This is a genomic window from Pseudomonas sp. lyk4-R2A-10, from assembly GCF_030209075.1.
In the GTDB taxonomy this organism is placed as follows: domain Bacteria; phylum Pseudomonadota; class Gammaproteobacteria; order Pseudomonadales; family Pseudomonadaceae; genus Aquipseudomonas; species Aquipseudomonas glycinae.
Map to the genome: position 1 here is coordinate 111362 of NZ_JARVSR010000016.1, position 114190 is coordinate 225551.

The 114190-nt window shown below is 61.6% G+C and carries 109 protein-coding genes (2 of these 109 cut by a window edge); 66 read left to right on the plus strand and 43 right to left on the minus strand.

Translation table 11 applies throughout. The features are described 5' to 3' along the window. The 3 genes from QRN46_RS26565 to QRN46_RS26575 all read left to right on the plus strand — a co-directional run. A protein-coding gene (locus tag QRN46_RS26565) for a GNAT family N-acetyltransferase (protein ID WP_221614466.1) crosses the window boundary here: on the plus strand, positions 1–272 show its 3' portion. 232 nt of this gene lie to the left of the window's left edge; the window shows 272 of its 504 coding nt (coding positions 233–504); its start codon lies off the left edge, out of view; the stop codon is at positions 270–272. Between the two features lie 44 nt (positions 273–316). Beyond that, positions 317–607: a hypothetical protein gene (locus QRN46_RS26570; protein ID WP_181457876.1), complete on the plus strand. Its 291-nt coding sequence runs from the start codon at positions 317–319 to the stop codon at positions 605–607. A 175-nt stretch (positions 608–782) separates the two neighbouring features. Further along, positions 783–1112 carry a hypothetical protein gene (locus QRN46_RS26575; protein ID WP_011334739.1) on the plus strand — a complete coding sequence of 110 codons (330 nt, stop codon included), beginning with the start codon at positions 783–785 and terminating at the stop codon, positions 1110–1112. Between the two features lie 70 nt (positions 1113–1182). On the opposite strand, the gene cynR is transcribed toward QRN46_RS26575, so the two are convergent. After that, positions 1183–2061: a transcriptional regulator CynR gene (gene cynR / locus QRN46_RS26580; protein WP_085746127.1), complete on the minus strand. Its 879-nt coding sequence runs from the start codon at positions 2059–2061 to the stop codon at positions 1183–1185. 120 nt (positions 2062–2181) lie between these two features. Between cynR and cynS the strand changes: the two genes are divergently transcribed. The 3 genes from cynS to QRN46_RS26595 all read left to right on the plus strand — a co-directional run bounded on the left by cynS (position 2182) and on the right by QRN46_RS26595 (position 3638). Next, positions 2182–2646 carry a cyanase gene (gene cynS, locus QRN46_RS26585; protein WP_285358293.1) on the plus strand — a complete coding sequence of 155 codons (465 nt, stop codon included), beginning with the start codon at positions 2182–2184 and terminating at the stop codon, positions 2644–2646. A gap of 83 nt (positions 2647–2729) precedes the next feature. After that, entirely contained in the window at positions 2730–2966 is a 237-nt protein-coding gene (locus QRN46_RS26590; protein ID WP_011334742.1) for a DUF2790 domain-containing protein, read from the plus strand. A 12-nt stretch (positions 2967–2978) separates the two neighbouring features. Continuing rightward, positions 2979–3638, plus strand: coding sequence for a carbonic anhydrase (locus QRN46_RS26595; RefSeq protein WP_007950573.1), 660 nt, complete (start codon positions 2979–2981; stop codon positions 3636–3638). Positions 3639–3686: 48 nt separating this feature from the next. Here the strand turns inward: QRN46_RS26595 and QRN46_RS26600 are convergent, their stop codons facing one another. Both QRN46_RS26600 and glsB read right to left on the minus strand, forming a co-directional pair. Continuing rightward, positions 3687–5189, minus strand: coding sequence for an aldehyde dehydrogenase family protein (locus tag QRN46_RS26600; RefSeq protein ID WP_221614463.1), 1503 nt, complete (start codon positions 5187–5189; stop codon positions 3687–3689). Between the two features lie 69 nt (positions 5190–5258). Next, positions 5259–6167: a glutaminase B gene (gene glsB / locus QRN46_RS26605; RefSeq protein ID WP_085648356.1), complete on the minus strand. Its 909-nt coding sequence runs from the start codon at positions 6165–6167 to the stop codon at positions 5259–5261. Between the two features lie 241 nt (positions 6168–6408). On the opposite strand from glsB, the gene QRN46_RS26610 reads away from it, so the two are divergent. Next, positions 6409–6612, plus strand: coding sequence for an HvfA family oxazolone/thioamide-modified RiPP metallophore (locus QRN46_RS26610; protein WP_285358296.1), 204 nt, complete (start codon positions 6409–6411; stop codon positions 6610–6612). A 58-nt stretch (positions 6613–6670) separates the two neighbouring features. Then, a complete protein-coding gene (locus QRN46_RS26615) occupies positions 6671–7186 on the plus strand; it encodes an HvfX family Cu-binding RiPP maturation protein (RefSeq protein ID WP_285358297.1) in 516 nt (171 codons plus the stop codon). A 3-nt stretch (positions 7187–7189) separates the two neighbouring features. Here the strand turns inward: QRN46_RS26615 and QRN46_RS26620 are convergent, their stop codons facing one another. Then, positions 7190–8803, minus strand: coding sequence for a L,D-transpeptidase family protein (locus QRN46_RS26620; RefSeq protein WP_285358299.1), 1614 nt, complete (start codon positions 8801–8803; stop codon positions 7190–7192). Between the two features lie 151 nt (positions 8804–8954). On the opposite strand from QRN46_RS26620, the gene QRN46_RS26625 reads away from it, so the two are divergent. The 4 genes from QRN46_RS26625 (at position 8955) to QRN46_RS26640 (ending at position 12169) form a co-directional block, all read left to right on the plus strand. Further along, positions 8955–9668, plus strand: a complete 714-nt coding sequence (locus QRN46_RS26625) for a murein L,D-transpeptidase catalytic domain family protein (protein WP_011334749.1) — start codon at positions 8955–8957, stop codon at positions 9666–9668. Between the two features lie 147 nt (positions 9669–9815). Beyond that, positions 9816–10073 carry a DUF2790 domain-containing protein gene (locus QRN46_RS26630; RefSeq protein WP_011334750.1) on the plus strand — a complete coding sequence of 86 codons (258 nt, stop codon included), beginning with the start codon at positions 9816–9818 and terminating at the stop codon, positions 10071–10073. Positions 10074–10085: 12 nt separating this feature from the next. Continuing rightward, positions 10086–10757 carry a heavy metal response regulator transcription factor gene (locus QRN46_RS26635; protein WP_011334751.1) on the plus strand — a complete coding sequence of 224 codons (672 nt, stop codon included), beginning with the start codon at positions 10086–10088 and terminating at the stop codon, positions 10755–10757. Continuing rightward, the gene (locus QRN46_RS26640) at positions 10754–12169 is read left to right on the plus strand and encodes a heavy metal sensor histidine kinase (protein ID WP_011334752.1); all 1416 of its coding nucleotides are present in this window, start codon (positions 10754–10756) and stop codon (positions 12167–12169) included. The genes QRN46_RS26635 and QRN46_RS26640 overlap by 4 nt, the downstream gene beginning before the upstream one ends. Here QRN46_RS26640 and QRN46_RS26645 read toward each other — a convergent pair. Then, entirely contained in the window at positions 12114–13514 is a 1401-nt protein-coding gene (locus tag QRN46_RS26645) for an MFS transporter (protein WP_011334753.1), read from the minus strand. The genes QRN46_RS26640 and QRN46_RS26645 overlap by 56 nt on opposite strands. A gap of 103 nt (positions 13515–13617) precedes the next feature. On the opposite strand from QRN46_RS26645, the gene QRN46_RS26650 reads away from it, so the two are divergent. Next, positions 13618–14505 carry a LysR family transcriptional regulator gene (locus QRN46_RS26650; protein WP_011334754.1) on the plus strand — a complete coding sequence of 296 codons (888 nt, stop codon included), beginning with the start codon at positions 13618–13620 and terminating at the stop codon, positions 14503–14505. Here QRN46_RS26650 and QRN46_RS26655 read toward each other — a convergent pair. Then, a complete protein-coding gene (locus QRN46_RS26655; protein WP_041475326.1) occupies positions 14502–15122 on the minus strand; it encodes a cell wall hydrolase in 621 nt (206 codons plus the stop codon). The two genes, QRN46_RS26650 and QRN46_RS26655, sit on opposite strands and share 4 nt — an antisense overlap. A 199-nt stretch (positions 15123–15321) precedes the next feature. Here QRN46_RS26655 and QRN46_RS26660 point away from each other — a divergent pair, with 199 nt between their 5' ends. Next, positions 15322–16173, plus strand: coding sequence for a CAP domain-containing protein (locus tag QRN46_RS26660; protein ID WP_041475327.1), 852 nt, complete (start codon positions 15322–15324; stop codon positions 16171–16173). Between the two features lie 84 nt (positions 16174–16257). On the opposite strand, the gene QRN46_RS26665 is transcribed toward QRN46_RS26660, so the two are convergent. The 4 genes from QRN46_RS26665 to QRN46_RS26680 all read right to left on the minus strand — a co-directional run bounded on the left by QRN46_RS26665 (position 16258) and on the right by QRN46_RS26680 (position 21280). Then, positions 16258–16410: a DUF2474 domain-containing protein gene (locus QRN46_RS26665; RefSeq protein WP_074688757.1), complete on the minus strand. Its 153-nt coding sequence runs from the start codon at positions 16408–16410 to the stop codon at positions 16258–16260. Continuing rightward, the gene (gene cydB / locus QRN46_RS26670; RefSeq protein ID WP_085654252.1) at positions 16397–17413 is read right to left on the minus strand and encodes a cytochrome d ubiquinol oxidase subunit II; all 1017 of its coding nucleotides are present in this window, start codon (positions 17411–17413) and stop codon (positions 16397–16399) included. Before cydB ends, QRN46_RS26665 begins: the two co-directional genes overlap by 14 nt. Positions 17414–17430: 17 nt before the next feature. Then, the gene (locus QRN46_RS26675; RefSeq protein WP_221614461.1) at positions 17431–18846 is read right to left on the minus strand and encodes a cytochrome ubiquinol oxidase subunit I; all 1416 of its coding nucleotides are present in this window, start codon (positions 18844–18846) and stop codon (positions 17431–17433) included. A 109-nt stretch (positions 18847–18955) separates the two neighbouring features. Beyond that, positions 18956–21280 carry an FdhF/YdeP family oxidoreductase gene (locus QRN46_RS26680; RefSeq protein WP_201819134.1) on the minus strand — a complete coding sequence of 775 codons (2325 nt, stop codon included), beginning with the start codon at positions 21278–21280 and terminating at the stop codon, positions 18956–18958. A 357-nt stretch (positions 21281–21637) separates the two neighbouring features. Between QRN46_RS26680 and moaA the strand changes: the two genes are divergently transcribed. Then, on the plus strand, positions 21638–22636 hold the full coding sequence (gene moaA / locus QRN46_RS26685; protein WP_011334760.1) for a GTP 3',8-cyclase MoaA: 999 nt from the start codon (positions 21638–21640) through the stop codon (positions 22634–22636). Between the two features lie 29 nt (positions 22637–22665). Then, positions 22666–23565, plus strand: coding sequence for a bestrophin family protein (locus tag QRN46_RS26690; protein ID WP_011334761.1), 900 nt, complete (start codon positions 22666–22668; stop codon positions 23563–23565). A gap of 33 nt (positions 23566–23598) precedes the next feature. Here QRN46_RS26690 and QRN46_RS26695 read toward each other — a convergent pair whose 3' ends face one another. The 3 genes from QRN46_RS26695 to QRN46_RS26705 all read right to left on the minus strand — a co-directional run bounded on the left by QRN46_RS26695 (position 23599) and on the right by QRN46_RS26705 (position 26342). Beyond that, a complete protein-coding gene (locus tag QRN46_RS26695; protein ID WP_285358312.1) occupies positions 23599–24885 on the minus strand; it encodes an ATP-binding protein in 1287 nt (428 codons plus the stop codon). After that, positions 24886–25593, minus strand: coding sequence for a response regulator (locus QRN46_RS26700; RefSeq protein WP_007958821.1), 708 nt, complete (start codon positions 25591–25593; stop codon positions 24886–24888). A gap of 140 nt (positions 25594–25733) precedes the next feature. Continuing rightward, positions 25734–26342: a MiaE family protein gene (locus tag QRN46_RS26705; protein ID WP_011334764.1), complete on the minus strand. Its 609-nt coding sequence runs from the start codon at positions 26340–26342 to the stop codon at positions 25734–25736. Between the two features lie 159 nt (positions 26343–26501). Between QRN46_RS26705 and uspL the strand changes: the two genes are divergently transcribed. Next, a complete protein-coding gene (uspL, locus tag QRN46_RS26710; RefSeq protein WP_011334765.1) occupies positions 26502–27365 on the plus strand; it encodes a universal stress protein UspL in 864 nt (287 codons plus the stop codon). A 45-nt stretch (positions 27366–27410) separates the two neighbouring features. On the opposite strand, the gene QRN46_RS26715 is transcribed toward uspL, so the two are convergent. Then, entirely contained in the window at positions 27411–27881 is a 471-nt protein-coding gene (locus QRN46_RS26715; protein ID WP_039767141.1) for a DUF1289 domain-containing protein, read from the minus strand. Positions 27882–28349: 468 nt separating this feature from the next. Here QRN46_RS26715 and acnB point away from each other — a divergent pair, with 468 nt between their 5' ends. Then, positions 28350–30959, plus strand: a complete 2610-nt coding sequence (gene acnB / locus QRN46_RS26720) for a bifunctional aconitate hydratase 2/2-methylisocitrate dehydratase (protein ID WP_041475328.1) — start codon at positions 28350–28352, stop codon at positions 30957–30959. A 251-nt stretch (positions 30960–31210) separates the two neighbouring features. On the opposite strand, the gene QRN46_RS26725 is transcribed toward acnB, so the two are convergent. Together QRN46_RS26725 and QRN46_RS26730 are read right to left on the minus strand one after the other, a co-directional pair. Then, positions 31211–32491: an HAAAP family serine/threonine permease gene (locus QRN46_RS26725; protein WP_011334768.1), complete on the minus strand. Its 1281-nt coding sequence runs from the start codon at positions 32489–32491 to the stop codon at positions 31211–31213. 255 nt (positions 32492–32746) lie between these two features. Then, entirely contained in the window at positions 32747–32917 is a 171-nt protein-coding gene (locus QRN46_RS26730; RefSeq protein WP_181457877.1) for a hypothetical protein, read from the minus strand. Positions 32918–32991: 74 nt separating this feature from the next. On the opposite strand from QRN46_RS26730, the gene QRN46_RS29205 reads away from it, so the two are divergent. From QRN46_RS29205 to QRN46_RS26745, 3 genes are all read left to right on the plus strand, one after another. Continuing rightward, positions 32992–33261, plus strand: a complete 270-nt coding sequence (locus QRN46_RS29205; RefSeq protein WP_011334770.1) for a hypothetical protein — start codon at positions 32992–32994, stop codon at positions 33259–33261. A 159-nt stretch (positions 33262–33420) separates the two neighbouring features. Beyond that, positions 33421–33804: a tautomerase family protein gene (locus QRN46_RS26740; RefSeq protein ID WP_011334771.1), complete on the plus strand. Its 384-nt coding sequence runs from the start codon at positions 33421–33423 to the stop codon at positions 33802–33804. Positions 33805–33976: 172 nt separating this feature from the next. After that, complete coding sequence (locus tag QRN46_RS26745) at positions 33977–34945, plus strand: 2-hydroxyacid dehydrogenase (RefSeq protein ID WP_285358318.1); 969 nt, start codon at positions 33977–33979, stop codon at positions 34943–34945. Here the strand turns inward: QRN46_RS26745 and tssA are convergent. Genes tssA through QRN46_RS26770 form a run of 5 tightly spaced genes read right to left on the minus strand, consistent with a single transcriptional unit; the run spans position 34942 to position 42452 of the window. Then, positions 34942–36030 carry a type VI secretion system protein TssA gene (gene tssA / locus QRN46_RS26750; protein WP_011334773.1) on the minus strand — a complete coding sequence of 363 codons (1089 nt, stop codon included), beginning with the start codon at positions 36028–36030 and terminating at the stop codon, positions 34942–34944. The two genes, QRN46_RS26745 and tssA, sit on opposite strands and share 4 nt — an antisense overlap. Further along, positions 36027–39848 carry a type VI secretion system protein gene (locus QRN46_RS26755; protein ID WP_011334774.1) on the minus strand — a complete coding sequence of 1274 codons (3822 nt, stop codon included), beginning with the start codon at positions 39846–39848 and terminating at the stop codon, positions 36027–36029. The genes tssA and QRN46_RS26755 overlap by 4 nt, the downstream gene beginning before the upstream one ends. Next, entirely contained in the window at positions 39845–40609 is a 765-nt protein-coding gene (locus tag QRN46_RS26760; protein WP_011334775.1) for a DotU/TssL family secretion system protein, read from the minus strand. The genes QRN46_RS26755 and QRN46_RS26760 overlap by 4 nt, the downstream gene beginning before the upstream one ends. 18 nt (positions 40610–40627) lie before the next feature. After that, positions 40628–41959: a type VI secretion system baseplate subunit TssK gene (gene tssK / locus QRN46_RS26765; RefSeq protein WP_201819126.1), complete on the minus strand. Its 1332-nt coding sequence runs from the start codon at positions 41957–41959 to the stop codon at positions 40628–40630. A 46-nt stretch (positions 41960–42005) separates the two neighbouring features. Continuing rightward, positions 42006–42452, minus strand: coding sequence for a hypothetical protein (locus tag QRN46_RS26770; protein ID WP_039767163.1), 447 nt, complete (start codon positions 42450–42452; stop codon positions 42006–42008). Positions 42453–42680: 228 nt separating this feature from the next. Here QRN46_RS26770 and tssB point away from each other — a divergent pair, with 228 nt between their 5' ends. The 11 genes from tssB to QRN46_RS26825 all read left to right on the plus strand — a co-directional run bounded on the left by tssB (position 42681) and on the right by QRN46_RS26825 (position 55357). After that, entirely contained in the window at positions 42681–43223 is a 543-nt protein-coding gene (tssB, locus tag QRN46_RS26775; RefSeq protein ID WP_007958861.1) for a type VI secretion system contractile sheath small subunit, read from the plus strand. A 29-nt stretch (positions 43224–43252) separates the two neighbouring features. Continuing rightward, entirely contained in the window at positions 43253–44737 is a 1485-nt protein-coding gene (gene tssC, locus QRN46_RS26780; protein ID WP_007958864.1) for a type VI secretion system contractile sheath large subunit, read from the plus strand. Between the two features lie 76 nt (positions 44738–44813). Then, positions 44814–45311: an Hcp family type VI secretion system effector gene (locus tag QRN46_RS26785; RefSeq protein WP_007958866.1), complete on the plus strand. Its 498-nt coding sequence runs from the start codon at positions 44814–44816 to the stop codon at positions 45309–45311. Positions 45312–45326: 15 nt separating this feature from the next. Then, positions 45327–45770 (plus strand): type VI secretion system baseplate subunit TssE, encoded by a 444-nt coding sequence (gene tssE, locus QRN46_RS26790; RefSeq protein WP_102687020.1) that lies wholly within the window; start codon positions 45327–45329, stop codon positions 45768–45770. Beyond that, on the plus strand, positions 45754–47547 hold the full coding sequence (gene tssF / locus QRN46_RS26795; protein WP_041475329.1) for a type VI secretion system baseplate subunit TssF: 1794 nt from the start codon (positions 45754–45756) through the stop codon (positions 47545–47547). The genes tssE and tssF overlap by 17 nt, the downstream gene beginning before the upstream one ends. Continuing rightward, positions 47511–48536, plus strand: a complete 1026-nt coding sequence (gene tssG / locus QRN46_RS26800; protein ID WP_011334781.1) for a type VI secretion system baseplate subunit TssG — start codon at positions 47511–47513, stop codon at positions 48534–48536. Before tssF ends, tssG begins: the two co-directional genes overlap by 37 nt. A gap of 1 nt (position 48537) precedes the next feature. Further along, positions 48538–51078: a type VI secretion system ATPase TssH gene (tssH, locus tag QRN46_RS26805; RefSeq protein ID WP_011334782.1), complete on the plus strand. Its 2541-nt coding sequence runs from the start codon at positions 48538–48540 to the stop codon at positions 51076–51078. Positions 51079–51136: 58 nt separating this feature from the next. Further along, positions 51137–51709 (plus strand): hypothetical protein, encoded by a 573-nt coding sequence (locus QRN46_RS26810; RefSeq protein WP_050761167.1) that lies wholly within the window; start codon positions 51137–51139, stop codon positions 51707–51709. Between the two features lie 138 nt (positions 51710–51847). Continuing rightward, positions 51848–52732 (plus strand): hypothetical protein, encoded by an 885-nt coding sequence (locus QRN46_RS26815; protein ID WP_011334784.1) that lies wholly within the window; start codon positions 51848–51850, stop codon positions 52730–52732. Positions 52733–52792: 60 nt separating this feature from the next. Next, positions 52793–54802, plus strand: coding sequence for a type VI secretion system Vgr family protein (locus tag QRN46_RS26820; RefSeq protein WP_285358332.1), 2010 nt, complete (start codon positions 52793–52795; stop codon positions 54800–54802). Positions 54803–54814: 12 nt separating this feature from the next. After that, the gene (locus QRN46_RS26825; RefSeq protein ID WP_221614445.1) at positions 54815–55357 is read left to right on the plus strand and encodes a toxin-antitoxin system YwqK family antitoxin; all 543 of its coding nucleotides are present in this window, start codon (positions 54815–54817) and stop codon (positions 55355–55357) included. A 1-nt stretch (position 55358) separates the two neighbouring features. Here the strand turns inward: QRN46_RS26825 and QRN46_RS26830 are convergent, their stop codons facing one another. Beyond that, positions 55359–55754, minus strand: coding sequence for a DUF4280 domain-containing protein (locus QRN46_RS26830; RefSeq protein WP_007958887.1), 396 nt, complete (start codon positions 55752–55754; stop codon positions 55359–55361). A 190-nt stretch (positions 55755–55944) separates the two neighbouring features. Here QRN46_RS26830 and QRN46_RS26835 point away from each other — a divergent pair, with 190 nt between their 5' ends. Both QRN46_RS26835 and QRN46_RS26840 read left to right on the plus strand, forming a co-directional pair. After that, positions 55945–57012, plus strand: a complete 1068-nt coding sequence (locus QRN46_RS26835) for a phosphotransferase family protein (RefSeq protein ID WP_285358336.1) — start codon at positions 55945–55947, stop codon at positions 57010–57012. 38 nt (positions 57013–57050) lie between these two features. Continuing rightward, positions 57051–57818, plus strand: a complete 768-nt coding sequence (locus tag QRN46_RS26840) for an SDR family oxidoreductase (protein ID WP_064380507.1) — start codon at positions 57051–57053, stop codon at positions 57816–57818. A gap of 45 nt (positions 57819–57863) precedes the next feature. Here the strand turns inward: QRN46_RS26840 and QRN46_RS26845 are convergent, their stop codons facing one another. The 6 genes from QRN46_RS26845 to QRN46_RS26870 all read right to left on the minus strand — a co-directional run bounded on the left by QRN46_RS26845 (position 57864) and on the right by QRN46_RS26870 (position 64985). Continuing rightward, positions 57864–58517 (minus strand): trimeric intracellular cation channel family protein, encoded by a 654-nt coding sequence (locus QRN46_RS26845; protein ID WP_285358339.1) that lies wholly within the window; start codon positions 58515–58517, stop codon positions 57864–57866. A gap of 898 nt (positions 58518–59415) precedes the next feature. After that, positions 59416–59658: a DUF1652 domain-containing protein gene (locus QRN46_RS26850; protein WP_011334792.1), complete on the minus strand. Its 243-nt coding sequence runs from the start codon at positions 59656–59658 to the stop codon at positions 59416–59418. Positions 59659–59848: 190 nt separating this feature from the next. Beyond that, entirely contained in the window at positions 59849–61339 is a 1491-nt protein-coding gene (locus QRN46_RS26855) for a helix-turn-helix transcriptional regulator (RefSeq protein WP_201820227.1), read from the minus strand. A 77-nt stretch (positions 61340–61416) separates the two neighbouring features. After that, positions 61417–62307 carry a LysR family transcriptional regulator gene (locus QRN46_RS26860; RefSeq protein ID WP_285358342.1) on the minus strand — a complete coding sequence of 297 codons (891 nt, stop codon included), beginning with the start codon at positions 62305–62307 and terminating at the stop codon, positions 61417–61419. A 6-nt stretch (positions 62308–62313) separates the two neighbouring features. Further along, complete coding sequence (locus tag QRN46_RS26865) at positions 62314–64521, minus strand: xanthine dehydrogenase family protein molybdopterin-binding subunit (RefSeq protein WP_285358344.1); 2208 nt, start codon at positions 64519–64521, stop codon at positions 62314–62316. Continuing rightward, on the minus strand, positions 64521–64985 hold the full coding sequence (locus tag QRN46_RS26870) for a (2Fe-2S)-binding protein (RefSeq protein ID WP_085732042.1): 465 nt from the start codon (positions 64983–64985) through the stop codon (positions 64521–64523). Before QRN46_RS26870 ends, QRN46_RS26865 begins: the two co-directional genes overlap by 1 nt. A gap of 118 nt (positions 64986–65103) precedes the next feature. Here QRN46_RS26870 and QRN46_RS26875 point away from each other — a divergent pair, with 118 nt between their 5' ends. The 10 genes from QRN46_RS26875 (at position 65104) to QRN46_RS26920 (ending at position 76064) form a co-directional block, all read left to right on the plus strand. Next, positions 65104–65994, plus strand: coding sequence for a LysR substrate-binding domain-containing protein (locus QRN46_RS26875; protein ID WP_285358347.1), 891 nt, complete (start codon positions 65104–65106; stop codon positions 65992–65994). Positions 65995–66223: 229 nt separating this feature from the next. Then, positions 66224–67153, plus strand: coding sequence for an amidohydrolase family protein (locus QRN46_RS26880; RefSeq protein WP_007952852.1), 930 nt, complete (start codon positions 66224–66226; stop codon positions 67151–67153). A gap of 4 nt (positions 67154–67157) precedes the next feature. After that, the gene (locus QRN46_RS26885) at positions 67158–68063 is read left to right on the plus strand and encodes an amidohydrolase family protein (RefSeq protein ID WP_007952854.1); all 906 of its coding nucleotides are present in this window, start codon (positions 67158–67160) and stop codon (positions 68061–68063) included. Between the two features lie 146 nt (positions 68064–68209). Next, a complete protein-coding gene (locus tag QRN46_RS26890; protein WP_285358350.1) occupies positions 68210–69595 on the plus strand; it encodes a UbiD family decarboxylase in 1386 nt (461 codons plus the stop codon). Between the two features lie 11 nt (positions 69596–69606). Further along, positions 69607–70230 carry a UbiX family flavin prenyltransferase gene (locus tag QRN46_RS26895; RefSeq protein ID WP_285358464.1) on the plus strand — a complete coding sequence of 208 codons (624 nt, stop codon included), beginning with the start codon at positions 69607–69609 and terminating at the stop codon, positions 70228–70230. After that, entirely contained in the window at positions 70227–71270 is a 1044-nt protein-coding gene (locus QRN46_RS26900) for a CobW family GTP-binding protein (protein WP_011334801.1), read from the plus strand. The genes QRN46_RS26895 and QRN46_RS26900 overlap by 4 nt, the downstream gene beginning before the upstream one ends. Positions 71271–71361: 91 nt before the next feature. After that, entirely contained in the window at positions 71362–72717 is a 1356-nt protein-coding gene (locus tag QRN46_RS26905) for a nucleobase:cation symporter-2 family protein (RefSeq protein WP_011334802.1), read from the plus strand. A 12-nt stretch (positions 72718–72729) separates the two neighbouring features. Next, entirely contained in the window at positions 72730–74118 is a 1389-nt protein-coding gene (locus QRN46_RS26910; RefSeq protein WP_011334803.1) for an amidohydrolase family protein, read from the plus strand. Between the two features lie 150 nt (positions 74119–74268). Then, a complete protein-coding gene (locus tag QRN46_RS26915; RefSeq protein ID WP_041475330.1) occupies positions 74269–74463 on the plus strand; it encodes a hypothetical protein in 195 nt (64 codons plus the stop codon). A 173-nt stretch (positions 74464–74636) separates the two neighbouring features. Continuing rightward, the gene (locus QRN46_RS26920) at positions 74637–76064 is read left to right on the plus strand and encodes an alkaline phosphatase D family protein (RefSeq protein ID WP_011334804.1); all 1428 of its coding nucleotides are present in this window, start codon (positions 74637–74639) and stop codon (positions 76062–76064) included. Between the two features lie 46 nt (positions 76065–76110). Here QRN46_RS26920 and sigJ read toward each other — a convergent pair whose 3' ends face one another. From sigJ to QRN46_RS26945, 5 genes are all read right to left on the minus strand, one after another. Next, positions 76111–77004: an RNA polymerase sigma factor SigJ gene (gene sigJ / locus QRN46_RS26925; RefSeq protein WP_285358355.1), complete on the minus strand. Its 894-nt coding sequence runs from the start codon at positions 77002–77004 to the stop codon at positions 76111–76113. A gap of 3 nt (positions 77005–77007) precedes the next feature. Next, the gene (locus QRN46_RS26930) at positions 77008–77442 is read right to left on the minus strand and encodes a carboxymuconolactone decarboxylase family protein (RefSeq protein WP_011334806.1); all 435 of its coding nucleotides are present in this window, start codon (positions 77440–77442) and stop codon (positions 77008–77010) included. 40 nt (positions 77443–77482) lie between these two features. Next, positions 77483–78412, minus strand: coding sequence for a DHH family phosphoesterase (locus tag QRN46_RS26935; RefSeq protein ID WP_181457881.1), 930 nt, complete (start codon positions 78410–78412; stop codon positions 77483–77485). 75 nt (positions 78413–78487) lie between these two features. Further along, positions 78488–79771: a Zn-dependent hydrolase gene (locus tag QRN46_RS26940; RefSeq protein WP_011334808.1), complete on the minus strand. Its 1284-nt coding sequence runs from the start codon at positions 79769–79771 to the stop codon at positions 78488–78490. A 30-nt stretch (positions 79772–79801) separates the two neighbouring features. Then, positions 79802–81286 carry an NCS1 family nucleobase:cation symporter-1 gene (locus QRN46_RS26945; protein WP_011334809.1) on the minus strand — a complete coding sequence of 495 codons (1485 nt, stop codon included), beginning with the start codon at positions 81284–81286 and terminating at the stop codon, positions 79802–79804. Between the two features lie 621 nt (positions 81287–81907). Here QRN46_RS26945 and hydA point away from each other — a divergent pair. From hydA to preA, 3 genes are all read left to right on the plus strand, one after another. Next, complete coding sequence (hydA, locus tag QRN46_RS26950; protein ID WP_011334810.1) at positions 81908–83347, plus strand: dihydropyrimidinase; 1440 nt, start codon at positions 81908–81910, stop codon at positions 83345–83347. A gap of 165 nt (positions 83348–83512) precedes the next feature. Continuing rightward, complete coding sequence (locus QRN46_RS26955; protein WP_041475331.1) at positions 83513–84880, plus strand: NAD(P)-dependent oxidoreductase; 1368 nt, start codon at positions 83513–83515, stop codon at positions 84878–84880. After that, positions 84881–86155 carry an NAD-dependent dihydropyrimidine dehydrogenase subunit PreA gene (gene preA / locus QRN46_RS26960; RefSeq protein ID WP_221614434.1) on the plus strand — a complete coding sequence of 425 codons (1275 nt, stop codon included), beginning with the start codon at positions 84881–84883 and terminating at the stop codon, positions 86153–86155. It begins immediately after the preceding gene. Positions 86156–86279: 124 nt separating this feature from the next. Here preA and QRN46_RS26965 read toward each other — a convergent pair whose 3' ends face one another. Further along, positions 86280–86900: a TetR/AcrR family transcriptional regulator gene (locus QRN46_RS26965; RefSeq protein ID WP_007952885.1), complete on the minus strand. Its 621-nt coding sequence runs from the start codon at positions 86898–86900 to the stop codon at positions 86280–86282. 146 nt (positions 86901–87046) lie between these two features. Between QRN46_RS26965 and QRN46_RS26970 the strand changes: the two genes are divergently transcribed. Genes QRN46_RS26970 through copD form a run of 3 tightly spaced genes read left to right on the plus strand, consistent with a single transcriptional unit; the run spans position 87047 to position 88752 of the window. After that, positions 87047–87481: a GNAT family N-acetyltransferase gene (locus tag QRN46_RS26970; protein WP_011334813.1), complete on the plus strand. Its 435-nt coding sequence runs from the start codon at positions 87047–87049 to the stop codon at positions 87479–87481. A gap of 47 nt (positions 87482–87528) precedes the next feature. Then, on the plus strand, positions 87529–87891 hold the full coding sequence (gene copC, locus QRN46_RS26975; protein WP_011334814.1) for a copper homeostasis periplasmic binding protein CopC: 363 nt from the start codon (positions 87529–87531) through the stop codon (positions 87889–87891). A 3-nt stretch (positions 87892–87894) separates the two neighbouring features. Continuing rightward, complete coding sequence (copD, locus tag QRN46_RS26980; protein WP_201820257.1) at positions 87895–88752, plus strand: copper homeostasis membrane protein CopD; 858 nt, start codon at positions 87895–87897, stop codon at positions 88750–88752. A 2-nt stretch (positions 88753–88754) separates the two neighbouring features. On the opposite strand, the gene QRN46_RS26985 is transcribed toward copD, so the two are convergent. Both QRN46_RS26985 and QRN46_RS26990 read right to left on the minus strand, forming a co-directional pair. Then, a complete protein-coding gene (locus QRN46_RS26985) occupies positions 88755–89897 on the minus strand; it encodes an HlyD family secretion protein (RefSeq protein ID WP_011334816.1) in 1143 nt (380 codons plus the stop codon). Then, positions 89894–91549, minus strand: a complete 1656-nt coding sequence (locus QRN46_RS26990) for an MFS transporter (protein WP_285358364.1) — start codon at positions 91547–91549, stop codon at positions 89894–89896. The genes QRN46_RS26985 and QRN46_RS26990 overlap by 4 nt, the downstream gene beginning before the upstream one ends. 208 nt (positions 91550–91757) lie before the next feature. On the opposite strand from QRN46_RS26990, the gene QRN46_RS26995 reads away from it, so the two are divergent. The 7 genes from QRN46_RS26995 (at position 91758) to QRN46_RS27025 (ending at position 99000) form a co-directional block, all read left to right on the plus strand. Next, positions 91758–92708, plus strand: a complete 951-nt coding sequence (locus QRN46_RS26995) for a polysaccharide deacetylase family protein (protein ID WP_221614431.1) — start codon at positions 91758–91760, stop codon at positions 92706–92708. Between the two features lie 171 nt (positions 92709–92879). After that, entirely contained in the window at positions 92880–94175 is a 1296-nt protein-coding gene (locus QRN46_RS27000) for an OprD family porin (protein ID WP_285358366.1), read from the plus strand. A 149-nt stretch (positions 94176–94324) separates the two neighbouring features. After that, positions 94325–95149 carry an NAD-dependent epimerase/dehydratase family protein gene (locus QRN46_RS27005; RefSeq protein ID WP_011334820.1) on the plus strand — a complete coding sequence of 275 codons (825 nt, stop codon included), beginning with the start codon at positions 94325–94327 and terminating at the stop codon, positions 95147–95149. A 41-nt stretch (positions 95150–95190) separates the two neighbouring features. After that, positions 95191–96084: an SMP-30/gluconolactonase/LRE family protein gene (locus QRN46_RS27010; RefSeq protein ID WP_285358369.1), complete on the plus strand. Its 894-nt coding sequence runs from the start codon at positions 95191–95193 to the stop codon at positions 96082–96084. A gap of 57 nt (positions 96085–96141) precedes the next feature. Beyond that, complete coding sequence (locus tag QRN46_RS27015; protein ID WP_011334822.1) at positions 96142–97113, plus strand: TRAP transporter substrate-binding protein; 972 nt, start codon at positions 96142–96144, stop codon at positions 97111–97113. Positions 97114–97192: 79 nt separating this feature from the next. Further along, on the plus strand, positions 97193–97720 hold the full coding sequence (locus tag QRN46_RS27020; RefSeq protein WP_201820273.1) for a TRAP transporter small permease: 528 nt from the start codon (positions 97193–97195) through the stop codon (positions 97718–97720). Next, the gene (locus tag QRN46_RS27025; protein ID WP_011334824.1) at positions 97720–99000 is read left to right on the plus strand and encodes a TRAP transporter large permease; all 1281 of its coding nucleotides are present in this window, start codon (positions 97720–97722) and stop codon (positions 98998–99000) included. The genes QRN46_RS27020 and QRN46_RS27025 overlap by 1 nt, the downstream gene beginning before the upstream one ends. 48 nt (positions 99001–99048) lie before the next feature. On the opposite strand, the gene QRN46_RS27030 is transcribed toward QRN46_RS27025, so the two are convergent. Genes QRN46_RS27030 through QRN46_RS27040 form a run of 3 tightly spaced genes read right to left on the minus strand, consistent with a single transcriptional unit; the run spans position 99049 to position 101480 of the window. Next, on the minus strand, positions 99049–99849 hold the full coding sequence (locus QRN46_RS27030) for a sulfite exporter TauE/SafE family protein (protein ID WP_221614427.1): 801 nt from the start codon (positions 99847–99849) through the stop codon (positions 99049–99051). Positions 99850–99858: 9 nt separating this feature from the next. Beyond that, the gene (locus QRN46_RS27035) at positions 99859–101103 is read right to left on the minus strand and encodes an NAD(P)/FAD-dependent oxidoreductase (protein ID WP_285358376.1); all 1245 of its coding nucleotides are present in this window, start codon (positions 101101–101103) and stop codon (positions 99859–99861) included. A gap of 38 nt (positions 101104–101141) precedes the next feature. Beyond that, positions 101142–101480: an ArsR/SmtB family transcription factor gene (locus tag QRN46_RS27040; protein ID WP_007952897.1), complete on the minus strand. Its 339-nt coding sequence runs from the start codon at positions 101478–101480 to the stop codon at positions 101142–101144. Positions 101481–101578: 98 nt separating this feature from the next. Here QRN46_RS27040 and QRN46_RS27045 point away from each other — a divergent pair, with 98 nt between their 5' ends. Next, positions 101579–102442 carry an MBL fold metallo-hydrolase gene (locus QRN46_RS27045; RefSeq protein WP_011334827.1) on the plus strand — a complete coding sequence of 288 codons (864 nt, stop codon included), beginning with the start codon at positions 101579–101581 and terminating at the stop codon, positions 102440–102442. Positions 102443–102569: 127 nt separating this feature from the next. After that, the gene (locus QRN46_RS27050) at positions 102570–103415 is read left to right on the plus strand and encodes a tyrosinase family protein (protein ID WP_011334828.1); all 846 of its coding nucleotides are present in this window, start codon (positions 102570–102572) and stop codon (positions 103413–103415) included. A gap of 12 nt (positions 103416–103427) precedes the next feature. On the opposite strand, the gene bkdR is transcribed toward QRN46_RS27050, so the two are convergent. Next, positions 103428–103916, minus strand: a complete 489-nt coding sequence (bkdR, locus tag QRN46_RS27055; protein WP_007915088.1) for a Bkd operon transcriptional regulator BkdR — start codon at positions 103914–103916, stop codon at positions 103428–103430. A gap of 185 nt (positions 103917–104101) precedes the next feature. Here bkdR and QRN46_RS27060 point away from each other — a divergent pair, with 185 nt between their 5' ends. The 5 genes from QRN46_RS27060 (at position 104102) to QRN46_RS27080 (ending at position 110231) form a co-directional block, all read left to right on the plus strand. Beyond that, positions 104102–105337 (plus strand): 3-methyl-2-oxobutanoate dehydrogenase (2-methylpropanoyl-transferring) subunit alpha, encoded by a 1236-nt coding sequence (locus QRN46_RS27060; RefSeq protein WP_007952906.1) that lies wholly within the window; start codon positions 104102–104104, stop codon positions 105335–105337. Position 105338: 1 nt separating this feature from the next. Then, positions 105339–106397: an alpha-ketoacid dehydrogenase subunit beta gene (locus QRN46_RS27065; protein ID WP_003224000.1), complete on the plus strand. Its 1059-nt coding sequence runs from the start codon at positions 105339–105341 to the stop codon at positions 106395–106397. Next, on the plus strand, positions 106398–107669 hold the full coding sequence (locus QRN46_RS27070) for a dihydrolipoamide acetyltransferase family protein (RefSeq protein WP_285358392.1): 1272 nt from the start codon (positions 106398–106400) through the stop codon (positions 107667–107669). Between the two features lie 4 nt (positions 107670–107673). Next, positions 107674–109047 (plus strand): dihydrolipoyl dehydrogenase, encoded by a 1374-nt coding sequence (gene lpdA, locus QRN46_RS27075; protein ID WP_011334830.1) that lies wholly within the window; start codon positions 107674–107676, stop codon positions 109045–109047. Positions 109048–109211: 164 nt separating this feature from the next. Continuing rightward, positions 109212–110231, plus strand: coding sequence for a branched-chain amino acid aminotransferase (locus tag QRN46_RS27080; RefSeq protein ID WP_011334831.1), 1020 nt, complete (start codon positions 109212–109214; stop codon positions 110229–110231). Between the two features lie 52 nt (positions 110232–110283). Here the strand turns inward: QRN46_RS27080 and QRN46_RS27085 are convergent, their stop codons facing one another. Together QRN46_RS27085 and QRN46_RS27090 are read right to left on the minus strand one after the other, a co-directional pair. Beyond that, positions 110284–111123 (minus strand): TIGR03915 family putative DNA repair protein, encoded by an 840-nt coding sequence (locus tag QRN46_RS27085; RefSeq protein WP_011334832.1) that lies wholly within the window; start codon positions 111121–111123, stop codon positions 110284–110286. Next, positions 111120–112340 carry a putative DNA modification/repair radical SAM protein gene (locus QRN46_RS27090; protein WP_011334833.1) on the minus strand — a complete coding sequence of 407 codons (1221 nt, stop codon included), beginning with the start codon at positions 112338–112340 and terminating at the stop codon, positions 111120–111122. The genes QRN46_RS27085 and QRN46_RS27090 overlap by 4 nt, the downstream gene beginning before the upstream one ends. 262 nt (positions 112341–112602) lie before the next feature. Here QRN46_RS27090 and QRN46_RS27095 point away from each other — a divergent pair, with 262 nt between their 5' ends. Continuing rightward, positions 112603–113346 carry an SDR family NAD(P)-dependent oxidoreductase gene (locus QRN46_RS27095; protein ID WP_011334834.1) on the plus strand — a complete coding sequence of 248 codons (744 nt, stop codon included), beginning with the start codon at positions 112603–112605 and terminating at the stop codon, positions 113344–113346. Here the strand turns inward: QRN46_RS27095 and QRN46_RS27100 are convergent. Continuing rightward, positions 113343–114104, minus strand: a complete 762-nt coding sequence (locus QRN46_RS27100; protein ID WP_011334835.1) for an ArsR/SmtB family transcription factor — start codon at positions 114102–114104, stop codon at positions 113343–113345. The two genes, QRN46_RS27095 and QRN46_RS27100, sit on opposite strands and share 4 nt — an antisense overlap. A gap of 79 nt (positions 114105–114183) precedes the next feature. Here QRN46_RS27100 and QRN46_RS27105 point away from each other — a divergent pair, with 79 nt between their 5' ends. Continuing rightward, a protein-coding gene (locus QRN46_RS27105; RefSeq protein WP_285358398.1) for a cytochrome P450 crosses the window boundary here: on the plus strand, positions 114184–114190 show its start. 1094 nt of this gene lie beyond the right edge of the window; 7 of the gene's 1101 nt are visible here — the first part of the coding sequence; it begins with the start codon at positions 114184–114186; its stop codon lies off the right edge, out of view.

The window sequence follows — 114190 nt, forward strand, 5'->3', positions numbered from 1 at the left end:
TGATCGAGGGCGCCGACTACAACATCGGCTACTTCTTCGTCAGCCGGCGCTGGCGTGGCCAAGGCGTCGCGCAGTTTGTCGCCTCTGCCCTCTTGAGCCACCTGCCCGGTCGATGGCAGATTTTCCATGTCGACGCGAACCTGCCTGCACAGCGGTTCTGGGCCCGGCTCATCCCCGAGCTGAGCGGCGGCGACTTTACCCGCCAGACCGGAACCGTGGACGGCTATCCCTGCACGTTCTACTGCCTGCGCAGCCTTTCTCCCGCTGTCTGAAGTCCTCTTTTTCATTCCAGAATGACTTTGTCCGACAATATGTAGTGAGCAAAAATAATCACTACAAAACCGTTGACGGCGTCGTTTGGCTTTTGCATGATGCAGACGTCTCCCCGATCGGGAGCACTGGCAACACGCTTGAGCAAGCTCGTCTGACCGCCGAGCTGTTTTTTCCGGATACACGCTGCCCACAAGGCAGATTGAAGAAGCTGACCTGGCCTGAACGTCCAGTACAAGGACGAGAAGCGCTGGCGAAAATTCTCAAGACGCTTGTGGTCGACCCTGAAAACGTCGTCAAGGAGCCTCCCGGTTTTCGCTGCTTCTCCTCGTTGTGACGCTATTGCGTAGCAGTTATTCAACACGACTACATGCAACAGACGCATGACCCCGTACTTCACACGGGCGACCGCTGACGTCCTGGTTTCGGTGCCAGGGATCAACTAACCGATGGGCTACCTGTATTAGCGAATCAACTTTGAAAGATCACCAGACTGGTCAAGGGGCAATATCATGAATCTGAACAATCAACCTACTATCGAAGAACTGGCTCGTATGTTCGCTGCGCAAAAAGACAGCCACGACAGCCATATTCTGTGGATCAGCAAGTCGGGTCAGGTCCATATCGACTGCCTGTCGCCCCATGCTGGTGAAGAAGAGTTCGACCGGAACAACCAGAACCTGCTGGCCCGCCTGAAGATGTACCGCCGCGGCCACGGCTATGTCGGCAAAAAAGCCGCGGCCGACAAGGACTTCATCGGTAATGTTCTGCAAACGCTGAAACAGGCGTGGGACTCGATGCAAAACAACAACGAAGTTCGGGTGATTGATCGGTTTTGCTAAGTTAAAACTTCAATAAAAAGGGCCTGCTTCGAAAACGAAGCAGGCCCTTTTTATTGCTCGCCAAAAAAGCTCATGAACGAGTTTCCAGCACCAGCTTCATGAAAGCCTCAGCCGCCGCACTGTGATAGTTGTTCTGGCGCCGCAATAACGCCGCTCCCCGCTGCGGCGCCTCGCTTTCGACACGCAACCGGCGCAACGCCCGGTCCTCGGTCGCAATCGCCTCCGGCAACATGGTCGCAATCGGCGCATGCCGGATCACTTCCAGCAACGTACTCACCGAGTTCACCTCGATCTGCACCTTGGGCGTGATGCCGTGCTGACGGAAATACTCGTCAATCGATAGCCGCGTGATGAAATCCGGCGCCAGCAAGGCGAAATCCAGCTGCGCAATGTCATCCGGGGTCAGCACCGATGAGCTGTCGTACAGCGGATGCTCGCGCCCGACCATCACCCCCAACGTCTCGACAAATGCCGGAATGCATTCAATGTCCGGATTGCGCACTGGCGTGAAGGCAATCGCGATATCCAGCGAGTCATCCGCCAGCCCGGCCTCGATGTCGTCCATCGACAACTCGAAAATCTCCAGGTGAATCCCCGGATACCGCGCCACGTAATCGCGCACCAACGGCCCCACCAGATACGCCATGAACGTCGGTGTCATGGCCAGGCGCAGCGAGCCTCGGGACAGGTCCTTCACGTCATGCAACGCGCGCTTGCCCGCCTCCAGTTCCACCAGTACCCGTCGTGCGCATTCGATATAGGCCTGGCCGGCGTCAGTGGGTTTGACCGAGCGCGAGGTGCGGTCGAACAGATCCACACCGAGGCTTTCTTCCAGTTGGCGGATCTGTTGCGACAAGGTCGGCTGCGACACGTGCAGCGCCTCGGCCGCCCGGGTGAAGCCGCCGTGATCGGCCACAGCCAGCAGGTATCGCAAATGTCGCAGCAGCATGGGACGCTCCATCTATAGGCAGTGCTTATGCTTTGCATTGTATATCGGTCTTGGACGCTATGGATCAATCGGCAGAAGATGAATCCCACACAGCAAGCCAACCCCGAAAGGAGAAGCACCATGCAATCCCAAGCCTATAACGACAGCCGCATCGCCCTGACCACCCGCGCCCTGGATGCCAAGGCACAGAAGAACCTGTCGTGGCAGGATCTGGCCGACGGCACCGGCCTGAGCCTGGCCTACGTCACCGCCGCCCTCCTCGGCCAGCACCCGCTGCCAAAAGCCGCGGCCGAAGTGGTCGGCGACAAGCTTGAACTGAGCGCCGAAGACGTCGCCGCCCTGCAAATCATCCCGCTGCGCGGCAGCCTCGACGGTGTGCCGACCGACCCGACCATCTACCGCTTCCACGAGATGATCCAGATCTACGGCACCACCCTGAAAACGCTGGTTCACGAGCAGTTCGGCGACGGCATCATCAGCGCGATCAACTTCAAGCTCGACATCAAGAAAGTCGAAGACCCTGAAGGCGGTTCCCGCGCCGTGGTCACCCTCGACGGCAAGTTCCTTCCACTGCGTCCGTTCTGATCCCTCCGGGCCCGTACACCGCGTGCGGGCCCATCCAAACCTGAATTGCCCTGTCGTCACCACACCTGTCTGGAGGCTGCCCCATGCAAAAAATTCTGTTGACCCTGACCCTGCTCGCCGGCCTTGCCGCCCAGGCCCAGGCTGATGAAGAGGCCGTCGCCTACCGCTACGGCATGTCTCTGGACATCGCTGAAGTCGTGAACATCACCCCGGTCGCCGACATCTGCGGCGTAGTGCCGGTCGAGATGACTTACCTCGACAGCCACGGCGCAAAACACATTCTTCAATACAGCGAATTCGGCACCGGCTGTTCGAACTGAGAGGACTACACCATGAAAAACCTGATCGAAGGCTTCCTGAAGTTCCAGAACGAGGCGTTTCCACAACGCACCGAACTGTTCAAACACCTGGCGACTACCCAAACTCCGGGTACGCTGTTTATCACTTGCTCCGACAGCCGGGTCGTCCCGGAACTGCTGACCCAGCAAGAGCCCGGCGAGTTGTTCGTGATCCGCAACGCCGGCAATATCGTGCCGTCCTACAGCCCGCATCCGGGCGGGGTCTCGGCAACGGTGGAATACGCGGTGGCCGTGCTCGGCGTGACCGACATCGTGATCTGCGGCCACTCCGATTGCGGCGCCATGACCGCCATCGCCCAGTGCAAATGCATGGATCACCTGCCCGCCGTCAGCGGCTGGCTGCAACACGCCGAGTCGGCGAAAGTGGTCAACGAATCGCGGCCACACGCCAATGACGCCGCCAAACTGAGTTCGATGGTGCGGGAAAACGTGATCGCGCAATTGGCGAACATCCAGACGCACCCGAGCGTGCGCCTGGCCCAGGAGAAAGGCCTGCTGAATCTGCATGGCTGGGTGTACGACATCGAGACCGGCTCGATCGACGCGCTGAGTGCCGACCGCCGTACCTTCGTCTCGCTGGCCGAGCAACCGTCGACGTGCGCGGTGTACGGTCAGGCAGTCGATGCGGCTTGAAAACACAACGCCGCGCCCGTCATTGCGACGGGCGCGGCGTTGTTCTGTTCAGCGTTTTACGCCCAGATCGATTTGCGTCATGCGGCTGCGGACGGTGAACACGCCGTCCCCCGAGAGGATCGCGCTGCGGGCAAACAACCGGCCGCTTTCCCAGTTCGAAAGCCCCAGTTCCGGCTTGTTCAGCGCGTACTGGCCATCGACCCAACGGGTGATCCCGTTGCCCACGAACGGCGCGTTGACCGCGCTGTAGAAACATTCCTGAACCGCTGGATCTTCGCTGATCAACGACACCGTGAATTGCGGGCTGTAGCGATTGAACAGCGCGATGGCCTGATCCAGATCGTCGACGATCATCAGGCTGGTTTCCGGGGTTTCTTCCCATTCCCACTCGCGGCCCAGTTGCGCTTCCGGCAGCGGCTCGGCCAATGCTTCGGTCTGGTAACCCCCGGCGCGATAGACCTCGACCGTCGCGTTCTGCCATTCGCCCGGCAGGTAGCTTTCGCTGCCTTCGACGATGTGCAATTTGCAGCCCTGACCGCGCGCGGTGCCGGCCTGCTGCAAGGCGTCGAGGAACAGCGGCACCAGCTCGGCGGCACGGTCGCGCTGGATCAGGCAGACGTTCAAGGTGTTGCAGACTTTGCGGTCCAGCGAGTTGCGTACCACCGCGGCGAAGCGTTTGGCGTCGGCATCGCGATCAGCAATCAGCCACGCGCCACCGGTGCCGTGCAGGCTGACGGCGGTGCCGGCCTGCTGGGCGATGCTGCCCAACTGGCTGACCGCACGGCCCGAACCACGGGCCACCGCCAGCGACAGACGCCGGTCGGCGAACATCGCCCAACCGGCGGCGTGGTTGACGCTCTCCACCAGCGACACCGCTCCCGCCGGCAGTCCGGCATCGGCCAGCGCCGGGTTCAGGGCATGAGTGACGATGGCTTGCGCGGTGCCCAGCGCATCGCTGCCAATGCGCAGTACGGCGGTGTTGCCGGTGCGCAGTACACCAGCAGCGTCGGCAAAGACGTTAGGCCGGCCTTCGAACACGAACGCGACGATGCCCAGCGGCGACACCACCTGCTCGACCTTCCAGCCATCATGTTCGACGCTGCTGATGACTTTACCGCGGGTGGCCGGCGCATCACGCCAGGCGCGCAGGCCGGCGATCATGTCGCGGCGCATGCGCTCGTCGGCGAGCAACCGGGTGGTGGAACGACCGCGCGCCTTGGCCCGTTCGATGTCGGCGAGGTTGGCGGTTTCGATCAGTGCCCAGGCGTCCGGGTTTTCCAGACGTTGGGCAAACAGATCGAAGAAGCGGCTGATGGCCTCATCCGGCACAGCGCACAACGCCGTAAACGCCGCTGCTGCACGCTCGATCGCCACCGATGCAGCCTGCTGATCCACCACCGGAATCAGCAACAGCTCCCCGCTCACCTGCTCCACCAACAGGTGGTCGCCGGGTCGGAAACGCTCGGCCAGTTCGGGGCTGACCACGGTGACGCGGTTACCGGCGAAAGGGATAGGCGTGCCAGCGACGAGACGTTCGAGCGCGAGAGACATGGAGCGGATTCACCATATTGAGGGCGGCCGGAAAATGTATAGGTTGGCCTCCCTCAAAGCAACACGGGCTCAGAATACCGACCAGCCAATCCGCGAGCTGAGCATTTCCAGCGCCGCCATCCCCGCCAGCGAATTGCCCGCCGCGTTCAGCTCCGGCGACCACACACACACCGTGAACTGCCCCGGCACCACCGCGACGATGCCGCCACCGACGCCGCTCTTGCCCGGCAGGCCGACGCGATAGGCGAAGTTGCCGGCCTCATCGTAGAGACCGCTGGTGGCCATGATCGAGTTGACTTGCTGGGTCTGGCGTCGGCTGAGGATCTGCTCGCCGCTGTGTTTGCAGAAACCGTCGTTGGCCAGGAAGCAGAAGGCCCGGGCCAGGTCGATGCAGCTCATGCGCAACGCGCAGTGGCTGAAATAGCTGCGCAACACCGCCTCAACATCATTGTGGAAATTGCCGAAGGATTGCATCAGGTACGCCATCGCCGCGTTGCGCGCGCGGTGCTGGTATTCGGAGTCAGCGACCTTGCCGTCGACCATCACCTGCGGATTGCCCGACAGCCGCCGAACGAAGTCGCGCATCGACAAGGCCGGTGCGGCAAAGCGTGACTGGTTGATGTCGCAGATCACCAGCGCCCCGGCATTGATGAACGGATTGCGCGGACGGCCGCGTTCGAACTCCAGCTGCACCAGCGAGTTGAACGGCTGGCCGGACGGCTCGTGGCCCAGGCGTTCCCAGATCGCCTCGCCGGAATGTTCGATGGCCTGCACCAGGCTGAACACCTTGGAAATACTCTGCACCGAGAACGGCGTCTCGGCATCGCCGGCGCAATACATCTCGCCGTCATTGCCGTATACGGCGATGCCCAATTGATTGGCCGGCACAGTGCCGAGGGCGGGAATGTAGTCAGCCACCTTGCCCTGCCCGATCAGGGGCCGGACCGCGTCAAGGATCTCGTTCAACAGCGCTTGCATGCCGGGTCTCGAAGTCTCGCCCCATGGGATTGCGGGGACACGGTGGCTAGACGCTGCGCCCGGCAATCGAATCACAACGGCGCTGTGTATCGCAGTGTGTACGGCCCGACGCCCGACACATCCCGCGCACAAATCCGGCCCTTCGCGACACATCCGCGATACAGCCCGACGTTCAAATGAACCTGTCGATCGGCAGCCCCGATCAAGCCTTTGAACTCACCTATCGCATTGGAGATTCACCATGAACAAGCGCTCGAAAACCTCCCTGACTCTGGGCCTGCTGCTTGCCGGCGGCTTGGCCCTGTCCAACGCGGCTTCGGCTTCAGACGCGTTCAGCGTCAAGCAACTGGATTACGGCTATAGCCAGACCCAGGCCAAGGCCGACTCGGCGGAAAAAACCTCGGAAGGCAAATGCGGCGAAGGCAAGTGCGGCGCCGGCGAATAAGCCTTTTCACGGGGTACACCAGTGCCCCGTTTTCCCCTTGAATGAATGGAGCCTTCCCATGACCACAGCTCTCTCGTCGGCCGTCAAAGGCCTGCACTGGAACCTCGACCGCGCCGGCCAGTGGCTCGCGCCGCTGACCTTGCGCCTGTTCATCGCCTGGGAGTTTTTCGAATCGGGGCTGGAGAAATTCAACGGCCAGAACTGGTTCGAAGACATTCAGGAGCGGTTCCCGTTCCCCTTCGACCACTTGCCCGCCACGCTGAACTGGGAGCTTTCGATGTGGGCCGAGCTGATCTGCGCACTGGCGATCCTGATCGGATTCGGCACGCGGATTTCGGCGATTTCGCTGATTGTCGTGACCGTCGTCGCCACCGCTGCCGTGCACTGGCCGGCAGACTGGTCTTCGCTGAGCGAACTAGCCCAGGGCTACGCGATCACCAACAAGGGCTACGGCAACTTCAAGCTGCCGGCGATTTATTTGGCTGCGCTGCTGCCACTGGTGTTTGCCGGGGCCGGCAAGTTGAGCGTGGATGCGTGGCTGGCGCGGTTTTTCTGGAAACGCGCCAGCCACTGAGGATCAATGCGCCCGGTCCAGCCCCGCCAGCAACGCACTGTCCCGGCTGTAGATGTCCGGCGCGTAGAGCACGCGACCCTGGCCATCGACCTGTGCCGTCCAGTAAGTCATGAGGATCGGCACGGGATTGCTCAGGCGGAATTCATGGGTGACGCCGGTGGCGAGCAAGGTGTCGGTGCGCGCCTTCTCCGCCGGGCTGAGCAGCAAATCGCGCAGCTTCATCGGATGCTCGACCCGTACGCAGCCGGAGCTGAACGCCCGTGGTCCCTTGTCGAACAGCGCTTTGCTCGGCGTGTCGTGCAGGTACACCGAGAACGGGTTGGGGAAACGAATGACCATTTGCCCCAGCGGGTTGCGCGGCCCGGCGTCCTGGCGCAGGAGGATGTTGCCGGGGTTGTCCCAGTCGATGTCGGCGGCGGCCAGCGGCTGGCCGTTGGCGTCGAGCACCTGCAGGTTCTGGCGGCTGAGGAACGTCTGGTCCTTGCGGATTTCCGGCAGTTTGTCTTCCTTCCAGATGGTCGGCGGCACGGTCCAGGTCGGGTTCAGGGTCAGGCGCGTGACCCGGGATTTGAGCAGCGGGGTCTGGCGTTCAGCGCGCCCGACCTGGGTGCGGGTCTGCCACACCGGCAGGCCACCCTGGTAAAGCGTCAGCTCGGCCGCGGCGACGTTGACCAGCAGACCGTCCGGCTCCATGTCCTGGGCCATCCAGCGGAAACGTTCAAGGTTGACCCGCAACTGTTCGCGGCGAGTCAGCGGACTGATGTTGAGTTCGGCAATCGTCCCCGGCCCCACCACCCCGTCGGCCTGCAACGAATGGTTGGCCTGAAAGCTCTTCACCGCCTCCACCAATACGCCGTGATAAGCGTTGTCCGGCGTGCCGGCCACGCTGTTCAGATAGCCTTCGCTGTACAGCCGGCGGGCCAGTTCCGGCACGCGTTTGTCTTCCATGTCCGGACGCAGCAAAGGACCGTTGCCCACCGAGGTCCACTGCGGCAAGGCTTTGAGGCGCTGCGCGGCATACAGATGACGCAGGTTCTTGTACTGCGCCAGCTGTGGACGGGCCAGATCGAAGGCGGCCGGAACGTTGTGCACGCCGGGTACGGCGATGGCGAGCAATTCGGCCTGCCGGTCGCGTGGCGTTTCGTCGGAATGCCACAGCGGTTCGAAGTGCGATTGCAGCAGGCGACCGTAATGCAGATCCTGCAGGGCTTGCAGGTAATAGCGGCTGATCTCGATATCGGCGCACAGTTCGCCGTCCTGCGGGGCAGTGAGCGCTACCGGATAGCGTTTCGGGTTCAGGCCATCGTCGGCCAACAGCTGCAATTGCGCATGCAAGGCCGGCAATTGCCCGCCATCGGCCCACACCGGCAGCCAGTCCTGCTGCTGGTAGAACGCGCGCAACTGATCCAGCGCCGGGCCGTTGAGACTAGTGCCGATCGTCGGGCACGCCTGGGGCAGGCTGATCAGCGCAGCCTGCAACGGGCTCTGCGGTTCGATGGGCATTTCCGTCGGCACGGGCGGCAGCGTCGGGAGTCCCGGCAACGGCTCTTCGGCGCAAGCGACAAACGGCGCAGCGAGCAAACAAATGCTCAAGTAGCATGCGTACTTTTTGAACAACTGCTTTACTCCAATCCATGGCCGTCCTGATTGACGGTCAACCTTACCTCAGGTGCGGTGAACAGTCAGGCCCGATTCGCGGGCCTGCCGGGGACGACTGGACGTCAGGAGCCTAAGTGCCGAACAAGTAGCAAGTGGAGACTCACGTTAAATGTTGACGTTTTTGCGCCGACTTCTGCTGACTGCCACCGCCCTTGGCGTGCTGACCAGTCCAGCCTTTGCCGCCGGTACCTCTTCGCCGGTTCTGTACACCAGCCTCGCCCACGCCGCGCCGGAACTCAATCCCCAGGCGCTGAAAGGTGCCTTGAACGCCATGCAATGTGCGATCAACAACGGCGCGAAGCAGTCCCGTCACCTGGCGATCATCGACTATTCGCAGCCGTCCACCGAGCGCCGGTTGTGGATCTTCGACCTGACCCGGAAAAAACTGGTGCTGCGCGATCTGGTCGCCCACGGCTCGAACTCCGGGGAAAACTTCGCCACCCGGTTCTCCAACCGTGAAGGCAGTTTCCAGTCCAGCCTCGGCCTGTTCCGGACCCAGGAAAGTTACCAGGGCACCCACGGCTACTCGCTGCGCATGGACGGTCTGGAACCGGGCATCAACGACATGGCCCGTGACCGCGCCATCGTGATCCACGCCGCCGACTACGTGAACCCGTTCTGGAGTAAACGTACCGGCCGTCTGGGCCGCAGCCAGGGTTGCCCGGCCGTGCGACCGCAGGTTGCCAAACGGGTGATCGACAGCCTGAAGAATGGCCAATTCATGTTCTCCTGGTACCCGGATCAACAGTGGCTGAAATCCTCGCCGTACCTCAACTGCCAGCCACAACAGATCGCGAGCATTCTCAGCACTCACGCCAGCTGAATACTCTGTGGGAGTGCGCTGGCTCCCACAGGTTCGGTTTATTACAGATTTGTCATCGAGTTGTCGGTTTGCCGAGCGGATCGCCCGGTAGCTTGAAGTTGTCCCGGCCAGAACGCCGATCAACTTCAACGACTCGAGTGACCCATCATGAAAACCCTGATACTCGCTTTCACCGCCCTCCTCGCCACCGGTTCCGTGTTCGCCGCTGAAATGCCTGAACACACAGTCATTCACGACACCAACGGCTTCTACGTGCACCTGGATGTCGACAAAGTCCTCTCCAGCACCGATATTTCCCAGGCCTGCGGCGTGATCCCCGCGCAGCTCGACTACCTCGACCACCAGGGCCGTGAACATGTGCTGGACTACCAAGTGCAAGGCAGCGGCTGCACCAACGACCATTGAGGCGCAGTAGCCATGAATATCCTTGTTGTCGAAGACGAACCCAAGGCCGGCAATTATTTGCTCAACGGCTTGCAGGAACTGGGCTACAGCGTGAGCCTGGCCCGGGACGGCGCCGACGGTCTGCACCTGGCGCTGGAGTTCGACTTCGACGTGATCGTGCTGGACGTGATGATGCCGAAAATGGATGGCTGGGAAGTCCTGCGCCGGCTGCGTAAGGAAACCGACACCCCGGTGCTGTTTCTCACCGCCCGCGATGACATCGCCGACCGGGTCAAGGGGCTTGAACTGGGCGCTGACGACTACCTGATCAAGCCGTTTTCCTTCGCCGAACTGGTGGCGCGCCTGCGCACCCTGACCCGGCGCGGGCCGATCCATGAAGAAGAGCAATTGCAGGTGGCCGATCTGCAGATCGATGTGCTCAAGCGTCGGGTCACCCGGGCCGGCAACCGGATCACCCTGACCAACAAGGAATTCGCCCTGCTGCAACTGTTTGCCGCCCACACCGGGCAAGTGCTGTCGCGTTCGCTGATCGCCTCGCGGGTGTGGGACATGAATTTCGACAGTGACACCAATGTGGTCGATGTCGCCGTGCGCCGCCTGCGGGCGAAGATCGACGATCCGTTCCCGCTCAAGCTGATCCACAGCGTGCGCGGCATCGGCTACCGCTTCGATACCCAACCATGAAAATCGCCGGCACGTATTCCCTGACCTTGCGTCTGGCGCTGGTCTTCGCCGTGCTCGCCTTTGCCGCGCTGGGAGGCCTGGGCGCGGCGCTGTACAACCAACTGGAAGCAGCTCTGATTCGCCGCGATGACATCCAGTTGGTCAGTCGCGTCGATCAGTTGCGCACCTTCCTCAACGACAGCAACACCCTGGAACTGATCAAGAACAAGCCGGCGCTGTTTCAGAACATGCTCGGCAACCGCGAAGCCTTGCTGACCATCGGCGCACCCGGCCAGCCGCCGTTGCTGGTGGTCAACCCCGGCAACCTCGCCACCCCGAACTTGCCCGCCGTACCGATCGATCATCCGATGGCCCTGAGCGATGTACAGCACTTGCCGAGCGTCGACGGTGTGCCGTTTTCGGCGGTGGCGGCGACCATCGACTCGGGCGATCTGGGCAACCTGCAGGTGCTCACCGGACGCCTGATGACCGAGCGCACGGCGATGCTCGCCAATTACCGGCTCAGCGTGTACGGCCTCGCGTCATTAGCCGCGATTGTGCTGGCGCTGGTCGGCTGTCTGCTGGTGTATCGCGGCCTGCTGCCGTTGCGGCGGATGGCCCGGCATGCCCACGGGATCGGCATCGCCAACCTTGGCGAACGCCTCGACCGCCAAGGCACGCCTCGTGAATTGCAGCCGATGATCGAAGCCTTCAACGCGATGCTGGACCGGCTCGATCGAGGGGTTGCGCAACTGAGCCAGGTCTCCACCGACATGGCCCACGAACTGCGCACGCCGATCAACAACCTGCTCGGGGAAACACAGGTCGCGTTGCAACAGAACCGCAGCGTCGACGCCTATCAGCAGTTGCTCGCCTCCAACGTGGAAGAACTCGAACGGCTGGCGCGGATGCTCGACAACATGCTGTTTCTCGCCCGCACCGACCCGGCCAGCGCGCTGAGCCAGCGGCAGGAGCTGGACGCCAGCGATGAGATGCAACGCATTGCCGATTACTTCGAAGGATTGGCGGCGGATGTCGGCGTCACCATCGAGGCCAGTGGCAGCGGCGTGATCTGGGCCGAGCCGATGCTGCTGCGGCGGGCCCTGGCCAACCTGTGCGCCAACGCGATCAAGTACGGCGCGGCGGATTCGACGTTGCAGGTCGAAGCCATCGCTGAAACGGACGGCAGCTATCTGCGGGTGCGCAACCAGGGCACGACCATTCCTGCCGAACACCTGTCGCGACTGTTCGAACGCTTCTACCGCGTCGATCCGTCACGCGAGCGCTCGGCCCAGTCCAACGGCTTGGGCCTGTCGATTGTCGCGACCATCATGCAGTTGCATCAGGGCCGTTACAGCGTCAGCAGCGCTGATGGCATCACCTGCTTTGAACTGTTCTTTCCGGCACGGGAGACGCGAGACGCAGGTGCGTGAAGGCGCCGAGCGCAGACGCCGCGAACATCAACGCCGTAGCCACACCGAAGGTCATGTGCAAGCCGCCTGCGATGACCGCGGCCGGCGCCTCAGTCGGATCGTCCGTCGCCAGTGCAAACACCGCGCCCATCGCCGCCGCCCCGGTGATCAAGCCCAGATTGCGCGACAGCCCGAGCATGGCCGAGACCACACCGCGCTGATCCTGAGCAACGCCGGACATCAACCCGCTGTTGTTGGCGGCCTGGAACAGCGCGTAACTCAAGGCCACCACCGTGATCGGCAGCACGTATGCAAGCACTCCGAAACTCACCGGAAACAGCGCCAAGAGACCACACCCGCAAGCCAGGCCGAACAACGCACCCGGCACCATCCGCCGCGCGCCGAAACGATCCACCAGCCGCCCGGCCGGCACGCCGCTGAATGCCGCCAGCAACGGCCCGATCGACAACGCCAGACCGACCTGAGTGCTGGAAAGACCCAAACCTCGACTCAGGTAAAACGGCCCGACCACCAGCGTGGTCATCATCACCGTCGTGACCAGCAAGGTCAGCGCCAGACTGCTGCTGATTCGCGTGTCGGTGAACAAAGAGAGGTGAATCAGCGGCGCCTTGCTCCGTTTCTCGACCAGGATGAACAACCCCACGCCCAACAGGCTGAGCAACAGCAACGTCGGGGTGAATCCATCAACCGTCATCGCCAGTGCATAGGCCGCCAGCGTCAGCATCAATACGGCGGTGCCGGGATAATCAAATGCAACACCCGAGCGCACGCTACGATCCTTCGGCAGATAGCGATACACCAGCCACGCATTGAGCAATCCCAACGGCACGTTGATCACAAAAACCGACTGCCAGCCGACATGCGCCATCAACAGCCCACCGAGCGACGGCCCGAGGGTGGTGCCGGTGGCCGACATCGTGGCCAGCAACCCCATCGCACTGCCGGCCCGGGATTTGGGCACCGCATCGGCCACCAGCGCCACCGTCAGCGCAAACATGATTGCCGCGCCAAGCCCTTGCACCGCCCGCGCACCGATCAGCCAGGCGAGGCTCGGCGCCAGTGCGCAGACCAGCGAAGCGGCGGTAAAAATGCCGATGCCGATCAACAACAAGCGCCGCCGACCGAAGCCGTCACCCAACCGCCCGACGCTGACAATCAAGGTAGTGACCGCCAGCAGGTAGGCCAGCACGATCCATTGCACCTGTTGAAACGTCGCATCGAACGCCGCCGCCAGCGTGGGCAATCCGGCGTTGGCGATGCTGGTATCGAGCGATGGCATGAGCATCGACAGCGCCAGACTGATCAGCGCCCAGCGGGCTGAAGGGCTCAGGGGTTCTCGGTGCATGGGGGGCTCACAGGGCAAAGGTCATGCGACATAGCCTGAGCCTCGACAATACAAGGCGCAAGACGCATGCTTTGCACTTGATACCTGCATGGAACGCCATGTCATGAATGCACCGGATCTGAACCTGTTGATCACCCTCGACGTGCTCCTGAGCGAAGGCAGCGTCGCCCGCGCCGCCGAACGCCTGCGTCTGAGCCCTTCCGCCATGAGCCGCGCATTGGCCCGGCTGCGGGAAACCACCGGCGATCCGCTGCTGGTGCGTGCCGGTCGTGGGCTGGTGCCGACCCCGCGTGCGCTGGAGCTGCGCGACCGGGTCAGTTATCTGGTGCAGGAAGCCGAAGCGGTTTTGCGCCCGGCAGAAGTGCTCGATCCCGGCCAGTTGCGGCGCACCTTCACCCTGCGCAACACCGACGGGTTCGTCGAAACCTTCGCCGCCGCCCTGCTCGCCCGCATCGCCGAAGAGGCCCCCGGCGTGCGCCTGCGCTTTGTGCAAAAGGCTGACAAGGACAGCACGCTGCTGCGCGTAGGCCGGGTGGATCTGGAAACCGGCGTGGTCGACGACAGCACCGACCCGACGCTGCACAGTCGCATCCTGTTCCGCGATCAGTGGATCGGAGTGGTGCGTGAAGGACATCCGCTGAGCAGCGGCAAGGTCAGCGCCAAACGCTTTGCTGCAGGCCAGCACATTCTGGTGTCACGGCGCGGGCGCAGCAGCGGACCGGTGGACGAGGCATTGCTCGCCTTCGGGCTGACGCGGGATATCGTCACCTCGTTCGGCGGATTTTCGGCGGCGCTGACGCTGGTCCGTGAATCGGACCTGATCGCCACCGTTCCGGAACGTCACACCAGCAAACTGCGCACGGGCCTGCACAGCTTCGCCCTGCCCTTGCGCATGCCGGATATCAGCGTGTCGATGCTTTGGCACCCGCGCATGGACGCCGACCCGGCGCATCGCTGGTTGCGCAATTGCGTGCGCGAAGTCTGCGCCTAACGCGCATCCCCGCCCGCGGGTTTGTAGAACAGGAATTTCCTGGTCTCGGCGGTTTTTCTGTATTCCTTGGCCCAGCTCGGATGTACGTTGCGGTCGTGGAAGTACAGCGCGCCGTGAGTGCGATCGGTGAGCTGACGGTTCAGCGCCTTGCCGGCGATTTCCTTGGCCAGCGCGTATTCGGCATCTTCCTTGACCTGATCCGGACGCCCGTCGCACCACCAGGAAAACTGGCAACTCTTGCTTTCCGAGCCCTGCTTGACCACCTCGCACACCGTGCCTGGAAAGCCGTCATGCCCGAGGCGATTCATCACTACACTGGCCACGCCTTCCATGTCGGCATTGTCCTTGCCCTTGGCTTCCCAATAGATACTGCGCGCCAGGCAGGTAATCGGATCGTCCAGCGGTGCGGCGCCTGCGGGGTCGACCGCCTGTGCTTCGGTCGGGGTGATGGCTTCGGATTTGGGTGCCGGAGGTGCGTCGGGTTTGTCGGCGGCCTTCTCTTCCAGAACCTCGGCTTTCGCCTCGGCCTTTTCCTTGATCGGCGCCTGATCGGTGGCCAGCGCAGCACCGCTCAGCAGGGTCAACGCAAGACAGCAAAGCAACCCGTTCAATCCCATGATCATTCTTCCGGCAGGGCCCGATGCGGGCGAAGTGTTACGTGGTTGAGACGCCCGGTTTCCGGGGTCTTCGCAGAGTGTAGACGGCAAATTGCACGGAATCGTTCGGCAGAAAAATCCGCGTTGTGAAGAAAAAGACATTGCACGAACCGGGGCCCTTTCGCGCATGATGTGCGCACTCAGCCCAAGGGAGATTTCCATGCGCTTCATGCCATCCGTTCTGCGACTCGCCGCGTTGTCCGTGGGCCTGGCGCTGGCCACTTCGGCCATGGCCACCGATGAGTCGCAATTGATCGAATCGATCAACAGCTACCGCAGCCAGCCGCAGCGTTGTGGCAGCCAGGCGTCCAGCGAATTGCCGCCGCTGTCGGCCGATCCGCGCCTGATTCTGCCGGCCAGCGGCGTGGTGGATTTGCAGCAGGCGATGTCCAGCGCTCGCTACCCGATGGTCAACGTGCAGGCGATCACCCTGAACGGGCCACGGGATGCGGCGTCGGCGATGAAGGCGATTCAGGAAAGCTTCTGTCAGGTGGTGCTGGATCCGCAGTTCGTCGATATCGGCGTCAGCCGCGCTGATCGTGACTGGCGCATCACCCTCGCCCGGCCACTGCTGTCCGCCCGCCTCGGCGACGGTCAGGCTGAAGGACAGAAACTCCTCGAACAACTCAACGCCGCCCGCACCCAGCCGCGCCAGTGCGGCGGTCAGGCATTCGCAGCGACTGCGCCGCTGGCGTGGAACGCGGTGCTCGGCGGCGTTGCCCAGGAGCACAGCCGCGAGATGGCCAACAACAATTATTTCGACCATAAGGACCGCAACGGCGGCACTCCCGGCGACCGCGCGGAACTGGCCGGTTATAGCGGTCAGCAGGTCGGCGAGAACATCGCCGCCGGGCAGGACACGGTGCAGAAAGTCGTTGCCGGCTGGCTCGCCAGCCCCGGTCATTGCGCCAACCTGATGAACCCGCAGTACCGCGAACTCGGCGCTGCTTACGCAGTCGATCCGAAGAGCAGTGCCGGTATTTACTGGACGGCGATGTTTGGCGGGGAATAGACCTCAAGGCAGTTCCTCCCCCCCAAAGGAGGAAGTACATCGCAGGCAATAAAAAACCGGAGCCAAGCTCCGGTTTTTTTATGGTCAGTGGGTTCTCATCCCCGCCGCATACATCGCCAGTTTCAACAGGCTCGCCACCACCGCCAACGACACCACGCTGCCGGACCAGATCAGCAACAGCCAGCCCAGGCGCTTGTACCAGCGACTTTTCACTTCACGCATTTCAATGGTAGCCATCGCCGATCCTCACTTTGCCGCGGAACACGTAGTAGCTCCAGAAGGTGTACATCAGGATCACCGGCAGGATGAACAGCGCACCGATCAAGGCGAACAGCTGGCTGGTGGCCGGTGAAGCTGCCGCCCACAGGCTGACCGATGGCGGGATGATGTTCGGCCAGATGCTCAGCGCCAGCCCGATGTAGCCGAGGAACATCAGCACCAGCGTGAACACGAACGGCCAGTGGGTGTGCCGCTGACGCAACGAACGCAACAGCCCGAACAGCGCCAGCACCGCCAACACCACCAGCCCGGCGAACACGATCAGATGCGCATGGTTGAACCAACGACTGGCCAGTTCCGGGTGCAGTTGCAACGTCCACGCGCCGATCACCACCACCATCGCCAACAACAGCCACGCCAGTGGACGGCTGTAGTGACGCATCCGCGATTCGAGCATTCCTTCGGTCTTGACCAGCAGCCAGGTACTGCCGAGCAAGGCGTAAGCAATCACCAGACCGACGCCGCAAACCAGCGGGAACGGCGCCAGCCAGTCGAGACCGCCACCGGCAAACTGCCGATCCACCACCGGAATCCCCGCCACATACGCGCCGATCACCACGCCCTGGGAGAACGTCGCCAGCAGCGAACCGCCAATGAACGCCCAGTCCCACAGATGACGTTTTTCAGCCGGCGCCTTGAAGCGAAACTCGAACGCCACCCCACGGAAAATCAGACCCGCCAGCATGAAGATCAACGGCAGATACAGCGCCTCGAGAATCACCCCGTAAGCCAGCGGAAACGCGCCGTACAACGCCGCGCCGCCGAGCACCAGCCAGGTTTCGTTGCCGTCCCAGACGGGTGCGACGGTGTTCATCATCACGTCGCGTTCCTGCTCGTCGCTGATCATCGGGAACAGGATCCCGAGGCCCAGATCGAAGCCGTCCATGATCACGTACATCATCACCCCGAAGGCAATGATCACGCCCCAGATCAACGAGAGATCGATACCTTGAATACCCATGACTCAACGCTCCTTTTTCAGTGGATCCGGGTCGCGGATTCGAGGTTGTCGGTAACCGCCGAAAGTGGCCGGCGCGGGGTCTGCACCTGAGTGCCTTCGGGCGGATGTTCGTGGTGCGGCTGCGGGCCCTTGCTCACCAGTTTCATCATGTAGCCGATGCCCACGGTGAACACCGAGCAGTAGATGACGACGAACAGCGCCAGCGACGTGCTCATCTGCGCCACCGAGTGATGGGACGCCGCGTCATGAGTGCGCATCAGGCCGTACACCACCCACGGCTGGCGCCCGACTTCAGTGGTGATCCAACCGGCCAGCAGCGCAATCAGTCCGCTCGGCCCCATCAGCAACACCAGCCGCTGGAAGCCGCGATGCCGGTAGACCTTGCCGTTGCGCCGCAGCGCCAGCCCCACCACACCGACGAGGATCATCAACATGCCCAGCCCGGCCATCACGCGGAAGCTCCAGAAAATCACGGTCGAATTCGGCCGGTCTTCTTTCGGGAAGCTCTTGAGCGCCGGGATCTGCTTGTCGAGGCTGTGGGTGAGGATCAGGCTGCCGAGGTACGGAATCTCGATCGCGTATTTGGTCTTCTCCGCCTGCATGTCCGGGATGCCGAACAGCACCAGCGGGGTCGGCCCGTTGTCGGCGTTTTCCCAGTGGCCCTCGATGGCGGCGATTTTCGCCGGTTGATGTTCCACGGTGTTCAAGCCATGGGCGTCACCCACCACCGCTTGAATCGGCGCGACGATAAGCGCCATCCACAGCGCCATGGAAAACATCTTGCGCACCGGTTTGCTGTCGTTGCCACGTAGCAAATGCCAGGCCGCCGAAGCGCCGACAAAGAACGCTGTGGCAACGAACGCGGCAATCGCCATGTGCGCCAGCCGGAACGGGAACGACGGGTTGAACACGATCGCCAGCCAGTCGACCGGCATTACCCGACCGTCGACGATTTCGAAACCCTGCGGGGTCTGCATCCAGCTGTTGGAGGCAAGAATCCAGAAAGTCGAGATCAGCGTGCCGATGGCGACCATCACCGTGGCGAAGAAGTGCAAGCCACGGCCGACGCGGTTCCAGCCGAACAGCATCACCCCGAGAAACCCGGCCTCGAGGAAGAACGCGGTCAGCACTTCATAGGTCAGCAACGGCCCGGTGACGCTGCCGGCAAAATCAGAGAACCCGCTCCAGTTGGTGCCGAACTGGTACGCCATGACCAGACCGGAGACCACGCCCATGCCGAAGTTGACGGCGAAGATCTTCGACCAGAAGTGGTAGAGATCGCGGTAAGTGTCGTTACGGGTTTTCAGCCACAGGCCTTCAAGCACCGCCAGGAAACTCGCGAGACCAATGGTGATCGCCGGGAAAATGATGTGGAACGAAACCGTGAACGCGAATTGAATTCGCGCCAGGTCCAGTGCCTCCAGGTTGAACATGATGATGTCCTCATCAAGGCTGAAAAGCGGCAGCACACGGCCGGGCCACCGCCAGGCGCGAACGCCTGCAGCCAGTCAAATTGCAGAAGGGTTGGATCGCGTGGGTCGGTCAGGCCACCGACGACGGGATCAGGTTGCTCGTCTGGGCCGCTTCGAGGCGGATCGCCACGAATTTCGAGGTCGGCGTGTAGGTGCGGTCACCGTAACTTTCCAGCGGCACCAGTGGATTGGTTTCCGGGTAATACGCGGCAGCCTGCCCGGCAGGAATGTCGTAGGCGATCAGGGTAAAACCGCTGACCCGACGTTCGCGCTCGTCGCCCCACAGCGCCACAAGATCGACCTTTTGCCCCGGTTCGAAACCGAGCCGGCGGATGTCCTGTTCGTTGGCGAACACCACGTCGCGCATGCCGTAGACCCCGCGATAACGGTCGTCGAGGCCGTACAGCGTGGTGTTGTACTGATCGTGGGAACGCATGGTTTGCAGGATCAGATGCGGTTTGACCGGCAGGTTGCGCACGCCTTCGCTGATCAGATGTTCCGGCAGCACACACGGGGTGAACTGGGCCTTGCCGGATTCGGTTTTCCAGACCCGGTCGGAAGCGTTGTTGCCGAGGTGGAAACCACCGGGGGTCAGCAGCTTCTCGTTGAAATTCTCGAAGCCCGGAATCACGTCGGCGATCAGGTTGCGGATACGCCCGTAGTCGCCCACCGCCCATTCCCAGTCGATCGGGTGTTTGCCCAACGTGGCGGCGGCAATCCCGGCAATAATCGCCGGCTCGGATTTCAGATGCGCCGACTTCGGTTTCAGTTGGCCGAACGACAAGTGCACCATGCTGAAGGTGTCTTCCACGGTCACGCCTTGCGGACCTTCGGCCTGTACGTCGATGTCGGTACGGCCCAGGCACGGCAGGATCAGCGCATCACGCCCGGTCACCAGATGGCTGCGGTTGAGTTTGGTCGAGATGTGCACGCTCAGGTCGAGTTTGCGCATCGCGGCGTGGGTGCGCGGGGTGTCCGGCGTGGCTTGGGCGAAGTTGCCGCCGAGCCCGATAAACACCTTGGCTTCGCCACGTTCCATGGCACCAATCGCCATGACCGTGTTGTGGCCGTGCATCCGCGGCACTTTGAAGTTGAAGCGTTTTTCCAGGGCGTCCATCAGCTCGGTCGGGGCCAGTTCGTTGATGCCCATGGTGCGGTCGCCCTGCACGTTACTGTGGCCGCGCACCGGCGACAGCCCGGCGCCCGGACGGCCGACGTTGCCGCGCAGCAGTTGCAGGTTGATGACCTCCTGCAGGGTCGGCACCGAGTGCACGTGCTGGGTCAGGCCCATGGCCCAGCACATGATCACGCTCTTGGCCCGGGCGTACATGCGCGCTGCCAGTTCGATGTCATGCAGCGGCACGCCGGACTGCTCGACGATGTGCTCCCAGCTCGTGGCATCGACTTCGGCCAGATAGCTGTCGAGACCCGAGGTGTGCTCGGCAATGAAGGCGTGATCGAACACCGGTTCGCCGCCGGTGGCCTGGGCTTCGCGCTCCCACTCCAGCAGGAACTTGGCCATGCCGCGAATCATCGCCATGTCACCGCCCAAGGCAGGACGGAAGTACGCGGTGTTGGTCGCTTCCCAGCCGTTGCTGAGCATCTCGATCGGGTTTTGCGGGTTCTGGAAACGCTCCAGTCCACGCTCTTTGAGCGGGTTGATGCACACCACTTGCGCGCCGCGCTTCACCGCTTCTCGCAGCGGTTCGAGCATGCGCGGGTGGTTGGTGCCGGGGTTCTGGCCGATGACGAAAATCGCATCGGCGTGGTGCAGGTCTTCATAGACCACCGTGCCTTTGCCGACGCCGAGGCTCTCGCCCATGCTCACCGCACTGGCTTCGTGGCACATGTTCGAGCAGTCCGGGAAGTTGTTGGTGCCGTAGGCGCGAACGAACAACTGGTAGAGAAACGCCGCTTCGTTGCTGGCGCGACCCGAGGTGTAGAACTCGGCCTCGTGGGGCGATTTCAAGCCTTTGAGGTGCTTGGCGATCAGCGCGAAGGCGTCGTCCCAGGTGGTTTCGACATAGCGGTCGACCCGCGCGTCGTAGCGCATCGGATGTGTGATCCGGCCTTGGTATTCGAGCCAGTAATCGCTTTGCTCGGCCAGGGTCGAGACTGTGTACTTGTTGAAGAACGCCGGATCGACCAGGCGGCCGGTGGCTTCCCAGTTCACCGCTTTGGCGCCGTTCTCGCAGAACTTCAGCATGCTCGCACCGGGCGCTTCACCCCAGGCACAACCTGGGCAGTCAAAGCCGCCGTTCTGGTTGGTCTTGAGCATGGCGCGGATGTTTTTCAGGGCGTTTTCACTGCCCAGCCAGTTCTTGGTGAGGCTGATGACAGCGCCCCAACCCGCAGCGGCGCCCTTGTAGGGTTTGTAACGGTCGACTTGTGACATGGGACTTCTCCATGACGATGCACACAGGCAAAAACCTGATCGGGTTTAAACAGCGACGACTGACTTTCAAGTTAAAAAAGCGGTCGTTTCGTTTGACGGGGCCAAGGATAGGAACCGCTGCAAAAACTTGTCTAATCGCTATTAATGACTGCGTTATCGAAAGCATCTATCACGGACTTAAACCCTTTAAATACGGGCACTTGCAAAACTAAGAAGGGAAAAACAGCAAATAATTATTTCATCATCGACAGCATCAATCGGCCGGTCATTAAGAGTGATTGGACTCTGTCTCAAGTTGCTCATAACCTGCGCCGACCCAATCCCTTCAATAGCGGATTTCACCCAAGCGAGGCTGTCATGTCAGAGCGCGTCTTGATCGATGGTTACAACCGCCGCGTCGACTACCTGCGCATGTCGGTCACCGACCGCTGCGACTTTCGCTGCGTGTATTGCATGGCCGAAGACATGCAGTTTCTGCCGCGCCAACGGGTGCTGACGCTGGAGGAAATCTATCAACTGGCGCAGAGCTTCGTTGCGCTCGGCACCCGCAAGATTCGCCTGACCGGCGGCGAGCCGCTGATTCGTCCCGGCGTCGTCGGCTTGTGCAAGCAGATCGCCGCCCTGCCCGGCCTGCGCGAACTGTGCCTGACCACCAACGGCTCGCAGCTCGGCAAACTGGCCAGCCCGCTGTTCGACGCCGGGGTCAAACGCCTCAACGTCAGCCTCGACAGTCTTGATGCCGAGCGTTTCAAGCAGATGACCCGCACCGGTGATCTGGCCCAGGTGATCGATGGCATCGACGCCGCGCGCGCCGCCGGATTTACCCGCACTAAACTCAACTGCGTGGTGATGCAGGGCCGCAACGATCACGAGATCAACGATCTGGTGCAGTTCGCCATCGAACGGGATCTGGACATTTCCTTCATCGAGGAAATGCCGCTGGGGATCATCAGCGAACACAGCCGCGCCGAGTCGTTCTTCTCCAGTACCCAAGTGCGCGAACGGATCGCCGAGCGCTACACCCTGATCGACTCCGCCGAGTCGACCCATGGCCCGTCGCGCTACTGGCGGCTCGCCGAAGCGCCGCACATTCGGCTGGGATTCATCTCGCCCCACAGCCACAACTTCTGCGGCACCTGCAACCGGGTGCGGCTGACCGTCGAGGGGCGTTTGCTACTGTGTCTGGGGAACGAGCATTCGGTGGATCTGAAAGCGGTGCTGCGGGCCCACCCGGGTCAACCGGAGCGGCTTGAGAAAGCCATCATCGAAGCGATGAAACTCAAGCCTTACCGGCACAACTTTGAAGTGAACGACGACGTGCAAGTGGTGCGTTTCATGAACATGACCGGCGGCTGATCCGCCACGTTTGCAAGGCAGAGAGCCGCATGATCATCCGACCCAAGGTCAATCAATTCGCCATTCTCTTCACCCTCAAGGGCTCGATTGCCAAGCGCATCGCCCTGCGCACCCTGATGGTCACACTGCTGGCGTCGGCCATCGTGCTGGTGGAAATGCTCCACCCGAGCAACTTCACCAAGGTCAACGCCACGCCGTTCACGCTGCTCGGCCTGTCGCTGTCGATCTTCATGAATTTTCGCAACAACGCCTGCTACGACCGCTGGTACGAAGCGCGCAAGGCTTGGGGCGATGTGATCGTGCATGTGCGCTCGGTGATTCGCGAGACCCATGTGATCCGCGAATCGGCCCAGCGTCGGTTATTGCTGCTTAACCTTTGTGGTTTCGCCCACGCGCTGAATGCGCGACTGCGCCGGGAAGACGAAGCCGCCGCCAGCGCTCAATGGATCACCCCGCAACACGATGCGCAGGTGCCGGATTACAGCGGGCGAATCCTGCAGACGGTGGGTCAGCAATGCTCCGATCTGCATGAGGCGGGCGATCTCAGTGAATGGCGCTACATGCTGCTGGCCAATCACCTGACCAGCCTGACCCAGGCGCAGGCGGTGTGCGAGCGGATCAAGAACACGCCGCTGCCCTTCCCCTATACCTTGCTGCTGCATCGCACGATTTACCTGTTCTGCATCCTGCTGCCGTTCGCCATGGCCGAACCGCTGGGGTGGCTGACGCCGCTGTTCACGGCGATTGTCAGCTACACCTTCTTCGGCCTGGATGCGATTGCCGATGAACTGGAAGACCCGTTCGGCCGGGATGAAAACGATTTGCCGACCGATGCGCTGGTGCGGGGTATCGAGCGGGATATTCTCTCGGAGCTGGGGACTGAACCGTTGCCGCCAGCGCTGAAACCGGTGGACTACGTCCTCAGTTAATCGACTGCCTTCCCTTCCGGGGAGGGAGACTCATCAATCCAGATGCGCCCAGGTCATGCGGAACGAAGCGCCGCCCCACGGCGAGTCGCCGACCTCGACCTGCCCGCCATGGGATTGCGACACCCGCCGCACCAGCGCCAGGCCGAGGCCGAAGCCGCCCGTGCGGCGGTCACGGCTGGCGTCCAGACGCGAGAACGGTTCGAAGATTTTCTCCCGCCCTGCCAGCGGCACACCCGGCCCGTCGTCGTTGACCTGCACTTCGTATTGATCGCCAACGCGCACCAGCGACACCTCGACCCGCTGCTCGGCATACCGGATGGCATTGCGCAGCAGATTGATCACCGCACGCGCCATGAAACGCGGTTCGATCCGCACTTCGTCGACCCGGCAATCTACGATCAACAGCTGCACCCCGGCCGCCTCGGCTTCCAGCGCCACGCTGCCGACCACGCTGTCGAGCCAGTTGGCAGCCTGAATGTTTTCGCGGGTGATCACCGTCGCGCCGCGCTCGAGGCTGGCGTAGGTCAGCAGTTCGGAGACCATTTCTTCCAGCTCGCCGAGGTCGGCGTACATGTCGGCGATCAGTTCGCGGTTCTGGCTGGCGTCCGGTTGCTGCTTGAGCTGATCGAGCTCGAACGACAACCGGGCAATCGGCGTGCGCAGTTCGTGGGAGACCGCGTTGGTCAGTTCGCGCTGATTGGCGATCAGGCCTTCGATGCGCGCCGCCATCAGGTTGAAGTGGCCGGCCAGGTCGCGGATGTTCGAGCGTTTGGACAGCTGGATCCGCACCGAAAGATCGTTGTCGCCGAAGCGCTCGGCGGCCAGGCGCAGCTTTTCCAGATCGCGCCAGTGCGGGCGAACCCAGAAGTACAGGACGATGCCGAGCAGCACGGCCAGCATCAGGTAGGCCCCGGCAATGTAGAACGGCATCAGGCTCGGCTCGGGAGGCAGCTTGATGCTGAGCAACTGCGAACCACCGTCGATGTTGCTGATGAACTGGGTGTAGTCATCGCGGATCACCAGCAGATCCTGGGCCAGTTCGGCTTTCTCCTGATCGTTGAGGTTCAGTTGGTCAGCCTCGACCAGGCTCAGCGTCAGCCCGTAGTGCGGCCGTAACGCCTCCAGTTGCGCCTCGCGCGCTGAGCCCTGCTGGTCGCGCATGTGTTCGATCAGCGACCACGCCTGTCCGCGTACCGCCTCACGGTTGTAGGCCTGCATCTGATTGTCGAGCAACGCGTTGAAGGTGTGTTCGACGGTTTGCAGCGCCGCCACCAGCCCGACCGTCATCACCAGAAACAGCCCGAGAAATAACCGCAGCATCTACAACTCCCACGCGAACGGATTGAACAGGTACCCCTTGCCCCACACGGTCTTGATGCACACCGGTTCGCGAGGGTTGTCCTTGAGTTTGTTGCGCAACTTGCTGATGTACACGTCGACGCTGCGATTGAGGCCATCGAACGCGATGCCGCGCATGCGGTTGAGGATGTCATCGCGCGACAGGATCTTGCCGGCAGCGCTGGCCAGCAGCCACAGCAGCTCGAATTCCATGGTGGTCAGCTCGATCAGCTCGCCCGCCAGACGCACTTCGCGGCAACTGCGATCAATGATCAGGTTGCCGAACTCCAGCGAACTCACTACGCCGCTTTCCGGGACTTGCCGGCGCTGCAGGGCACGCAGGCGCGCGAGCAGGACGGGCGGCTTGATCGGTTTGATCACGTAGTCGTCGGCCCCGGACTCCAGGCCCAGAATATGGTCGAGGTCGTCTTCCTTGGCCGTCAGGATGACAATCGGCGTGTCCGACACGCTGCGGATTTCCCGGCACACGTGCAGGCCGCTCTGCCCCGGCAGCATCAGGTCGAGCACCACCACCTTGGGCTTGAATTCGAGAAACGCGGCCACGGCCAGATCGCCGCGATGCACCGTGCGCACCTCGTAGCCGTGTTGTTCGAGAAAGTGGGCGATCAGCGCGGCCAGCCGCTCATCGTCTTCCACCAGCAGGACTCTGCCAAAACCCAGGTTATCCATAACAACCGCCGCCAACCGCTTTGTGAAGTGGGCGACATTATGCGGGCATTCAATGGCGAGACGTTTATCGCAGGCAGCAAAAACCGGCCTCCGGGGCCGGTTTTCGTTGAAGTTTCATACTCTTAAGAGTTTTTAACAATTCATGCCGCGACGGGTACACCGCTGTGGAAACGGAATTCCTCGTCCGGCGACTCGATCAGGTCCTGCTCGGCGGCGCGGACTCTTTCGATTACTTGCGCGATGTCCTTGGCGTCACCGTATTGGTAGGCCAGTTTCAGGTAACCCTGGAAATGCCGGGCCTCGCTTTTCAGCAGGCCGAAGTAGAACTTGCCGAGTTCTTCGTCCAGATGCGGCACCAGCGCTTCGAACCGCTCACAACTGCGCGCTTCGATGAAGGCGCCGACCACAAGAGTGTCGACCAGTTTCACCGGCTCGTGACTGCGCACCACTTTGCGCAGACTCGAGGCATAACGGCCGGCGTGCAGCTGGCGCAGTTCGATCTTGCGCCGCTTCATGATGCGCATCACCTGTTCGTGGTGCACCAGTTCTTCCCGGGCCAGACGCGACATCATGTTGATCAGATCGACGTGGGAATGGTACTTGGCGATCAGGCTCAACGCGGTGCTGGCGGCCTTGAACTCGCAGTTCTTGTGGTCGATCAGCAGGGTTTCCTGATCGGCCAGCGCGGCCTGAACCCAGGCGTCAGGCGTGCGGCAACCAAGGAATTCGTGGATTTCGGGAAGGATCATGGGGCTCACGGTCAAAAGGTGTTCGAGCGAAGGGCGCCGATTATACCGGCCTGCCCGCAGACCACCAGCCGCGCGCGTTGATATGCATCAAGTCGCAGACGGATGCGCAGCAACTATAGTTGTGCAACGCCGTGCCTTTTCATTGCTGGAGACTCACTCATGCAAGCCATTCGCAGCATTCTGGTGGTCATCGAACCCGAACACGCGGAAAGCCTGGCGCTCAAGCGCGCCAAACTGATCGCCGGGGTGACCCAGGCCCATCTGCACCTGCTGGTCTGCGACAAGAAGCACGATCACGCCGGCATGCTCAGCGTGCTCAAGGCCGCGCTTTTGGCGGACGGCTACAGCGTCACCACCGAACAGGCGTGGAACGAGAGCCTGCACGAAACCATCATCGATGTGCAGCAGGCTGAAGGCTGCGGGCTGGTGATCAAGCAGCACTTCCCCGACAGCCCGTTGAAAAAGGCCCTGCTGACCCCGGCGGACTGGAAACTGCTGCGCCACTGCCCTACTCCGGTGCTGCTGGTGAAGACCGCCGGTTCGTGGAAGGACAAGGTGATTCTGGCGGCCGTCGACGTGGGCAATGCCGATGGCGAACATCGTCATCTGCACACCACGATCATCGACCATGGATTCGACATTGCCAGCCTGGCCAAAGGGCATCTTCACGTGATTACCGCTCATCCGTCGCCGATGCTGTCGGCGGCCGACCCGACCTTCCAGCTCAAGGAAACCATAGAGGCACGCTATCGCGAGCAATGCCGGGCGTTTCAGGCTGAGTTCGACATCGATGACGAGCATTTGCATGTCGAGGAAGGTCCGGCGGACGTGTTGATTCCGTTCATGGCGCACAAGCTGCAGGCGGCGGTGACCGTGATTGGCACCGTGGCGCGCAGTGGCGTATCCGGTGCCTTGATCGGCAACACGGCCGAACAGGTGCTGGATCAGCTGGAGAGTGATGTGCTGGTGCTCAAACCCCAGGAGGTTGAAGACCATTTGGTGGAGTTGGCGGTGAAACATTAAGCATTGTTGTCATCCTGTGGCGAGCACGTTCGCCACAGGTAATGCTCAGTCGCCCAGCGCATCCTTCAGAAATCCGGGTGCGATGTAGCGCTGATAGTGCGCTTCCGACAGCAGGAAAAATTCCCGATCAATGGCATCGCGCAGTTCCGGCAGGTTCCAGTCGCGAAACTCCGGCAGCAATACCATTCCGTAGGCTTCCAGATTAATGATCACCCGCGCGCCCCGGGCGATCAGCTGATACGCCCAGCAATATTCCGACTGATGCGGGACGAAGCGGATCTTGCGCTGTTCCAGTTGCAGACGCAGGCGCGCCGGGTCGAAGACCTCGACCTTGCTCGCCATCACTTGTGACAGCAATTGCTCAAGACGCAGCCAAACCGCACGCTTTTCTTCCTCGTTGTAACCGTTCCAATGGATCACTTCGTGGTGGAAACGCTTGCAGCCACGGCACACCAGATCACCGTAAACGGTGGAGCAGAGGCCGACGCAGGGGGTCTTGATGGTCTGATTGGGCATAAATGGGCAGAACACTTGAAACGCGGAACAGGTCGGCATGTTAGCCCTTTGTCCGCCATTCATCACCCCTCAAACGTCAGGGGCAAGCGCTGGATCAAGGTTTGCCCGAGCCGCGCACAACGCAACCAAAGTCCAATAGAGCGCGACTTACCTTTAAATTTTTTTTGCCGTAGAATCAGCCAGCCTTTTTAGGCGCCAATGTCCGTTAGAAGCTGTTTTCAAAGCGTCACGAGCACAGTCGTTCCTTCAGAGCGGTGTTGGCGTAGGGTTTTTCCAGCGGGGAAAAGCCCAACGCCAACCCTCATCAGCTCCCCGTTCTGCAGGCGTAAAACTTTGAAAGCAGCTTCTGTAAGGAATGCCCGGTAATTCTGGCTAAGCGGCCCACAACGCCACGCAGCGCATGAGTACGAGCATTTCGGGATGAGCGTCCCGGACACCCATTTGGGACCACTGATGAGGGTAATAACTGTGCTTGAAGCCTACCGCAAACATATCGAAGAGCGTGCAGCCCTGGGTATCGTTCCCCAGCCGCTTAACGCCGAACAAACTGCAGGCCTGGTCGAGCTGCTGAAGAATCCTCCGGCTGGCGAAGAAGCTTTCCTCGTTGACCTGATCACCAATCGCGTACCACCAGGAGTGGACGAAGCCGCCTACGTCAAGGCCGGTTTCCTCTCCGCACTGGCCAAGGGCGAAGTATCCTCCCCTCTGCTGGACAAGAAGCGCGCTGTAGAACTGCTCGGCACCATGCAGGGCGGCTACAACATCGTGACCCTGGTTGAACTGCTGGACGACGCCGAGCTGGCGCCAGTGGCCGCCGAAGAACTCAAGCACACCCTGCTGATGTTCGATGCCTTCCACGACGTGGCTGAAAAAGCCAAGAACGGCAACGTTCACGCCAAGGCCGTACTGCAATCCTGGGCTGACGGCGAGTGGTTCAAGAAGCGCCCGGTGCTGGCCGACAAGATCAGCCTGCGCGTCTTCAAGGTCACCGGCGAAACCAACACCGACGACCTGTCCCCTGCCCCAGACGCCTGGTCGCGTCCTGACATCCCGCTGCACGCCCTGGCCATGCTGAAAATGGCCCGTGACGGCATCGTTCCGGACGAGCAAGGCAAGACCGGCCCGATGAAGCAGATCGAAGAAATGCGCGGCCAGGGCTTCCCTATCGCTTACGTCGGTGACGTGGTCGGTACCGGTTCCTCGCGTAAATCGGCGACCAACTCGGTGCTGTGGTTCTTCGGCGACGACATCCCTTACGTGCCGAACAAGCGCGCTGGCGGTTTCTGCTTCGGCAGCAAAATCGCTCCGATCTTCTACAACACCATGGAAGATGCCGGCGCACTGCCAATCGAGTTCGACGTATCGAACATGAACATGGGCGACGTGATCGACCTGTACCCGCACGCTGGCAAAGTCTGCAAGCACGGTACCGACGAAGTCATCACCACCTTCGAAATGAAGACCCCGGTCCTGCTGGACGAAGTCCGCGCCGGCGGCCGTATCCCGCTGATCATCGGCCGTGGCCTGACCGAGAAGGCTCGCGCCGAACTGGGTCTGCCAGCGTTCGACCTGTTCAAGAAGCCGGAAGCACCGGCTGAAAGCACCAAGGGCTTCACCCTGGCGCAGAAAATGGTCGGCAAGGCTTGCGGTCTGGCAGAAGGCAAAGGCGTTCGTCCTGGCACCTACTGCGAACCGAAGATGACCACCGTAGGTTCTCAGGACACCACCGGTCCAATGACCCGTGACGAACTGAAAGACCTGGCGTGCCTGGGCTTCTCCGCTGATCTGGTGATGCAGTCCTTCTGCCACACCGCGGCTTATCCAAAGCCGATCGACGTGACCACCCACCACACCCTGCCTGACTTCATCATGACCCGCGGCGGTGTTTCCCTGCGTCCGGGCGACGGCATCATCCACTCGTGGCTGAACCGCATGCTGCTGCCGGACACCGTCGGCACCGGTGGTGACTCGCACACCCGTTTCCCGATGGGCATCTCGTTCCCGGCCGGTTCCGGCCTGGTCGCGTTCGCCGCTGCCACCGGCGTCATGCCGCTGGACATGCCGGAGTCGATCCTGGTGCGCTTCAAAGGCAAAATGAAACCTGGCATCACCCTGCGTGACCTGGTTCATGCCATCCCCTACTTCGCCATCCAGAACGGTCTGCTGACCGTCGAGAAGAAAGGCAAGAAAAACGCCTTCTCCGGCCGCATCCTGGAAATCGAAGGCCTGGAAGGTCTGACCCTGGAACAGGCGTTCGAACTGTCCGACGCCTCGGCCGAACGTTCGGCTGCCGGTTGCACCATCAAGCTGTCGAAAGAGTCGATCACCGAGTACCTGCAGTCCAACATCACCCTGCTGCGCTGGATGATCGGCGAAGGCTACGGCGATGCGCGTACCCTGGAGCGTCGTGCTCAAGCGATGGAAGCCTGGATCGCCAACCCGCAACTGATGGAAGCCGATGCCGACGCCGAATACGCCGAAGTCATCGAAATCGATCTGGCCGACATCAGCGAGCCTGTACTGTGCGCGCCGAACGACCCGGACGACGCCCGTCTGCTGTCCAGCGTTGCTGGCGAGAAGATCGACGAGGTGTTCATCGGTTCGTGCATGACCAACATCGGTCACTTCCGCGCTGCCGGTAAACTGCTGGATCAGGTCAAGGGTCAGCTGCCAACCCGTCTGTGGCTGTCGCCACCGACCAAGATGGACGCTCACCAACTGACCGAAGAAGGCTACTACGGCATCTACGGCAAGGCCGGCGCCCGCATGGAAATGCCAGGCTGCTCGCTGTGCATGGGTAACCAGGCACGCGTTGAGCCGAACAGCACCGTGGTGTCGACCTCGACCCGTAACTTCCCGAACCGTCTGGGCGACGGCGCGAACGTCTACCTGGCCTCGGCCGAGCTGGCGTCCGTTGCTTCGATCCTGGGTCGCCTGCCGACCGTCGAGGAGTACATGGAATACGCTGGCAAGATCGACAGCATGGCGGCCGACGTTTACCGCTACCTGTCCTTCGACCAGATTGCCGAGTTCCGTGAAGCTGCTGCGAACGCCAAGATCCCTGTCGTTCAAGCCTAACGCTGCAACGCAATGAAGAACGCCGCCCATCGTAAGATGAGCGGCGTTTTTTTATGCCTCCGCGTTGATCGTTCCCACGCTCTGCGTGGGACGCTCTGCGTCCTGAACCGTGACGCAGAGCGTCACAAGAGGCATTCCCACGCAGAGCGTGGGAACGATCAATCAATGCTGTGCAGGCACAAAAAAGGCCGACCTGCGAGGCAGGTCGGCCTTTCTGTTTCACAAGATCAAACGGGATCCTGTGTTGAACCTCAAGCAGTCAGCGAGTAGATCAACGCCGAAATCGCCACCAGACCCACTGCGGTGACAAACACGTTCGACATCTGCCCACGATAACGGGCCATCGCCGGCACTTTGCGGATCGCGTACATCGGCATCAGGAACAGGATCGCCGCGATGACCGGGCCACCGATGGTTTCGATCATGCCGAGGATGCTCGGGTTCAGGGTCGCCACGATCCAGCACACTACCAGCATGAACGCCGCCACAATGCGATCCAGCGCCTTGGCGCCCGGACGCTTGCCGCTTTTGACGATCAAGCCTTTCAGGCCTTCGCTGGCACCGATGTAGTGACCGAGGAACGACTTGGAGATGGCCACGAACGCAATCAGCGGCGCCGCGAACGCGATGGTCGGGTTGCTGAAGTGGTTGGCCAGGTACGACAGGATCGACAGGTTCTGCGCCTTGGCTTGCGCCAGTTGCTCCGGCGACAGGGTCAGTACGCAGCTGAAGACGAAGAACAGCACCATCACCACCATCAACAGGTGGGCGCGGGACAGGATCTGCGAGCTGCGCTCGTCGGCGTGGACGCCGTAACGACGCTTCTGGTCCACCGCAAACGCCGAGATGATCGGCGAGTGGTTGAACGAGAACACCATCACCGGAATCGCCAGCCACAGCGTGTGCAGCAGCGCCGACGGCGCCGGCACTTGCGAAGCGGTGGTCAGGATGCCGCCGTTCCAGTGCGGAATCAGATACACCGCCAGGAACAGCAGCGCGACGATGAACGGATACACCATCAGGCTCATGGCCTTGACGATCACTTGCTCGCCGCAGCGCACCACGGCCAGCAGGCCGAGAATCAGCACGAACGACAGCAGCGCGCGCGGTGGCTGCGTGATGTGCAGTTGGTGCTCGAGGAAACTGGCGACCGTGTTGGTCAGGCCAACGCTGTAGATCAGCAGGATCGGGAAGATAGCGAAGAAGTACAGCAGGGTGATCAGCGCGCCGGCCTTGATGCCGAAATGCTGTTCCACCACGTCTGTGATGTCGGCGCCTTCGCGACCGGAAAGCACGAAGCGGGTCAGGCCGCGGTGTGCGTAAAACGTCATCGGGAAGGCCAGCAGCGCGAGGATCACCAGCGGCCAGAAGCCACCCAGACCTGCGTTGATCGGCAAAAACAGGGTACCGGCGCCGATGGCCGTCCCAAACAGTCCCAACATCCAGGTAGTGTCATGGCGATTCCAGCTCGACAGTTCGGCTGGTGCTGCCGCCTCAAAGCGTTGTTCGACGCTATTGGCCTGATCATTCATCCGGTCGGATCTCCGCATTCCGGTCACTTGCCACTCGGTCAGGACGCGTCGGAAAAAACCGACAGACATGCTCCGGCCGAAACAGGGGCGCGATTCTCCGCGATAAATGAGCAGAAGCAAAGACTTAGCTGAGGAATGGTTGTACGGATCAGATCGGAGGCTTGTCGTTTTCAGGAAAAATCCTGTCGGCGCCAGATACGCGACATGTCGTTTTATGACATGCACCGGCGCCGAATGAGCCATGGGAAAGCCCGATCAGATCGATCGGGCCAATATGAAGCCGAGGAACATGCAAAAGATGCCCAGACCCATCAACCCCCAGATCGGGCGCATTTCTTTCCTGTTTTTGATGCGTATTTTTTCGGCCCACTCATCGTGTTCGCGTTCCAGTTGTTCCATTCTGGCTTTGGCGTCATAGGTGCTCATATGGATTTCCTTTTGGGTCATGTGTCTGAAGATTGCGAAAACGAACGCTCAAAACTTGAAAAAGACGCCTGCCAATGCCGCGCTTGCCGTCAACACGCCGGCCACCACCGCGACTGGATAAAAATACGTCTCCCAAGTTCCGCCAGAAGCTTCTGCCGCTCAGCTATCAGTTTTCGCGTTTCGTTATGCAGCCTGTCGAGTTCCAGGTTTTCGCGGTTGTTCTGAAGCATTGGCCTTCCCTGGCTGATGGCTATTTCCGTCCGGATTACTGCTTCGTCATGAAGAACGCATCCCGCCCTGCTCTCTATAATTCCGCGCTTCTCACCCTGCCGTATAGCGGATGAGTCCGGCAGCACTCGTAGGCAACATCCGTAAATCCCGCAGGACGGTGCGTCCATTTCCTAACGTTTTTAAACAACCTCACCGACTGGCATTTTTCGGCTATACCCAATGGCGAATTGACCGACATACCCGTCCAGCCCCCTCGCCTGTGGAGCCATCCCATGCCTCTCGTCCGCGTCGACATCAAGAAAAACCCGGACCCGACGTTCGCCAAACGCATTGGCGAAGTGATCTACGCCGCCCTGCGCAGCGAGATCAATGTGCCGGAACACGACAATTTCCAGGTGCTGGCCGAGCACGACGACCAGCACTTCGTCTATGACCCGCAATACCTGGGGATCAAGCGCAGCGACGGCATCGTGTTCATCCAGCTGACCATCAGCGAAGGCCGCACCGTGGAAATGAAACAACGGCTGTTCCAGACCATCGCGCGCAACCTGAACCAGCAACTGGCCGTGCGTCAGGAGGATGTGTTCATCAATCTGGTGGAGGTGAAAAAAGAGAACTGGTCGTTCGGCAACGGCATCGCCCAGTACGTGACCTGATCCTGTGACCACCGGCGCCGACATCACCTTCTGACGAAGCACCCGCGCACTCCCCGCGTCAGCTCCTACACTGCCTGATGCGGGGCCGCGCCAGCCATTGCCAAACCGCTCTGGAATCAGCACTCTGAACCGACTTTTGCGCCCGAAGACCGACGATCACAGGAGCCGAGCAATGCCCGCCACCGTTCTGGTACTGGTTGAAACCATCAATGACTATTTGCCGATCCTCGAACGTCAGGGTTTTCACCTGATTCTCGCGCCGACCCCAGCCGAACGCGCGCAAGCCATCGCCACCCACGGGGCGCGGATCGACGCGGTACTGACCCGTGGCCCGCTGGGCTTATATGCTGAAGAAATCGCGGCCTTGCCCGCGCTGAAAATCATCTGCGTGATCGGCGCCGGTTACGAGCAGGTCGACCTGCAGGCCGCCAGTGACCGTGGGCTGACCGTGACCAACGGCGCCGGCGTCAACGCTTCGTCGGTGGCCGACCACGCCATGGCGATGCTGCTGGCGCTGGTGCGCGACATCCCGCGCTGCGATGAGGCGGTGCGTCGGGGCGAGTGGCCGAAGATCATGCGCCCGTCGCTGGCCGGCAAGCGCCTGGGCATTCTCGGTCTGGGCGCGGTGGGGATGGCGATTGCCAAACGCGCGGGCCTGGGCTTCGACATGGAGATCAGCTACCACAACCGTCAGGTGCGCAGCGACGTGCCTTACGCGTTCTGCTCGACCCCGACCGAACTGGCCCGGGCCTCGGATTTTCTGGTAGTCGCCACGCCCGGCGGCATCGGCAGCCAGCATCTGGTGACCCGCCCGGTGCTCGATGCTTTGGGTCCCAACGGTTTTATCGTCAACATTGCCCGCGCCAGCGTGATCGCCACCGCCGATCTGATCAGCGCGCTGGAACAACGGCGAATTGCCGGCGCAGCGCTGGATGTGTTCGATCACGAGCCGCAAGTACCCGATGCGCTGAAGAGCCTGAGCAATGTGCTTCTCACCCCGCACGTCGCCGGGCTGTCACCGGAAGCCACTCAAGGCACCGTGGAGCTGGTGGGCAAGAATCTGGTGGCGTTCTTCTCCGGGCAACCGGTGCTGACGCCGCTGCAGTTGCCGCCGAAACTGAACAACCAGCGCGTGCACTAAAGCACGCCGAGCAAAGTCCACAGACGCCGGGATTCGGCGTCTGCCGAAATCAGCTCGCCGAGCAGCTCGCTTAACGGCTTGTTGCCCCATTCCACCCCGCGCCGGATCAGATACGGCACCGGGCTGTGGGGTTCGGTGCGGGCCAGGTACTCGGCGATCAGCAGCAATTGCCGATAAGCCTCTTCTCGACTGGCCGGTTCGCGCGGCACTGGCGCGGCTTCGGGCGTGGCCGCGACAGACGCTTCAACCGGTGAGACTGCGACCGGCGCAGGCGGCGGTGCCGACAGTGGTTGTTGTGGGTGCATGGCGATGAACTCCTGAACCAGTGTCAACAACGCTTGAAGGGTGTCCTGCAACGGACCGAGCCCCGGCCCCTGATCTCCCAGATACGCATCGCACCAGGCATCCAGACGCTGCAGGTGTTGCAGGCTCAGCAGCAGATTGCCTTGATGGCGCAGCCAGAACGCCATGGGCGTGGCCCGCACCTGCTCGATGAGCTTCTTGTGTTCGCTGCGCGCAGTTTCGGCCGACGCCTTGGCGCCTTTGGAGTCGTTGGCCTGCACCTGCTGCACCTGAATCCGCCGCCAGGTTTCGAGGGTATAACTCTCAAAATCGCTGTTGTTGGCGCCAAATAAAGGCACCCGGGTCAGCAGTACTTCACTGTAGCGACGCACCAGCCATTCCAGCGGAATCGCCCGCCACGACTGGTCACCGTCGCCGGCCTGCGGGTGCAAATGTTCGGGATAGCGCTCACACAGACCGGTGATCAGCGCCAGACTGCCCGGCAGTCCATCGAGTGCCTGCAAATGCAGCCAGGCCTCGCCCAGCCAGGCACTGAGCATCAGGTCCTTGCTGCGCTCGAGCAATAGCGTGGTGGTCAACCGCTCGACTTCCGGCCAGTTGGCCCGTTTCAGGGTCGACTGCCAGACACCCGTGGGCAGACTCGCGTCGTCCTCGCGGCGCAGATCGCGCAACTGGTCGTACTCGCGCTCATAACGCAGATCCGCACCACAGGGCGCATCGTCGCTGATGGGCGCAAGCAACTGATCGATCAGGTCCGGCAACGGGGTCGAGGGCAGGCTCACAAATCCTCCTTCTGGGCTTCAAGGGCGGCGGTGGTGCCGGTCACCTGGAACGGTGAACGCGGCGCGCGGGTCGGCAACGGCGGAATCGACAACGGCAGTTTCGAGCCCTGGCTCATCAGCGACACGCGCACGAACATCCGGGTGAATTCGCTGGTCACGCTGTCATTCTGCGCGGTAACCGGCAGGCGCAGGCTCAACGGAAAATCGGTGTAATCCATGCTCGGCTGGCGTTGTACCGAGAAGTGCGCACGCATCAGGCGCAGCAGCGACCACGGCCCGCCATACTCCCAGCCGGCCTCCAGATCGCGCACCACCAGGTTTGGTTGCAGCGGGTCGTTGACCGGACGCTCCTTGCCGTTGCGCGCCCAGCGCAGGGTCAGGCGGATCGGCTGGCCGGGCATCCAGCGCAGGTTCGGCTGATCGGCAGCGGGATAGTTGATCTGCTGATTGCCGGCCAGCAAGCCCCAGGCAATCACCTGATCGGCGCCCTTCTCTTCTTCGCGATCAGTGCGCCAGCGCACGTCCAGCTCGACGCCGAGAATCCCGCTCTTGTCGCGTACGAACAGCGGCGTCAGCCAGACGCTGGCCTGTTTCACCCGGTTGAGAAAATCTTCCGCCGCCAGCCGCTCCGGGGTCTGGCTCAGGACCAGTCCGGCCTGGGCCACCGGCAAGCGCTTGTCGATGATTTCCAGAAAGTGCTGGACCCGCGCCGGGTCGGCATCCTGCGCCTGCACGCCGTTGGCGAACGGAAAGCGGTCAGCCAGGTACTGATTGAAGTAGCCGGCCAGTTCGTTCCACGCGGCAGCCGCCTGTTGCTGTTGCAGAAACTGGCAGCGTTGCAGGGCCGACTGTTGCAACTCCACCGCCCGCATCGCCAGGGTGCCGCGCCCGCCGGTCAGATTGGCGGTCTGCAACACCTGCACGCAGGAGCCGGTGTCCATTTCAATGAAGTCGCGGCTGACCAGTTGCTCGATCTGCGCCGGCGAACTGGCCGGGTTGGAATCCTTGTACTTGAGCAATTCGTCGTTGAGCGCGCTGAACTGGGTCACGCGCTCGTAATCCAGCGCCGACAGATTGCCCTGCTGGGTCTTCAACCATTCCAGCGCCGGGGCGCGACGCTCGGTGATGCCGAGCATGGTGTTGAATTGCTGCTTGAGGCTCAGCTTCAGATCCTGCACGTCGCTCGCGCCATAGAGTTGCAGGCCGAGGTTTTTCGAGCCGTCCCACTGGCTGATTTCCGTGCGGCCACCGAACAGCGGCTGCGCGGTGATTTCATCCAGCCCGCCAACGATCTGCGCCATCGCCCGGCGATTCAAGGCCCCTTGCAGACGCGCCGCCAGATCACTGCGATGGACTTCGATAAAGGCTTTTTGCAGGTTCATCGCCTGTACCGCCTGCACGTTGAACACCGCGTAAGGATGAGTCTGATCATCATGATCCTTGAGACTCAACCACATCGCCTGTGCGGCGGCGGTTTCGGCCGCTTGCAGCAATGCTTCACGGTAGGCCGGCGGAATGCGCGGCAGCTCTTCGGCAACGTAGTTCTTGTAGCTGGCGAAATAATTCAGCGACTCGTTGAGGTCATCGCCATCCACGGTCTGGCCTTGCCGGTTGACGCTGTCCTGGCTGGCACGCAGGGCAATTGAAACGAAGTCACGCTTGAACAGCGCCTGCACCGCGTTGTTGAGCTTGACCACCTGATCCTGCAATGCCAGTTGCCCGCTGCCCTGCTGCACCAGCAGATTGCCCCGCGAACCCACTTGGGCGATCCATTGATCGCGAAAACTCTGCTGCAACTTGCCGGCCTGCGCATCGAGCTGCTGTTCCACGGCCGGGCCGAGCAATGAACTCTTGCGCACCTTGTCGAGAAACTCGCGATAACCCGGCACCAGCTCCTGCCCCTTGCCGCGACTCCAGGTCGAGTTGGTCAGGGCGATCGCCGCTTGCAAGTCATCGATCAGCGCGCGCAGGTCTTCCAGTTCGGCAAGGCTGTTGCCACTCCCGGCTTCAAGCTGTTCCAGATGCAACTTGAGGTAGCCGGCCTTGCTGACGAAGTTGTCGGCCAGAAAATACTGATCGAGCCAGCGCTCCATAAGCCCGGTGAAATTGCTGACGATCAACGGCCGTTCAACGCTCAGATCCAGCGCCTGCAAGTCGCCGCCATCACTGGCCGCCAGCAGCCGGTTGTAGTAGGCGGCATGGGGCAAGGTGCCGACGTTGAGGTTGAGTGACAGCGCGCTGTTGCTCAGTTGCGCCAGATCTTCCAGCGGCGCCCGCTGATCGTTCTGCACTTGGGCGAACAACTGGTTCTGTTGTTCCAGACGCAAGGCTCGCTCGACCAGATCCGTGGCCTTCTGATAATTCTGCCACTGCGCCGGGTCTTCGCTTTCGACGCTGGTGCGCCGGTCGGTGGCGCGGATCGCCTTGATTTTCGCCAGCTCCGCGACCAGCAGATCGTGCAGCGGTTGCAGCATGTGGCGCTGGGTCGACCTGAACACTTCCTGTTCGAGTCGCCCGTCCAGCGAGGAAAACCACGACGTCGGAAAGGCCAGCGAAACGTAGTGCCAGTGCGGCGCCCGTTCCAGCACCCGCCAGAAGTTCTGCACGTTGCGCCGGGTCGGCTCGACCCGATGCTCGTCATCGATCACCGCCACGTAATTCTTCTGCGCGCCTTGCAGCAGCCGCGCCAGTTCATGCGCGTCCTTGACCGACGCCTGCCAGACCCAGAGCATCGCCACCGCCCAGACCACCCCGACCACCAGCGCCACCCCGGCAGTCACTCGTTGCCAGCGCTGGCGCAAGCGCAACAGGCGCGGCACGCCTTGGGCCAGTCCACGTTCGCCGACTATTCGCTGGCGCCACAACTGACGCACAAACGCACTTTGCTGCAGGCCGCTGTCATCGGCAGAAAAACCGTCCAGCGCATCATCGGCCGGCTGATTGGCCGTCAGGTAAACGCCACGAAAACACGGTGCCTCGCCCTGAGCGTTGCCTTGAAAAACCGGTTCCAGCACGTTCTGCAAACCACGCCGCAGAGTTTCCAGACGTTCCGGCAAGGCGTACAGATCCGCACTCAAATGCCCGGACAAGGTGCCGATTTCGATCACCGCCTCCGCCACCGCGCGGTGTAGCCGATCCAGCGCCTGATCGCTCCATTGCCCCTGCCACACTGCATCGCGGGCATAGGGCGACGACCAGCCCAAGGTGCGATCGCGAGCCTCGTCCGGCAACGCGCTGATCAGTTCCTGAAATCCCGGCAGTTCTTCCAGCCCGGTGATGACCACGTACACCGGCAGGCTCAGACCAAAGCGCTGCAACAGATCGATGAAACGCCGACGCGCCGCCAGACCGAGTTGCGTGGCCTGCTCCAGATTGCTCAACCGACTGACCGGCACTGTCCAGATCACCCCGTCCAGCGGGCGCTTGCTGCGCAGGCGCAGGATCAACCCGAGCAGACGCCACCAGCCGCCGCGTTGCAGGTGCATGCCGTCTTCCGGCAGAAACAGCGCCTGCGGCACCACCAGCACCGCGCCTTCGGAGTCCGACCACCAACGGCCGAACCACGCCGGTTTGTCGGTGGGTTGCAAACGCCATTGAGTGGCGAGCTGGGCGCCCTGGGTTTCATCGCCGAGCATCAGCAGCCACGGCATCTGATAACGGTCGTGGGCGCCCTGCTCCTGCTCCATGTGCCGCACGGCGGCGTAGAAACTGCGAATCGCCGCGCCGCTCTGGGTGCGCAGCCACCACACCGCCACCGCGATGATCACCAGCAGCAGAAGGATGGCGACCACCCAGGCCACGATCGTCAGGGTACTCATGAGTCTTGCTCCGGCGCCGCCAGCGTGTCGGGCGCCTGCAACACCGGCTCCAGTTCCTGGCGGATGTCACGCCACAGAAACTGCCCGAGCCCGGTCAGCAGCAGAATCATCGCCAGAATGCCCAGCGCCAGACGAAAGCCATCGGGCAACGCCGTGCGTACCGGCAACTGCAAGGGTGTCGCCATCGAGGGCTGTACCAGTCGCTGACTGACAGCGGCGTAATCGGCCTCGTCCTGCCAGGCAAACGTGAACAGGGCCCGCCGCCATTTTTCCCGTTGCACCTGGCCCTGCTCACCGCGCAGGCGTCCGTGGAAACCGAGGATCAGGCACTGCAAATACACGTTGGCCAGATCGCGGGTGGTGGGCTGCTGTTCATCGAGTAGGGTCTGGATCGCCGCCGGCACTTGTTCGCCGGCCTGACGGCTGGAGTACAGTCGCGACTCCAAGGGCTTTTCCTGCCAGGCGCTTTGGCCTGGCCACGGGCTGAACAGCAGGGTCTCATCGACCAGTGCGACAAAGGCATACACCAGCGCCTTGACCTGTTCAGTCGCCGAATCGCCGACCCGGGCAAACGCGGTGCGCCACAGCCGTTGCGAAGCCTGGGTCGAGAGCTCGACCACGGTTTCGACCAGCGCAGCTTCGTCCTCGCTGTCCTTGGGCAACTGGCTCCAGTCCTGCGACCACTGCTGCCACGTCTGGCGGAACGCACTGCTCAGCGGAGCGTCCTGCAACCCGAGGCTTGCGGCACTTCCTTGCGACATACGACGTTCCTTGTGTGATCAGGCACGTTCACTGTTCTGGGCGACAAACAACACCACTTGCCACGGGCTGCTGGTCAGCTTGGTGGCCGGCGCGGCGATCATCAGCGGCAGTTGCGCGTCGAACCAGCTGCCTTCGGCGGTCACCACGAACAGCCGGGTGTCGTCGCCGACGCTGTAGGCCACCTGTTCGCTGCGGCTCATGGCCTGATGCGTCAGACCGCTCATCCGTTGACGGCTGAGCAAGGCAATGTGCGGCGCCGAAGCGATGATCGCGCCGCGCAGCCATTCGCCGGCCGCCTGCTCGCTGGCACCGTTGGGCATGCGCAGGCCAATGACCAGACGCTGGCTCGGTTGCTCGTCCGGCAACTGAATGGAAAAGCTCTGCTCACCGCGCTCGAACGCGATGCTGCGGTAACCGGCGCGGATCAGTTCCAGGGTGTTTTCCAGCCAGTCGAGCAGCGGATCGTAACCGCGCTGCAATTCGAGAAAATCCAGTGGCGCAAAAGCCGGCACACCCGCCAGCGGATCCAGCGCCGACCACGCACCGGCGAGTCCCAGCAATTGCACATAAATGCTTTGCGGATGAGCGACACGGCTGATCAGCGCCCCTTCCACCTCCGGCAAGCGCGCCCACAACGCCGTCATCTGCCGACGGATTTCCAGCGCGTCATCCTGATTGCCGGCCTGCTGCGCCTGGCGCAATCGCCCGCCGAGAAACAGGCACTTCTCCCGCGCCCTCGCGCAGAGCCCGACCACCCGCCGACCCAATGGGGATTCTGGCAGCAGGACCGGTGTCGGCGGCGTGTACGGCAACGGCAGGAAACCGCCGCCCTCCTTGCGGATTTTCAGCAGCGGCAGGCAGATTGAATCGGCTTTGTTGAGTTGCGTACACAGCCGTGGATTGGGACGCCACACCGTGATCGATTCAGGAAATTCGCCGCTGGTGAGATCCGGTAACGCCTCGCCGACCACCGATTGCAGACGCCCCTTGAGCGGCAGCAACTGACCGGCGCGCCACAGCGGACTGATCGCCAGATAGACCGTCACCGTCGCATCGTCCGTGGCGTCGATCGCGGCAGCGACGTCCAGCTCCAGCGTCGGGTCGACGCCGACTTGCAGATTGACCGGCAGACCGTCCGGCATCGTCCCTTGCAACGACAGCACCCGCACCACGCCGGCGCTCATCGCCGACGGATCGAACTCCATGTGGCTGACGCCGAAAAACCACGGATTGCACGCCTGAGCCAGATGCGCGCCGAGCGCCTCGGCCCGCAGGCCCTGTAACTGAAAATGCTGGGGCAGCAATTGCATGCCTTCATGCCAGCAGACCGCGTCAGGTAGCAGACTCATACGACTCCCTTCGACTGCACCGCGAACCGGCGGCGGACGGTGTGTTTCAGTTTTCCTTGCTGACCAGGCTCATCTCGCGACTGTCGAACTTGAGCCATGCATCGCTCTGATCGTCCAGCCGCAGGCGGTGCGCTCCGGGAGTGTTATAGCTGGCGAAGACCAAAAGTCCAGCCGCCCGCTTGCCCCCCAAAGGGAACGGCTGGCGGTCGATGAATTGCCCCGGCACCAGCTCCAGTCCCCACACGCTCATCAGCTGACGATAGTCACGCTGATACTGCTCGCGCTCGGCAAACCACTGACGGGCACTGATGCCCGACAGTTGCTTGAGCAGATCCGGATCGTTGACCGCGATGAAGTCCACGGCGATCGGGGTGTCGTCATTGGCCTTGGGCGCGACGTCGAGGGTCAGGCTGTCGAGATCCACTTTCGGCCCGAAAAACGAACAGCCGGCGAGCAGCGCGAACCCGATCGTTAGAAAAAGTCGTGCAGACAAAATGAATTTTCCTTTTCGCCAGTCAGTCCAAAAAAGTTTTTCGCTTGCATTTTTATAGACCTGTTCTAGCGTCTTGGGTAGTTCGGTTCCTACAGCCGAATGAGGAAGGTTTGTCAAAGGAACGACAGGTCATCTGCCACCCTTTCTAACCTGTGGTCCAGCAAGGGAAAGCGATGAACGGGCCTCCCCGATGCATTGCGCCCGCTCATCGCATCGGAGTCCGCCGACATGGCAGAAAGTACCCAGCACAAGCTCGACCGGGTTCGCCCGCCCCGAGTGCAAATCACCTATGACGTCGAAATCGGCAACGCCATCGAGAAAAAGGAATTGCCGCTGGTGGTCGGCATCCTCGCCGACCTCTCGGGCAAGCCGCTCGAACCATTGGCAAAACTGACCGAACGCCGTTTCACCGAAATCGACCGCGACAACTTCAACGACGTCCTCGCCTCCATCGCGCCCCGCGCCACGCTGCAAGTCAACAACACCCTCAGCGGCGACGACAGCAAGCTCAACATCGAACTCAACTTCAAGCACATCGACGACTTCGACCCGGTCAAGGTGGTGGAGCAAGTCACGCCGCTGCGGCGCCTGTTCGAAGCCCGCCAGCGCCTGCGCGACCTGCTGACCAAACTCGACGGCAATGACGATCTGGACAAGCTGCTGCGCGACGTCATCGCCAACACCGAAGGCTTGCAAGAGATCAAGTCGGCCCGCCCGGACACCGCTGTCCCGGCCGCTGATGCCGAAGCTCCGGCCGAACCGCAAGCCTGATCGTCCACCTGACCGAGGAAGAATTCGCCATGCCCGCCGCCGCCCAGAATCAAGCCAGCGAAAATGCTGCCGCCGAGACTTTATCCCTGCTCGATCGAATCATCGCCGAGGGCCGCATGGCCCATGACGACAGTCAGCAGGATTACGCCCGCGACATGCTCGCGGAATTCGCCACCCAGGTACTCGACGAAGGCATGGCCATCGACAAGGACACCGTGGCGATGATCAACGACCGCATCAGCCAGATCGACGAGCTGATCAGCGCCCAGCTCAACGAAGTGCTTCACCACCCGGATCTGCAAAAACTCGAAGCGTCCTGGCGTGGCCTGCACATGCTGGTGCAGAACACCGAAACCAGCACCCGGCTGAAACTGCGCCTGCTCAACGTGACCCAGAAAGAGCTGCAGAACGACCTGGAAAAAGCCGTCGAATTCGACCAGAGCGCGCTGTTCAAAAAGATCTATGAAGAGGAATACGGCACCTTCGGTGGTCACCCGTTCAGCCTGCTGGTGGGCGACTACACCTTCGGCCGCCACCCGCAGGACATCGGCCTGCTGGAGAAACTGTCGAACGTCGCCGCCGCTGCCCACGCGCCGTTCATTGCCGCCGCCAGCCCGCGTCTGTTCGACATGAACAGCTTCACCGAACTGGCCGTGCCGCGTGATCTGTCGAAAGTGTTCGAGAGCCAGGAACTGATCAAGTGGCGCTCGTTCCGTGAAAGCGAAGACTCGCGTTACGTCTCGCTGGTGCTGCCGCACTTCCTGCTGCGTCTGCCTTACGGCCCGGACACTTCGCCAGTGGAAGGCATCAACTACGTCGAAGACACCAACGGCACCGACCACAGCAAATACCTGTGGGGTAACGCCGCGTGGGCGCTGTCGCAACGCATCACCGAAGCCTTTGCCAAGTACGGCTGGTGCGCGGCGATCCGTGGCGCTGAAGGGGGCGGCGCGGTGGAAGGCCTGCCGGCGCACACCTTCCGCACCAGCTCCGGCGACCTGTCGCTCAAATGCCCGACCGAAGTGGCGATCACCGACCGCCGCGAGAAGGAGCTCAACGACCTCGGCTTCATCGCCCTGTGCCACAAGAAGAACAGCGACGTCGCGGTGTTCTTCGGCGGCCAGACCACCAACAAATCCAAGGTCTACAACACCAACGAGGCCAACGCCAACGCACGGATCTCGGCGATGTTGCCGTACGTGCTCGCGGCCTCGCGTTTCGCCCATTACCTGAAGGTGATCATGCGCGACAAGGTCGGCAGTTTCATGACCCGCGACAACGTGCAGACCTACCTCAACAACTGGATCGCCGACTACGTGCTGATCAACGACAACGCTCCGCAGGAGATCAAGGCGCAGTACCCGTTGCGTGAAGCGCGGGTGGACGTCACCGAAGTCGCCGGCAAGCCCGGTGCCTATCGCGCGACGGTGTTCCTGCGGCCGCACTTCCAGCTCGAAGAGCTGACCGCGTCGATCCGCCTGGTCGCGACCCTGCCGCCACCGGTAGCCGCCTGACCCGCCTGCGCCCGCAGGATTTCCTGCGGGCGCTCCCCTGTTTGCCTGGCACGACACCTTTCAGGAGTTTCAAGCGATGGATGCAATCATTCTCGACCTCGGCGGCGACATCAAAGGCGACAGCCTGCTCGAGGGTTACGCGGACAAGATCGAAGTCATGTCCTACAGCCACAACGTGGCGATGCAAGTCACCAACGACGTCAGCAACTCGGAGCGCACCTCCGGCAAACCCCACGTCGGCGAGTTCACCCTGACCAAATTCGTCGACACCTCCACACCGTCCCTCAACGAATACTGCTGCGCCGGCAAACCGATCCCGGAAGCCAAGATCACCATCGGCCGCAACGCCGCCGAAGGCAGCGGGCAACTGCTGCCGTTCATCATCTACACCCTGACCAACGTGGTGATTTCCAACGTCAGCGTCAGTGGCGGTACCGGCGGCAAACCGGTGGAAACCCTGTCCCTGAACTTCACCAAGATCAAATGGGAACTCACCGCGCAGAAAGACGACGGCACCAAGGAAGGCACGGCTGCCTCGACCTGGGACATGGCCGCCAACAAGCTCGTCAGCTAACCCGGCGGCGCGGCCATGGCAGGCACCGGCTTACTTCCACCGCTGTTCGAACGCCTCGCCTGGAGCGAGGGCGACGGGGCGCGGGAGTTCGATCGGCAGGATTTGCTCGACTCGGTACACACCGAGCTCGGGCGCCTGTTCAACACCCGCCGTGGCCCGCGCCCCCTGACCTCCCCGCCCAGCGTCATCGACTACGGCATCGCCGACTGGAGCGCCCTGCAACAGCAGCGCAGCGATGACCGTCGTCGGCTGGCGCGGGACATTCGCGAAGCCATCACCCATTTCGAACCGCGCCTGCTGCTCGGCGAAGTTCAAGTCAATCCCCTGCCCGAGCACCCGCAGCGCCTGAGTATTCGCCTGACCGGTGAATTGCGCAGCGGCTCGCAGCACTGGCCGGTGGCATTTGTCATCGAGCCCGGCAACGAAGGGCTGGAGGTGCGCCATGAGCGACTCGATTGACCCGCAATTGCTCGACTACTACCAGCGCGAACTGACCTGGCTGCGACATGCCGGCGGACAGTTTGCCGAACGCTATCCGAAAGTCGCGCGACGTCTGGAGTTGTCTCCCGGCGAATGCCCGGACCCACACGTCGAACGATTGCTGGAAGGTTTTGCCCTGCTCGCCGCACGTCTGCAACGGCGGCTGGATGACGACTACGCCGAGTTCAGCGACGCATTGCTCGAACAGCTTTATCCCCTGGCCATGCGCCCGCTGCCGTCCTGCGCGATCGTCCAGTTCGAACCGGACCCGAGCAAAGGCAACCTCGACGGCGGCTATCCCCTGCCCCGGGACACGCCGTTGTTCGTCACCACCAGCAAGGGCGAAAGCATTCACTTTCGCACCAGCGCCGCCGTGCGTTTGTGGCCGGTTGAAGTCAGCGAAGCGTTGTTGCTGGGCAGCGATGAAGCCCAGGCGCTGACCGGTGTGGCGCAGTCCCGCTCGGCGTTGCGCCTGAGTCTGCGTTGCCTCGGCGACAGTCAGTGGTCGGAGCTTGGCATCGAACAACTGCGCATTCACCTGGCCGCGTCACCGGTGGTCAACGCCAACCTCTATGACCTGCTCGGCGCCCACGCGGTGCAGGTGTTGGCCGGCTCACCGGGGAGCATTCCCGCCCGCGTGAAAGGCCTGCCGAAGATCGTCGGTTTCGCCGACGACGAAGTGCTGCTGCCGGACGAAGACGGCGTGCATCCGGGCATGCGTCTGCTGGCCGAATACTTCGCGTTCCCGGACAAATTCCACTTCTTTGATCTGCCCCTGTCCGGTGTTTCGAGTGACAGCCAGACGCTGTATCTGTACATCGTTTTTGACCGGGCGCCGGCCGGCCGATTGCACTTGCAGGCCACTGAAATCGCCCTCGGCTGTGCGCCGGTGATCAACCTGTTCCCGCGTACCTCGGAGCCGCTGCGTCCGGACGGCACCCGCAGCGAATATCGCCTGATCGCCGACAGCCACCGTGAAAACAGCGTCGAAATCCACAGCATTCGCAGCATGCGCGCCAGCTCCGCCAGCGGGGTGCAACGGCTGCCGGCGTATTTCGGCAGCCAGCACAGCAGCGGTGACCGGCAACGTTACTGGCATGCGCGGCGAGTCAACGGACAGACGCCGAACCGGCTCGGCAGCGATCTGCTGGTCAGCGTCGTCGACACCCGTTTCGAACCGCAGACCGACCTGCCCGATTACAGCCTGACCGCCGAACTGCTGTGCACCAATCGGCATCTGGCCCAGAGCCTGCCCGCCGGTACGCCGCTGGGTTTCGAACGGCCGGGTCCGGTGGCGTGGGCACGCTTGCGCAATCCGCCGAGCCCGCAAAGCCTGCCGCGACTGGACGGTGATTCGCGCTGGCGGCTAGTGTCGCAACTGACCCTCAATCACCTGTCGCTGGTCGAAGGGCCGCAGGCGCTGGATGCGCTGAAGGAAATCCTGACCCTGCACAACCTGCGCGACGAGGCCAGCGCCCTGCGCCAGATCGAAGGATTGCTGAACCTTGGTTGCGAGCGGGTGATCGGCCATGTCGGCGCCGACGCCTGGCGCGGCTGGCGCAACGGGCTTGAAGTGCAATTGCAGCTTGATCCACAGCATTTCGTCGGCAGCAGCGCGGTGTTGTTTTCAGCGGTGCTCGCGCAGTTCTTTTCGGTGTACGCCACGGCCAATCGCTTTGTGCGCACGGTGCTCATGCAGGCAGACAAGGAGGTCAAGGCATGGCAACCCCAAGCCGGCATGCCCCTGTCGCTCTGACCCTGAGCCAGCGCCTGCGCCGTGATCCGCAGGCGTTCGAATGGTTGCAGGCGCTGCTGTTGCTGGAGCGTGAACAGCCGCAGGCCGACGCCCTCGGCTCGGGGACATCGCCACAGGCCGAAGCGCTGAAATTGCGCGGGCCGCTGACGCCATTATTCGCCGCCAGTCAGATCGAAAGCCTGGAGGAAAACCCCGGTGAACCGCTGACCCTGAACTCGCCGATGTTCGGCCTCGGCGGCCCCGACGGCCCGCTGCCTTACGCTTATCAGGAATGGCTGCAACAACGGGCGCGGGCCAAGGATCATGCGCCCGCCGAGTTCCTCGACCTGTTCCAGCATCGGCTGCTGAGCCTGCTGTACAAGGTGATGCGCAAACACCGGATCGCCCTCGGTTTCACCACGCCCGGCGCCTCGCCAGTGCAGGCGCAACTGCGGGCGCTGACCGGGTTGTTGCCCAAATCCCTGCAAGAACGCCAGGCGGTTCCCGACTGCGCCGTTCTGGCCTGCACGGCGTTGTACGCCGATGGCCGCCGGTCGTTGGCGGGCTTCGCGGCGATTGTCCGCGAGCAATTTGCCGTGGCGGTGGAACTGAGCGCTTATGAAGGGGCGTGGCGTGAAATTCCACGCGCCAGCCGCAGCGTCATGAAGGCCGGCGGACGCAATCTGCAACTCGGCCGTAGCGCTGTCGCCGGTACTCGGGTCTGGGATGAACATGCCGGAATTCGTCTGACGCTGGGGCCGCTGCCATCGACGCAGGCCGCGCGCTTCTTGCCGGACGGCGAAGCGCATCCGGCACTGGCGAGCCTCGCTGCGCTGTATTTCGGCCCGGATCTGGACGTGAAACTGGTGCTGCTGGTGCGCGGTGCGGGGCCGCTGCAACTCGGCCGACAAACCCCGGCCCTGTTGAGCTGGAACGGTGGCCTGCAACGGCAGACCAGCCTGGCCGTGCAACGGATCGAAACCCGCCTGCGTCAGCTGGAGATCACCTGAAATGGAACTGGCCAGCCTGATCGGACGCCTCAACCCGGACAACCGCCGCGCCCTCGAACGTGCCGCGCAACGGTGCTTGCAGCGCGGGCATCACTTTGTCGAGATCGAGCATCTGTTGCTGGAGTTGCTGGATATCGAGGGCGGCGATTTTGCTTTTCTGCTGCCGCGCTTCGGGCTGGAGCGTGATGCGCTGACGGCGGAGATCAACAAGGCGCTGGACCTGTTCAAGACCGGCAGCACGCGCACGCCAGCGCTGTCCTCGCACACGCTGGGATTGCTGGAAGACGCCGTGGTGCAGGCCAGTGTGCTGGGGATCGACAGCATTCGTTCCGGGCTGCTTTTATTGGCGTTGATCGACCGTGACGAGCGCCGCAGCCTGCTGCTCAACAGTGCATCGTCATTGCTGCGAATTCCGAAAGAAGCCTTGCGCGCAAACCTGCTGGAATGGACGGAAAACTCCCGTGAGCACGTTGGCCCGCGCTCTGTGTCTTCGGGGAGTCCAACGCCACGGCAAGACTCGGTGCTCGATCAATACACCCAGGATCTGACCGCCGATGCTCACGCCGGGCGCATCGACCCGATCGTCGGTCGCGATGGCGAAATTCGCCAGTGCATCGACATTCTTTTGAGGCGCCGGCAGAACAACCCGATTCTGGTCGGTGCGCCGGGCGTAGGCAAAACCGCCGTGGTCGAGGGCCTGGCGCTACGCATCGCCGCCGGGGATGTGCCGCCGTCGTTGCAGGAAGTCAGTTTGCGGGTGCTCGACCTTGGTTTGCTCCAGGCTGGGGCCGGGGTCAAAGGCGAATTCGAACAGCGGCTCAAAGGTGTGATTGACACGGTTCGCAGCGCCGACAAGCCGATCATCCTGTTCATCGATGAGGCCCACACGCTGATCGGCGCTGGCGGTACCGAAGGTGGCAGCGATGCGGCCAACTTGCTCAAACCCGCGCTGGCCCGAGGTGAGTTGCGCACGCTGGCCGCCACGACCTGGATGGAATACAAAAAATATTTCGAGAAAGACCCGGCCCTCGCCCGCCGCTTCCAGCTGGTGCAGGTGGAAGAGCCGGATGAAATCACCGCCGTGGAAATGCTCCGTGGCGTCGCCGCCAAACTCGAACAGCACCACGGCGTGCAAGTGCTGGATGCCGCGATCCACGAAGCGGTGAAACTCTCGCATCGCTATATCTCTGGCCGCCAGTTGCCGGACAAGGCCATCAGCGTCCTCGACACCGCCTGCGCCCGGGTTGCCCTCGGACAGCACGACGTGCCGCCACCGCTGGAGAGCCTGCGCCACCGCCAGCAAAGCCTGAAAGAAGAAGTCGAACGCCTGCGCCGGGAACAGGCCACGGGGCTCGATCACCGCGAGCGCATCACCCTGCTGGAAAGCGAATCGAAGACCAATGTCCAAGCCATCCGCGAACTGGAAACCCGTTGGAGTGAAGAGCGCGTCGCCGTGCGCGAACTGCTCGACACCCGTCGCGAGTTACTGGCGCTGAGCGAAAGCGCCGACAGCGACAAGCCCGACGAAGCCATCGACAGCCGCATCGATCACCTCGCCGCCGAACTGCTGCGCCTGGAAGCCGGACTCGATGCGATCCGCCAGGACGATCCGCTGGTACCCGAACAGGTCGACGGCAAAACCGTCGCCGCCGTGATCGCCGGCTGGACCGGCATCCCCGTCGGCAAAATGCTCGCCGACGAAGCCCATGCCGTGCGCACCCTCGGTACACGCATGGGCCAGCGCGTGATGGGCCAGAGCACCGCACTCAATACCATCGCGCAACGTTTGCAGGCCTACCGCGCCGGGCTCACCGATCCGCAAAAACCGGTCGGCGTATTCCTGCTGGTCGGCCCCACGGGCGTGGGCAAAACCGAAACCGCTTATGCCTTGGCCGACGCGCTGTATGGCGGCGAACGCAATCTGATCAGCATCAACCTTTCCGAATATCAGGAAGCCCACACCGTCAGCCAGCTCAAGGGCGCACCGCCCGGTTACGTCGGTTACGGAAGCGGCGGCGTGCTGACCGAGGCCGTTCGGCGCAAGCCGTATTCGGTGGTGTTGCTGGATGAAATCGAGAAGGCGCATCCGGATGTGCTGGAAGCGTTTTACAACGTGTTCGACAAGGGCTTGATGGAAGACGGGACCGGGTTGGTGGTCGACTTCAAAAACACCGTGATGCTCGCCACCAGCAATGTCGGCGCCGAATTGCTGCTCGATACACCGACTGCACAACTCGGCTCGGAAGCGTTCAACGAGGCGCTGCACAAAGTCCTCCTGCAAGCCTTCCGCCCGGCGTTTCTGGCACGCATGACGGTGGTCGCGTATCGGCCGCTGGATGAGCAGACGCTTGAAGGGATCGTGTTGGCGAAGCTGGAGAAATTGCGCGGCCGTTACAAGGCTGCGACGGGCAAGCAGTTCGAGTTCGATTCGGGAATTGTGAAAGCGGTGCTCGCCAAATGCAGTGCGGCAGGCGCGCGGGATGTCGAGAACGTTTTGATGACGCAGGTGACAGGGAAATTGGCGGAGTGGGTGTTGGAATGACCGCCGTCAACGAGAATTGACGGAACGCAAAAATGGCACCCGCGCAGGAGACGGAGTAATGACAGAAGCGGATTTTTTGAATGCGGTGCTGCAGGCAGCAGGTGTACACCCAAAGCTGCAAGATACCGATGAACCAAGTCAATTTACGAAGAGCTGGGTTTCTGAAGGTCCTTGGGAGAGTGCTGCGCAAGTTGAGATAGCTCACCATCTACGACGTGGTTACGGCATCACAACGAAAATTCGCGAAATCAGTTACCCGGAGCCTTACTCCAGCGAAAAGGTCGATTTCTATTTCGAACTGCAAGATGAGTCCTACGCCATTGAAATAAAAGTAGAAAGCACGAACGGCTTATTCGGCGGCGCAAACTTACAGGAATCGATCACCCGTGACGTTTACAAATTAAGCGGTTTTGTGGCTGACCACAGATGGGTCGTGGTCATAGCCACCAGCCAAAAAAATTGCGAGCTGCTTGATTTCACCTTGAATCGCGGGGACTCATGGTCTCGAGATGTGGAGGGCCAGTTCAAGGCTTACCTGTGCAACATTGACACGTACCCACACGGACTGCCCATCGATCGTTCAAAACAACTTTCCGCACCTTTCAACTTTATAACCAACTACTACAAATAATCTCAGCCGCTTTTCCCAACAGAGGGCACACTAATGAATCAAAGGGGACAGATTTATTTATGAAGCAAATAAATCCGCCCCCTTTCTCATCCCCTTTTTTCGCTCAGTTTTTTCTGAACAGACACCGAGGACAAAACCATGGCAATCACTTTAGCCCCGCCCCTTGCGAACGAAGGAAGTTTCGAACTAAAACTTATCAACAAATCACTGGCATACCTCATTAATGTCGGTAATGACCCAGGGGAACTGCACGAACTCAACACGCTATATTATGCGAATCGCGGCAACCTGTTCCTCGACGCAAAACCATGCACCATTATTGATGAGCGAAACTTCAGCAGAGGTCGATGGACGCCCACCGCAGATTATGGAAGCCTGAACATTCACGAACTCCGGGCGCACCTTCCCGCTGCGATGGCGCAAGATGCAAAGGTAAAAAATGGCGATAACGAAATAGACTTGATTGTTTCGTCCGACCAGCGTCTTGTCATCATTGAATGCAAATCAGGTGACGCGTCCAGCAGTGGATCGCAAACCAATAGTTATGTTGAAACATTGCTGGAACGCGGCAACAATCACAATCACAGTTATTTCGCGTATTGTCATGACTCAGCAAAATCAGACAACCATTATTTTTCTTTCTTTCAAAAAATCTTCAAGGCCATCTCTGAAACCAGGCCTAGCATTTATAAAGACGCCACTGATTACTTCAAAAAATTCACCTATACCGGAAAGCCAGAAGTGGATCTCGCCGTAATTATCGACGATTACGCGACAACTAATAACATCACCAAAACATTGGATACGGACTACGCCAAAGTCATTTTTCTGAATGAGATACTCGACGACAAAGCAGGTTTCAAACTCCACTACTTTCATGTCCCGACCGGTAGCAAGAGCAATATCAGAGACGCTACAGTCAAGCTCATCAACAAAAATTATCTGACAGCGACCGCCTATGATGACACCCGGGCATTCTGGCTAAAACTCTATTTATATTTGAAAGACAACCCAGTCCGCTGAATCTCCTGCCACTCCCATCGCGGCTCAGTCTTACATGAACATCCAGCGCGAGGACTCACGATGCCCCGCTCCACCGACAGCACCACCACCCTCTCCCTCACCGCCACTTCGCTGTCGGCGCTTTACCCTGAGTCGCTGTCGGGTGATGAAGCGCTCAACGCACTAAGCGCACAAATCCTCAACGGACTCAACGACGGTACCTCCCTCACCCTGACCAGTGCCATCGCCACCCACGTCACCACCACCCTGCACAACGACGCCCAACTTCGCCCGTTCGACGCTCTGGTCGCCGAAATCCGCCAGCTCCCCGCCGACGCGACCGCCGAACGCTATAAGCTGGTTCTAAGGCCATGGCTCTGGTGGCTGACCCTGGCCAGCGACAACCGGGTATTCCAGAACCTCGTCACCTCGGACATCGTCACTTCGATCTTCAAAGCCCACGGTTTCACCGATTTCAAACTCTCACTGACGGGCAGCTACACCCCACGCGAATACTGCGTGCAGTACGGCGAAACCGATTTCGCCTTCGTCTCGCGCCTGCTGGAGGAGGAAGGCATTTTCTGGTTCTTCACCCACGAGGACGGCAAGCACACGCTGGTGCTGGGTGATAGCAACGACGCCTTCGTGCAGATCCCCAACGGACCGAAGGTCAAATACCTGGGCCAGCAATTGGGTGAGCGCGAATTGCATGGCATCCGCTCAGGCCAGGTGTGCCTGCAAGCGGTGGCCGGCGTGTACAAGGCAACGGATTACGAATTCACCACACCAACCACTTCACTCTATGGCCAGGCCGAAGCCGTCGCCGGGCCGCGTTCGATCTATGAGCATCCGGGTGGTTACAACGCCAAGGCTCGGGGCGATGCATTGACCAAACAACGGGTAGACGGGCTTCGCAGTGAAGAGAAACGCTTTGTTGGCGAAAGCGACTGCCGCTGGCTGATTCCAGGCCACTGGTTCACCCTCGACGGCCACGAAGACGCGAGCCTGAACATCGACTGGGTCGTCACTCGGGTGACCCATGACGCCAGCCACGAAAGCTATCGCAATCGCTTCGAGGCGATCCCCAAGGCCACGCCGTTTCGTCCGCAACGCCTCACGCCCAAACCGCGCATGCACCCGCAGACTGCCATCGTAGTCGGCAAGTCCGGCGAGGAAATCTGGACCGACGAATACGGCCGGATCAAGTTGCAGTTCCCGTGGGATCGCGACGGCAAGAACGATGAAACCAGTTCCTGCTGGGTGCGCGTGGTGCTGCCGTGGAGCGGCAAGGGTTTCGGCATGCAGTTCGTGCCGCGCATCGGTCAGGAGGTCATCGTCACCTTCATCGACGGCGACCCGGATCGGCCGCTGGTCACCGGTTGCGTGTACAACGGCGATAACGCCCTGCCCTATGCCTTGCCGGCGAACCAGACACAGTCGGGGATCAAGACTCAATCGTCCAAGGGCGGCGGTGGGTTCAACGAGCTGCGTTTCGAGGACAAGAAAGACGCCGAGGAAGTGTTCCTGCAAGCGCAGAAAGATCTGAAGATCAACGTGCTCAACGACACCACCGCCACCGTCGGCCACGACGAAACCCTCACGGTGCAGAACGCCCGCACCCGTACGGTCAAGGACGGCGATGAAACCGTGACGCTGGAGAAAGGCAAACGCAGCGTGACGATCCAGACCGGCAGCGATAGCCTCGATGTAAAGGACAGCCGCACAGTGAAAGTCGGCGCCGACCAGAACCACAGCACCGGCGGCAACTACACCGACAAGGTCACCGGCGATTACAGCCTGACAGTGGACGGCAACCTGACGATCAAGGTCAGCGGCACCCTCACCCTGCAAAGCGGCGGCAGTTTTACGATCAAGAGCGGTGCAGATCTGGCGACTTCGGCCAGCACTTCGATCACCCAGAAGGCCGGCACCGCCATGACCAATCAGGCCGGTACTTCACTGGACAACAAAGCCGGGACGACGCTGACCAACGACGCCGGCATCAGCCTGACCAACAAGGGCGCGGCCTCACAGACCGTGGACGGCGGCGGCATGCTGACCATCAAGGGCGGGCTGGTGCAGGTCAACTGACAAGGAGAAGCCATGGCGATCACACCGCTGGATCTGCAGCAGGATGACAAACACCTCAAGGGGCGATTGCAGAACGGCCAGCTCGACGGCCCGTTGAACATCAAGGATGACGGGCGCCCGCAGGCGGATCTGAATTACAGCCAGGGCGAATTGCAGGGTACGTCCCTGCTCTATCACCCCAATGGCAAGGTTTCGGCGCAGATGCCGTTTGTGCGCGACAAGCTGCAAGGCATCGCCAGTTTCTACGCGCCCGAGGGCTGGTTGCAGCGCAAGGCCGCCTACCGGCGCGGACTGTTGCATGGTGAGGCGTTCAATTACTTTCCCGACGGGCAAGTGGCGGAGGCCGAGTTCTATCGCGATGGCGTGCGTGAGGGGCGCTATCAGCGCTTTCATCCCAACGGCAAGCCGGCGGTGGATGCGCGTTATCTGAATGGGCAGTTGATGGAGCCGGAGCAAGGGTTTGCCGAGGACGGGCGGCCGCTGGATGCCGATGGCAAACCGATTTCCCGGGTGCGCTGGTGGTTTCGCAAATGGACGGATCCGCAGCAGGCCTGACTCAGGGAATCAACATCTGCATCTGTCCCGGCATCACGATCTTGATCACCCCCGCCCAGTTGCACATCAACGTGCTGTTGGCATCAATTGCCGGCATCCCGCCCAGCAGCAGGGTCGGCGCGCCGCCGGGGATCCACGGCGTGGCGGTGGCGGGAATGCACGGCATCGGCGTCAACACGCCCAGCGCCGCAGCCGTGGCAGCCGCGACCATCGGGTTGGCCATGCTCATGCACATGCCGAACGTGGTGACGTTGACCAGCGGAATATGATCCATGATGTTCGCCGCCGGCATCCCGCCAGTCAGCGTGCGATTGACCGGCAGCACGTTGAGCACCGCCGGTGCGGCACCGAAACTGCATTGCAGGGTGGCGCTGGCACAGACTTGCGGGCAGCCCATTTCAAAGCTCCTTCGTGAACAAGGCATACGCGCTAAACCTTAGTCGCCAGCGGCCCCGCGCGCACATTCCCAAAGGTGATTATCGTCCAACACGCTAACCTATAAGACCGAACCGCGCTTGTGACGACCCGAGCGCGCCATTAGATTAGCCAATGATGTCTGGCCTCCAAAATAAGCAGAAGGGATAAGCATGGCGCTTACTGACCAGTCCACCCGTATCCGCTCTGGCGAAGAACTCGATGCCAGCCTGATCGATCCGTACCTCAAGGCGCACATTCCGGGCCTGACCGGCACGCCGCAGATCAGCCAGTTTCCCGGCGGCGCGTCGAACCTGACCTACCTGCTGGAATACCCGGACCAGGAATTCGTCCTGCGCCGTCCGCCGTTCGGCCACAAGGCCAAGTCCGCCCACGACATGGGCCGCGAATTTCGCATCCTCAACCAGTTGCGCGACGGTTTCCCGTATTGCCCGAAAGCCTATGTGCACTGCACCGATGAATCAGTGATCGGTGCCGAGTTCTATGTGATGGAACGGGTCAGGGGCATCATCCTGCGCTCGGACCTGCCGCCGGAACTGGGCCTGGATTCGGCCAAAACCGAAGCCCTGTGCAAGAGTTTCATCGACCGTTTCGTCGAGCTGCATCGGGTCGACTACAAAGCCTGCGGCCTCGGCGACCTGGGCAAGCCTGAAGGCTACGTCGCCCGCCAGATCAAAGGCTGGAGCGAACGCTACGAGAAAGCCCTGACCCCGGACGCACCGCACTGGGAACAGGTCAAAGCCTGGCTCAACGACAAGATGCCGGCCGATCACCCGACCTCCAGCATCGTCCACAACGACTACCGCTTCGACAACGTCATCCTCGACCCGAGCAACCCGATGCAGATCATCGGCGTGCTCGACTGGGAACTGACTACCCTTGGCGATCCATTGATGGACCTGGGCAACACCCTCGCCTACTGGATCCAGGCCGACGACCCGGCACCGGTGCAACTGATGCGCCGCCAGCCGAGCCACGCCCCGGGCATGCTGACGCGCCGCGAATTCGTCGATTACTACGCCGAGCGTTCGGGCATCCAGATCGACAATTTCGACTTCTACTACACCTACGGCCTGTTCCGCCTGGCCGGCATCGTGCAGCAGATTTACTACCGCTTCTTCCATGGCCAGACCCAGGACAAACGCTTCGCGCAGTTCATTCACATGAACAAACTGCTGGAGCAGATGAGCCTGCAGGTCATTGCCAAATCCAGCCTCTGATGACGGCGTTATAACAAGGCTTACTACAAGGGAATCCCATGTCCAAGACTCAGTTGTTCGACCTCGACGGCAAGATCGCTTTCGTCTCCGGCGCCAGCCGTGGCATCGGTGAAGCCATCGCCAAACTGCTGGCCCAGCAAGGTGCCCACGTCATCGTTTCGAGCCGCAAACTCGAAGGCTGCCAACATGTGGCCGACGCCATCATCGCCGCCGGCGGCAAGGCCACCGCCATCGCCTGCCACATTGGCGAAATGGAACAGATCAGCCAGGTCTTCGCCGGCATCAAGGAACAGTTCGGGCGCCTGGACATCCTGGTCAACAACGCCGCGACCAACCCACAGTTCTGCAACGTGCTGGACACCGACCTCGGTGCCTTTCAGAAAACCGTCGACGTGAACATCCGTGGCTACTTCTTCATGTCGGTGGAAGCCGGCAAGCTGATGCGCGAAAACGGCGGTGGCAGCATCATCAACGTGGCGTCGATCAACGGCATCTCGCCGGGAATCTTCCAGGGCATCTACTCGGTGACCAAAGCCGCCGTGATCAACATGACCAAAGTCTTCGCCAAGGAATGCGCGCAGTTCGGCATCCGCTGCAACGCCCTGCTGCCGGGCCTCACCGACACCAAATTCGCCTCGGCCCTGGTGAAGAACGACGCCATCCTGAAACAGGCCCTGACGCAGATCCCGCTCAAGCGCGTAGCCGACCCGAGCGAAATGGCCGGCGCCGTGCTGTACCTGGCGAGCGATGCCTCGAGCTACACCACCGGCGTATCGCTGAACGTGGACGGCGGTTTCCTGTCCTGATCCGCTTCTGACGCAAACGAAAAGGCAGCGCAGGGGCTGCCTTTTTCATGCCTCCAGAACCTTCGGCAACTGCCAGCCGAAATGCACCGACAACAACCGCAACAACAAACACGCCGCCCCGGCCAGCAACGCAGCTGCCACCGGCGGAACACCCAGCCTGCGCCCGACAATCAACACCGCCGCCCCGACAAACGCCGAACTGGCATACAAGTCCGCCTGCAACACCACTGGCACCCGCGCCAGCACAATGTCACGCAGCACCCCGCCACCGACCCCGGTAATCGTGCCCATCAGCATGGCCACAAACGGCGAGATGCCGAAATTCAAGGCCTTCTGCGCCCCTGCCACGGCAAACAACGCCAACCCCGCCGCATCCAGCACGATCAGCGTCGAACCGGACCAACCCAGCACCAGCTCATGAAAAACAAACGCCACCCCGCCCATGGAAAACGTCAGCGCCGGATAGCGCCAGTCCGCCACAGCCTTGGGCGGCGCCGCACCGATCAACAGATCACGGGTCACCCCGCCACCGAGCGCAACGATGAAGGCAATCACCATCACCCCGAGCAGATCGAGCTGACTGCGCATCGCCGCAATCGCGCCTTCAACCGCAAACACCGCCGTACCGACCAGATCGGCCACCAGCACAATCCCCTCGACCCGCGCCTTCGCAGGCGCCCGGCTTATTGAGTGACGCAACGGGTCTTGGTGATGTGTCGAGTCACTTGCCCGTCGGCATACGCATCACCGGCGACCTCGGTATTTTCCATGACCTGACAAGTCCGCTCAGGTGGCGGAGGCGGCGCAGCTGGCGGAGGCGGTGGAGGACTGGCGCACCCACTGAGCAGCACCAGACCGACAGCCGACAACAACGAAAAACACACGCGTTTCCCAGGATTGTTCATAGGATGACCCGCGATGAATGGAAGAAAACTCCCGTCGCCGAGCAGGACAACGCCCGGTTATGGAAACCGAACCACTCATTCCTTATAGACCAGTGGGGGGTGAGTGCCAGTGAAATGGTGGGATTGGGGGGAATTGGCTGTCGATTTTGGGCGCAGTTGTTGATTGGATCGTGGGTTTCGAAAAAATCGAGGACAACCTCAAGAGCCAGCCCTCACCCCAGCCCTCTCCCGGAGGGAGAGGGGGCCGACGGCGTTGTTTAAGAGAATTACGCCGACGTGAAATACCGAGTTGAACTCAGGTTTTGAAGAGCACAGAAGTCGCCGTCGCGCACCTCACCCCTCACCACGATGAGCGTTAGCTCGAGTAAAGCTTTTGATCGCAAGGCCCGTCGGCAGGCTGAGTGGAGGGATTGATCCGGGGGTGGGAGCGCAGCGACCGTTTGGCGAAGCCAAACACATCGAGAGGAGGTGCAGCGAAGCAAACCGTAGGCGATGCCCCCGGATCAATCCCGGAGCGAAGGAACCCGAGCCACAGCGAGGGCCGAACGTCAGGGTAAAGACTTTTTGGTTACTTTTGAGGCGTTTGTCAAAAGTGACCCGCTGTAAGAGCGGAACCGCCAGCCGCAACACCCGAAGAAACGGATATTCACCCAAAAAAAACCTGAACCTGGTCGGCCCAAAGGCCGCCAAGTTCAACTGGGCGATCGCAGAGAATTACTCTCAAGCTCATACTGCAATTCATCGATCAAAGCATCCACCGCTTCCGGAGTACGCAAGGCACCAAGACTCAACCCACTAATCACCAGATCCACCCGCCCCGAAACCGGCTCATAAAGCTTCACAGTAAGCGAATGATCCCCATCCACCACACACTCACAAGCCAACGGCGAAAAACTACGCTCAAGCCGAGCCCGCAACTGCGCCAGATAAATCATAGCGCCAGCTCCGACAATCGACGCAACACGCCAGGTTCAATGACAAACAACACATTCATGGTCAAATCCATTAACAACGACGGAGGGGACACGATCACGAACAAAACCCGCATCGCACCTCACCAGACTAAGAACAGCCCGCCCCGCCAGACACCCGAATTTGCACCCCATGAACTAGTGCATTTGCACCTTACCGCTGCCCCCGACCTCCCCCCGAAAACAACCCGCGCTCGCGAGCCCAGACAATCGCCTCGCTTCGACTGTGCACATCCAGCTTCGAATACACCGTCGCCACATGATTGCGCACCGTGTTCGGCGCCAGCTTCAGCCGCGCAGCAATCTCCTTGTCCGCCAGCCCCTCACAGATCAGCGCCAGCACATCACGCTCCCGGGCCGTCAGATCGGTGAACGACACGCTCGGCAGCTGCGGCGAGTTGACCTTCTTCACATTGGCCAGCTTTTCGATCAACGTCCGACTGAACCAGGATGCATCCTTCATTACTTCTTCAATCGCCGCCACCAGCTCAAGCTCGGTGCGCTTGCGCTCGGTGATGTCCATCAGCACCAGCAGATAGCACACCGCGTCCTGGATGTTGACAGTGTCGGCGGACATCGCGCACTCCAGCAGCTCGGCGTCTTTCCTGCGGATCCGCATATCGACGCGGTCAACGCGGCCGTTTTTTTCCAGTGCCGCCAATAACCGGGCGCGTTCCGCCGGTTCATCGATGAAGTCCAGTTGCGCGACGGTCTTGCCGAGCACGTCGTCGCTCTCGTAAGCCAGGGTATCGAGAAAGGCCTGATTGACGTCGATCAGCCGCTGCTCATCGGCGCTGCAAATCAGGATCGGTACCGGCGTCAGGCGAAAGGCCTTGGCGAACCGCTCTTCACTCTGGCGCAGGGCGACTTCGGCCTTATGCCTGAGCTCCATGTCGACGAACGAAAACAGCATGCAATCCTCGTCATTGAGCACCAGCGGCTGCCCCGCGACGATCACCTGTTTACTGCCACCGTCCGGCAATCGCAGCTCGGCCTGCATCTGCGGGATCGTCGCGACATCGCGCAGGCGCTGGATCGCCAGGTCCTTGCGCTCGGCCTGTTCGAGAATGTCCAGCTCATAAGTGGAAGCGCCGATCACCTGATCGCGGGTGTAACCGGTCATTTCCAGAAAACCCGGATTGACCTTGATGTAACGCAGATCGCTGAGGCGGCAGATCACCGCCGGCGCGGGGTTGGCGTTGAAGGTTTTTTCGAAGCGCTGTTCGGCATTGGCCCAGTCGGTGACGTCGCTCATGATCAGCACCAGCGACTCGATGTCGCCGTCGCGATCGGTCAGCACCATGCTGCGCACGCTGTGCACCCAGGTGCGTTCTTCATCGCTGCGCGGGGAAACCTCCACCAGCACATCACTGAACGTTTCACCGGTCGCCACACGGCTGATCGGGTATTGCTCCGGCGTCAGCGTGTGGTTGTTGCGATACCGCAGGTTGAAGCGCTCGACGTATTCCCCGGCGTTGTTGCCCAGCTCGCCGATCCGGCTGACGCCATGCATCGCCAGCGCGGCTTCGTTGGCCCAGAGAATCGTCTGGTCGAGCTCCAGCAGAATCACCCCGTCGGAAAGCCCGGCAATGATCTGCTGCAACTGACGGCGATTGGTTTCGGTGGTCAGGACGTCCCGGCTCATTGGTTCTCCACAAGTTCGCGCATGTGAAGTTTACGACCGCAGGCGGTTGTGATCGTGCCGGGCAACTTTGTCCCTGATTACCGCAATGAGTGATCGACCAGCTCGCGCAGCGTATCGAGAAACAGCTTGAGCACCGGCGAGGCATCGTCCGCCCGATACGTTGCGTACAGCGGCACTTGCGGCAGCGCCGGGGTCAGGCGCCGGAACACCAGCCCGGCGGGAGCCAACTGCTCGATCGATGCGGGTAACAGCGCCACGCCGAACCCGGCGCGAACCAGACTGAGCAAGGTCTGCACCTCGATCACCTGCTGACGGATCTGCGGGGTGAACCCGGCCTGAATGCAGCACTGATAGAGAAAGTTGGCAAATCGCGACTGCTTCAATTCCAGCGCCACGAACGGTTCCTGCGCGAGGTCTGCGGGCGCCAGCACCTCGCGCCGGGCCAGCGGATGATCCTGCGGCATCACCACATGGATCGGCTCATGGATCAGCAATTCATTGCGCAACTGCGGGTCGTCATAGCCGACGCGGAATACGCAGGCGTCGATGCGTTTTTCCTTCAACGCCTTGACCTGCGCCGCCGGGGTCATCTCATGCAGACGCCAGGTCACCTGTGGATAGCGCTCGCGAAACAGGTGCAGCGCCTTGGGCAGCACGCCGACCATCACCGAACTGATCATGCCGATTTCCAGCTCGCCGAGTTGCCCGCGCCCGGTCTGGCGGGTCAGGTCCAGCGCCCGCTCGAGTTGCTCGAACACCAGCGGCGCCTGCTCTTTGAGCATCTGCCCCGCCGCTGTCAGCTCGACCCGGTGATGGCTGCGCTCGAACAGCGGCGTGCCGAGTTCTTCCTCCAGCAAACGGATCTGCTGGCTCAGCGGCGGCTGGCAGATGTGCAGCCGTTCGGCGGCGCGGCCAAAGTGCAGCTCATCGGCCAGGGCCATGAAGTACCGCAGCAAACGCAGGTCCATGGCGGCTTACCCCAGGTTCAGTGGCGTGGAACGCTGACGCACCCCGGTCAGGCTGAATAGCGCATTGGCAATCGCCGGGACCACCGAAGGACTGCCCAGTTCTCCCACACCGCCCGGTTTATCCGGCTGGCCATTGAGCACGAGGATGTCCACGGGCGGCATGTCCGACATGCGCGTGACGCGATAGTCGTGAAAATTGCTCTGCACCACCCGGCCCTGCTGGATGTCGAGACGGTCGAACAGCGCATGCCCGAGGCCCCACATCAGTCCGCCGTAAATCTGCTCTTCGACACCGCCCGGCGACACCGCCAGACCGCAATCGACCACGCAGGTCAGCTTCTCGACCCGCGCCTTGCCATCCACCTTCGCGACCCGCGCCACCACGGCGATGAAACTGGTGTAACCCTGATTGGTCGCAATCCCCAGCGCCGTGTCCGGCGGCAGCTTCTGCCCCCAACCGGCGCGTTCGGCGGCCTGCTTCAACACAGCGACATGCCGTGGCCGCTCCTGCATGCTGGCCAGTCTGAACGCCAGCGGATCTTTGCCGGCCGCATGGGCCAGTTCATCCATAAAGCTCTCCACAGCGAAAACGTTGGGAATGAAACTGACCGAGCGATACCAACCGCTGGGCACGTTGCTTTCGTGCTTGACCCAGTTCAGCTCCAGGTGCGGCGGACGGTAGGCGAAGTCCCACGCGGTGATTGCTTCGGTGGTGCTGTAATCCATGTGATCCGGACGCTCGAAATAGCCCGGCTCCCACTGTTCCGGCGAGGCCGGTGACACTGCATGCAGTTGCAACGCCGTGAGTTTGCCCTGGGCATCCAGTGCACCTTTCACCCGATGCAGCGTGGCCGGGTGATTGAACAGCGCGTGCATTTCGTCTTCGCGGCTGTTGAGCAGTTTCACCGGCACGCCGGTTTTCTGCGCCAGATACGCCACTTCGAACAGCCAGTACTTGGCTTCCCGCGCACCGAAGCTGCCGCCGGACACCAGCTCATGGATGGTGACCTTGTCCTTGCCGATGCCGCACACGGTCTGCGCCGCTTCCAGCGCCGACGACGGCACCTGCACGCCGCCCCAGTAGGTGATCGCCTTGTCCTTGACCTGCGCGGTGATGCAGATCGGCTCCAGCGGGTTCTGCACCTTGTAGGGCATCGTGTAATCGGCTTCGAGCAGCTTCGCCGCACCCGGCCATTGTCCGGCGACATCGCCCTGGGCCATGGCTTTGACGGTTTGCGTTGCCGGGTCGCTGATCGCTGCGATCTGCGCTTTGCTCAGCTCGACGCTGTCGAAACCGGCCAGCGGCGAGTCGCTCCATTTGATCTCCAGCAACTGACGTCCCTGCTGCGCAGCCCAGAACGTTTCGGCCAGCACCGCGACGCCTTCGAGGTTGCCACCGAGCACGTCCGGCCGGCCCGGAACCGCGATCACCTTGCGCACGCCCGGCACCTGCAATGCGGCCGCCGAATCCACGGCGACAACCTTCGCGCCCACCACCGGTGCGCGCTGAATCACTGCCACAAGCATCCCCGGCAACTGCACGTCGATGCTGTACTTGAAGCGCCCACAGACCTTGGCCGCCGCATCGCGTTTGTGGCGCAACTTGCCGATGTATTTGAACTGCGCCGGATCCTTCAGCGTGACGTTGGCCGGTGCCGACAGATGCGCCGCCGCGCCGGCCACTTCGCCGTAGCCGAGGCTGCGCTTGCTCGACGCATGCACGACCCGGCCTTCTTCGGTGGAGCAACTGTCGGGGCTGACTTTCCACTGCTGCGCCGCCGCGCTGATGAGCAGCGCCCGAGCCGTGGCGCCGGCCATGCGCAGACGATCGTATTCCAGCGACACACTGGTGCTGCCGCCGGTGGAGAAAACTTTCCAGACCGGATGAATGTAGGTTTCGAAGAACGGATCGTCCGGGGTGATGACCTGCACGGTCATCGGGTTGACGTCCAGTTCCTCGGCCACACATGCGGCCAGCGCGGTCTGGGTGCCGGTGCCGGAATCGTGCTTGTGCACCACCAGTTTCACCGTGCCGTCGGGCAGCACACGCACCCAGGCGTTGGGTTCGAATTCCGTGGCGGTGGTTTTCGCTTCAGTCGCAGCCGCACCGGAAGGCAGGTACAGCGCAATCGCCAGACCGGACGCCACTGTCACCGCCTGTTTGAGAAACACCCGGCGCGAGGGTTCTTGAAGGGTGCCGTCGATGAGGCTCATCACGCCTCCTTCGGCGCATTCGCCGCCCGTTTGATCGCTTTGTTGATGCGCCCGTAGGTGCCGCAGCGGCAGATATTCCCGGACATCGCGTTGCGGATCGAGTCGTCGTTGACCGGTGCGCCGGTGTTGAGCAGCGCGGCTGCCGACATGATCTGCCCGGATTGACAGTAGCCGCATTGCGGCACATCTTCGGCGACCCAGGCCAGTTGCAGCGGATGGTTTTCGTTGGGCGACAGCCCCTCGATGGTGGTGATGCTGTGGCCCGCGACGGCGGCCAGCGGCAACTGGCAGGAACGTACCGCGACGCCGTTCAGGTGCACGGTGCAGGCACCGCACAGGCCCATGCCGCAACCGAACTTGGTGCCGGTGAGTTTCAACTGATCACGCAACACCCATAACAAGGGCATGGAAGGGGACGCCTCATCCAGCTCGCGTCGTTCGCCGTTTACCGTGAATGCAATCATTGTCAGGCTCCAAAAGAGCGGCCCGTCTTTGTGCGGGCCTGGTGACCGATTATTGGAACCCCCGGCAACGCGCGGCCAGCGACGATTTCTGCCAACCGGTGTAAGCAGGACTAACAACATGTACAAGCGATACCCGTCGGTGCAGTCCATGAGCGCGTTCATCCACGCGGCGCGCAGCGGCAGTTTTTCCAGCGCCGCACGCAAGCTCGACCTGACCCACAGCGCGATCAGCCAGCAGATCCGCGCCCTGGAAGACTTCATCGGCCAGCCGCTGTTCGTGCGCGAAGGCGGCGGCAGCAACCTGACCGACGCCGGGCAGCTGTTTGCCAGCGTGCTGTCGGATGGCCTGGCGCAGATTGACCGGGCACTGTCCTCGGTGAAAAACCGCAGCGTAGCTCAGCGGCTGACCCTGGATGTGGACAGCGAACTGGCGCAGAGCTGGCTCAATCCGCGCCTGCCGCAATTGCTCGACGGATTGCCGGATTACGAAGTGACAATCCTGTCGATGCCGCGCAGTGATCGCAGCACGTTCGAACGGGTGGACCTGTCGCTGCGCTATGGCTATGGCGATTGGGATGATTGCGAGATGACCCAGATTTGCGGGGATCGGGTGTTGGCGGTGGCGTCTCCGGCGTTGCTTGAGCGGCAGGGTTTGCAGGTGCCACTGAGCCCGGCGCAGATTCTTGAACTGCCACTGTTGGGGTATACGCGCAGGTCGTGGATTCCGTGGCTGGATGCGGCGGGGATGACGCCGACCGAACCGCCGGCGCGGGTGATTTTTGATAATGCGGCGAATCTGATTGCGGCAGCTGAAGCGGGTGTTGGTGCGGGGCTGGTGCGTGGATTACTGGCTGCCGATGCGTTGCGCAGCGGGCGGCTGGTGGCGTTGAACGAGGCGCAGATTGCGGCGCATTACAACCTGTATGCGGTGTGGCCGCATGGGCAGGCTGAGCGGGTGGCACCTGTTGTTGAAGTGATCCAGCAGTTGGCCATGCAAACATTTCACTGACACCATCGCTGGCAAGCCCATATCGAACAAGTATCACCACCCCACCCAATTAATATTGTACGAACCCTCCCCCGCCTTCCAATACTCGCCTCAAGCAACCACCCACCCGGGCCGGATGCGAACAGGCGAGGGAATGCGCGAGTGCTGCGCATAGAAACGGCCGATTGCCCGGGACGTGGATGCTGTGAGCCGCAAGGCTCCCTTCCCCGCTATCAGGAGATCGACTTCAATGATCATCGATATCAGCTGCTATCCCACGGATCTCGTGGACCTCGCCTGGAGGCATGACGGTGACCCGTTCACCGGCGAGCGTCTGCTGGAGATGATGGATGGCCCGTACATGGTCAACGGCAAGCCTCGCCGCATCGACAAAGCCTTCATCCAGCCACCGCAGGGCAACACCATTTACACCTGGACCGACGGCGAACTGTCGGGCCGTGAATCCATCGACGCCTACATGGCCTACACCCTGAAAATGGTCCAGACCTATCCGGACCGTTTCATCGGTTGCTTCGTCTACAACCCGCGCTGCGGCGTGGAAAACGGCGTCGAGGCAATCGAGCGTTACGTGAAAGAACACGGTTTCAAGATGGTGCAGATGCAGGCCAACATGCACGCCTACCGGCCTGACCGTGCGCTGGACTGGGTCCGTCCGGCCTTCGAGAAATGCGCCGAGCTGGGCATTCCGGTCAAGTTGCACACCGGCGACGGGCCTTACAGCATCCCGTCGGAATGGGTGCCGATGATCAAGGAATTCCCCAACGTCGATTTCATCATGGCCCACTTCGGCGTGCAGACCGGCGGCGTCTACGTGTTCGAACCGATGCAGTGGGCGATGGAGCTGCCCAACGTCTATTGCGAGTCCGGCTGGTGCCTGCAATCGCGGATCGTCGAGTTCGCCAAAGTCCTGCCGACCCACAAGATCCTGTTCGGCACCGACACCCCGCCGAACGAACCGGGCATGTGGCTGCGCCTGCTCGAAGTGCTCTGCCACGAGCCGCCGCAGGGCCTTAACCTCGACGAGGACACCCTCGAGGACTACCTGGGCAACAACACCGCACGGATGATCGGCCTCGAGCCGTCCCCGCCGCCGCGTTCCGTTTCCGAAGCAGAGGCGCAACTCAAGCGCCCCGTCACCACCCAACTGGCCAGGAGCTGAACCGATGATCATCGACACCCATCTGCACCCCACCAATCTGGTCGACGAGGCCTGGCGCCACACCGGCGAACCGTTCACCGGCGAGCGCATGCTCAAGCTGATGGACGGCCCGTACATGATCAACGGCAAGCCGCGCCGGATCGACATGGGCTTCATCCAGCCGCCACCGGGCAACACCGGTTATCGCGACGGCAACCGCCGTGGCCGCGAGGGCGTGCGCGACTACATGTCGTATGTCGCCGAACTGTGTGTGAAGTACCCGGACCGCTTCATCGGCAACTTCAACTTCAACCCGCGCTGGGGACCGGAAAACGGTGCGGCGGAGCTGGAATTCCACATCAAGGAATACGGCTTCAAGATGCTCAAGCTGCACGCCAACATGCACGGCTATCGCCCGGACCGGGCGCTGGACTGGCTGCGTCCGGCGATGAAAGTCTGCGCCAAGTACAACATCGTGGTGCTGATCCACACCGGCGACGGCCCGTACACCATTCCGACGATGTTCTACCCGATCATCCGCGAGTTCCCGATGGTCAATTTCATCATCGGTCACTTCGGCATCCAGACCGGCGGCAACTACTCGTTCGAGGCGTTCTGGATGGCGATGGACACGCCGAACGTGTACTGCGAATCCGGCTGGTGCTTCCAGTCGCGAATCGTCGAGTTCGCCAAGGAGCTGCCGCGCAACAAGATCGTGTTCGGCACCGACTCGCCGCCGAACGAACCGGGCATGTGGCTGCGCGAGCTGGAGGTGTTGTGCTCGCCGGCGCCGCAGGGCCTGGGGATCGACGAGGATCACCTTGAGGATTACCTGGGCAACAACATCGCCCGGTTGTGCGGGATCGAACCGACCCCGCCGCCCAAGGATCTGGCCGAAGCGGACATTCGTCTGACCACGACCTATCTCTAAACAGGGTCTGACCCGGCTTCAACCCAGCCACACAGCGACTTTACAGGCGCGAAGATGATCCGGCGTTCGCTCGACCGGCAGGCCAACGGCTTGTCGATCGAACGCCAGCCTCACCCCTGCGCGCCTGCTTTTTACGAGGTGAAACCATGACCCGTTCGACGCTCGGCGACTCTCAGGATTTTCACGTATTCATCGACGCCTATCGCCGCCAGTACCCGGACGATGTGCTGACCGTCACCCAACCCCTTTCTGCCGATCAGGACGTCACCGCTCTGGTCGATGCCCTCGCCGCCCAGGGCCGCGATCCGCTGCTGATCTGCGAAAACGTCGGCAACCTCGGCGTGCCGGTGGCGACCAATCTGTTCGCCTCCCGCCGGCGTATCGCCCGGCTGTTCGGCGTCAGCGCCGCGCAGCTGCACGAAACCTTTCAGATCCGCGCCAACCAGCCGATCGCGCCACGCTACGTCGAAACCGGCCCGGTGCTCGACGAAGTCTTCGAAGGCGAAACCCTGGACCTGGCGCTGCTGCCGATGCTCAAGCATTTCGACAGTGATCGCGGTCCCTACATCACCAACGCGATCATCATCGCCGAGGACCCGCAGACCGGCATCGCCAACATGAGCTACCACCGCTCGATGCGTCATGCGCGTCAGGCCCTGGCCACCAGCCTGCACTCGCGCGGGCACCTGTGGCGGATGTTGCAGACCGCCCGCGAACGCGGTGAAGAATTGCGCGTGGCCATGGTGGTCGGCGCGCATCCGCTTTTCATGCTCGCCGCCGCTGCACGTTTGCCCTACGGCAGCGATGAACGCGCAGTGGCCGGCGGGCTGTTCGGTGCGCCGCTGGAACTGGTCAAGACCCCGCGCTACGGCATCGGCGTCCCGGCTTACGCCGAATTCGTGCTGGAGGGCGCGATAGACCCGACGGCCTATGCCGAAGAAGGCCCGTTCGGCGAGTTCAGCGGTTATTCCTCGGATCGCTCTACCAACAACGTGTTGCGCGTCGACACCTTGTTGCGGCGCAAGGACGCGTGGCTGGTGGACGTAATGGGCGGGCGTTACGCCGAGCACCTGACCCTGGCGCGGCTGCCACGCGAAGCGGAGATGAGCGAGAAGCTCAAGGCACGCTTCCCCGCCGTCACCGCCGTGCATTACCCGAACTCCGGCACGCATTTTCATTGCTACGTGGCGCTGGATCAAAGCCGCGACGGCGAGGCGCGGCAGATCATGCTGGCCCTGCTCGGCTGGGATCCGTACCTGAAAACCGTGATCGCGGTGGACAGCGACATCGACCTCACCGACGACAGCCAGGTGTTGTGGGCGCTGGCCACGCATTTCCAGCCGCACCTCGACATTTTCACCATCGACGGTTTGCCCGGCAGCCCCCTGGATCCGTCGTCCTCGGTCAATGGCACCACCTCGCGCATGGGTCTGGATGCCACGCGCGGCTCGGCGTTCGACGGGATCAAGGCGCAGCTCGATCAGGACGTACTCGAACGCGCCAGGCAACTGCTTGAAGGTCTGCCATCGTGAACCGTCAGCAGATGGTGGTCGGCATCAGCGGCGCGTCCGGCTTCATCTACGGCGTGCGCCTGCTGGAGTTGCTGGCGGAGCTGAACATCGAAAGCCACCTGATCATCAGCCGCGCCGCGCTGCTGACCATGGCCCACGAAACCGACTACAAACTGGCGGACGTCACCGCTCTCGCCAGCCACTATCACCGCGCCGATGACGTGGCCGCCGGGATCGCCAGCGGTTCGTTCCGTTGCCTGGGCATGGTGGTTGCGCCGTGTTCAATGAGGACGCTGGCGGAGATCGCCACCGGCACGTCATCGGGGCTGATCGGCCGCGCCGCCGACGTCACCCTCAAGGAGCGCCGCACCCTGGTGCTGATGGCCCGCGAAACGCCGCTGACCCTCGCCCACCTGCGCAACATGACTGCCGTCACCGAGATGGGCGGGATCATCGCCCCGCCGGCGCCGGCCTTCTACGCCCGCCCCGACAGCCTGGCGCAAATGATCGACCACAGCCTCGGCCGCGTCCTCGACCTGTTCGGCCTCGATGCCGGCGTCGCGCTGCGCTGGGGTGAAACCCCGGCCCCGAGCCAAATCCAGCCTCACTCCCCTTCATCGTGCACCGGTCTATCAATACCAAGGAGCCTCACATGAACACGCCCTTCAACGCCCCGACCCCGAACACCAAAATCCCGGTCACCATCCTCACCGGGTTCCTCGGTGCCGGCAAAACCACCCTGCTCAATTACATCCTCAAGGAGAACCACGGCCGCAAGATCGCGGTAATCGAAAACGAGTTCGGTGAAGTCGGCATCGACGGCGATCTGGTGCTCAGCTCCGAGACCGAAGAGATCTACGAAATGGTCAACGGCTGCGTCTGCTGCACCGCCGAAGTCCGCGAAGATCTGGTGCGCATCGTCCGCGAACTGGTGGCGCGTCCGGTACGGCTCGACCACATCCTGATCGAGACCAGCGGCCTCGCCGACCCGTACCCGGTGGCCCAGAGCTTTTTCATCAACGACCCGATTGCCGAGGAAGTCGAACTCGACGCGATCGTGACCATGGTCGATGCCAAGCACATCGCCCAGCACCTGGAAGACCTGCAACTGGACGGCGTCGACAATCAGGCGGTGGATCAGATCGTCTGCGCCGACCGCATCGTCATCAACAAGGTCGATCTGGTCAGCGCTGAAGAGGTGGAAACCCTGCGCGGCAAAATCCGTGGATTGAACGCCACGGCGGATCTGGTGACCTCGACCCACGCACAAATCGACCTGTCGAAAATCCTCGGCATCGGCGCCTTCGAATGCACGCAGAAGCTGATGGAGATCGGCGCGGATCAGCACGATCACCACGACCATGGCCACCAAACTGAAGAGCCCGACCACGAGCACGACCCAAGCGTTTCGTCCGTTGGCATCGCCGTGGACGGCGCCGTCAACCTGATGGCGTTCCACCGCTGGATCAGCGAGTTGCGCAGTTCTCAGGCCGACAACCTGTACCGCATGAAAGGCGTGCTGGCGGTGGCCAATGAAGACCAGCGCTACGTGCTGCAAGGCGTGCACAGCCTGGTGGAGTTCCGCGCCTCGACCGCGTGGGGCAGCGAGCCGCGCTCGAGCAAGATCGTGTTCATCGGCCGCGACCTGGATCGGGCGGCGCTGAACCAGGGCTTCGCCGCCTGCCTGGCCAGCTGAAACCCGGCATCGGAGCCGGTGGATGGCGGTTCCGGGCACACAGAACGAATACCCCTCTGTACCGAATAACAACAGCTAGAGGTGATTCCCCATGTCGTCAGCCAGTTCCTCCTCCACCGTCCACCCTGTCGACCGCGTCCTGCCGGTGCGACAGATGCTCACCCTCGGCCTGCAGCACATGGCCGTCTCGTACATCGGCGCCATCGCAGTGCCGTTGATTGTTGCCAGTGCCCTGAAGATGTCCCACGCCGACACGGTGGTGCTGATCAGCACCACGCTGTTCTGCTCCGGCATCGCCACCCTGTTGCAGACCGTCGGTTTCTGGAGGTTCGGCGTGCGCCTGCCGATCCTGCAAGGCGTGGCGTTCAGCAGCGTCGGGCCGGTGATCGCCATCGGCAGCAACCCGGAGGTGGGATTCGCCGGGGTCTGCGGGGCGGTGATCGGCGCGGGAATATTCACCATGCTGATCGCACCGTTCGTGGGCCGCTTGCGACGGTTTTTCCCGCCGGTGGTGACTGGCTGCATCGTCACGGTGATCGGCTTGCAGCTGTTCCCGATTGCCTATGAATGGGTCGGTGGCGGGCGCAACGCGAGCAATTTCGGCGCCCCGGCGTTTCTCGCCGTGGCGGTGGTGGTGTTGCTGACCATCCTGCTGGTCAACCGCTATGGCAGCCCGCTGCTGCGCAACATGGCGGTGCTGGTGGGGATGCTGGTCGGCGCCGGTCTGGCTTACGGCCTGGGCATGGGCAACTTTCACAGCGTCGAGGACGCGCCGTGGCTGACCGTGCCCTACCCGTTCTATTTCGGCTTGCCGACTTTCAGCCTGATCCCCATCGCCACCATGGTCGTGGTGATGATCGTGCAGATGGTCGAGTCCATGGGGCTGTTCGTGGCCATTGGAGACATTGTCGACAAACCGGTGGAAGACAAACAGGTCATCAATGGCCTGCGCGCCAACGGCCTGGCCAGCACCATCGCCGGGATGTTCGCCGCGTTTCCGTTCATTGCCTTCATGGAGAACGTCGGGCTGGTGATCCTGACCGGCGTGCGCAGCCGTTGGGTGGTGGCGATCAGCGGACTGTTGATGTGCTCGATTGCGCTGGTGCCGAAGGCCGGGGCGATCATCGCTTCGATGCCAACTGCTGCGCTGGGCGGTGCCGGTATCGCGATGTTCGGCGTGGTCGCGGCAGCGGGCATCCAGACCCTGGCCAAGGTCGATTACGAGCGCAATCGCTACAACGTGCTGATCGTCGGTTTCACCATCGCCGCCGCCCTGGTGCCGGTGCTCGCCCCGACCCTGTTCAAACAACTGCCCGAGTGGTCACAGCCGTTCCTGCACAGCAGCGTGGTCATCGCCTGCCTGGTGTCGGTACTGCTCAACGCGGCGCTCAACGGCGTCAGCATGCCAGAAACCACAGCCGGCAAATCCGCCTCGCACATCCTCTGACGGGAGCTGCCCATGACTCAACTTCAAAACATCCTGATCAAGCACCCGGTCGCGGTGATGACCGGCCTGCGCGGCCCCCGTGCCCGGGCCGGTGCCGTGGACATCCGCGTGGTCAACGGCCGGATCGCGGAAATGGCCGCCAACCTTGAGCCGCAACTCGGTGAACGAGTGATCGACGCGCGAAATTCGGTGGTCTACCCGGGCTGGATCAACACCCACCATCACCTGTTCCAGAACCTGCTCAAAGCCGTGCCCGAAGGCTTGAATCAGGACCTGCAAGGCTGGCTGGCGAGCGTGCCTTATCCGCGCCTGAACCGCTTCACCCCGCAACTGGCGCGGATCGCCGCACGGCTGGGGATGGTCGAACTGCTGCTGTCCGGCGTCACCACCTGCGCCGATCACCATTACCTCTACCACGCCCACGGCAGCACCGAGACCGGCGACTTGCTGTTCGACCTCGCCGAGGAATTCGGCCTGCGTTTCGTGCTCTGCCGTGGCGGTGCACTGGAATCGGCCAGCGCGCATCCGGGCTTCTCGAAAACCGCGCTGCAACCCGAATCCCTGGAGCAAATGGTCGGTGATATCGAACGGCTGAAATCGCGCTACCACCAGGACACCCCGGATGCTCTGCGCCGGGTGGTGGTGGCGCCAACCACGCCGACCTTCTCGCTGCCGCCAACGCTGCTGCGCGAACTGGCACACACCGCACGAGGCATGGGGCTACGCTTGCACACGCACCTGTCTGAAACCCAGAACTACGTAAATTTCTGCCGCGACAAGTACAACTGCCTGCCGGTGGAATTCGTCGCCGAACACGAATGGCTCGGCCCGGACGTCTGGTTCGCCCACGCCGTGCACCTGCAACCGGGGGAAATCCGCATGCTCGCCCAGACCGGCACCGGCGTCTCCCATTGCCCGGTGAGCAACGCACGACTGGGCAGCGGTGTCGCGCCGATTCCGCAAATGTACGAAGCCGGCGTGCCGATCTCCCTCGGCGTCGACGGTGTGGCCTCCAACGAATCCGGAAGCATGGTCGGCGAAGCCAACACCGCCTGGCTGATCCACCGCGCCGAACAAGGCGCCTCGGCCACCACCGCCGAAGACGTCATTCACTGGGGCACGGCCGGCGGCGCACAAGTGCTCGGGCTCGGCGCGGTCGGCACGTTGGAGGTTGGTCAAGCGGCTGATCTGGTGATCTACAGCCTCGACCATCCACGGTTCTACGGCTTCCACGACAGCGCCGTCGCACCGGTTGTCGCGGGTGAGCCGATTGCTGTGAAATACAGCCTGGTAGGTGGTCGGATCGGCGTCGACAACGGCGTGATTCCGGGGCTGGATATCGAACGGATGCGGGCCGAAGCCTGGGAGGGTGTGCAGGCGATGATGAAGGTCGACGATTGATGGATGACCGGTGGGAGCGGCGGTGCGACGATTCGCCTCGCCAGCTCCCACCGACGGCATTAGCGCCCCGCGGTTTTGTCGACTAACGTTAGTACCTCATCGGATTGAGCCCCTGCCAGTTACACCGGGCTCTTGATCAAGGAGAGACTGATGACATCCAGCCGCCTCATCGAACAGACCTATCGCACCTGGTCCAGCCCCATCCTGTTGGAGCTGAAAAAGCGCGAACACCAGATGGCGCCGGCCGAACGCCAGGCGCTTGAGAAAGTCATGGTGGAACGACGGTTGCTGGATGTTGGCAACCCTGACGGACCGGATCGACGCCAGGACAAGACTTCCCGTTAAGGCCGCCATCCGGCCGCCACACCTTGTCTACACTGCCAGCCATGGAGTCCGGACTTACTCCTCTGAATGATCAGGTCTGCCACTCCAGCCATTGGGTCGTTTCAGGAAAACCTCGCGGGTTTTCCTGAACCTATGGAGAAATCGGATAGCCCATCACTCACTGGAGCAGGGACATGACGATCACATTGGGCCCGATCATCGGGCACACCACGGACACGTCGGCAAAAATCTGGATACGCGGGGAAGCTAATGATGACAAGGAGGCGAAGCGGTTTTGTGTCGGCCTGATCGATGTATTCAAGGGCAAGACCTGGGTCACGTCGTGCCGCTGTTTCCTGCGTGACTACTATGACTTCACCGGTGCGGTAGAACTCAGTGAACTGAAACCCGCCACGGCCTATCGCGTGGTCTGCAACACGACCTACGTCAGCGATGAACTGGAGGTCACCCGACTGGTCAGGGACGACAAACCCGTCCGCCCGCTCAACCGTGCGGAAGAATCCGTCGAAGGGACGTTCACCACCGACCGGGCACCCGCTGACGGCACGCTGAACTTTGTATTCGGCTCGTGCCGTTATCTGTACTGGGACAACGTCTTTCAGAGTGATGCGGAAAAAGGCGACAAGACATTCCGCTCGATTGTCGAAAAACATTCGCAGAAACCTTTCGACCTGACGCTGATGATCGGCGACCAGGTGTATCTCGATCCGCTGAATGCGCTGCGCCAGTACAGCACGCTTGAAGAAATGTTCGACATCTATCGTCAGGCCTTCGGCCTGCCCTGGATCCGGCAGATGATGAACCGGATCCCGACCTACATGATCCTTGACGATCACGAGATCCGCGACGACTGGTCGCGAGAGAAACTCGACGATGTCGGCAAAGGCTTTTACGTCAGTGCGATGCGTGGTTATGAGTCCTACCAGCATTTGCACAACCCGGCGACGCCCAAGGGCCAGTACTGGTACACCTTCCAGAAAGGTGCCTTTCCGTTTTTCGTGATGGACACCCGAACCCAGCGTATCCGTGAGCCGTCGTCGATCGAACCGCGCTCGGTGCTGGGGCGCGAACAGCTCAATGCGTTCCTGACGTGGCTGAGTGAGCATCGGGGGGCGCCGATGATCTTTGTGGTCTCGAGCGTGCCGTTCTTCCCCGATCCGAAATCCGGAGACGACAAGTGGGTGGGCTTTCCGGAGGAGCGCAGCATCATTCTGGAGTTCATCCGGGTCGAGAAGATCAGCAATGTCGTCGTGTTGTCCGGCGACGTGCACAACAGCTGCTTCGCCGGCATGCGTTGCTACCAGGACCCGACGTTCGGGCTGACCTCACTGGTCGCCTCGCCCTTCTACTGGCCCTATCCCCATGAAAATCGCAGCAACTTCTACGGCGGCCGGACACTCGAGTTCATGCAGTGGAGCGATGGCACCCGCCGCATGCGCGACCGCATAGAGTATCGCTACGAAGGCGAAGGCTTTATCGGTGAAGAGAGCTTTGTCACCGTTTCGGTAGACGCGAGCAGGAAAGGCAAGATCGGCCAGGCACGCATCTATGACCGCAAGGGCGAGCCGCAGGAAGACTACCCCGGCGTCTTCAAGTTCTAGGACCGGACGCGTGCCGGGGCGAACGCACCCGGCACGTCTCGGCGTTTCATTGCAGGTTCAAGGTAGTCGGCAACCCGGCCAGTTTCTGCGGGTTACGCATGATGAAAATCCGGTTCACCTGCCCCGCCTGATTGAACCCGAACGTCATCGAAGCAGTGATGAGGCCGTCGGCCTTGATCACTACGCCCTGCGCGCCATTGATCTCGACCGGCAGCCACTCCTGCGCCTGCCAGTAGGCGTGCAGCGATTGGCCAATGAAGTCCAGCACATGCTTCTGGCCGAACAAGGTTTCGCGGATCGCCGACGCCTTGCCGCCGCTGTCGGCGCAGAGTTCGACGTCTTCGCTCAGCAGCGCACTGAGGGCGTTGGTCGAGCCGCTGGCGATGGCCGAATGAAAGGCATCCAGCAACTGCGACTGGCGCGCCGGCTCCGGCTGAAAACGGATCTGCTCGCCACCGATGCTTGCCTTGGCCCGGGACACCAGTTTGCGGCACGCGGCTTCCTGAATGCCGAGGGTTTCAGCGACCTGCGAGTAATCGAAATCGAAAATTTCATGCAGCAGGTACGCCGCCCGCTCCTTGGGCGTCAGCCGTTCGAGCATCAGCAGGAACGCGGTGGACAGCGACGCGGCGAGTTCATGCATGTGTTCAGGCGATTCGTGGTGGGTGGTGTGAATCGGCTCCGGCAACCAAGTGCCCATGTAATCGACACGGGACTTGTGCGCCGAGCGCAACAGGTCGATGCAGTGGCGGGTGCAAGCGGTGGTCAGCCACGCGGCCGGTGTGGTGATGGAGGCCTGATCGGCCTCCAGCCATTTGATGAACAGCTCTTGCACCGCATCCTCGGCTTCCGCGCGGGAACCGAGAATGCGATACGCCAGCCCCAGCAGAAAGGGTCGTCGCTGTTCGAACACAGCGACGGTTTTTTCAGCGAAGTTCATCGATCAGTGCCTCGACACCTGCAAACGGTTCCACAGGTTGATCATGCCGATTTCCGCCGTCAAGGCAGCGATCTGCGCGTCGTTGAAATGTTCGCGCAGGGCGCCGCGCAACGGTGCGTAGTCGGCGTGCGGATCGAGCACCGTCAGGGCTTCGGTCCAGGCCAGCGCCGCTTGTTCGGCGGCAGTGAAATCGTTGACGTGGCGCCAGACGATCAAGCGATCCAGACGCTCGTTGCTTTCATCGGCTTCGCGCGCCTCGCGGGTGTGCATTTTTACGCAGAAACCGCACTGGTTGATCTGCGAGGCACGCAGGTGAATCAGGTGCCGCAGCGACGGCGGCAAGTCGTGGTCGTTGAGGCTGACATGCACCTGGGTCAGGCTTTCGAACACTTGCGGCATGGCCTGTTGCAGGTTGACGGCTTGGGTATTGGACGACATCGCGTTGCTCCGTGTTTGAGGGATTCAACGGGATGACGATTCAGCTTTCGGGTTTGTGACGTGGGGTCTGTAAAGAAAGCTTCAGCAGTTCCTTGCGCAGCATTGATGGCTCTATAACGGCCATTCCAGCGTGCCATTCAAGTGATAACAAATGGCTCAGCTTCTGCTGGGAGACCAAGGGTTTGGCCAGCAGACAGCTTTTTTGGTCGCGGATGCTGATGAGGTTCAGCAGCCAGTCATCGCCCTGCCCGGCCATCCAGTCGTTGATCGTCGAGCGATGCCTTTCGAGCAAGGCATCGGCGTCCCAGACCGTCATTTGAGCGAAGACCTGCGGCAGGAGGCTGTCGGGTTTCATCCTTTTCAAGTCTGCTGCCAGTGCTGCGCAGATGTCAGATTCGATAGCGGTCTGACATTCGAGGAAGTATTGCCCGGGCCAGTCCGCTGTGAGTTTCCCGTGGGGTGCGAGCTCGGCATAGGCGTCGATGTCCGCTGTCGTGGTCATCTGCCCGGTGAAATTCAGCGTGTTGTCCAGAATCGCCGTGGCCAGCAGCGCGGCGCTTTGTTCGCTGATCCTCGACAGCCATCCTGCGGCTTTCCAGCGCTGGAAAACCTGCGTCGCCGCCGCGCCGATCGGGCGGATGTCGGCGGCAGATCCGAGTGTCTGTGCCCAATGCTGTTCGAAGCCCGGATGATGGTCGATGACTTCCACCACCCGATCGAGCGCGACCATTGGGTCGAAATAGTGGTAATCGGATACGTCGACCAGCACAAACTCATCGCTGGATGTCGGGCGGTAGTCGTGCAAAACAGCGCCCCAGCCGAGCACGGTTGTCGAAACGCTGGCATTGGGTTTTGCGCTGCTGACGGCGCGGGCCGAAATGCCCTGCAGGTTGAGCAGTTCGGCGTAGGCGATGCAGCAGGCGTAGGCGTCGATGTCCAGATACGCCGAGCCTGAGGTGATGACTTTGATGGGCGACATTACGCGTCCCTGACTTCCTTTTCAGGGGCGGCAACGTCGCACATTTTCATGAACGATTAATGAACGTCAGGCAGCGCGTTGTCCCCCGGCCACCGCCGCAGAAGCTGCCAGCATCGCCCGCAGCAACACCGCACACCCGGCCGCCAGATCGTCCGGCGCGGCGTTTTCGATTTCGTTATGGCTGATGCCGCCTTCGCACGGCACGAAGATCATCCCGGCCGGGCCCAGTTCGGCGAGGAAGATTGCGTCATGGCCAGCGCCGCTGACGATATCCATATGCGACAGGCCCAGACCTTTGGCGGCGCCGCGCACGGCTTCGACACAGCCTTTTTCAAAGTACAGCGGCGGGAAGTCGGCAGTCGGGGTCAGTTCATAGGTCAAGCCGTGCTCCTCGCAGGTGGCTTCGATAACTTGCCTGACCTCGGCGATCATCGAGTCGAGACGCGCCGGCTCCAGATGCCGGAAGTCGAGAGTCATGCGCACTTCGCCGGGGATGACGTTGCGCGAACCCGGATAGGCTTGCAGGCAACCGACCGTGCCGCAAGCGTGGGGTTGATGGCCGAGCGCCGCGCGATTGACCGCGCCGACGATCACCGCAGCGCCGACCAGTGCGTCCTTGCGCAGGTGCATCGGGGTCGGGCCGGCGTGGGCTTCGACACCGCGCAGTTTCAGGTCGAACCACTTCTGCCCCAGAGCGCCGAGCACTACGCCGATGGTTTTCTGTTCGTCCTCAAGGATCGGTCCTTGTTCGATGTGCGCTTCGAAATAGGCGCCGACCTTGTGCCCGCTGACCTTGCGCGGCCCGGCGTAGCCGATGGCGTTCAGCGCTTCGCCGACCGTCACGCCGTCGGCATCGACCTTGGCCAGGGTTTCTTCGAGGGTGAATTTTTCGGCGAACACGCCGGAGCCCATCATGCATGGGGCGAAGCGCGAGCCTTCTTCGTTGGTCCAGACCACCACTTCCAGCGGTGCCTCGGTTTCCACGCCGAGGTCGTTGAGAGTGCGCAGCACTTCGACCCCGGCCAGCACGCCGAAGCAACCGTCGAACTTGCCGCCGGTGGGCTGAGTGTCGATGTGGCTGCCGGTCATCACCGGTGGCAGGTTCGGGTTACGCCCGGGGCGACGGGCGAAGATGTTGCCGACTTCATCGACCGTGACGCTGCAACCGGCGTCCTTGCACCACTGCACGAACAGGTCACGGGCCTGGCGGTCGAGGTCGGTCAGGGCCAGGCGACAGACTCCGCCCTTGACCGTCGCGCCGAGTTTGGCCAGTTCCATGAGCGACGCCCACAAACGGTCGCGGTTGATGTGCTGATGGGTCGATTGCAGAACGTCTACGGCTGCGTTCATGGGGATCTCCTCAGGCAGTTCTTATGGGAATTACAACGGCGATTTGACGGCCACCGGCTGCGCACGCATCGCGCACAACCCGTAATAGATCAACCCGCCCAGCGCCGAGCCGGTGAACCAGCCGTAGCTGTAGAACCAGCTGAATGCGCTGCTGCCCAGCGACAGCAGGGTCAGCACCACCGGCACGCCGAAGGCGATGAACCCGGACCAGTTCCACGCCGGGTACACGTCGTCGCGGTACAGGCCGGCCAGGTCCAGTTGCTGTTTCTTGATCAGGAAATAGTCCACCACCATGATCCCGGCAATCGGCCCGAGCAGGCTGGAATAGCCCAGCAGCCAGTTCGAATACACGGTTTCCAGACTGACATCGGAGACGATCAGGCCGAGCTTCTTCAGCAGCTCATGGCCCATCAGTGCCAGCCCGACGAACCCGGTGAGGATTACCGCTTTGGTACGGTTGATCACCTTGGGCGCGATGTTCTGGAAGTCGTTGGTTGGCGAAACAATGTTGGCGGCGGTGTTGGTCGACAGCGTGGCGATGATGATCAGCGCCATGGCCACCGCGACCCACACCGGGCTCTGGATATGGCCGATCAACGTCACCGGATCGGAGACGCTGACGCCCACCAGTTTCACCGAAGCGGCGGTCATCACCACGCCCAGTGCGGCAAACAGGAACATGGTCAGCGGCAGACCGAAAATCTGCCCGAGGATCTGATCCTTCTGGCTGCGGGCATAGCGGCTGAAGTCGGGAATGTTCAGCGACAGGGTGGCCCAGAAACCGACCATCGCCGTCAGCCCGGCGGCGAAGTAACTGACCACGCTCGCACCTTCGGGACGCTTCGGCGGAATCGCCAGCAATTCAGTCATCGACACATTCGGCATGGCCCACACCAACAGCCCGATGCCGACCGCCACCAGCAGCGGTGCCGACAGGGTTTCCAGCCATTTGATCGACTCGGCGCCGCGGATCACCACCCACAGGTTGAGCGCCCAGAAGACCATGAAACCGATCACCTCCCCCGTCCCGCCGAGGGATTTCCAGCCGTCGAACACCGACCCGAGAAACAGGTGAATCGCCAGCCCGCCGAACATGGTCTGAATGCCGAACCAGCCGCACGCCACCAGCGCCCGGATCAGGCACGGCACGTTGGAGCCGAGAATCCCGAACGACGATCGCAGCAGCACCGGAAACGGAATCCCGTACTTGGTGCCGGGAAACGCATTGAGCGTGAGAGGAATCAGGACGATGACGTTGGCAAACAGAATCGCCAGCAAGGCTTCGCCGACGCTCAGGCCGAAATACGCGGTGAGCACGCCGCCGAGGGTGTAGGTCGGCACGCAGATCGACATGCCGACCCACAGCGCGGTGATGTGCCACTTATTCCAGGTTCGTTCGCGCACCTTGGTCGGTGCCATGTCGTGGTTGTAACGGGGACTGTCGAGGACGTCGCTGCCGGCTTCGAGTTCGAACAAGCCGTCGCGCTCGGTCACTTGCGATCTGTTCTGTTGCATGGCCGCTCCACTGTTCTTCTGATTATTTTTTTGCTCATCAGGCGGCTGCACACGCAGGTGCGAGCCGGACGATGGCCGGAGGAACTGACAACTTTCATGCACCGGCCATGGTGTCAGCGGCGGCATCAATAAACGTGCCGGGGGAACCGCCTGGCGCCAGGGCCGTGCTTTGATCTTGTTGTAACTGACTGATGTTTATCAGTTTTAATTATTCACCTGTTCAGGCCGCGAAAACTTGACTGAACACTCAGGCCAAATGCCAGGCAAGTTGTCCGAACTGTCAGGACTCAATCTGGTGCACTGCATTATTTTTCTTCAGGACGCCTCACTCTCCGCTCAACTTCAAGCGGCTGATTTCACATAGGAAATCTTGCTCATATTTCCATCCTGTCAAGTGCGTCAAAATGGTGAAGCGCCTCACCATTTTGGTGATTTTGTATTTTTATCGTTATTTTTCAACGACTTAAAACAGTCATAAGCTTATAAAAAATAATCTTGATCAATTGCTTAACTGCGACTAGCGTCTATTCCTGACAGCGCTGACAAGATTACGCATTTGGCGCTGCAGACAATAAAACACTAGAACCGACACAAGTCGGTCATGCCTGCGAGGAACTCGGAATGTCTCTGTTGATCCGTGGCGCCACCATTGTTACCCATGATGAAAGTTACCGCGCCGATGTCTATTGCGCTGACGGCGTGATCAAAGCCATTGGTGAAAACCTGGATATTCCCGCCGGCGCCGAAGTGCTCGACGGCAGCGGACAATACCTGATGCCCGGCGGCATCGATCCGCACACCCACATGCAACTCCCGTTCATGGGCACCGTGGCCAGCGAAGACTTCTACAGCGGCACCGCCGCAGGCCTGGCCGGAGGCACCACTTCGATCATCGATTTCGTGATTCCCAATCCGCAGCAGTCACTGCTCGAAGCGTTTCACCAGTGGCGTGGCTGGGCGGAAAAATCCGCGTCCGACTACGGCTTCCACGTCGCGATTACCTGGTGGAGTGAGCAGGTGCGTGAGGAAATGGCCGAGCTGGTCAGCCATCACGGGATCAACAGCTTCAAGCATTTCATGGCTTACAAGAACGCGATCATGGCCGCCGACGACACGCTGGTGGCGAGCTTCGAGCGCTGCCTGGAACTCGGCGCGGTGCCGACCGTGCACGCAGAAAACGGCGAGCTGGTCTATCACCTGCAACGCAAGTTGATGGCCCAGGGCATCACCGGGCCGGAAGCGCATCCGCTGTCGCGGCCCTCGCAGGTCGAAGGCGAAGCCGCGAGCCGGGCAATCCGGATCGCTGAAACCATCGGCACGCCGCTGTACCTGGTGCACGTCTCGACCAAGGAAGCCCTCGACGAAATCACCTATGCCCGCAGCAAGGGCCAACCGGTTTACGGCGAAGTGCTGGCCGGGCATCTGCTGCTGGACGACAGTGTCTATCAGCATCCGGACTGGCAGACCGCCGCCGGTTATGTGATGAGCCCGCCGTTCCGTCCGCGCGGGCATCAGGATGCGCTGTGGCATGGTTTGCAGAGCGGCAATCTGCACACCACCGCCACCGACCATTGCTGCTTCTGCGCCGAGCAGAAAGCCGCCGGCCGCGACGACTTCAGCAAGATCCCCAACGGCACTGCCGGCATCGAAGACCGCATGGCGGTGTTGTGGGATGAAGGGGTGAATTCGGGGCGATTGTCGATGCAGGACTTCGTCGCCCTCACCTCCACCAACACTGCAAAGATCTTCAACCTCTACCCGCGCAAGGGCGCGATCCGCGTCGGCGCCGATGCCGACCTGGTGCTGTGGGACCCGCAAGGCACCCGCACCATCTCCGCCAAGACCCACCATCAGCAGGTGGACTTCAACATCTTCGAAGGCAAGACCGTGACCGGTGTGCCGAGCCATACCGTCAGCCAGGGCCGGGTGGTCTGGGCCGACGGTGACCTGCGCGCCGAGCGTGGGGCGGGCCGGTATATCGAACGGCCGGCGTATCCGGCGGTGTTTGATTTGCTGAGCAAGCGGGCTGAGCAACATAAGCCTACTGCTGTGAAACGCTGAAAGCGGCCTTCGGCCTCATCGCGGGCAAGCCCGCTCCCACAGGTTTTATGCGCGCCGTAGATCCCTGTGGGAGCTGGCTTGCCAGCGATGAGGCCAGTTCAGACACCACAAAAAACCACTGCCCGACAGAGGCAGAAAACCTCAATTAACCGTGAGGCAAAAACCGTGATCGAGACCCTGAACCATCTCCCGCACCCGCAAGAAAGTGCGGCCGCCCTCGCCGGCCATTTCACCGATCTGGCGCCACCGCTCAACGACCGTCAGGCGCATCTGGAAGCCTCGCGCTGCCTGTATTGCTACGACGCGCCGTGCGTGAATGCATGCCCGAGCGAGATCGACATTCCGTCGTTCATCCGCAATATCCATCAGGACAACGTGCCCGGCGCGGCGCAGAAAATCCTCTCGGCGAACATCCTCGGCGGCAGTTGCGCGCGGGTCTGTCCGACCGAAATCCTCTGCCAGCAAGCCTGCGTGCGCAACAACGCCCACGAATGCGCACCGGTACTGATCGGCCTGCTGCAGCGCTACGCCGTGGACAACGCGAACTTTACCGAGCATCCGTTCCAGCGCGCCGCCGCAACCGGCAAACGCATCGCGGTGGTCGGTGCCGGCCCGGCGGGTTTGTCCTGCGCGCATCGCAGCGCCATGCACGGTCACGAGGTGGTGATTTTCGAAGCACGGGAGAAGGCTGGCGGGCTCAACGAATACGGGATCGCCAAATACAAACTGGTGGATGACTACGCGCAGAAGGAGCTGGATTTCCTCCTGCAGATCGGCGGCATCGAAATCCGTCACGGCCAGAAACTCGGTGAGAATCTGACCCTCAGCGAACTGCATCAACAGTTCGACGCGGTGTTCCTCGGCCTCGGCCTGAACGCGAGCAAGCAACTCGGCCTGCCCCACGAAGACGCCCCCGGCCTGCTCGCCGCCACCGACTACATCCGCGAACTGCGCCAGGCCGATGACCTGTCGCAACTGCCGCTGGCCGAACGTTGCATCGTCCTCGGTGCCGGCAATACCGCCATCGACATGGCCGTGCAAATGGCCCGCCTCGGCGCCCGCGACGTCAATCTGGTCTATCGCCGTGGCGCGGCAGACATGGGCGCCACCGGCCATGAGCAGGACATCGCCAAGGCCAATCAGGTGCGGTTGCTGACATGGGCGCAACCGGACGAAGTGCTGCTCGACGCGCAAGGCAAGGTTCGTGGCATGCGTTTCGCCCGTACGCATCTGGTGGACGGTCGCCTGCAAACCACGGGCGAGACTTTCGAGCTGGCCGCCGATGCGATCTTCAAAGCCATCGGCCAGGCCTTCGACGGCAGCGCCCTCGCCGACCCGCTGGCCCGCGAACTCAAGCGTCAGGGCGAACGCATCCAGGTCGATGAAAACCTGCGCACCAGCATCCCCGGCGTGTACGCAGGCGGCGACTGCACCAGCCTCGATCAGGACCTGACCGTGCAAGCGGTGCAACACGGCAAGCGCGCCGCCGAGGCGATCAACGCTCAACTGATGCTCAACGTGGAGGCTGCGTAAATGGCCGATCTCTCGATAGTCTTCGCCGGTATCAAAGCCCCCAACCCGTTCTGGCTGGCCTCCGCGCCGCCGACCGACAAGGCCTACAACGTGGTGCGCGCCTTCGAGGCCGGCTGGGGCGGCGTGGTCTGGAAAACCCTGGGTGAAGACCCGGCGGCGGTCAACGTGTCGTCGCGTTATTCGGCGCATTACGGCGCCAACCGCGAAGTGATGGGCATCAACAACATCGAACTGATCACCGACCGCTCGCTGGAAATCAACCTGCGGGAAATCACCCAGGTGAAAAAGGACTGGCCGGATCGCGCGCTGATCGTGTCGCTGATGGTGCCGTGCGTCGAAGAGTCGTGGAAACACATCCTGCCACTGGTGGAAGCCACCGGCGCCGATGGCATCGAACTGAATTTCGGCTGCCCCCACGGCATGCCCGAGCGCGGCATGGGCGCGGCGGTCGGTCAGGTGCCGGAGTACGTCGAGCAGGTTACGCGCTGGTGCAAGACCTATTGCTCGCTGCCGGTGATCGTCAAACTCACACCGAACATCACCGACATCCGCGTCGCCGCCCGCGCCGCACACCGGGGCGGCGCCGATGCGGTGTCGCTGATCAACACCATCAACTCGATCACCAGCGTCGACCTCGAACACATGGTCGCCCTGCCCACCGTCGGCAGCAAAAGCACCCACGGCGGTTATTGCGGCTCGGCGGTCAAGCCGATCGCGCTGAACATGGTCGCGGAAATCGCCCGTGACCCGCAGACCCAGGGCCTGCCGATCTGCGGCATTGGCGGCATTGGCAGCTGGCGTGACGCGGCGGAGTTCATCGCACTGGGCAGCGGCGCGGTGCAAGTGTGCACGGCGGCGATGCTGCACGGCTTCCGGATTGTCGATGAGATGAAGGATGGCCTGTCGCGGTGGATGGACAGTCAGGGTTACGCCAGCATTGCCGAGTTTTCCGGGCGCGCGGTGGGCAACACCACGGACTGGAAGTATTTGGACATCAACTATCAGGTCATCGCGAAGATCGATCAGGAAGCGTGTATCGGATGCGGGCGTTGCCACATTGCCTGCGAAGACACTTCACACCAGGCGATCAGCAGTCTGAAACAGGCCGATGGCACGCATAAATATGAAGTGATCGATGATGAGTGTGTGGGGTGCAATCTGTGCCAGATCACCTGTCCGGTGGCGGACTGCATCGAGATGGTGCCGATGGAAACGGGCAAGCCGTTTCTGGACTGGAATCATGATCCGCGCAATCCCTATCACGTCAGCCCTTGAATGATCGTTCCCACGTCGAGGCGTCGAACCGTCCGCGTGGGAATGCAGCCCGGGACGCTCTGCGTCCCACTGGAACGCGGAGCGTCCCTTGAGGCATTCCCACGCAGAGCGTGGGAACGATCAGTTACGGTTCTAATCCGATCCCTCGCAAAATCACACTCGTCACCGTCTGCACCGCCCGCTCGAACTGCATGTCCGACAACGGCTGGTGCTCATTCAGAATATTCACCTGATGATCAAAGTCCGCATAGTGCTGCGTCGAGGCCCAGATCATGTACAGCAGGCTCGACGGCTCCACCGGCAGAATCCGCTTGTCCTCGACCCACTGGCGGATCTTCGCCTCTTTCATCTTCGCCCAGTCATACAGGCTCACATCCAGCGCCTCGCCGAGGGTCGGGGCGCCGTGGATGATTTCGTTGGCCCAGACTTTCGACCCGTAAGGCCGGCTGCGCGAGTGGTTCATCTTGGCGCGGATGTAGCTGCTGAGCACCACGCGCGGATCGTCGAACATCTCGAAGCACAGCGCGTCCTGCTTCCACACTTCCAGCAGGTCGAACAGCACCGCGCTGTACAGCTCGCTCTTGGTCGAGAAGTAGTAATGCAGGTTGGAACGCGGCAGCTGCACTTCAGCGGCGATGTCCGCCATGGCGGTGCCGCCGAAACCTTTTTCGGCGAAGACTTTTTCCGCCGCCAGCAGGATTTTGTCGACGTTGGTGCGGCGGATTTCGATCTTGTGATTGCCCATGAGGGCTCCCTGAAGACAACGTTGTTGAAGACTAGCATCCGCTCTGGGCACGGGGCGACAGCCGAGAACGATTCTTCACACACTTGGGCTTTTTTCTGGTTTAGGATCGCCCTCCTTCTCCCCGTCAGACACTGAAGGATCTGTCCATGGCCATTCGAAAGCGCGTCGCTGCGGATGATCCGCAGCTCGCCGCACTGTGGGAGCGCTCGGTCCGCGCCACCCACGATTTCCTCCCGGAAGACGACATTCACCGGCTGTTCCCGCTGGTCCGTGACGCCTACCTGCCTGCACTGGATGTCTGGGTCTTCGAGAACCCCGACCACTCCCCGGCAGGCTTCATCGCCACCGATGACGACACCGTGCAGATGCTGTTCATCGACCCGGCTCAGCGTGGCCAGGGGATCGGCCGCCGCTTGCTCGACCATGTCCGCCGCCCGCTGCTGAAGGTCGACGTCAATGAACAGAACCCGCAGGCCCACGGTTTCTACCGGCACTACGGCTTCGAAGACATCGGCCGCTCGGCACTCGACGGCGAAGGCCGGCCGTTTCCGGTCATTCACATGCGCCTGAAAGCCCTGTGATCCACGTCCTATACTCAGCCCGCCATTTCACTGAAAGGAATCGTTCCATGTCGATGAAAAAACTGTTCACCGCTGGCGCGCTGCTAGCCTCGCTGATCGTCACTTCCCAGGCCTTCGCCCACGCCCATCTGAAAAGCCAGACCCCGGCCGCCGACAGCACCGTCGCCGCACCGGCGGATCTGCGCCTGGTGTTTTCCGAAGGCGTCGAAGCCAGCTTCACCAAAGTCACCGTGACCCACGACGGCAAGCCGGTGGCGGTCAAACCGCTGACCACTGAAGGCGACAAAAAAACCCTGATCATCACCCCCGAAGCACCGCTGACCGCTGGCGAGTACAAGGTCGAATGGCACGCGGTGTCGGTCGACACGCACAAGAGCGAAGGCGCCTATCAGTTCAAGGTTGGCCAGTAATTCATGAGCGAAGCGCTGGTGCTGTGCCGGTTCCTGCATTTCATCGTGGTATTGATGCTGTTCGGGGCCTGGCTGTTCCGGCCGCTGCTGCTCAAGGGTGAAGCGCCGGCGCTGGATCGGCGGCTGGCGCAACTGTCCCGCTGGCTGGTGGCAATTGCCCTGGCCAGCGGCGTCTGTTGGGCGTTGTTGATTACCGCCAGCATGGCCGGTTCGGCGGCGGCCGCGTTTGATCCGGCCACCGTCGAGCTAGTGCTGGGGCACACGTTTTTCGGTCAGGTCTGGCGCTGGCATCTGTTGATCAACGCCTTGTTGCTGGCCTTGCTGTTTACGCCTTGGCATTCAAACCGGCCATTGCGACTGGGCCTGAGCGCGCTGTTGCTGATGACGCTGGCACCGGTCGGACACGGCGCGATGCTCGACGGCTTCAGCGGGCAGATGCTGATCCTCAATCAGGTCATTCACCTGACGTGCGTCGGCGCCTGGCTCGGCGGTCTGCCGATGCTGGTGATGATCCTGCGCCAACCTGACAAAAACATTCGCGAAATCCTGCGGCGATTCAGTGGGCTCGGTTACGGGCTGGTCGCCGGCCTGCTGATCACCGGGTTGATCAACGTGCGCGTGCTCACCGGCCAGTGGTGGCCGACACCGCTGTTCTCGGGATTCGCCCTGATCCTGCTGATCAAGGCGCTGCTGGTGTTCGGCATGCTTGCACTGGCACTGTTCAATCGCCTGCGGATCAACGATTGCGAACAGCGGATCGACACCCTCAAGCGCAGCGTCATGCTCGAATGGCTGCTGGGGATCGGCGCCGTGGCGGCGGTGTCCGTGCTCGGCACCCTGCCGCCAATGATCGCTGCCTGAGGTCAGTGTTTCTGGGTGTCGCCCGCCGCCGTATCAATGCTGACCACCACCGACATCCCCGGCCGTAAACGCTCGCTCTCCTGCTGATCAGGATCGATGGTAATGCGCACCGGCACACGCTGGGCGATCTTCACGAAGTTGCCGGTGGCGTTGTCGGCCTGCAACAACGCGAACTCGGAACCGGTGCCCGGAGAGATGTGCTGAACGTGGCCGGTGAATTTACGGTGGTTCAAGGCATCGACGGTGAAGCTCGCCGGCTGCCCCACGCGCACGTTGTCCATCTGGGTCTCCTTGAGGTTGGCGATTACCCATTTCTGGTTCGGCACCAGCGCCATCAACTGCGCCCCAGAGTTGACGTAGGCGCCGAGGCGCACGCCGATCTGCCCGAGCTGTCCGTCACGCGGGGCGATGATCCGGGTGTTGGACAAGTCGATCCGCGCCAACTGCACCGCCGCCTCGGCACTGGCCACCGCCGCCTCCAGCGAACCGCGATTGACGATCACCGTTTGCAGATCCTGCCGGGCGATTTCCAGATTGGCCTTGGCCTGCGCCACCGCTGCAATGCTTTGCGCGTTGGCGGCCAGCGCTACGTCCATCTCGCGTTTGGACACGGAGCCGTCATTGACCAGCGCTTTGTTGCGTCGCAAGTCAGCCTCGCTTTTGCGCAACTGCGCTTCGCTGTCGGCCACCACCGCCTGCCGCAGTTTTATCGTGGCTTCGGCGCTGTTGCGCTGCTGCACCACGTTGGCCAGCGAAGCCTTCTGCACCGCCAGTTGTGCCAGCGACTGGTCGAGGCGTTGCTGATAGATGCGGTCATCGAGACGTACCAGCAAATCGCCCTCCTTCACAAACTGAAAGTCCTGTACCGGCACCTCAAACACATAGCCACTGAGCTGCGGGCCGATGATCGTCACCTGCCCGCGCACCAGGGCGTTTTCAGTGGTCTCCACCGCGCTGCTGAACGGCGGCAACTGCCAGGCATAGAGCACGATCAGCACACCGACGATGGCGACCCCGGCAAAGCCCAGCGACGAGATGATCCGCACCCGCAACGACCGCGGCTCGGTATTCGGTGATGACGGCGGCGCCACGCCTTCAGGGGTGGCGGCGATGGCATTGGTGGTTGTGGTGGTCGGTTCGGTCATGAAGAGGTGGCACCGCTGGAAGGTACGGAAGATGTCGGGGCGACGGCTCGGGTGGTGCTGATCAGCCACAGCGCACGGATGGAAATCCAGATCATGGTCAGGATCGCGATCACCGCGATCAGCATGAACACATCGTTATAGGCCAGCACGTTGGCTTCGCGGGTGGCGGCGTTGGCCAGGCTGCGAATGCCTTGCAGATTGCGCAGGCTCGGGTCGGCAATCACGGAGCCAACCGCCGACCCGCCGCTCTGCACCCGGGCGGCGACACGCGGGTCGGACATCACCAGTTGCTCGACGATGTGGCTGGAATGAAACTTCTCGCGCACGATCTGGAACGTCCCCAGCAACGCCGCGCCGATCAGGCCGCCGAGGTTGTTGCAGATCCCGAACAACACCGAAAAACTCACGAGGTTGCGCGGATTGGTCAGCACGTTGCGCGTGCCCAGCACCATGGTCGGGCCGAGGAAGAAGGTACTGCCGAACGCCAGCAGAAACTGGCTGAAATACAGGTTTGCGGGGCGGGTCAGGTTGTTCGATGAGCTGTCCATGATCGAGCCGGTGGCCATCAACGCCAGCGAAACGATCAGCGGCATCAGCAGGTGTTTCGGGTCGATGGTCAGCGCACTGGTCAGCAGCCCGGCGACGCTGCCGATCAGCATCACCACATACAGGCTATGAAGCTGCTGGCTGCTCATGTTCAGGTTTTGCATGAAGCCCACGGCGCCGGTGGATTGCTCCGAGGTCACCATGCGAATCAGGATCACCGCCAGCGCCAGGCGGATCATTACCCCGCTGCCGAGCCAGCGGGTCATCAGCATCGGATTGCTGCGGTTATGTTCGATGGCCAGCCCCGCGAGAATCAGGACAATCGATGCGGCCAAGGCGATGCCGATCCAGTCGGCCTCCAGCCACCAGTCGATCCGGCCCAGGGACAACACGGCGCACAACAGGGCCACGCCACTGGCAAGGATCGCAAAGGTCAGGAAGTCGAGGGGTTCGAAGGTCTTGAAGCGGTCACCCGGCGGCAGTTTGAGCAACAAGACGCAGCCCAGCGACAGCAACGCCATGCCCAATTCAAACAGGTACAGGCCGCGCCATTCGGCGATCTGCAGCAGGTCTTCGGAAAACAATCGCGCCAGTGGCAAGGCCAGCTGTGAGGTGCCGAGGCCCAACACCAGCGCCTTCATCCGCCATTTGGCCGGGAACGCCTGCACCATGTAATACAGGCCCAGCGAACTGAGCGCCGCGCCGACCATGCCGTGGGCTGCACGCACCGCGATCGCCGAATTCAGGTCATTGACAAACAGATGGCCGAAGGTCACCAGCGCATACAGCACCAGAAACACCTCGGTGAACGCCCGCAGGCCGAACTGCTGACGAAACTTCACCAGCAGCAGGTTCATCGACACGTTGGTCATCACGTACGCCGCCGGCAGCCAGGCCATCTCCGCCGTGGTCGCCCCGAGCGCGCCTTGCAGGTAAGGCAGGTTGGCGACCACCAGCGCATTGCCCAGACCACCGGTCACCGCGACAAGCACGCCCACCAGCGCATAAGCCAGGCGCTTGGGGTTGGAATGCAGCGGCGTCGAGGGGGAACCGGGCAGACTGGGCTTCTCGTGCGGCTGCCAGTTGCGCGGGGCGTATTGATCCATTGAAAGGCCTTGTCTGTTAGTCGCTCAAGTGTGCCGCAAATCCTGGCCAAACACCTATCCAGTGTGGGAGCGAGCTTGCTCGCTTCCACAAAGGAATTTTGGGTGGATTCGTAAATTCTGTTTAAAAGACATCTCGCCCGCAGCGGATTTTTCCCAAGCGTAGCGGATGCCAACCTTGCAGCACTTCTCAACCTGCAAGGTGCCCGATATGACCACTCCCCGCTGGCAACGCTCCCCGCGTCTGCTGAAAAACCTGCTGGCCGCCGCGCTGATGCTGCCCGCCCTCGCCTTCGCTCAGGAACGCCCGTGGCCGGATGGCTCGCAACTGGTGATTTCGGTGTCGATGCAGTTCGAAACCGGCGGCCAGCCCGAGGGCGCCGAAAGTCCGTTCTCCGGCACACCGCTGCCAAAAGGCTATCCGGACCTGCCGGCGCAGACCTGGTTCGATTACGGCTACAAGGAAGGCCTGTGGCGCATGCTCGATCTGTGGGATCGCACCGGCATCAAAGTCACCTCCCATGTGGTCGGCGAGGCGGCGCTCAAGCACCCGGAACTGGCCAAGGCAATCGCCGAGCGCGGTCATGAACTGGCGGCCCACGGCATGCGCTGGGCCGATTCGTACAACATGAACTACGCCCAGGAAAAACAGTTCATCGGCGACGGTGTCGCAGCGGTGGAGAAAATCACCGGCCAGCGCTCGGTCGGCTACAACGCCAACTGGCTGCGCCGCAGCCCCAATACGCTGAAGGTGCTGCAGGATCTGAATTTCACCTACCACATTGACGACGTCAGCCGTGACGAGCCGTTTGTGACCATGGTTCGCGGGCGTAAATTTGCCGTGGTGCCATACACCCTGCGCAACAACGACATCGTGCTGGTTGAGGGTCGGCACTTCTCCGCCGAGCAGTTCTATCAGCAACTGGTGCTGGAATTCGATCGCCTCTACGCCGAAGGCGCGAGCAAGCGGCGGATGATGTCGGTGAGTCTGCACGATCGCATCGGCGGTACTCCGGCGATGGTCGAAGCCATGGAGCGCTTCATCCGGTACGCCCAGTCGCATTCGAAGGTGAGTTTCATGCGCAAGGATCAGATCGCCCAGATCGTGCTGACCGAAAAAAATCCCCTGATCGATAACACTGAAGCGCTCTACAACCAGTAAACGTGCCGAAAGCAGCCCTCTTCACAGCGCTTTGAGGGCTGCCCGCTCACCCAAAGTCATCGTACGACGCCCTGTTGACATTTCCGGAAAACCTCGCAAATATCCGCAACCATGTTGTACGACGACGTATAACAAATAATAAAAACAACAAATGAAACAGGGAGCGTCACAGTGAGCACACTCGTCTGCAATTCCGTCCGCACGTCCCGTTTTTCTATCCCCCGCCCGCGTTCCACCCTAAGCCTGATCGGTTGCAGCAGTCTGGCCCTCTTCTTGCCGATGAGCGCCGATGCCGAGGGCTTCATCGAAGACAGTAAAGCCACGCTGAACCTGCGCAACGCCTACTTCAATCGCAACTTCGTCAACCCCAACTACCCACAGGGCAAGGCTGAAGAGTGGACACAGAACTTCATCCTCGACGCCAAATCCGGTTTCACTCAGGGCACGGTCGGCTTTGGCCTGGACGTGCTGGGCATGTATTCGCAGAAGCTCGATGGCGGCAAAGGCACCGGCGGTACGCAACTGCTACCGATCCACGATGACGGGCGCCCGGCGGACAATTTCGGGCGCCTGGGTGTAGCGCTCAAGGCCAAGGTGTCGAAGACCGAATTGAAGGTGGGTGAATGGATGCCGGTGCTGCCCATCCTGCGCTCGGATGATGGTCGATCACTGCCCCAGACCTTTCGCGGCGGCCAGATCACGTCTACCGAAATCAATGGCCTGACCCTTTACGGTGGCCAGTTCCGCGGCAACAGCCCACGCAACGATGCCAGCATGGAGGACATGTCGATGAACGGCCGCGGCGCCTTCACCTCCGACCGCTTCAACTTCGGCGGCGGCGAATACACCTTCAACGATAAGCGCACGCTCGTCGGTGTGTGGTACGCCGAACTCAGCGGCATCTACCAGCAGCAGTATTTCAACCTCAACCACAGCCAGCCACTGGGCGACTGGACACTCGGCGCCAACCTCGGTTTCTTCACCGGCAAGGAGGACGGCAGCGCCCAGGCCGGCGACCTCGACAACAAAACCGCGTTCGCCATGCTTTCGGCCAGATACGGCGGCAACACGTTCTACATCGGCTTGCAAAAGCTCAGCGGCGACGATGCCTGGATGCGCGTCAACGGCACCAGCGGCGGCACCCTGGCCAACGACAGCTACAACGCCAGTTACGACAACGCGAAGGAGCGCTCCTGGCAGATTCGCCACGACTACAACTTCGTCGTCCTCGGCGTCCCCGGCTTGACGTTGATGAACCGCTACATCAGCGGCGACAACGTGCACACCGGCACCATCACCGATGGCAAGGAATGGGGTCGCGAATCGGAACTGGCCTACACCGTGCAGAGCGGCCCGCTGAAGAACCTCAACGTCAAATGGCGCAACGCGACGATTCGCCGGGACTTCAGCACCAATGAATTCGACGAGAACCGGATCTTCATCAGCTACCCGATTTCCTTGCTGTAGACCCGAACATGGCATGAGCGGAAGGTGAATCAGCCTTCCGTCATTTACACCGAAAGTCGCGTTGACAAGTTCCGGAAACCCTACCGATACTTCAGCGCAGTCATACGACAACCTACAACAAACCTAATAACAACGTGTAAGGGATTGCCATGACGTCCACCTCCACCGCCCCAACTCCGTTCAATCGCCTGCTGCTGACCGGCGCCGCCGGTGGCCTGGGCAAAGTCTTGCGCGAACGTCTGCGCCCCTACGCCAATGTGTTGCGCTTGTCGGACATCGCCGCCCTCGCCCCGGCCATCGATGACCGGGAAGAAGTCGTGCTCTGCGACCTCGCCGACAAAGCTGCCGTGCATCAGCTGGTCGAAGGCGTGGATGCGATCCTGCACTTCGGTGGCGTCTCGGTGGAGCGCCCCTTCGAAGAAATCCTCGGCGCCAACATCTGCGGCGTATTCCATATCTATGAAGCGGCACGCCGCCACGGCGTCAAACGGGTGATCTTCGCCAGCTCCAACCATGTCATCGGCTTCTACAAACAGGACGAACACCTCGACGCCAGCTCCGCTCGCCGCCCCGACGGCTACTACGGTCTGTCCAAGTCCTACGGCGAAGACATGGCCAGTTTCTACTTCGATCGCTATGGCATCGAAACTGTCAGCATCCGCATCGGCTCGTCGTTTCCCGAACCACAGAACCGCCGAATGATGCACACCTGGCTGAGCTTCGACGACCTCACCCAATTGCTCGAACGTTCGCTGTACACCCCCAACGTCGGCCACACCGTGGTTTATGGCATGTCCGCCAACAAGGACGTGTGGTGGGACAACCGCTTCGCCAGCCACCTCGGCTTCGAGGCCAAAGACACCTCCGAAGTGTTTCGAGACAAGGTCGAAGCGCAGCCGGTGCCCGCCAGCGATGACCCGGCGCGGATCTATCAGGGCGGGGCCTTCGTTGCGGCCGGCCCGTTCGGCGATTGACCGGCGCGATTCACGTCTCCAATAAAACCAAGGGAATGAGTATGCAAGCCGAATTGATCGTCGACGCCCGCAACGCGGTGGGTGAAAGCCCGGTGTGGGTGCCGCAGGAAAATGCGCTCTACTGGGTCGATATCCCCAACGGTGGCCTGCAACGCTGGGATGCCGACACTGGCCATGTTCACGCCTGGAAGGCTCCCGAGATGCTCGCCTGCCTCGCCCGACACAGCCGGGGCGGCTGGGTGGCCGGTATGGAGAGCGGGTTCTTTCAACTGCGCCCCCACAGCGATGGCAGCCTTGACAGCGACCTGCTCGCGACCGTGGAACACAGCCGCCAGGACATGCGCCTGAACGACGGCCGCTGCGACCGTCAGGGCCGGTTCTGGGCCGGCAGCATGGTGCTGAACATGGGCCTGAATCTGCCCGAAGGCCGGCTCTATCGCTACGCCGCCGGGCAAACAGGCGCGATCGAGGCACAGCTTGATGGCTTCATCGTGCCCAACGGTCTGGGCTTCAGTCCGGACGGCAAAACCATGTACCTGTCGGACTCGCACCCGAACGTGCAACTGATCTGGGCCTTCGATTACGACATTGCCAGCGGCACCCCCTCCAACCGACGGGTGTTCGTGGACATGAACCATTTTTACGGCCGTCCCGACGGCGCTGCCGTGGATGCCGATGGCTGCTACTGGATCTGCGCCAACGATGTCGGCCTGATCCACCGGTTCACCCCGGAAGGTCGCCTTGACCGCTCGCTGCCGGTACCGGTGAAAAAACCCACCATGTGCGCCTTCGGTGGCAGCCGGATGGACACCTTGTTCGTGACTTCCATCCGCCCCGCCGACGACCAGGACCTGCATTCGCTGGCCGGCGGCGTGTTCGCCCTCAACCCCGGCGTCAAAGGCCTGCCGGAGCCATTGTTCGACGACCTGCTGTAACCCCCTGCTGCATCGCTGTGCCTTGAACACAAAAATAACAAGACTGGAGAACCCCTCATGGACTTCAAACGCACGTTGCTCGCCGCCGCTCTCCCCCTCGCACTCACCTTCGGCAGCGCCGCCCAGGCGCTGGAAATCAAATTCGCCGACATCCACCCCGCCGGGTATCCGACCGTGGTCGCTGAAGAACAGTTGGGCAAGACCCTGGTTGCCGAAAGTGACGGCAAGCTGACCTTCAAAATGTTTCCCGGCGGCGTGCTCGGCTCGGAAAAGGAAGTGGTCGAGCAGGCTCAGGTCGGCGCCATTCAAATGGCCCGCGTCAGCCTCGGCATCGTCGGCCCGGTGGTGCCGGACGTGAACGTGTTCAACATGCCGTTCGTGTTCCGTGACCAGGCGCACATGCGCAAGATCATCGACGGTGAAATCGGTGACGAGATCCTCGACAAGATCACTCAATCCGAATTCAACCTCGTCGCTCTGGCGTGGATGGACGGCGGCACGCGCAACATCTACACCAAGAAACCGGTGCGCAGCCTTGAAGACCTCAAGGGCATGAAAATCCGTGTGCAGGGCAACCCGATGTTCATCGAAACCATCAACGCCATGGGCGGCAACGGGATCGCCATGGACACCGGCGAAATCTTCAGTGCGCTGCAGACCGGCGTCATCGACGGCGCGGAAAACAACCCACCGACCCTGCTTGAACACAACCACTACCAGAACGCCAAGTTCTACAGCCTGACCGGGCACTTGATTCTGCCCGAACCGATCGTGATGTCGAAAATCACCTGGGACAAACTCACCCCCGATCAGCAGACGCTGGTGAAAAAAGCCGCCAAGGCTGCACAGGCTCAGGAGCGCACGCTGTGGGACGCCAAGTCCGTCAGCAGCGAGGAAAAACTCAAGGCGGCCGGCGTCGAGTTCATCACCGTCGACAAGAAGCCCTTCTATGAGGCCACCGCCTCGATCCGTGAAAAATACGGCGCGCCCTACGCCGACCTGATCAAGCGCATCGAAGCCGTTCAGTAAACCTCCCAGCCCTCTGCAAAAGGCCCGGCAGCGCTGACGTCGCCTGATGTCCGCGCGTGCCCGGTTACGGTGGAACCCGATGAAGAATTTGCTGCTGCGCATCAATGACCGGATCTACATGGCCTGCATCTGGGTCGCCGGTCTGTCGGTGCTGACCATTTCCCTGATCATCCCCTGGGGCGTGTTCGCCCGTTACGTCCTCGGCACAGGTTCGAGCTGGCCGGAGCCCACCGCCATTCTGCTGATGATGGTCTTCACCTTCATCGGCGCCGCCGCCAGCTATCGCGCCGGCGCGCACATGGCGGTGGCGATGGTCACCGATCGCCTGCAACCAAAGATGCGCCGAACCATGAGCATTATTTCGCAAGTGCTCATGGGCACCATCTGCCTGTTCATGACCATCTGGGGCACCAAACTGTGCCTATCGACGTGGAACCAGTTCATGAGCGCCCTGCCGACATTGCGGGTCGGCATCACCTACATGCCGATCCCGGTTGGCGGTGCGCTGACGCTGGTTTTCGTACTGGAAAAACTGTTGCTCGGCGATCAAAGCAATCGCCGCGTGGTGCGATTCGACCTGGTTGAAGAAAACGAAGGGGCTGCCTGATGGACGCATTGATTCTGCTGGGCAGTTTTATCGCACTGATCCTGATCGGCATGCCGGTTGCCTATGCCCTCGGGCTGTCGGCGCTGATCGGCGCGTGGTGGATCGACATCCCGTTCCAGGCCTTGATGATTCAGGTGGCGGGCGGGGTGAACAAATTCTCGCTGCTGGCGATTCCGTTCTTCGTGCTGGCCGGCGCGATCATGGCCGAGGGCGGCATGTCTCGGCGGCTGGTGGCGTTCGCCGGGGTCCTAGTGGGGTTCGTGCGGGGCGGCCTGTCGCTGGTCAACATCATGGCCTCGACCTTTTTCGGCGCGATTTCCGGCTCGTCGGTGGCCGACACGGCGTCGGTGGGTTCGGTGCTGATCCCGGAAATGGAGCGCAAGGGCTACCCTCGGGAATTCTCCACAGCGGTCACCGTCAGCGGTTCGGTACAGGCCCTGCTGACCCCGCCGAGTCACAACTCGGTGCTCTACTCGCTGGCGGCCGGCGGCACCGTTTCCATTGCGTCGCTGTTCATGGCCGGCGTGGTGCCGGGCCTGCTGATGAGCGCGTGCCTGATGGTGTTGTGTCTGATTTTTGCGCGCAAACGCGACTACCCCAAGGGCGAAGTGATCCCGCTGCGCGAAGCCCTGAAGATCTGCGGCGAAGCCTTGTGGGGCCTGATGGCGATGGTGATCATTCTCGGCGGGATTCTTTCGGGGATCTTCACGGCCACCGAGTCGGCGGCCATCGCCGTGCTGTGGTCGTTTTTCGTCACCATGTTCATCTACCGCGACTACAAATGGAGTGAGCTGCCGAAACTGATGCATCGCACAGTGCGCACCATTTCCATCGTGATGATCCTGATCGGCTTCGCCGCCAGCTTCGGCTACATCATGACCCTGATGCAGATCCCGGCGAAGATCACCACGCTGTTCCTGACCCTGTCCGACAACCGCTACGTGATCCTGATGTGCATCAACGTCATGCTGCTGTTGCTCGGCACCGTAATGGACATGGCACCGCTGATCCTGATCCTCACACCGATCCTGATGCCGGTGATTCTCGGTATCGGCGTCGACCCGGTGCAGTTCGGCATGATCATGCTGGTCAACCTCGGTATCGGCCTGATAACGCCGCCCGTAGGAGCCGTGCTGTTCGTGGGTTCGGCGGTGGGCAAGGTCAGTATCGAAAGCACGGTGAAGGCGCTGCTGCCGTTCTACGCCGTGCTGTTCCTGGTGTTGATGCTGGTGACCTACGTTCCGGCGCTGTCGCTGTGGTTACCGCACCTGGTGTTGTAACGCGATCACTGTGGCGAGGGCGCTTGCTCCCTCGCCACAGGTGTTGTCTCACGCCCGCAGCAACATATAAGCCGCAACCACCAAGCACACACTGGCAAACCCCACCTGCAACGTCCTCGCCGGTACTCGCGCGCAAAGTTGGCGACCGATGATCATGCCGACGATGCTCGCCACAATGAACGCAGCACCCAGGCGATCAATCCGCACCCCCGCGTGAAACGCGCCGATCACGCCGATGGCGGAAATCAGGCTGATGACCATCAGTGAAGTGGCGACGATGCCGCGCATCTGCACATCGGTCAGTTGCTTGAACGCCGGCACGATCAGAAACCCGCCGCCCACCCCCAGCAACCCGGACACCACGCCGGTGACCGCGCCCAGTGCCGCGAGGGTCGCGGTGCATTTGGCGGTCCAGTCGAAACGGCCGGTCTGCTCATTGAGCATGCAGTTCTTCTGGCCCCAACTGGCGTGGCCATGGTCGCTCGGGCCCTCTTGCTGGCGTTCGCGGCGCAGCATGCGCCACGCCACCATCACCATCAGCAGGCTGAACAGGATCATCAGAACCTTTTCCGGCAACTGATGGGCGAAGTAGATGCCCACCGGTGAAAACACCGCGCCGAGCGCCGCGATCAGCAGCGCCGCGCGATAACGCACCAGACCATGGCGCAAGCCATCGATCGCGCCGACCGCCGCTGCGCTGCCAACGGCAAACAACGCCACCGGCGCCGCCTGCGTCATCGTCCAGCCCAGCCCGAGCACCAGCGCCGGTACGGCGAGAATCCCGCCGCCGGCCCCGGTCAGTCCGAGGATCAATCCCATCACCACGCCAAACAGACTTGCCAGCAACATAGCGTGTTCTCAGTCGACCCTGGACAGACGCGTCAGCCATTCGCGGCCCTTGAGCATGCCGTTCCAGTAGAACCACGGCAGCAGCGTCGCCTTCAGCCACCACGCGGAGCGGCGCGGCACGGTCGGGTCGAGGGGAAAGGTCGGCAACAATTTTCCGCCGTAGCCGAACTCGGCGAGGATCACCTTGCCCTTCTCCACCGTCAGCGGGCAGGAGCCGTAGCCGTCGTACTTCAGCGGCAACGCCAGTTCCTTGCGCAGGGCCAGCAGGTTTTCCGCCACCACCACAACCTGCTTGCGCACTGCCGCGGCGGTTTTCGCATTGGTGGTGCCGCAGATATCGCCCAGGGCAAACACTTCGGGATAGCGCGGGTGTTGCAGGGTGTGCGGGTTGACCTCGCACCAGCCGGCGGCGTCGGCCAGCGGACTTTGTGCGATGAAATCCGGTGAAACCTGCGGCGGGACGACGTGCAACAAATCGAAAGTCTTGGCCTGACGGGTAACGTTGCCGTCCGCATCCTTGACGTCGAACCAGGCAGTTTTCGCCGGGCCGTCGACCTTCACCAGATTGGAATTGAATGCCAGCCGCGCGTTGTATTTCTCGATGTACTTCATCAGCGGCGGTACGAAGGTCGGCACGCCGAACAGCGCGGCACCGGCCAGATTGAACTCGACATCGACCTTACTCAGCACGTTGCGCTTGAGCCAGTGATCGCAGGACAGGTACAGCGCCTTTTGCGGCGCGCCGGCACACTTGATCGGGATCGGCGGCTGGGTGAACAGCGCTTTGCCGCCGCCCAGTTTCTGCACCTGATCCCAGGTGTATTGCGCGTGCTGATAGCTGTAGTTGGAGGTGACGCCGTGCTGGCCGAGACTGTCCTGCAGGCCTTCGATCTTCTCCCACGCCAGGCGCAGGCCGGGGCAGACGATCAGGTTCTGATAGGTGATGGTGCGTTGATCGTTGAGGGTGAGACGGCGCTGGTCGGGGTCGATGCCGGTCACGGCGGCCTGAATCCAGGTGGCCTGGCGCGGCATCACCTTGTTCATCGGTCGGGCGGTGTCTTTGGCGTCATAGGCGCCACCGCCGACCAGCGTCCACGCCGGTTGGTAGTAATGCAGGGTGCTCGGCTCGATCACCGTGATTTTCAGGCCGGGATCGCGCTTGAGCAGGCTCGCGACAAAACCGATGCCGGCAGTGCCGCCGCCGATGACCACGATGTCCGCACTGATGGATGGGCCCCAGTGTTGATCGTTCATTGTTTGTTCCTTATGGCTGCACGCAAGGATAGCCGGGTCTATTGCGCCCAGCTTTTGAGCACGGCTCCGCAGTAGAGTCCCGAGAGGGTTTTCATCACCTGGATCACTTCGTGACTGGCGAGACCGTAAAAAATGTACTTGCCTTCACGACGGGTCGCGACCAGCCCTTCATCGCGCAGGATGCCCAGTTGCTGGGACAGGGTCGGCTGACGCACGCCGGTCATTTTCTCCAGTTCGCCGACGTTGCGCTCGCCCTGGGTCAACTGGCACAGGATCAACAGCCGATCCTCGTTGGCCAAGGCCTTGAGCAGCGAACAGGCCTTGGAGGCCGAGGCGCGCAGTTGCGCCACTTCACATTCGGTCAGACTGGATTGCATTTGCAGGATGCCTTCAACGTCACTTAAGCTGCGGACATTATGTGTTTACATAAAGTGTTGCAACTCTGACTTTCCACCTTCTGCACAGGACCGTGTCCATGCCCGCGCTGATTGAAGCTTTCCTCGACCCCGCCTCTTCGACCTACAGCTATGTGGTCTACGAGGCCGATGGCGGGCAATGCGCAATCGTCGATCCGGTGCTCGATTACGACGGGGCCGCCGGCCGCACCTGCACGGCTCAGGCCGACAGGATCATCGCCTTCGTGCATGCCCATCACTTGCAAGTGCAATGGCTGCTGGAAACCCATGCCCACGCCGACCACCTGTCCGCCGCGCCCTACCTGCGCCGGGAACTGGGCGGGAAAATCGCCATTGGCGAATCGATCAGCAAAGTGCAGAACGTGTTCAAGGCGCTGTTCAACCTGGAACCGGAATTTCGCGTCGACGGCTCGCAGTTCGATCATCTGTTCGCGCCGAACGAGTCGTTCCGGATCGGCAATCTCAAGGCCACCGCCCTGCATGTCCCCGGCCACACCCCGGCGGACATGGCCTACTTGATCGACGGCGAACAGATCCTGGTCGGCGACACGCTGTTCATGCCCGACGTCGGCACCGCCCGTTGCGACTTCCCAGGTGGCAACGCCCATCAGTTGTTCAATTCGATTCACAAGCTGCTGGCCTTCCCTGCCAGCGTGAAGCTCTATGTCTGCCACGACTATCCGCCGCAAGGCCGCGACTCGCAGTGCCAGACCACCGTGGGTGAACAGCGCAAAAGCAATATCCATGTGCATGACGGCGTCGATGAGGCCGCGTTTGTCGAGATGCGTACCAAACGGGATGCCGGACTTGGAATGCCGACACTGTTGTTGCCGGCGATTCAGGTGAATGTGCGGGCGGGAAATCTGCCACCGGCGGAAGGCAATGGCGTTGTTTACCTGAAGATCCCTATCAACTCCGTGTAAGAAAAAATCATTGAGGGAACTCAAAACAAGAGTATTCGTACCTGTCACGTCGAATGCCATGAGCTGGGCGTAATCTCCGCGGGCAGGCAGACTTCATTGGGCAATCAACCCATGGAGATTTGGCAATATGGATATTCGCCGTAACCACCGGGATCTGTCCCGGGAAGAGAAATCCGCCTTCATCAACGCAGTCCTCAGGCTGAAAAACAACGTCAACAGCGTGCTGCGTCCCGGTCAGCAAAGCCGTTACGATGACTTCGTTCAGATCCACAAAAACTCAATGGGACGTGGCAATCCGCTCGCACCCAGCCCTCATCAAAGCCCCTTGTTTTATCCGTGGCACCGGGTCCTGATCCGCCAGTTCGAACTGGAGCTGCAGGCCGCCGCCGATGACCCTCGCATCACACTGCCCTACTGGAACTGGCAAATCGGCGGCGCCGACAATCCATTCACCTCGGACTTCATGGGCGGCAACGGTGACAATACCCAGAATCAGCTGGTAACCAGCGGACCCTTTTCCAATAACCAGTCGCCATTCATTGTCTCGGTATGGGACGAGGGTGTCGGTGACGCGGGCTTGCGTCGCAATCTCGGGGCTGCGGGCGCCTTGCCGTCACCAGAAACCGTCATCTCGGCCCTGAACAGAACGTCCTATTGGATGGAGCCGGGCGGTTGGGAAAACTTTTCCGAACGTGAACTGCACAATCCCGTGCATGCCTGGATCGGAGGCAACATGATGGAGGCATCCTCTCCCAATGACCCGATATTCTTCCTGCATCATTGTTATCTGGATCTGCTCTGGGAGCGCTGGAAACACCAGCATCCGAACGTTCCCTCTTTCCCGCAGGAGGAACTGAGCAACTCGACACTGGTCTTTCACCCCGAAAACGAACTCGCTCCGTGGCCTCAAAGCTTCACCATTGAGCAGACTCTTTTTACCGAAGAACTGGGTTATCGATATGAATACCTGTGAACGGCACCGGATTCAGTTGCCCAGCGTCAAACCGTTCGCCGGCAGCGGCAATGCCGTCTTATAGCGCACCTGCTTGAGCGCAAAACTTGACCGAATGTTGGCCACGCCCGGCACCTTGGTCAGAAAGTCCATCATGAAGCGTTCGAGCGACTGAATGGTCGGCACCAGCACCCGGATCAAGTAGTCAGGGTCGCCGGCCATCAGGTAGCACTCCATGACTTCGGGACGATCGGAAATGGCTTCTTCGAAATGCTGCAGCGCTTCCTCTACCTGCTTCTCGAGACTGACGTGGATGAACACGTTGACGTGCAGGCCCAGCAGGTCTGCATCCAGCAGCGTCACCTGCTCGCGGATCAGCCCCAGCTCTTCCATCGCCTTGACCCGGTTGAAGCACGGCGTCGGCGACAGATTGACCGAACGGGCAAGGTCGGCGTTGGTGATGCGCGCGTTCTCCTGAAGGCTGTTGAGAATGCCGATGTCGGTACGGTCCAGTTTGCGCATGAGACAAAACCACCTGTTTTTTATGTTTATGCAGAATTTCTATCTGCAAATGATCTCCAGTGCAACGAAACAGAGAGAAATATTCTTCTTGCCCGGGCCTATGATTGTTGTAGGACAAGATTTCTTTTATCGAAGAATGACTGCCAGCTCACTACAAGAAATTCACAAGATCGAGCGTAGAAGCCATGACCCAAGCGTATGAACCGCTGCGTCTGCACGTCCCTGAACCCTCGGGCCGCCCAGGCTGCAAAACCGATTTCTCCTACCTGCATCTGACCGATGCCGGCACGGTGCGCAAACCTTCCATCGACGTAGAACCCGCCGACACCGCCGACCTGGCCCGTGGCCTGATCCGCGTGCTCGACGACCAGGGCAACGCCCTCGGCCCATGGGCTGAAAACGTTCCGGTCGAGATCCTGCGCAAAGGCATGCGCGCCATGCTCAAGACCCGGATCTACGACAACCGCATGGTGGTTGCCCAGCGTCAGAAAAAAATGTCGTTCTACATGCAGAGCCTTGGCGAAGAAGCCATTGGCAGTGCCCAGGCCCTGGCCTTGAACATCGACGACATGTGCTTCCCCACCTACCGCCAGCAAAGCATTCTGATGGCCCGCGACGTACCGCTGGTCGACCTGATCTGCCAGTTGCTGTCCAACGAGCGCGATCCACTCAAGGGACGTCAGCTGCCGATCATGTACTCGGTCAAGGACGCCGGTTTCTTCACCATTTCCGGTAACCTCGCCACCCAGTTCATTCAGGGCGTGGGCTGGGGCATGGCCTCGGCGATCAAAGGCGACACCAAAATCGCCTCGGCCTGGATCGGCGACGGCGCCACCGCCGAATCGGACTTCCACACCGCCCTCACCTTCGCTCACGTCTATCGTGCGCCGGTGATCCTCAACGTGGTCAACAACCAGTGGGCGATCTCGACCTTCCAGGCCATCGCCGGTGGTGAAGCCACCACCTTCGCCGGACGCGGTGTCGGTTGCGGCATCGCCTCGCTGCGGGTGGATGGCAACGATTTTTACGCGGTCTACGCCGCCTCCGCCTGGGCTGCCGAACGCGCCCGCCGCAACCTCGGCCCGACCATGATCGAATGGGTCACCTACCGCGCCGGCCCGCACTCGACCTCCGACGATCCGTCCAAATACCGTCCTGCCGACGACTGGAGCCACTTCCCGCTGGGCGACCCGATTGCCCGCCTGAAACAGCACCTGATCAAAGTCGGCCACTGGTCGGAAGAAGAGCACGCCGCCGTCAGCGCCGAGCTCGAAGCCGAAGTGATCGCCGCACAGAAACAGGCCGAACAGTACGGCACCCTCGCCGGCGGCCAGATTCCGAGCGCCGCCACCATGTTCGAAGACGTCTACAAAGAGATGCCGGAGCACTTGAAGCGCCAGCGTCAGCAGTTGGGGATCTGACATGAACGATCACAACAACAATATTCAGTTGGAAACCGCCATGACCACGACCACCATGACCATGATCCAGGCCCTGCGCTCGGCCATGGATGTGATGCTTGAGCGTGACGACAACGTGGTGGTGTTCGGACAGGACGTCGGCTACTTCGGCGGCGTGTTCCGTTGCACCGAAGGCTTGCAGACCAAGTACGGCACCTCGCGGGTGTTCGATGCGCCGATTTCCGAGAGCGGTATCGTCGGCGTCGCGGTGGGCATGGGCGCTTATGGCTTGCGTCCGGTGGCCGAGATTCAGTTCGCCGACTACGTGTACCCGGCGTCCGACCAGATCATTTCCGAGGCCGCCCGTCTGCGTTATCGCTCGGCCGGCGAGTTCACCGCCCCGATGACCCTGCGCATGCCTTGCGGCGGTGGCATCTACGGCGGCCAGACCCACAGCCAGAGCATCGAGGCGATGTTCACTCAGGTCTGCGGTCTGCGCACCGTCATGCCGTCCAACCCGTATGACGCCAAAGGCCTGCTGATCGCCTCCATCGAAAACGATGACCCGGTGATCTTCCTCGAGCCAAAACGCCTGTACAACGGCCCGTTCGACGGCCACCACGACCGCCCGGTGACCCCGTGGTCGAAACACCCGCAAGCCCAGGTGCCGGACGGTTACTACACCGTGCCGCTGGACGTTGCCGCGATTACCCGTCCGGGCAAGGACGTGACCGTGCTGACCTACGGCACTACTGTGTACGTGTCGCAAGTCGCTGCTGAAGAAAGCGGCGTTGACGCTGAAGTCATCGACCTGCGCAGCTTGTGGCCGCTGGACCTGGAAACCATCGTCAAATCCGTGAAGAAAACCGGCCGTTGCGTCGTGGTTCACGAAGCTACCCGCACCTGCGGATTCGGCGCCGAACTGGTGTCGCTGGTGCAAGAGCATTGCTTCCATCACCTGGAAGCGCCGATCGAACGCGTCACCGGTTGGGACACCCCCTACCCGCACGCGCAGGAGTGGGCGTATTTCCCTGGGCCGTCCCGAGTGGGCGCGGCGCTGAAACGGGTCATGGAGGTCTGAATGGGCACGCACGTTATCAAGATGCCGGACATCGGAGAAGGCATCGCAGAAGTAGAACTGTCGCAGTGGCACGTCAAGGTTGGCGACCTGGTCGTTGAAGATCAGGTGCTGGCGGATGTGATGACCGACAAGGCGATGGTCGACATTCCGTCGCCGGTCCACGGCAAGGTGATTGCACTCGGCGGTCAGCCGGGCGAAGTGATGGCGGTCGGCAGTGTGCTGATCAGCATCGAAGTGGAAGGCGCCGGTAATCTGAAGGAGTCGGACAAACCGGCTCCTGTCGCGACAAAAGAAACACCTGTCGCACCAAAAGTTGAAGCTGTCGTTGAAAGCAAACCCGTCGCGCCCCGAACGGCTCCGGTTTGCCAGGGCCCGATGGTTGCCCGCGAAGCCAATGAGCGCCCGCTGGCCTCGCCAGCCGTGCGCAAACACGCGCTGGATCTGGGCATTCAATTACGTCTGGTGCGCGGTTCCGGTCCGGCCGGCCGCGTGCTGCACGAAGACCTCGACGCCTATCTGGCGCAGGGTCAGTCGAATGCTTCGGCGCCGGTCGCCGCTGCGTACGCCCAGCGTAATGATGAAGAACAGATTCAAGTGATCGGCATGCGCCGCAAGATTGCCCAGCGCATGCAGGACGCCACCCAGCGTGCGGCACACTTCAGTTATGTCGAAGAAATTGACGTCACCGCGATTGAAGAACTGCGCGCCCATTTGAACGAAAAACACGGCGCGAGCCGTGGCAAGCTGACCTTACTGCCGTTCCTGGTGCGCGCACTGGTCGTCGCCCTGCGCGATTTCCCGCAGATGAACGCCCGTTACGACGACGAAGCCCAGGTCATCACCCGCCTCGGCGCGGTGCACGTCGGCGTCGCCACCCAAAGCGACGTCGGCCTGATGGTGCCGGTGGTGCGTCACGCCGAAGCGCGCAGCCTGTGGGACAGCGCGGCGGAAATCTCCCGCCTGGCCAACGCCGCCCGCAATGGCAAGGCCAGCCGCGATGAACTGTCCGGCTCGACCATCACCCTGACCAGCCTCGGCGCCCTTGGCGGCATCGTCAGTACCCCGGTGCTGAACCTGCCGGAAGTGGCCATCGTCGGCGTGAACAAAATCGCCGAACGGCCAATGGTCGTCAAAGGCCAGGTGGTGATCCGCAAGATGATGAACCTCTCCAGCTCCTTCGATCACCGCGTGGTCGACGGGATGGACGCGGCGCTCTTCATCCAGGCCATTCGTGGTCTGCTCGAACAACCCGCGACCCTGTTTGTGGAGTGATGGCATGCAATCTCTGAACACCACGCTGCTGATCATCGGCGGCGGTCCTGGCGGTTACGTGACGGCCATTCGTGCCGGGCAACTGGGCATTTCGACCATTCTGGTCGAGGGTGAATCGCTGGGCGGCACCTGCCTGAACATCGGCTGCATTCCGTCGAAAGCGCTGATCCACGTGGCCGAGCAGTTTCACCAGACGCAACATCACAACCAGCATTCGGCACTGGGCATCAGCGTTTCGGCGCCTACCCTCGACATCACTAAAAGCGTCGAGTGGAAGGACGGCATCGTTGATCGCCTGACCACCGGCGTCGCCGCGCTGCTGAAGAAGAACAAGGTTCAGGTCATCAACGGCTGGGCCAAGGTCATCGACGGCAAGACCGTGGAAGTCGGCGACACCCGCATCCAGTGTGAACATCTGGTGCTGGCCACCGGCTCGAAAAGCGTCAATCTGCCGATCCTGCCGATTGGCGGGCCGATCATATCGTCCACCGAGGCGTTGGCGCCGAAGTCGGTGCCGAAACGCCTGATCGTGGTCGGCGGTGGTTACATCGGTCTGGAATTGGGCATTGCCTATCGCAAGCTCGGCGCCGAGGTCAGTGTGGTCGAGGCGCAGGATCGGATCCTGCCGGCCTACGACGCCGAACTGACTCAACCGGTGCACGACGCGCTGAAGCAACTGGGCGTGAAGCTCTACCTCAAGCACAGCGTGCTGGGTTTCGACGGTACGTTGCAGGTGCGCGATCCGAACGGTGACACGCTGAATCTGGAAACCGATCAGGTGCTGGTGGCCGTCGGTCGCAAACCCAATACCCAGGGCTGGAACCTTGAAGCGCTGAACCTGGACATGAACGGCTCGGCGATCAAGATTGACAGCCGCTGCCAGACCAGCATGCGTAATGTCTACGCCATCGGCGACCTGAGCGGCGAGCCGATGCTGGCCCACCGCGCCATGGCCCAGGGCGAAATGGTCGCCGAGCTGATCAGCGGCAAGACCCGCGAATTCAACCCGACCGCCATCGCTGCCGTGTGCTTTACCGACCCGGAACTGGTGGTCGTCGGCAAGACGCCGGACGAGGCCAAGGCGGCGGGACTTGACTGCATCGTGTCGAACTTCCCGTTCGCGGCCAATGGCCGGGCGATGACGCTGGAATCGAAAACCGGCTTCGTGCGGGTGGTCGCCCGTCGAGACAATCATGTGATTGTCGGCTGGCAGGCGGTCGGTGTCGGGGTCTCGGAGCTGTCGACTGCGTTCGCGCAAAGCCTGGAAATGGGCGCGCGACTGGAAGACATCGGCGGCACCATCCATGCACACCCGACTCTGGGTGAAGCGGTGCAGGAAGCGGCGTTGCGTGCGCTTGGGCACGCGTTGCACCTGTAAAAACCCGACACGGGGGAGTTTTTTCATAAGCAGGCTAATAAATCTGCTGCTCCCCCATCGCCCGGGCTGCGAAACCGCTCAAGAATGAAGTATTGTTGTGCCCATCCAAAAAAACGTCAGAAGCCTTGAACCGCTTCGGCGGTTGTTCAGTGATAGAGGGTGTCATGGGTAACGAAAGCATCAACTGGGACAAGCTGGGTTTTGACTACATCAAGACCGACAAACGCTATCTGTCGTACTTTCGCAACGGCGAGTGGGACAAAGGCACCCTGACCGAAGACAACGTGCTGCACATCAGCGAAGGCTCCACTGCCCTTCACTATGGCCAGCAATGCTTCGAAGGCCTGAAGGCCTATCGTTGCAAGGACGGCTCGATCAACCTGTTCCGTCCGGACCAGAACGCCGCGCGCATGCAACGCAGCTGCGCCCGCCTGCTGATGCCGCATGTATCCACCGAGCAGTTCATCGAAGCGTGCAAGGAAGTGGTTCGCGCCAACGAGCGCTTCATCCCGCCTTACGGCACCGGTGGCGCGCTGTACCTGCGTCCGTTCGTGATCGGCGTGGGTGACAACATCGGCGTGCGTACCGCACCTGAGTTCATCTTCTCGGTGTTCGCGATCCCGGTCGGTGCCTACTTCAAGGGCGGCCTGACCCCGCACAACTTCCAGATTTCCACCTTCGACCGCGCCGCGCCACAAGGCACCGGTGCCGCCAAGGTCGGTGGCAACTACGCGGCCAGCCTGATGCCTGGCTCCCAGGCCAAGAAAGCGCACTTCGCTGACGCCATCTACCTGGATCCGCTGACCCACAAGAAGATCGAAGAAGTCGGTTCGGCCAACTTCTTCGGGATCACCCACGACAACAAGTTCGTGACCCCGAACTCGCCATCGGTACTGCCGGGTATCACCCGTCTGTCGCTGATCGAACTGGCCAAGTCCCGTCTGGGCCTGGAAGTGGTCGAAGGCGACGTATTCATCGACAAGCTGTCGGACTTCAAAGAGGCCGGCGCCTGCGGTACTGCGGCGGTGATCACCCCGATCGGTGGCATCAGCTACAACGACCACCTGCACGTATTCCACAGCGAAACAGAAGTCGGCCCTGTGACCCAGAAGCTCTACAAAGAGCTGACCGGCGTGCAGACCGGCGACGTCGAAGCGCCAGCCGGCTGGATCGTCAAGGTTTGATCTGACGGCCAGATGCACAAAAGCCCCCATCGAGTGATCGATGGGGGCTTTTTTATTCGCCTCGCTCGCTGGCCTTCATGGCAATCCGTTTGCCCGCACGACCGGCAATCCCGCTCGCCTGCCCATTCTGCTGCTTGCCCATTCGGGCCTGGGTAATCAATCCGGGAATCAGCTCCCCCTCCGGCAGGTTCTTCCAGAACCGCGTTGGCAAATGCCCTTGCATGACTTTCTCGTTCAACCGCGCCGGGTTGAAGATGTGGCTGTAGTACGTCAGCCACAAGTCACCGTGGGGGTCGTCGACGTTCTGCGCCAGTTGCTGCCACTCCAGCGGACACTGACGTTCATGGATCAGTTGTTCACCATCGTAATAAACCCCATCGCGGGGCGTGGCGATCAGCCAGCGATGCCGGCCCATGCGCCCGATGAAGTGTTCGCTGGCGCTGTGCAGGATGTCGTGGGCCGGTTCGTGCCACGCGACGTATTGCGGGCCCGGCAGCTCTGCCGGGCGCTCGATGAAACGCACGAACGCATGCAGATGATGGGCTTCGCGCTGCACCTGCTTGATCCGCCGCTGCAACTCGCTGCCCAGCTTGTCGCCGGCCATCATTGCCGTACGGTCGCCGTGGCTGACTCGCCACAGCACTTCATACAGCAAACTCCAGCGCTGATCGCCACGGTATCGCGACGCTTGTTCCAAGGTGTCGAGCAGCGCACGCGGAATCCGCGCCTGAAACGGCCCCTGCCCTTCGGGCACCGACACGTCACTGGCGAACAGATCGCTCACGCCTTCCGACGCCCAGCTCACCAGACTCGGATCAATTTCATGGCTGAGCAGCCAGCGCGCCTGCTGGCGCCAGGTGTCGAACAGGTCGTCGCAGTCGAGATTGATCATCCCCACAGCCCCATCTGTTGCGGCATTGGTCGGTCGCGCAATTGCTGATAAAGCATCTGGCTGGTGACTTCCGCCTGCTGAGGGTGGTAATCGCTGGTGATGATGAACGGCTTGGCTTTGGCCAGCACACAGCGCATGCGCGCCACGTCTTCGTAGCGAATGCGCCGCTGCCGACGCAGTTCCACCAGACGTTCGGTGGTGCGCAAGCCGATGCCGGGGATGCGTGAAATCAACGCCGGTTCGGCGCGATTGAGGTCCAGCGGGAACACCTCGCGGTTCTGCAGCGCCCAGGCCAGTTTCGGGTCGATGTCCAACGCCAGATTGCCCGGCCCCTGAAGCAACTCACCGGCGGTATAGCCATAACCGCGCAACAGAAAATCCGCCTGATACAAGCGGTGCTCGCGCATCAGCGGCGGTGCGGCCAAAGGCACGCTTTTCGGGCTGTCGGGAATCGGGCTGAAGGCCGAGTAATAGACCCGGCGCAGACGGAAGTTGCCGTAAAGCGCCTGCGCGCTGTGCAGGATGGTGCTGTCGTCGGTGTCATCGGCACCCACAATCATCTGCGTACTCTGCCCGGCCGGGGCGAACTTTGGTGCGCGGGGTTCGTTGAGCACGGTCTGCACACCGGTGTAGATGGTGTTCATCGCCTGCTTGATCGAACCGATGTGCTTCTCCGGCGCCAGGGTTTGCAGGCTGGCATCCGTGGGCAATTCGATGTTGACGCTCAGGCGATCGGCGTAACGCCCGGCCTCTTCGATCAGCGCGGGATCCGCATCGGGAATGGTTTTGAGATGAATGTAGCCACGGAACTCATGCTCTTCGCGCAGCAACTTCGCGACACGCACCAGTTGCTCCATGGTGTAGTCCGCCGAACGAATGATCCCCGAGCTGAGAAACAACCCGCTGACGCAATTGCGCCGGTAGAAATCCAGGGTCAGCGTCACCACTTCCTCGGGCGTGAAACGCGCACGGGGCACGTCGCTGGAACGGCGGTTGACGCAGTATTGGCAGTCGTAGAGACAGAAATTGGTCAGCAGAATCTTGAGCAGCGACACACAACGCCCGTCCGGCGTGTAGCTGTGGCAAATGCCCATGCCATCAGTCGAACCCAGCCCGTCCTTGCCTTCGGAACTGCGCTTGGGCGCGCCACTGCTGGCGCAGGAGGCGTCGTACTTGGCGGCGTCGGCGAGGATGCTGAGCTTGTCGATGATTTGCATGGCACTGACTCGATACTGTTCGCATATACAGTATAGACAGCGATTGGCTCACACAAGGTGCAATGCCGCTCTTCGTCGGAATGTCGCACCGCAGGAGTCAGGTCAATTTGACTCAGCAGCAGTCAGATTGACTCGATTCCACAAGCGTCATAATGACTATCAACCCTGCGCAGCCCTTGATATTAAAGGCTGTCCGGCATGGCCCGAAAATTGACTGGTCTCCCGTAGCCATTTGGCTGAAGACCAAAAACGGGAGTCGAACATGGATCATGTTTTTCAGGGCAAGCTTGCCGTCATCACCGGTGCCAGTTCGGGCATAGGCCTGGCCGCTACCGAGCGTCTGCTCGATCAAGGCGCGCGCGTATTGGCCATGTCGCGAAAGCTCGGCGCACTGGCCGAACTGCTTGAGCGGTATCCGCAGCAACTGGTGTGGCACTCCGGCGATGTCGCTCAAGCCGCTGACCTTGCCGCTTTGGCCGAGCAAGCTGCACGCATCGGTCCGGTAAGTTTCGTGGTGCCCAACGCCGGTATCGCAGAACTGGCCGACGGGCTCGACAGCTCGGCATTCGGTCGCCAATGGGCAGTAAACGGCGCCGGCGCCCTGAACACCTTGGCCGCCCTGCGCCCGCACCTTGCAGACAAGGCGTCAGTGGTGTTCATCGGTACTTTTCTGGCCCGAATCAGTTTCGCGGGATTGGCCGCCTACATCGCGTCAAAAGCGGCGTTGATCGCCCATGCCCGAACCCTTGCAGTCGAGCTGGCACCCCACGGTGTGCGCATCAATTGCGTTTCCCCCGGCCCGACCGCAACGCCGATCTGGTCGACATTGGGCCTGAGTGACGAAGCGCTCGGCGACGTGGCCCAAGGCGTCAACAAACGACTGCTGGGCGGACAATTCCTAGAACCTGCGGCAGTGGCCGACGTCATTCTGTTCCAGCTGGGCAATGGCGCACGCGGCGTCATCGGTCAGGACTGGGTAGTCGACAGCGGATACACCTTGAGCTAACGCGCATGCACCGATCCGGGCGTGGAATCAGCCAACTGGCGACCTGACGAATCCCGCCCGGCTTCGGGCAAAACCAGCCCCCAGCGCGATGACAATTCTCGGCGCCCCTGCACCGTCAACGTCAGCGCCCGACTGTCCAGATCCTGCGTCACCCATTTGCGCTTCAGCGCCGCCTGCAACAACGCCGCACCGAGCGAACCGCCCAGATGCGGCCGGCGCATGCTCCAGTCCAGACACGGGCAGGCGAACCGTCGGCGCAACGTCGACAGATCCTTGACCTCAATACCCAGCCCTTCAAAAAACGCCTCGCCACTTTCACTGAGGCGATAAACCTGTTCATCGGTTTCCACCAGCCATCCCGTCTCCAGCAAGCGGTCATGCAACAACACCGCCAGCGTCCCGGCCATGTGGTCGTAGCAGGTGCGGGCGAATTGCAGGCGATCCGGTGTATGCGGCTTGAAGGTCGGTGCGGAGTTCTGTCCGATCACCATCAGCGCTTCCAGCGCCTGGGCCACGCGCTTGTCGGCGAGGCTGTAATAACGGTGGCGGCCCTGCACATGCAGGCGCACCAAGGCCAGATCCTTGAGCTTGGCCAGGTGTGCGCTGGCGGTCGAGGCGCTGACTTCGGCAAGGGTTGCCAGCTCGGTGGCGGTGCGGGCGTGGCCGTCCATCAGCGAGCACAGCATTTTGGTTCGCGCCGGTTCCGCGATGGCGGCAGCCACTTGCGAGACGCCGATGTCTTGATGTTCTGCGTGCATATTTCGCTCCCGGACGAATCATCGCCCTCAAGGACTGGAGATAGTAGCAACACTTTCCCCACCGACAAGGTTGCGATCCATGGACC

Coding starts and splice junctions, on each gene's coding strand:
- QRN46_RS26575 (WP_011334739.1), top strand. CDS start 783: ATGAATCTGAACAATCAACCTACTATCGAAGAACTGGCTCGTATGTTC.
- cynR (WP_085746127.1), bottom strand. CDS start 2,061: ATGCTGCTGCGACATTTGCGATACCTGCTGGCTGTGGCCGATCACGGC.
- cynS (WP_285358293.1), top strand. CDS start 2,182: ATGCAATCCCAAGCCTATAACGACAGCCGCATCGCCCTGACCACCCGC.
- QRN46_RS26590 (WP_011334742.1), top strand. CDS start 2,730: ATGCAAAAAATTCTGTTGACCCTGACCCTGCTCGCCGGCCTTGCCGCC.
- QRN46_RS26595 (WP_007950573.1), top strand. CDS start 2,979: ATGAAAAACCTGATCGAAGGCTTCCTGAAGTTCCAGAACGAGGCGTTT.
- QRN46_RS26600 (WP_221614463.1), bottom strand. CDS start 5,189: ATGTCTCTCGCGCTCGAACGTCTCGTCGCTGGCACGCCTATCCCTTTC.
- glsB (WP_085648356.1), bottom strand. CDS start 6,167: ATGCAAGCGCTGTTGAACGAGATCCTTGACGCGGTCCGGCCCCTGATC.
- QRN46_RS26610 (WP_285358296.1), top strand. CDS start 6,409: ATGAACAAGCGCTCGAAAACCTCCCTGACTCTGGGCCTGCTGCTTGCC.
- QRN46_RS26615 (WP_285358297.1), top strand. CDS start 6,671: ATGACCACAGCTCTCTCGTCGGCCGTCAAAGGCCTGCACTGGAACCTC.
- QRN46_RS26625 (WP_011334749.1), top strand. CDS start 8,955: ATGTTGACGTTTTTGCGCCGACTTCTGCTGACTGCCACCGCCCTTGGC.
- QRN46_RS26630 (WP_011334750.1), top strand. CDS start 9,816: ATGAAAACCCTGATACTCGCTTTCACCGCCCTCCTCGCCACCGGTTCC.
- QRN46_RS26635 (WP_011334751.1), top strand. CDS start 10,086: ATGAATATCCTTGTTGTCGAAGACGAACCCAAGGCCGGCAATTATTTG.
- QRN46_RS26640 (WP_011334752.1), top strand. CDS start 10,754: ATGAAAATCGCCGGCACGTATTCCCTGACCTTGCGTCTGGCGCTGGTC.
- QRN46_RS26645 (WP_011334753.1), bottom strand. CDS start 13,514: ATGCACCGAGAACCCCTGAGCCCTTCAGCCCGCTGGGCGCTGATCAGT.
- QRN46_RS26650 (WP_011334754.1), top strand. CDS start 13,618: ATGAATGCACCGGATCTGAACCTGTTGATCACCCTCGACGTGCTCCTG.
- QRN46_RS26655 (WP_041475326.1), bottom strand. CDS start 15,122: ATGGGATTGAACGGGTTGCTTTGCTGTCTTGCGTTGACCCTGCTGAGC.
- QRN46_RS26660 (WP_041475327.1), top strand. CDS start 15,322: ATGCGCTTCATGCCATCCGTTCTGCGACTCGCCGCGTTGTCCGTGGGC.
- QRN46_RS26665 (WP_074688757.1), bottom strand. CDS start 16,410: ATGGCTACCATTGAAATGCGTGAAGTGAAAAGTCGCTGGTACAAGCGC.
- cydB (WP_085654252.1), bottom strand. CDS start 17,413: ATGGGTATTCAAGGTATCGATCTCTCGTTGATCTGGGGCGTGATCATT.
- QRN46_RS26675 (WP_221614461.1), bottom strand. CDS start 18,846: ATGTTCAACCTGGAGGCACTGGACCTGGCGCGAATTCAATTCGCGTTC.
- QRN46_RS26680 (WP_201819134.1), bottom strand. CDS start 21,280: ATGTCACAAGTCGACCGTTACAAACCCTACAAGGGCGCCGCTGCGGGT.
- moaA (WP_011334760.1), top strand. CDS start 21,638: ATGTCAGAGCGCGTCTTGATCGATGGTTACAACCGCCGCGTCGACTAC.
- QRN46_RS26690 (WP_011334761.1), top strand. CDS start 22,666: ATGATCATCCGACCCAAGGTCAATCAATTCGCCATTCTCTTCACCCTC.
- QRN46_RS26695 (WP_285358312.1), bottom strand. CDS start 24,885: ATGCTGCGGTTATTTCTCGGGCTGTTTCTGGTGATGACGGTCGGGCTG.
- QRN46_RS26700 (WP_007958821.1), bottom strand. CDS start 25,593: ATGGATAACCTGGGTTTTGGCAGAGTCCTGCTGGTGGAAGACGATGAG.
- QRN46_RS26705 (WP_011334764.1), bottom strand. CDS start 26,342: ATGATCCTTCCCGAAATCCACGAATTCCTTGGTTGCCGCACGCCTGAC.
- uspL (WP_011334765.1), top strand. CDS start 26,502: ATGCAAGCCATTCGCAGCATTCTGGTGGTCATCGAACCCGAACACGCG.
- QRN46_RS26715 (WP_039767141.1), bottom strand. CDS start 27,881: ATGCCCAATCAGACCATCAAGACCCCCTGCGTCGGCCTCTGCTCCACC.
- QRN46_RS26725 (WP_011334768.1), bottom strand. CDS start 32,491: ATGAATGATCAGGCCAATAGCGTCGAACAACGCTTTGAGGCGGCAGCA.
- QRN46_RS26730 (WP_181457877.1), bottom strand. CDS start 32,917: ATGAGCACCTATGACGCCAAAGCCAGAATGGAACAACTGGAACGCGAA.
- QRN46_RS29205 (WP_011334770.1), top strand. CDS start 32,992: ATGCCGCGCTTGCCGTCAACACGCCGGCCACCACCGCGACTGGATAAA.
- QRN46_RS26740 (WP_011334771.1), top strand. CDS start 33,421: ATGCCTCTCGTCCGCGTCGACATCAAGAAAAACCCGGACCCGACGTTC.
- QRN46_RS26745 (WP_285358318.1), top strand. CDS start 33,977: ATGCCCGCCACCGTTCTGGTACTGGTTGAAACCATCAATGACTATTTG.
- QRN46_RS26755 (WP_011334774.1), bottom strand. CDS start 39,848: ATGAGTACCCTGACGATCGTGGCCTGGGTGGTCGCCATCCTTCTGCTG.
- QRN46_RS26760 (WP_011334775.1), bottom strand. CDS start 40,609: ATGTCGCAAGGAAGTGCCGCAAGCCTCGGGTTGCAGGACGCTCCGCTG.
- tssK (WP_201819126.1), bottom strand. CDS start 41,959: ATGAGTCTGCTACCTGACGCGGTCTGCTGGCATGAAGGCATGCAATTG.
- tssB (WP_007958861.1), top strand. CDS start 42,681: ATGGCAGAAAGTACCCAGCACAAGCTCGACCGGGTTCGCCCGCCCCGA.
- tssC (WP_007958864.1), top strand. CDS start 43,253: ATGCCCGCCGCCGCCCAGAATCAAGCCAGCGAAAATGCTGCCGCCGAG.
- QRN46_RS26785 (WP_007958866.1), top strand. CDS start 44,814: ATGGATGCAATCATTCTCGACCTCGGCGGCGACATCAAAGGCGACAGC.
- tssE (WP_102687020.1), top strand. CDS start 45,327: ATGGCAGGCACCGGCTTACTTCCACCGCTGTTCGAACGCCTCGCCTGG.
- tssF (WP_041475329.1), top strand. CDS start 45,754: ATGAGCGACTCGATTGACCCGCAATTGCTCGACTACTACCAGCGCGAA.
- tssG (WP_011334781.1), top strand. CDS start 47,511: ATGGCAACCCCAAGCCGGCATGCCCCTGTCGCTCTGACCCTGAGCCAG.
- tssH (WP_011334782.1), top strand. CDS start 48,538: ATGGAACTGGCCAGCCTGATCGGACGCCTCAACCCGGACAACCGCCGC.
- QRN46_RS26810 (WP_050761167.1), top strand. CDS start 51,137: ATGACAGAAGCGGATTTTTTGAATGCGGTGCTGCAGGCAGCAGGTGTA.
- QRN46_RS26815 (WP_011334784.1), top strand. CDS start 51,848: ATGGCAATCACTTTAGCCCCGCCCCTTGCGAACGAAGGAAGTTTCGAA.
- QRN46_RS26820 (WP_285358332.1), top strand. CDS start 52,793: ATGCCCCGCTCCACCGACAGCACCACCACCCTCTCCCTCACCGCCACT.
- QRN46_RS26825 (WP_221614445.1), top strand. CDS start 54,815: ATGGCGATCACACCGCTGGATCTGCAGCAGGATGACAAACACCTCAAG.
- QRN46_RS26830 (WP_007958887.1), bottom strand. CDS start 55,754: ATGGGCTGCCCGCAAGTCTGTGCCAGCGCCACCCTGCAATGCAGTTTC.
- QRN46_RS26835 (WP_285358336.1), top strand. CDS start 55,945: ATGGCGCTTACTGACCAGTCCACCCGTATCCGCTCTGGCGAAGAACTC.
- QRN46_RS26840 (WP_064380507.1), top strand. CDS start 57,051: ATGTCCAAGACTCAGTTGTTCGACCTCGACGGCAAGATCGCTTTCGTC.
- QRN46_RS26850 (WP_011334792.1), bottom strand. CDS start 59,658: ATGATTTATCTGGCGCAGTTGCGGGCTCGGCTTGAGCGTAGTTTTTCG.
- QRN46_RS26855 (WP_201820227.1), bottom strand. CDS start 61,339: ATGAGCCGGGACGTCCTGACCACCGAAACCAATCGCCGTCAGTTGCAG.
- QRN46_RS26860 (WP_285358342.1), bottom strand. CDS start 62,307: ATGGACCTGCGTTTGCTGCGGTACTTCATGGCCCTGGCCGATGAGCTG.
- QRN46_RS26865 (WP_285358344.1), bottom strand. CDS start 64,521: ATGAGCCTCATCGACGGCACCCTTCAAGAACCCTCGCGCCGGGTGTTT.
- QRN46_RS26870 (WP_085732042.1), bottom strand. CDS start 64,985: ATGATTGCATTCACGGTAAACGGCGAACGACGCGAGCTGGATGAGGCG.
- QRN46_RS26875 (WP_285358347.1), top strand. CDS start 65,104: ATGTACAAGCGATACCCGTCGGTGCAGTCCATGAGCGCGTTCATCCAC.
- QRN46_RS26880 (WP_007952852.1), top strand. CDS start 66,224: ATGATCATCGATATCAGCTGCTATCCCACGGATCTCGTGGACCTCGCC.
- QRN46_RS26885 (WP_007952854.1), top strand. CDS start 67,158: ATGATCATCGACACCCATCTGCACCCCACCAATCTGGTCGACGAGGCC.
- QRN46_RS26890 (WP_285358350.1), top strand. CDS start 68,210: ATGACCCGTTCGACGCTCGGCGACTCTCAGGATTTTCACGTATTCATC.
- QRN46_RS26895 (WP_285358464.1), top strand. CDS start 69,607: ATGGTGGTCGGCATCAGCGGCGCGTCCGGCTTCATCTACGGCGTGCGC.
- QRN46_RS26900 (WP_011334801.1), top strand. CDS start 70,227: ATGAACACGCCCTTCAACGCCCCGACCCCGAACACCAAAATCCCGGTC.
- QRN46_RS26905 (WP_011334802.1), top strand. CDS start 71,362: ATGTCGTCAGCCAGTTCCTCCTCCACCGTCCACCCTGTCGACCGCGTC.
- QRN46_RS26910 (WP_011334803.1), top strand. CDS start 72,730: ATGACTCAACTTCAAAACATCCTGATCAAGCACCCGGTCGCGGTGATG.
- QRN46_RS26915 (WP_041475330.1), top strand. CDS start 74,269: ATGACATCCAGCCGCCTCATCGAACAGACCTATCGCACCTGGTCCAGC.
- QRN46_RS26920 (WP_011334804.1), top strand. CDS start 74,637: ATGACGATCACATTGGGCCCGATCATCGGGCACACCACGGACACGTCG.
- sigJ (WP_285358355.1), bottom strand. CDS start 77,004: ATGAACTTCGCTGAAAAAACCGTCGCTGTGTTCGAACAGCGACGACCC.
- QRN46_RS26930 (WP_011334806.1), bottom strand. CDS start 77,442: ATGTCGTCCAATACCCAAGCCGTCAACCTGCAACAGGCCATGCCGCAA.
- QRN46_RS26940 (WP_011334808.1), bottom strand. CDS start 79,771: ATGAACGCAGCCGTAGACGTTCTGCAATCGACCCATCAGCACATCAAC.
- QRN46_RS26945 (WP_011334809.1), bottom strand. CDS start 81,286: ATGCAACAGAACAGATCGCAAGTGACCGAGCGCGACGGCTTGTTCGAA.
- hydA (WP_011334810.1), top strand. CDS start 81,908: ATGTCTCTGTTGATCCGTGGCGCCACCATTGTTACCCATGATGAAAGT.
- preA (WP_221614434.1), top strand. CDS start 84,881: ATGGCCGATCTCTCGATAGTCTTCGCCGGTATCAAAGCCCCCAACCCG.
- QRN46_RS26965 (WP_007952885.1), bottom strand. CDS start 86,900: ATGGGCAATCACAAGATCGAAATCCGCCGCACCAACGTCGACAAAATC.
- QRN46_RS26970 (WP_011334813.1), top strand. CDS start 87,047: ATGGCCATTCGAAAGCGCGTCGCTGCGGATGATCCGCAGCTCGCCGCA.
- copC (WP_011334814.1), top strand. CDS start 87,529: ATGTCGATGAAAAAACTGTTCACCGCTGGCGCGCTGCTAGCCTCGCTG.
- copD (WP_201820257.1), top strand. CDS start 87,895: ATGAGCGAAGCGCTGGTGCTGTGCCGGTTCCTGCATTTCATCGTGGTA.
- QRN46_RS26985 (WP_011334816.1), bottom strand. CDS start 89,897: ATGACCGAACCGACCACCACAACCACCAATGCCATCGCCGCCACCCCT.
- QRN46_RS26990 (WP_285358364.1), bottom strand. CDS start 91,549: ATGGATCAATACGCCCCGCGCAACTGGCAGCCGCACGAGAAGCCCAGT.
- QRN46_RS26995 (WP_221614431.1), top strand. CDS start 91,758: ATGACCACTCCCCGCTGGCAACGCTCCCCGCGTCTGCTGAAAAACCTG.
- QRN46_RS27005 (WP_011334820.1), top strand. CDS start 94,325: ATGACGTCCACCTCCACCGCCCCAACTCCGTTCAATCGCCTGCTGCTG.
- QRN46_RS27010 (WP_285358369.1), top strand. CDS start 95,191: ATGCAAGCCGAATTGATCGTCGACGCCCGCAACGCGGTGGGTGAAAGC.
- QRN46_RS27015 (WP_011334822.1), top strand. CDS start 96,142: ATGGACTTCAAACGCACGTTGCTCGCCGCCGCTCTCCCCCTCGCACTC.
- QRN46_RS27020 (WP_201820273.1), top strand. CDS start 97,193: ATGAAGAATTTGCTGCTGCGCATCAATGACCGGATCTACATGGCCTGC.
- QRN46_RS27025 (WP_011334824.1), top strand. CDS start 97,720: ATGGACGCATTGATTCTGCTGGGCAGTTTTATCGCACTGATCCTGATC.
- QRN46_RS27030 (WP_221614427.1), bottom strand. CDS start 99,849: ATGTTGCTGGCAAGTCTGTTTGGCGTGGTGATGGGATTGATCCTCGGA.
- QRN46_RS27035 (WP_285358376.1), bottom strand. CDS start 101,103: ATGAACGATCAACACTGGGGCCCATCCATCAGTGCGGACATCGTGGTC.
- QRN46_RS27040 (WP_007952897.1), bottom strand. CDS start 101,480: ATGCAATCCAGTCTGACCGAATGTGAAGTGGCGCAACTGCGCGCCTCG.
- QRN46_RS27045 (WP_011334827.1), top strand. CDS start 101,579: ATGCCCGCGCTGATTGAAGCTTTCCTCGACCCCGCCTCTTCGACCTAC.
- QRN46_RS27050 (WP_011334828.1), top strand. CDS start 102,570: ATGGATATTCGCCGTAACCACCGGGATCTGTCCCGGGAAGAGAAATCC.
- bkdR (WP_007915088.1), bottom strand. CDS start 103,916: ATGCGCAAACTGGACCGTACCGACATCGGCATTCTCAACAGCCTTCAG.
- QRN46_RS27060 (WP_007952906.1), top strand. CDS start 104,102: ATGACCCAAGCGTATGAACCGCTGCGTCTGCACGTCCCTGAACCCTCG.
- QRN46_RS27065 (WP_003224000.1), top strand. CDS start 105,339: ATGAACGATCACAACAACAATATTCAGTTGGAAACCGCCATGACCACG.
- QRN46_RS27070 (WP_285358392.1), top strand. CDS start 106,398: ATGGGCACGCACGTTATCAAGATGCCGGACATCGGAGAAGGCATCGCA.
- lpdA (WP_011334830.1), top strand. CDS start 107,674: ATGCAATCTCTGAACACCACGCTGCTGATCATCGGCGGCGGTCCTGGC.
- QRN46_RS27080 (WP_011334831.1), top strand. CDS start 109,212: ATGGGTAACGAAAGCATCAACTGGGACAAGCTGGGTTTTGACTACATC.
- QRN46_RS27085 (WP_011334832.1), bottom strand. CDS start 111,123: ATGATCAATCTCGACTGCGACGACCTGTTCGACACCTGGCGCCAGCAG.
- QRN46_RS27090 (WP_011334833.1), bottom strand. CDS start 112,340: ATGCAAATCATCGACAAGCTCAGCATCCTCGCCGACGCCGCCAAGTAC.
- QRN46_RS27095 (WP_011334834.1), top strand. CDS start 112,603: ATGGATCATGTTTTTCAGGGCAAGCTTGCCGTCATCACCGGTGCCAGT.
- QRN46_RS27100 (WP_011334835.1), bottom strand. CDS start 114,104: ATGCACGCAGAACATCAAGACATCGGCGTCTCGCAAGTGGCTGCCGCC.